This window comes from Listeria sp. SHR_NRA_18, assembly GCF_003856515.1.
Classification (GTDB): domain Bacteria; phylum Bacillota; class Bacilli; order Lactobacillales; family Listeriaceae; genus Listeria_A; species Listeria_A newyorkensis.
This window is the reverse complement of sequence record NZ_QPKR01000003.1, coordinates 230,686-325,268: the sequence shown is the minus strand read 5'-3', so window position 1 is coordinate 325,268 and position 94,583 is coordinate 230,686. Positions and strand designations below refer to the sequence as shown.

The following is a 94,583-nucleotide window of genomic DNA, read 5'->3' as shown; positions in this document are numbered from 1 at the left end:
CAACTAGAAGCGAAACAAGCAGCAGCGGCGGCAGAAAAAGCACGCCAAGAAGCAGCAGAAGCCAGCGTGAAAGATTTATTCACCAATGGTGACGTAACAGGAACGATTAAAGATACAACAGATCAAGCAGCGATTGATAAAGCACAAAAAGTCGTCGATGCTATCACAGATGCAACGAAGAAAGCAGCGCTACAAAAAGAGCTAGACGAAGCGAAGAAACAACTAGAAGCGAAACAAGCAGCAGCGGCGGCAGAAAAAGCACGCCAAGAAGCAGCAGAAGCCAGCGTGAAAGATTTATTCACCAATGGTGACGTAACAGGAACGATTAAAGATACAACAGATCAAGAAGCGATTGATAAAGCACAAAAAGTTGTTGATGCTGTAACAGATGCAACGAAGAAAGCAGCGCTACAAAAAGAGCTAGACGAAGCGAAGAAACAACTAGAAGCGAAACAAGCAGCAGCGGCGGCAGAAAAAGCACGCCAAGAAGCAGCGGAAGCCAGCGTGAAAGATTTATTCACCAATGGTGATGTAACAGGAACAATTAAAGATACAACGAATCAAGCAGCAATTGATAAAGCGCAAAAATTAGTAGATGCTGTCATAGATGCAACGAAACAAGCAGCGCTACAAAAAGAGCTAGACAGAGCCCAAAAACTTTTAAATGATCGAAATGCGATTCTTGATGCTCCGATGATTGATACGTACAGATATTTAGACAGTTTTATCACAGGTAAAGTAGCTACTGGAACGGCTACAGTATCGCTTTATGTGAACGGAATTCGTGTGAAACGCGCAACACCAGATGCTTCTGGTAACTACAAATTTGACGCTTACGGCCTAGGATTAAACGCCAATGTCACGTTTGAAGTACGTCCAGTAGATGCGAATGGTAAAGAAGGAACCGCTGCTACAGCGAAAGTGGAAGGCAAGGATGTATTGTCCAATGCTTTGACAGCAAAAGATGCAGGAATCTCAACCACTGCCATCACAGGAACAGTTGGTAATGGTATTGATAATGTCCGTCTATCTATTGATGGCGTCATTGTAAAAGTAGGTCAAATCAGCAACGGGACATACAGCATTGCAACAAACGGTCTCATCAAAGCAGGTTCTGTGGTGCATGTCGTAGGATACAGCAGCACCAAAGTAGAACTAGCTCGCGTGGCAGTTAAAATTACGAACGACGAAAAACCAACACTTAGCCCACTAACAACAGATGATGATATCATAACAGGCTATGTAACCGCAGGAACAGCAACTTCTTTCCGTGTAAAAATTAACGGAATAGCAGTGAAAACGGGTATTATAGCAACAGACGGAACCTTCCAATCATCTATTGGTAAGCAAGCAGTAGGAACAGACGTGACGATTGAAATCAAAGATGCCACAGGATACAATATATTACGCGTTTCTACGGTTAAAGTTACAGGCTCAGCTGTTGCGAAACTAAATGCACCGACACTAGTTCGTATGGATGGTAACTATATCATTGGTACAGCTGTAAAAGGAACAGAAACAGTGGTTATTTATGAAGGCGGCGTTGCAAAACGTACGATTTCAGCAGCACAAATGACAACAAATCCAGATGGTAGTCTATCCTTCCGCGGTTATGTTGCACCAGGTACGACAAACGTTCAGGCAGCAGCAAAGAATAGTGATAAACGCATGAACAGCGAATTATCAGCAAAGTTTGAGATATAAGTTTTAATGGGGCTATAGGGAATCAATGTATTTTGATTCCCTCCCATTTTGTATTTCTGTCATGCGAAGAAACTGAGAGCAAGATATAAAAGGAATGAACATCTGGTTGAGGAGGCTTAAAAATGAAACGAATATTTAAAAATATAACTATCTTTTCAACTATTTTAATACTATTATCAGCCTGTAGCAAAAATGAAGTAAAGGAACCATTTCACCAACTTCATGAAAGGGTTGAAGCTAAAGGTTGGAAAATAAGCTTAGATCAAGCAACGTACACAGAGGAACGTGATCAAGATAAGGAATCGGTAGAAAAAATACTCCGCCTAAAGGTAACGGTGAAAAATATAGCAGCAGAAGAACAAATATTCGATGCTACGAAGCTTCGAGTAACCGACAGCAAAGGGAAGGATTTAAAAGTATATCCCTATGAAAACATGGTGGAGAAGATGCCCCCGAAACAAAGCCTAACAGGTTACAGCTACTTTATTGCCACAGAACATGTCCCCTATCGTGTGAGTTACACGTACCCTATCACGAAAGATGTTTTCACATGGGAAGTAACGCCAGACGATAAATAAATTGTAGAACAAAAAATGATGAAATAATAAAGAGGTGCACTGATACCGTGTTGAAACGAACGCTAATAATAGGTGGTGGTGAAGCAGCGCAATATGTGTTCCACACCATTGCTAAAGACGAAACTATGAATTATCAAATTATCGGTATTCTCGACGATAGCCCAGAGGTCCAACTACAGGAAGTACCGAGACTTGGAGCACTTTCCGAGTTAGAAGAAACAATCATAAATGAAAGTATCACGAGTATTTTTCTTGCCATACCGTCTCTAGAAATCCGTAAACGAAAACACATACTTGAGGTATGTCAGAAATACAAAATGGAAACGAAAGTCTTACCGAAATTGCAGGATATTCATTCTAAAAAAGACAAATTAACTTTGCGAGCTGTTTCATATCAAGATATTATTGATCGCGCAGAATTCGAACTGGATTATCTTATGGTAGAGCAGGAAGTAGCCAATAAAACGATCTTAATAACAGGCGCGGGCGGTTCGATTGGTTCTGAAATAACACGTCAACTCATGAATGCTCACCCGAGAAAACTGGTGCTACTTGGCCATGGCGAAGCGAGTATTTATGAAATCCACCGAGAGCTTCAAAAGATGAATCACCAAACAGAGATTATTTCTTGTATCGCAGACATTCAAAATGAACAGCGATTGGCCGAAATTTTTAGCGAGTATTCTCCAGATATCGTCTATCATGCCGCGGCGCATAAACATGTACCGCTGATGGAGAAAAATATAACAGAAGCGATCGCTAATAATGCTAAAGGTACATGGAATCTTGCAAGTGTAGCGCACACATATAACGTGGGGAAATTTGTCATGATTTCGACGGATAAGGCCGTAAAACCAACGACGGTTATGGGCGCTTCCAAACGAATGGCGGAAAAAATTATCCAGCTCTTTAATCAGAAATCTAAAACGCTTTTTTGTGTGGTCAGATTTGGTAATGTACTTGGTAGTAGCGGGAGCGTGGTTCCTCTTTTCTATGAACAAATTTGTAACGATGAACCAGTAACGTTAACGCATCCGGATATGGAACGCTATTTTATGACCATCCCAGAGGCGAGTAAGTTGGTGATTCAAGCAAGTATGATAACGAACGGTGGCGAAATTTTCGTGCTTGATATGGGGGAGCCGATTAAGATTATGGATGTGATTTACAAGTTAATCGACTTGACGGGAAAAGATCGTGAGTCGGTGCAAATTGACTTTATTGGTATTCGCCAAGGTGAAAAGGTGCGAGAAGAGCTATTCGAAAGTGATGAAAAAGCACATACGCAAATTTTTGAAAAAATCTTGGTTGGCGAGGGGCATCCATCTCCTTCAGAGCTCCAGAATATTCAAGCATTGCTAGGTAGCTACATGGATATGACAGATAAGCGTCGAAAAGAACGGTTATTTGAATTAATAGAAGCAGATTGGAGATATACAAAAATATGATAGAAACAGGAGTCGTAAAAGACAGTAGTTATGCAATATTATCAGATAAAATACGGTCGAAGCAGGCCATAATAGGTGTTATCGGGATGGGATATGTCGGCTTACCTTTAGCAATGGAACTCGCTACAGCAGATTTTTCAGTGATTGGTGTGGACATTGATGCGCTAAAAATCGAGAAACTAGCAGATGGGAAGTCACACATCATTGATATTCCAACAGATAGGGTACAAGCGGTCATTGCGGATGATAAATTCCTACCAACAACAGACTATGCCACTTTGAAAGCAGCCGATGTCATCAGTATTTGTGTTCCAACTCCGCTTACGAAATCTCACGAACCAAATATGAGCTATATAGAAGATACAGTGGCGAGGCTAAAGCCAGTACTATCCAAAGGGACGCTTCTGGTTTTAGAGAGTACGACATATCCTGGAACCACACGGGAACTTATCGCTTGTGAATTTGAAAAAGATGGCTGGGTTATTGGTGAAGATATCTTCATTTGCTTCTCTCCAGAACGTATCGATCCAGGGAATAAACAATTTCAACCGAAGCAAGTGCCAAAAGTGGTTGGTGGTATGACTGAAAAATGCTTAGCGCTAGGTCAGCAATACTACGCCCATGCTTTTGATACAATTGTCCCTGTTTCTACACCTGAAATTGCAGAGATGACCAAGTTGTTAGAAAACACATTCCGCAGTATCAACATCGCTTTTATAAATGAAATGTCGATGCTTTGTGAAGAATTGGGAATTGATCTTTGGGAAGCTATTGATGCCGCAAAAACAAAGCCATTTGGATTCATGCCATTTTATCCAGGACCAGGTGTTGGCGGACATTGTATCCCGCTCGATCCAATGTATCTCTATTGGAAGGGCAAGGAGAAGAATTTCTTCAGTCGCTTTATCGAGTTGGCTCAGCAAGTTAATACATCGATGCCAAAACATGTCGTCGAATTAGCTAGTCAAGCGCTTAATAGACATGGAAAAGCACTGAGTACTTCTAAAGTATTATTAGTCGGTGTGGCGTATAAAAGCGATATTGATGATGTACGTGAATCACCAGGATTGCATGTTTACGAACAATTAAAGCAAGCAGATGCTCAGTTGGATGTGCTAGACCCGTTTGTAACAATTTTCCGTGATGAAGCAGGACGAATAGTGAGGCCTGTGTCGGTAGTAGGAAATATGTCAGATTACGATTGTGCAATTATCATGACAAAACATTCTAATATCGACTACGATGTACTTTTAAAATCATGCGACTGTATTATTGATACGCGCAATGTATGGACTGAAAAAAAAGCCAATGTATTCAAAATCGGTGGCGTATAAGGAAGCGAGTAAGATAGATGAATTTGAAAACAATGGAACTTAGCGTCGTCCTAAAAATAATTAAAAATAATATCTGGTGGCTTATCGCTATCCCTACTGTTTCGATGGTTCTGGTATTTAGCATTAGCAAATATTATATCCAACCGATGTACACCTCTTCTGCGCAGATCTTCATTACGACTAACGTCAAATCAGAGGATGGAAAATCAGCGGTGTACTCCGAACAATTAAAAGCCAATATCCAGTTGGCGAACACCTTTAACACGATTTTAAAAAGCTCGCGTACACTAGGAAAAGTAAGGAGCGAACTACAATTAGACGAAACGGATGAAGCATTGTCAAAAAAAATCAACATCCAATCAGATAAAGACTCTTTAGTATTTAAAGTATCTGTAGAAGATAGAGAACCAAGCCGCGCACGTGCAATCGTCGACAAAATCACCGCAACGTATAAAAAAGACTTGCCGCAGTTAGTAGACAATAATAAAGTCATCGTCTTAGAACCAGCGAATCTCCCACTAGAGCCAACATCACCTAATATTCTATTAAATACGCTGATTGCTTTTGTTCTTGGAATGATAGCTAATTTCATCTTTGTATCTAGTATCTATTTATTCCGCGATCATATTGAAGGTGAGTCAGATTTAAGCGAACTATCATTGAAATTTGTTGGTGATATTCCATTAATAAAATAAGGAGATACATTCATAAATGAAAACATACAATGAGTTTAAACAAAATAAAGACAATTCTTTTTACAAGGAAAAATTTAATAGTATTCAAACCAACCTACAGTTTATGTTGAAAAAACAAGGTATACGTAACTTCATGATTACATCAGCTAATATGAGTGAAGGCAAAAGTTTTGCGAGTGCTAATATTGCGGAAGTGTTTGCAGAAAAAGGAAATAAGACGCTTCTGATTGATGTGGACTTTCATCGGCCATCTTTGCGTAAATATATGCAAGTTAGCGAAAACGTAGGAACAATCGATTATTTGATGGGTGAAATAGAGCTTGAGGAAGCTTGTCAAGATACGCATCACCCTAATTTAAAGCTGATGCCAACGGGGATTGCGCCACCTAATCCTAGTGAATGGGTGGACTCGGCGGAGATGAGGCAACTTATTGAGGTGGCAAAACAAACCTTTGATTATGTGATTATTGATGCCCCGCCATTACTTCCAATTACGGATAGTCGAATTTTGAGTTCTTTATGTGACGGTGTGTTGTTTGTTGCTTTTGTGAAAAAGACGAAGCGAAGTGAAATCAAGCAGGCGATGCGTTATCTGGAAATTGCAGATGCGAATGTTATCGGTGGTATTTTGAATGGTGTTGTAGTGTCTAAAAATGATCGTAAAGGTTATCGATACAAATATTGATTGGAGAAGATGTGAGTTGGATAGAACACTTATCTTAAAAATGATTTTTGTGCTTGGCTTCCTAGTGACGCTGGTGCTGAGTTTCTTCTATTCAATAATGCTAATAGTACCGCTTCTTATAGGAATCTTTGTTTTTAGTTGCTTTTTCACATTGAAGCAACTCGCAGAATTGACATGGTTTATGTTGGCTATTGCCTCTTTTTTTGGATCGATTCTTTCGATTCCAGGTTTAGAAAGCTTGTTTCTCTATCGACTATTACTACCTGTTCAAATAACGCTATTTCTACTCACATGGGATGACTGGTCTTGGATGAGCAAAAGAACAAGGACAATGCTTCTTTTTCTTGTTGGCTGGTTAGCTTCCGCGCTTATCACTATCATCTGGACCGAGTATCAGGGGATTGCGTTTCGAAATGTGTACTTTATGATAGAGGCGATTTACCTCCTGTTCACAGCCATTTATTACTTGAAAGCGGATAAGAAGATAGAATGGCTTGTTACGATTACTAGCGGTGTTATGGCGGTCAATATCGGTATTGGGTTATATGAAATCAACACGGGGCTACATTTAAGTAAGTCGGGATTAACAGATGTTATTGGGAATGCACAGTTTTTGCCAAGTGGAATATTTTTCAATCCAAATGATTTGGCTTCTTTTCTAGCTCTATTTTTGCCGATTATACTGGTCTATATGCACAGTAGAACTATCATTGGCAGCTTATACAAAGGCTTGTTGGTTATAGGAGCCGTGTATATTATCATTGAAACTCAATCGCGTATTGCCTTCGTCCTAATCCTTGTCATCCTCTTTCTGCTTTTATTACGCTATTCGTGGCGCTGGGGGGCACTAGCATTGCTATGTATCCCGTTTGTATTACAGTTACCAGGTATGCAAGATACCATCAATCAAGTGAATCAAACCTATACCGATAAAACGAATTCCACAGATTTACGATTAGATATTACGAATTACACTTGGCAAACCGCAAAAGAAAGCTATTTTATGGGTGTTGGTCCAGGGAATGTTCAAATAGAGTTAGCAAAATATTTTCCAGCAGAGGAACAAAATAATGATGGTGCTGTATCTGTGCATAACTTTCTTTTGGAAGTATTGGCGAATTATGGCTTACTATCGCTACTCTTTTTATTGGCTTTTTTGTTCTACCTTTTCTATCGCAGTTGGCGTTACTGGTTAGAGAATAAAGAAAAAAAGGTGAAATATCTCATTCCACTATTGATAACACTTGCTTTCCCATTTATCGCGTTTGCATCTAGTACAACACTTGAAAAAAGCTATATCTGGATTAGTTTTGGAATTGTTTTAGCCATACTCAATCAATATGATAAACGAATGGAGACGAAAGATGAAACGATTTAAACCGATACTGCTACTATTTCTGTCAGTAATTTTTATAACAGCATGTACGAATGAAAGTGTAACCGTACCAAAAGAAACGCAGCAAACACAAGCTTCTTTTCCAAAGGATAATAAGGTGAATGTATCAAGTTTGGATATGACAGTAGGGGCAATAAAGAATGCCGAAAAAGATATTCCCAAGGGCGATAAACTTGGAGGAAATAAATTGGTGAAACTGGAAGTGACAGTGAAAAATATAACAGAGTACAGTATTCCGATTGCTGCGAGTACCTTTCGTGTATTGGATTCCAGTGGGAAATACCATGCTAACTACGCGGTCGAAGGTGAATTAGGACAATTGATACCAGGTAATAAAGAGATAAAAGGAACTGTCTATTTTGCGATTCCTAAAGAACGTGTGATTGAAAAAGTAATCTATGACGATCAAGTCAGAAGTGCTTTCTATGAATGGAAGGTGGAGAAGTAGATGACAGAAACCAGCATGCCTAGAAAATTAAATGTATTGATGGTCTCTGATGATTTTTATCCACAAGTTGGTGGTATTGCGGCACACGTGCTAGAAATTAGTAAGGCTATTAGTAAACTCGGCCATAACGTGGTCTTGCTTACTAAAATATACGATCCTAGCGGTGCATTACCAGAAGAAGAGATGGTCGATACGATTCGAGTAATACGCGTACGAGTCAGTGAAAAACGGAAAATTCGAGCCTTGCAATTTATGTACAGAGGTCGTAAAAAAATCAAAGAGTTGCTAGCCAAAGATGATTACCAAGTCATTCATTGGCACAAGCTAATTGCAGATTCGATGATTACCAAGATTCCGTTTGACGGCGTGAAAATATTTACGAATCACTCTTCCACTTTCCTTCACTGGTATGAAGAACAGCGATTTGCTAGGTTCCGATTTTTATTGGGGCATATGGATGGTGTGATTGCACCAAGTACTGAGTTAACGGCAAAAATCTCTACGGTTTTTCCCATGAAACAAGCGCTGACGATTTCCAATGGAGTAGACACGACGAAGTTTTACCCAGATCAGGATAAGCGAGAAACAATGCGCGCGAGGCTTGGTTATAAAAACGAGAATAAAGTTGTGATGATTGCTAGACGATTAGAAGAGAAAAATGGTGTCTTGTATTTCGTGAAAGCTATTTCAATGATGCTCACGCAAAATGAGGATATTCGAATTTTGATGGTAGGGAGCGGGAGTCAGGAACAAATAATTCGTGATTTCGTGAAGGAGAACGGCTGGGATGACAAAGTAAGTCTTGTAACAGGTGTTGCGAATCCAGAGATGCCTTACTATTTTAATGCGGCGGATCTGGTCGTACTCCCTTCACTGATGGAAGCAACGAGTATCGCAGGTTTAGAAGCAATGGCATGTGGAAAGGCACTTGTGGGTACCGAAGTTGGTGGCATTCCGGAAATTATTAAGCAAAATAAAACAGGAGTGCTCATTCCTGCTAAGTCAGAAACAGCTATTGCGGAAGGTGTCTTAAGTATATTAGAAGATGATAATATTCGTCTAGGAATGGGGCATGCAGCTTTGTATTCCGTACAGCAAAACTTTTCGTGGCAAGAAATTGCACACAAAACAACTGATTTTTATGAGGAACAATTACAGCGATTATTATGAAATAAAGTAGGTGCATTCTAATTCAAAATAAGCTATTAACGTCCTTCCTGTGGATGACATTGCTCACCATATCGATTCAATTTGTCGGATTAGTAAAAAATATATTCATTGCGAAAGGTTTTGGTGTCAGTACAGAGGTAGATGCTTACAATTTGGCGAATACCTACACCGTATCTATTACCAATTTAGCAATACCGGCTATCACTGTGGTCCTGATACCATTTTTAACGAGAAGGACGAATGAGTTAGTCATACAAAGCGCGCTGAATACCTACATTAGTACTCTTTTGTTAAGTATCTCGTTGCTTGTCCTGTTTGGTTCAGGGGGGACACTATTTCTTTTACAAAGTGATGTACTATTATCTGAAACGATGCAGTGGACACTCTTAATCATTATGATTTTGAGTATCGCACAGATTTTTCGTGTATTAACCGCTATTTTAACAGCATTCCTACAAGTGGATAATGACTTTGTTACGCCGAAAGTAGCGATATTATGCAGTACGATTTTCAGTGCTACTTACGTTGTCATGGCATCTAACCCTTCGATTATCGGTGTTAGTTTTTTCTTAACAGCTTCCTTTTTATTGGAATGTATTTTCCTCATTATCAAAAATAAAGGTGTTTCTTTCCGTTTTCAATTGCAATGGAAGAATAATGCTTTTCGGAAACTGATGCGTCAAACAGGACCAGTGGTTTTCAACTCGATTGTGTTTCAGATTTCGTTAATTTTTTCGATAACTTTGGCGGGCTTTTTAGGACAAGGTTATGTAGCGACATTAGGTTATGCCAACCAGATAGTGAGTATTATTCAAGCAGTTATTATCGTTAATATATTGACGCTTGTTTACCCAACGATGTCTCGCGCTTTTAATAAGCAAATCAAGATAGGAAAGCAGCTCTTTATCAACTATGTGACGGTGGCCAATATGCTCGTTATTCCGCTTGTTGTGGGGATGATCATTGTCGGGGATTTACTTACAGCTCTATTATTCCAAAGAGGAGCTTTTACGGCGGAGGATACCGCGCAAGTGACTTTTTTTATGATGATAATTAGTATTGGATTGCCAGGTTTGGTTTTGCGGGATTTTGTTTACCGTGTCTATTTTTGCTTGGAAGATACCCGAACACCTTCTCGTATTTCCCTTGTGACAATAGGTATCAATATTATATTGCTGTTGGTATTGACGCCGTTCTTTGGTATTTATGCGGTGATTCTGATTCCAAGCGTGATGAATATTGTATCGGGATTAGTTGTCTATCGATTATTAGAAAAGCGAGTGGGGAAAATAGACCCAAAACATACCTTACTGAAGCAACATATTATAACGCTCGTGAATGCAGTCGTGATGGGGATTGTTCTTTATTTACTGCGTATGCAATGGCGTATGGAATCTAGCGCTGCGTTCTTTATTCTAGTAATAGTTGGCATCATAGTTTACGGCTTACTGGTGTGTATCACACAACGAAGCATCCTTCGACAATTGAAAAATAAAGGAGTGTCCGAAAGTTGAAACAAGTATTAATCATGAGCTCTGTCCATCCGTGGAATGATACACGTATTTTTCACCGAGAAGCTATTAGTTTGGCGAATGCTGGTTACGAAGTGACGCTTTACGCGATGGAAAGCAATCGAACGTATCACCATGAAATTTCAAATTTAACGGTGAAAACCTTATCTAAAACAAGCAAGCGAAAACGATTCCAAACATGGTGGACGTTTTTTAACATCGCCCGGAAATCATCAGCTAGCATAATCCATCTACATGACCCCGAATTATTACCACTTGGCTATATACTTCAAATTTTCCACAAAAAACAAGTTGTTTTTGATATGCATGAGGATTTTCCGGCTGTGCTAAAATCGAAAAAAATCGCGAGGTACCCAATTGCTAAACCATTCCTACACCTAGCGACATATTTGGAAAAGAGAATGCTTCAGAAAGTCAGTGCTATCGTTTTTGCAGAAGCTTACTATAAAGAAAATTATAGAGACGTTTCAACAGTGCAAGTCGATGTTTATAACTATCCTTTTTTGCAACAGCCTGTATCTACTGAGAAATATGAGATACCAACATTAATCTATGCAGGTGCGATTCATGAAATTCGTGGATTTAAAGAAATGTTGGAGGTAGCACGCTTGTTAAAAAAGACAGGATACACATTTCAACTCTTGATTATTGGACAAGTACCTGCGAGGCTGGAAACTTATGCAACGAATTTTCAGAGGAAGTATGACCTGGAACAAGAGGTTACGCTTGTTGGTAGATTGGATTTAAGCGAGTTGGTGATGTACTATGCTAAATCGCATATAGGCTTAGCGCTACTTCATCCTGTAGACAATTATTTGCGCTCATTACCGACAAAAATATTTGAATATATGTCGGTTTCGTTGCCTTATATCTTATCTGATTTTGAAGTCTATAGGGAGCTAGTAAAGAAAACAGCTAGTGGCATTGTCGTAGATGCTCAAAAGCCACAGGAAATCACCAAACAGATTCAACTGTTATTGAATAATCCAGAAAGACAGAAATATTTAGGTGATAATGGCTACATTCACCATCAAACCATGTTTAACTGGTCAACACAAGAACGGCGGCTAATAGAGTTATACCAATCGATATGGGAGGAGAAATAAGTTTTGAAAATCTTATACTTACATCAACACTTTCAGAAAAAAACTGGGGCGACACGATCCTACGAGCTTTCTAAATACTTCTTGCGACGAGGACATCACGTTACTTTGATTACAGGGACTGGTAAAAGTGAACAAACGGAAGAAGGCGTGCAAGTTCTTTCTACAGCGACGAATTATAGTCAAAAAATGAGTAAAGAACGTCGTATTTTAGCGTTTGGTCACTTTATGCTAGGTAGTTTTTGGAAAGGTTTGACGCGAAAAAAGATGGACATTATTTACGCCACGTCAACTCCTCTCACCGTGGGATTGGTAGGTCTACTGCTTAGTAAAGTCAAGCGTATCCCTTTTGTATTTGAAGTACGAGATGTCTGGCCGGATGTGCCTGTGAAATTGGGATATATCACTAATCCGCTATTGATACGAGCGCTCACCCTCATTGAAAAAATGATTTATAACGGAGCTAGCGAGATTATCGCCTTGTCACCAGCGATGAAGGCGAGGATTGTTTCCAAAGGGATTGGGGCAGAAAAAATAACTGTTATTGAAAATATGGCAAACAGTGAGTGGGTGGCAGCTATTGAAGCGCGTCCCCCTGAGGATGAAGCATTGCAAGAATGGATGAAAAATCGTTTTGTCATTGTGCATCCAGGAACAATGGGAGAAGTAAATGGTTTGCAGCATTTACTGACAGTGGCTTCGGATATGAAAGCTTTTGCATCTATTGGATTCTTGCTAATTGGTGAAGGTTCAGAGAAAGCAACTTTAGAACAGCAAGTGGAGACATTGCAATTAGAGAATGTGAAAATTATAGGTAGTATGCCAAAAGAAAATCTTTTTAGTTTGATGAAGCAGTGTGATATGGGCGCGATGAGCGTGAAAAATGAGCGAATACTTTGGGATAATAGTGCCAACAAATTTTTTGATTTTCTAGCGGTTGGTTTGCCAGTCGTACTTAATTATCAGGGATGGCAGCATACTATTTTGCAGGATAGTGGGGCTGGTCGCGGTTTTTTGTATCATGATACGGTGGGCTACTGCCAGTTTTTGCAAGATATGGTGAGGGATGAACAAAGCTATAAAAAATCACGGTTAGCGAGCAAGCGATTGAGTGAACGTTATGATGTTCAGTTACTTGCAGGCAGGGCGTCCTGCTTATTGGAACAAATACTAGAGAGGAAGAAATGACTATGAAACGTTGGATAGATATTCTTTTTGCGATAAGTATTGGACTGGTTGCCCTGATTCCAATTATTCTTTGCGCGAGTCTATTTTTTATTTTGTATCGTGAAATGCCTTTCTATGTAAGTATACGTGCTGGGAAGCAAGCGCGTTGTTTTAGAATCTATAAGTTGAAATCAATGCGTCAGAGTTTTTATAAGGATGGGAAACCGTTACCAGATCATATGAGGATTACAGGGTTTGGCCGTTTTATGAGGAAGTATAGTATTGATGAATTGCCACAACTGTGGAATATTCTGATTGGAGATATGAGTCTAGTTGGACCACGGCCGTTGCCAGTTACTTACACTAGTCTTTACAATGAGCGTCAGCGCAAACGTCTTTCTGTTAAGCCAGGTCTAACGGGGCTCGCACAAGTAAATGGAAGAAACGCAATCAGCTGGGAAGCAAAGTTTGAAATGGATGTGCAATATGTGGAACAACAATCCATGAAATTAGATGGCGCTATATTATTTCAAACAATTGGAAAAGTAATGCGTGGAGCGGATATCAGCCAAGAAAATCATGTGACAGCAGAAAGTTTTCAAGGGACGACGGAATAAAAAATGAAGAAAGAGGTAGGATGATGCAAAGACCGATTTTATTATCTACGCCGCATATGAGCGGGCGGGAGCAAGTATATGTGAAAGAAGCATTTGATACGAATTGGATTTCCCCACTTGGAGCAAATGTGACAGCGATGGAGGAACAAATAAAGGCGTACACGAATGCGAATGCCGCCTGTTTGACAAGTTCTGGCACAGCAGCGATTCATTTAGCTTTACGGTTACTAGAGGTTGGTGTAGGTGACACTGTATTTTGCGCCTCATTCACTTTTATTGCGAGCGCTAACCCCATTAAATATTTAGGAGCTGATATCGTATTCATTGATTCCGAACCGGAAACGTGGAATATGTCGCCGCAAGCATTGGCACGGGCTTTGAGGGATGCCAAAGAACAAAATAAATTACCTAAAGCAGTTATTGTGGTGCATCTCTACGGTCAAAGCGCTAAAATGGATGAAATCGTAGCTATGTGTGAGCAATATGGTGTTCCGATTATCGAGGATGCCGCAGAATCTCTTGGATCGACATATAAGGGACAGCAGACAGGAACATTCGGTGATTTTGGTATATACTCTTTCAATGGGAACAAAATTATTACGACATCTGGTGGTGGTGCACTGGTAGCGAAAGATCCGGCGATGATTGAAAAAGCAGTCTTTTTAGCTACACAAGCACGTGAACAAGCACCGTATTATCAACATGAGGAGATTGGTTATAATTACCGCATGAGTAATGTATCAGCAGGAATTGGTCGCGGTCAAATGGAGGTTTTAGCAGAACGTGTCGCTGCAAGGCAGGGTGTGTATCAGTACTATGAGCGTCATTTTGGTGATGTGGATGGGATTACGATGATGCCTAAATTGTCGGATACCGTGTCCAATCATTGGCTTACTGCGATAACACTGGACGTGAAAGATTTGCACTTGTCGCCATATGTTGTGATGGCGAAAATGAAAGCTGCGAACATTGAGACACGATTATTGTGGAAGCCGCTTCATTTGCAGCCAGTGTTTGCAGATGTCATTTTTTACTCTCATGACATGAGGCAACAAGCTGTGTGCGAGCAGTTATTTGAGAAAGGGATTTGTTTGCCTTCAGGCTCGAATTTGACAGAAACGGAACTCCAATACGTTAGTGAAACAATGTGCCATGTTTTGGAGGAAGAGCTGAACGTTGCAGTAGTATAGATGTTAAAAGTAATGCAACAAAGATATTTGGATATTGATACGAGTTAAAGATCATACGGGTAGATCGCCATCTAAAGAAGTTGTGAAAAAGTGAGTACGTTCGGAAATGAGGAACGTACTTTTTGCTGTGATAATTAATCTCTTGTGGATAACTTCAAAAGTTGGTCCAAAACTATTGTTATTCACATGTGGATAAGTTAAAATAAAGGGTAGGATATTTTTTAAATCTTAAAGAATCTGGATATGTGGATAACTTTTTTCGGATAACTATATAAAACCAATCATTATTAGCTTTGGTGAAAGCGGAGCAAATGTTGATGATATGCACAGGTCATGTGCCAAAATTTATTCGATTAGGAAATCGGTTTCTTTGTGAGCCGTTTTTCTAGGAAGGTGAGGGTAAAGAATGGAATTTGATACAATTGCTGCGATCTCAACACCGCCGGGCGAGGGAGCCATTGCTATTATTCGTTTGAGCGGTGATGAGGCGATTCAGATAGCGGATCGCATTTTTTGTGCGCAAAAACAGCTTAGCGCGGTCGAGAGTCACACGATTCATTATGGTCATATTGTGGATCCGGGCACGAAGGAGACGGTCGAGGAGGTCATGGCAACGGTGATGCGTGCGCCGCGGACGTTTACTCGGGAAGATGTGGTCGAGATTAATGCGCATGGTGGGATTGTTTCGGTGAATCGGGTGCTGCAATTGTTGCTTCGAAATGGGGCGAAATTGGCGGAACCTGGAGAATTTACGAAACGAGCTTTTTTGAATGGGCGGATTGATTTGTCGCAAGCGGAGGCTGTGATGGATTTGATTCGTGCGAAGACGGATCGGGCGATGGGTGTTGCGCTGCAGCAGATGGACGGTAGTTTGTCGCGCTTGATTCGCAATTTGAGACAGGAAATTTTAGATGCTTTGGCGCAGGTCGAGGTGAACATAGATTATCCGGAATACGACGATGTGGAAGAGATGACGCAGCGGATGTTGGTGGAGAAGGCGCAATTGGTGCGGGCTTCGGTGGAGCAGTTGTTGCTGACGGCGCAACAGGGCAAGATTTTGCGTGAGGGACTGGCGACGGCGATTATTGGTCGGCCAAACGTCGGGAAATCGTCGCTTTTGAACCAGTTGATTCAGGAGGAAAAGGCGATCGTGACGGATATTGCGGGTACGACGCGTGATATTATTGAGGAATATGTGAATGTTCGCGGGGTGCCGCTGCGTTTGATTGATACGGCGGGGATTCGCGAGACGGAAGATATTGTTGAAAAAATTGGCGTGGAACGGTCGCGCAAAGCTTTGCAGGAAGCGGATTTTATTTTGTTGGTGTTGAATCAAAACGAGCCGCTGAGTGTGGAAGATGAGGCGTTGTTTGAGGCGGTCGCGGGTCATAATTTTGTGGTCGTTTTGAATAAGACGGATTTAGCGCGGAATATTGATGTGGCGCGGGTTCGGGAGCTTGCTGGGGATAATCCAGTGGTCGAGACGTCGCTTGTGAATGATGCGGGACTTGCGCAGCTTGAAATCGCGATTAAGGATTTATTTTTCGCGGGAGAAATTGATGCTGGGGACGCGACGTATGTTTCGAATGCGCGTCATATTGCACTTTTGCATGAGGCGATTGGTGCGATTGAGGCGGTTATTGATGGCGTGGAAGCTGGAATGCCAGTGGATATCGTTCAGATTGACATGACGCGGGCTTGGGATTTGCTCGGAGAAATTATCGGTGAATCGGTTCAGGATGAGTTGCTGGACCAGTTATTTAACCAATTTTGTTTAGGAAAGTGATGTGTTGAAATATGCAAACTTATGATGCGGGACATTATGATGTAATCGTGGTCGGTGCGGGGCATGCGGGCGTGGAAGCGGGCCTTGCGAGTGGCCGAATTGGCGCGAAAACGTTGATGCTCACAATTAATTTAGATATGGTGGCGTTCATGCCGTGTAATCCTTCTGTTGGAGGGCCTGCGAAAGGTGTCGTTGTGCGCGAAATTGATGCGCTCGGCGGCGAAATGGGTCGGAATACGGATAAAACGCACATTCAAATGCGGATGCTTAACACTGGAAAAGGCCCTGCGGTTCGTGCTTTGCGTGCGCAATCGGATAAGTGGGATTATCAACACGAAATGAAGCACACGATTGAAAAAGAGGAAAATATCACGCTGCGTCAAGGTTTGGTGGATCGTCTTGTTGTGGAGGATGGTGTCTGTAAAGGCGTTATCACGAACAGCGGCGCGATTTATTATGCCAAAACGGTCGTACTGACAACAGGGACTTTTTCACGTGGTGAGATTATTGTTGGGGAACTGCGTTATTCTAGTGGTCCGAACAATCAGCAGCCGTCGATCAAGCTTTCTGAGCATTTGGAAGAGCTAGGTTTTGAGTTGCGTCGTTTTAAAACGGGGACACCGCCGCGCGTGAAGTCGAGTTCCATCGATTATTCGCAGACAGAAGAACAGCCTGGAGACGATGTTCCGCGTGCCTTTAGTTATGAGACGGTGGATTTTATTATGGATCAGTTGCCGTGTTGGTTAACGTATACAAACGAGGCAACACACCAAATTATCGAGAAAAATTTGCATCGTTCGCCGATGTTTACTGCGACCAAAAAAGGGACGGGTGCGCGTTATTGTCCGTCGATTGAGGATAAGATTGTGCGTTTTAGCGATAAGCCGCGCCATCAAATTTTCTTAGAGCCTGAGGGTCGCAATACGGAAGAGGTTTACGTGCAAGGTTTGTCGACAAGTTTGCCAGAGGATGTACAGCGTGAAATGTTAGCGACGATTCCTGGACTGGAAAATGTCGAAATGATGCGTGTTGGTTATGCGATTGAATATGACGCGGTGATGCCGGAGCAATTGTGGCCGTCGCTTGAAACGAAACGAATCGAGAATTTGTATACAGCGGGTCAATTGAACGGGACGAGTGGTTATGAAGAGGCGGCTGGACAAGGTTTAATGGCGGGAATCAATGCGGCGCGCCGTGCTTCTGGAAAAGAGCCGGTGGTGCTTGGACGCGATCAAGGCTATATCGGCGTTCTCATTGATGATCTCGTGACGAAGGGAACCGATGAGCCGTACCGCTTGTTGACGTCTCGCGCGGAGTATCGCTTGTTGTTACGCCACGATAATGCGGATTTGCGTTTGACCGAGATTGGGCATGAAATTGGTCTAATCAGCGACGAACGTTACGCCCGATTTGTTGCGAAACGCGAAGCTATTGAGGCTGAAAAACAACGATTGAAAACGACGCGTATCAAACCGACTGCGGCTGTACAGAAAATGCTGGTCGATATGGGTAGCACGGAGCTCAAGGATGGCGTTTTAGCAGCGGATTTTTTGAGACGTCCAGAGATTACGTACGATATTTTGATGGAGATTGTTCCACGTGAAACATCGCTAACTGCGGATATCGAGGAGCAGGTCGAAATTCAGATTAAATATGAAGGTTATATCGAGAAATCATTGAACCAAGTGGAAAAAATGAAGCGCATGGAAGGCAAGAAAATTCCGGAAAACATCGATTATGATGCGATTGGCAGTTTGGCAACGGAGGCATTGGAGAAATTGAAGAAAATCCAGCCACTTTCGATCGCGCAGGCTAGCCGTATTTCAGGTGTAAATCCCGCCGACATTTCCATCTTGTTAGTGTATATTGAGCAAGGCAAAATCGCAAAAACAAAGTGAGGGAAAAACGTGAATCCAGAACAGTTTAGAGAGCAATTATTGCAAAAAGGAATCGAGTTATCCGATACGCAAATGGCGCAATTCGACCTATATTTCAAGATGCTTGTCGAGTGGAATGAGAAAATGAATTTGACTGCTATTACAGAGCACGATGAAGTCTATTTGAAGCATTTTTATGACTCGATTTCTGCGGCTTTTTATGTTGATTTTAAAGGTGTGGGGACGGTTTGTGATGTTGGTGCGGGAGCTGGTTTTCCAAGCATTCCGATTAAGATTTGTTTCCCGGATTTGGACGTTACGATTGTGGATTCCTTGCAGAAACGGATTACCTTTTTAGACGCGCTTGCGGATGCATTGAAATTGGATAAGGTTCATTTTCACCATGCACGAGCGGAAGAATTTGGCCAAAATAAGGCGTTCCGCGGCAGTTTTGACTTAGTTACAGCGCGCGCCGTCGCAAGAATGAGCGTATTAACCGAGCTTTGTTTGCCGCTAGTCAAAAAGGGTGGTTTTTTCCTAGCGATGAAAGCGATGCAAGCGGAGCAGGAACTGAAAATCGGTGCGAAAGCCATTGCGACACTAGGCGGTAAAGTGAAAGACCATTATGCCTTTTCATTGCCAATCGAAGAAAGCGAGCGGAACCTATACTTGATCGAAAAAGTAAAAGAGACGCCAAATAAGTATCCTCGCAAAGCAGGAACACCAAACAAACAACCAATTGAATGAAAAGCATATATTTATCAGCAAGTTTCTGCTAAAATGGACAGTAGATAAAGTGAAATTCCAAACGATCGAAAAAACGATTTCCGTAAAAATTGCGCCGAACTCCAGCGCAGATTTTAACGACGGAGATGAGCGTTTGTCGACACGCTGGACGATATTCACGCTTAACATTAGAAGGGATGATTTGATAATGCCTTTTTCGCGCTTATTCGGAAAGAAAGATAAGGAATATATTGAGATTGAAACGGAAGAAACCGTGGAGGAATTCATGCAACAAATCGTGGAACTTCCTGTCGCAGCTATCATTCCGAATCGCTATCAGCCCAGAACGGTCTTTGATGCGTCAAAAATAGAGGAATTAGCCAGAACAATCCGTATTCATGGCGTCATTCAGCCAATTGTTGTGCGTGAGTATGAGCCCGAAAAATTCGAGATTATCGCTGGTGAACGACGATTCCGCGCTGTTTCTTCATTGGAATGGGACACAATCCCTGCTATCGTCCAAAATCTTACGGATGATGAAGTAGCTTCCATTGCCCTCATCGAAAACTTACAACGTGAAGAGTTGACACCAATTGAAGAAGCAAAAGCGTATCAAAGTTTGCTAGATATGCAAGAAGTGACCCAGGAAGCACTAGCTCAGCGCGTTGGGAAAAGTCAATCCGCGATCGCTAATAAATTGCGTTTGTTAAGGTTGCCAGAAGCCGCCCAGCAAGCCGTTTTAGACAAGCAAATCTCGGAGCGCCACGGTCGATCTTTACTCGTTTTGGAGACGGAGGAAAAGCAACTCGATGTTTTGGCGAAAATTATCGAGAACAAGTGGAATGTGAAGGAAACGGAGCAATATATCCAGACTTTACTACCCGCCGAGCCAAAACCTAAAAAAGCAAAGCCGAAACGCCAAGCGATCAGTCGCGACGTTCGAATTGCTGTGAACACGATCAAGCAATCCATCACGATGGTAAAAGATAACGGTATGGATTTACAGATGGAAGAAGAAGAGTCGGATGATTATTATCAAATTACGATTCAAATTCCAAAGCAAAAAAACAAATAAGTGATCAAAAAACAGATTTCCAACGAGGATTTCTGTTTTTTATTGACATTAGGCGAATATCATCATATAATTTACCTAACGATAGGTAGAAAAGAGTGGTAGTATGAAGAAAAAAGAGAAGACATATCAGCAAATATTAGAAGCCACATTTATCTTATTTGCGGAATTTGGTATCCAAGGTACGAGTTTAGCCATGATCGCTGAAAAAGTAGGGATCTCAAAACCGTCCATTTATTATCATTTCCCGTCCAAAGATGCGCTAATAGAAACCGTTTTTAAAGTCATATTTGCGGATTATCGCTTCGACAATTACTTCCAAATAGATAAAATGACGGCAAAAAACTTCGAGAAAAAGCTATATAGTGGTGGGATTTCCATGATTCCAGAAGCAAATGAAGAGAATTTTATCGTGATGAAAGTGCTGAACGAATTCATTTTAACTGCGGGAAGAGAGCATAATTATGCAGGAGAGATCGTGGAATTACAGAAGGATTTTCTACTAGGTTTTGAGCGTTGTATGGATAAAGGTGTCGAGCTAGGCGTTGTCGATGCAAAAGATAGTAAGGCAAAGTCACAGCTTTTGGCGCTTACAATTGATAATATTTCAAACTATATGTTAATGGGCATCCAAGTGGAATACCGGAAAATATGGAAGCTGGCTATCACAAATATAATGGAGAGAGTGGATAAATAATGCATGAAAATAAGCGAACGATATTAAGCTTTTCGACCTTTGATAAACTGTTAATATGCCTTGTTCCACCGATTATAGGGCTGATTCTCGGATTTTTCATACCGGATATTGCAAAATGGGCAGTGTCTTTACCGTGGATTCCGTTGAAGGGACCTTTCGAACTCATTGTTTCCATCCGAGAAACGTGGATTATTTTTGTGACGACGGGGTTTGGTATTGTTGCTGGGATTTGGCTGTCTATCATGGCTTTTCACGAAAGTCTGATGATGGATATTGGGGACGGCGATGTGAAATTAACGATTTCTGGTGTGGAGTCGATTTTTCCTAAAGCGCGGATTTCGATGGTGTTTTTAGATAAGAAGCAATTGGTTTTGCTGGACCTCGAGAATCGGGAAATGTATCGAGAAAAACAGGAAATGAAGGCTGGAAAAGTGGAGCGGGCGTTTACGGAACACGGTTATAGCTGGCAATCGGTGGATCCTTTTCAGGCAGAATTTAAGCGATGGGTGGCGCAAACACCGGAACTGGAGACGGGTGAAAATGCTTTATTTGCGGCTCGTGAAAAGGCGTTGGAGAAGTCTGACGAAAAGGACGCGCGGGAACTTCGCAGGGAGATTTGGAATGTTGGTATTTCGGTGAAAGAGGATGGTAAAAAGCAATATTGGCGTAGGTAAAAAGAAGAATTGTGTTCAGCCGCGCAAGTAAGGTGCAATTTTTCATGAAAACCTATACAATGAAGGTAGAACGATAGATAAAGGAGGGAAGCGGTGCACTCGAAATGTGTTACTGCGAACAATATGGCGAAAATAATTTTTGTAAGAGATGAACAAGATGAATTTCAAGCATATGATTTCCTACACAGTTTGATAAAAGAACAACCCTTAATGTCGACCCTTTTATTGCAAGGCCTGATGCAGCTAGAAAAAGCGGAAACGAGAAAATTAACAACGGGAAAACAGATTTTACCGGAAGTCCATTTGACAATCGGCAAAAATCAATCGTACTCGCTACAAACGAATAAAATCGAAACGTCGGTTGATCAGCCAATCGAGGAAATGAAAGTACACTTCAAGGATAAGAATTGTCGGATGCTTTATTTCACGGCTTTTTCGGATACAGAAACGTATTATTGCTTCGTAAAAGGCTATTTTAAAGATCGCAACCCGTTCAATGATAAAATGGGCGCTTACCGGGAAGAAGTGAAGCGGATTTTCCTTCGTCGTGCAGAGGCAAGATTGAGTATTGGCAAGGACGATTATGAATTTGAGTCGCTGAAAGAATTGGCGTGGCAGAACGAAGCGATTGTTCATTATTTGGATAGTTTTTCGGCGCGTTTGGGTCAATTTATCTTTGCGAAACGCGTGAAAAAGAAATGGTCGCAGTTGGATTTAGGCCTGAAATCGGATTTATCGCCGCTTGTGATTTCGCGATTGGAAGCAGGAGATCCGGATATGACGGTTCGTATGTATCAAAAGGCATGTGAAGTGCTGGATGTTACGACGGATTTTACAGATGATCATTTGACGATTGAATAGCGTTTTGGAATAAGGAAATGACTTCTGGAAATCGGGAGTCATTTTTTGCTCCAAAAAGAAAACGTACGTTCTCTTTTTCTTGACTTTACTCGCAAAAACCGTTAGAATGAAGGCTTCACGCAAATGAAGGTGAAGAGGGGGAATTTTCTTTGAGTAAAACAGTAACAGCGCAAGAAAGACAGGAGTTTAAGACTGTACCGATTGTCACGGCTTTTCTAATTGCAGGATTTATAGGCTTGTTTAGTGAAACGGCTTTAAATATGGCACTTACGGATTTAATTCGTGTATTTGATGTAAGTTCAGCAACGATTCAGTGGTTAACGACGGTATACTTGCTGACATTAGGTATTTTAGTACCAGTTTCAGGACTTTTATTACAATGGTTTACCACGCGAAAATTATTTTTTGCATCTGTCGGATTTTCGATAGTTGGAACGCTAATCGCAGCATTGGCGCCAGATTTCGGCATTTTAATGATCGCCCGCGTTATCCAAGCGATTGGTACCGGACTTTTACTACCATTAATGTTCAACACGATTCTGGTTATCTTTCCAGAGCATAAACGGGGATCTGCGATGGGGCTTATCGGACTTGTTATTATGTTCGCGCCCGCAGTTGGACCCACGATTTCAGGCTTAATTATTGAGAATTTAACGTGGAATTGGATTTTTTGGATTGCCTTACCGTTCTTAGTTTTCTCATTACTTTTTGGACTGCGTTATATGAAAAATGTATCCGAAGTAACGAAGCCGCGTATTGATATTTTATCGATTATTTTATCGACGCTTGGTTTCGGGGGAATTGTGTACGGCTTTAGTAGCGCCGGCGAAAGTGGCTGGGGTAGTGCACTCGTTATTACGACGATGATCATTGGTGTCATCAGTTTGGGCTTATTTGCTTGGCGCCAACTGACGATGGATCAGCCGATGATGGACTTACGGGTTTTCAAATTTCCAATGTTCACGCTTGGATTATTAATCGTTTTCATCGCGTTCATGATTATCCTATCCACGATGATTTTATTGCCACTTTATTTGCAAACAGGACTGGCCTTAGCCGCATTTTCTGCTGGATTAGTACTTTTGCCGGGTGGGGTTATAAATGGCTTGCTATCACCGGTTACAGGGCGTCTGTTCGATGCATTCGGTGCCCGCGTGCTAGTTGTTCCAGGATTCATTGTGTCGGTCATAACGCTATGGTTCTTAACGCAAATCACGCTAGAAACAACGGCGGTTACCATCGTGATTCTGCACAGCGCGCTCATGATTGGCGTATGTATGATCATGATGCCAGCACAAACAAACGGCTTAAATCAGCTACCGCCAAAAATGTATCCAGATGGTACAGCGATCATGAATACGTTACAACAGGTTTCAGGCGCAATTGGTACAGCGGTGGCGATCACGATTATGTCGGCAGGTCAAAAAACATACATGGCGACCGTGACGAATCCGGGACCACAAGACTTAGCCGCATCGCTTGTTGAAGGTTCGCGTCACGCGTTTACGTTCGGCCTTGTGATGGCGATTATCGGTCTAGTTATATCACTATTTCTTCGCAAAAAAGCATAAAAGTAAGCCGTGTCGATGAAATTTTGACACGGCTTTTGTGTATAATGAAATTTATTTTCGCATAAAGTAAGACTAAACCTTAATTTTTTGATAGAATAGAAGAGGAGAAGTATAACGAAATGAAGCATTTGTCGACGTATGGAAGTTCGGCGATTAATCACGTGGAATGGGTTTATCCGCGTTTGGATGCTATAAATATGTGAGGGTTGGTGAAATAGATTGAGCAAAGTGATCGCACTGGCAAATCAAAAGGGTGGCGTAGGCAAGACGACGACATCTGTTAACTTAAGTTCTAGTCTTGCGTTTCTAGGTAAAAAAGTACTGCTTGTGGACATCGATCCTCAAGGGAATGCGTCGAGCGGAGTTGGCATCAATAAAGGTGAGATCGAGCATTGTATCTATGATGTGCTTGTGGATGACGTTGCACTCAAAGATGTTATTAAACCAACAGCGATGGAAACATTAAAAGTGGTTCCCGCTACGATTCAACTTGCTGGGGCAGAGGTTGAGCTTGTTCCCGCTATATCACGTGAAATTCGTCTGAAAAAGGCGATCGATTCTGTTCGTGATGATTACGATTACGTGATTATTGATTGTCCGCCATCCCTAGGGCTGCTTACGCTAAACGCGCTTACTGCCTCTGACACGGTTTTAATTCCGGTTCAGTGTGAGTACTATGCGCTAGAAGGTTTGAGCCAACTATTAAATACAATTCGTATCGTCCAAAAACATCTAAATGAAGATTTGCAAATTGAAGGTGTACTGTTGACGATGCTAGATGCCAGAACGAATTTGGGCATTCAGGTTATAGACGAAGTGAAGAAATACTTCCAAAATAAAGTTTTCGAAACAATTATTCCGCGTAACATTCGTTTGAGTGAAGCGCCAAGTCACGGTAAACCGATTATTTTATACGATGATAAATCCCGTGGTTCTGAGGTTTATGTAGATCTTGCAAAGGAAGTGATTGCTCATGGCTAAAGGATTAGGAAAAGGAATTAGCGCGCTGTTCAACAATGTCGATCAGAATGAGGAAGCTGTACAAAGCATCCCTGTTAGCGAAATTCGCCCGAATCCGTATCAACCACGTAAAACATTCGATCCTACAGCACTCCGCGAATTACGCGATTCTATCAAGCTTCACGGTATTTTACAGCCAGTTATCTTACGTCGTTCAGAGGCGAAAGGGTATGAGCTGGTTGTCGGTGAACGCAGATACCGTGCGGCGAAAGAGGCCGGATTAGAAGCAATTCCAGCTGTTGTACGAACGCTAGACGACCGCGAAATGATGGAGTTAGCGGTTTTGGAGAATTTACAGCGTGAGGATTTATCGGTGCTTGAAGAAGCGGAATCCTATGATTTACTAATGAAGAACTTGGACATGACGCAAGCAAAATTAGCCGATCGTCTGGGTAAAAGCCGTCCTTATATTGCGAACATGGTACGTTTACTTTCATTGCCGGCAGAAGTTCAGGTGATGCTCCGTGATGGTTCGCTATCGATGGGACATGCTCGTGCCTTGCTCGGATTGAAGGATAAGAAGAACATCAAACCGGTTGCTAAAAAGGCAGTGGCAGAAGGCTTAACGGTTCGTCAGTTAGAGAAATTAGTTGGGGATTTGAATAACAATGTTTCACGTGAAACACCCAAAAAACAGGAGAAAATCCCAGTTTTTATCAAAGAGAGTGAATCACAATTACGTGATAAATTCGGAACAGCAGTTTCTATTAAACGTCGTGATAACAAAGGTAAAATTGAGATTGAATTTTTATCTGAGGATGATTTGGGGCGTATTTTAGAAATTTTAGATGTTCAGTTTGACGAGGATTAAGGCGTATGGAGCAGACATTTAATCTAAATGATATTGTCGAAATGAAGAAGCAACATCCTTGTGGTACCAATCGTTGGCGCATTATTCGACTGGGTATGGATATTCGGATTAAGTGCGAAGGTTGCGGACACAGTGTGATGATTCCAAGACGCGAGTTTACGAAGAAAATGAAGCGGGTTTTGGAGAGAGCGGAGTAAGTAAAAGCGTTGAATGAGTGCCTGAGCGGTTCATTCAACGCTTTTACTATGCAATGGAAGTAATAACAATGCTAATTCCAAGCATGAGAACCGCGCTTGTTAAGACGCCACCAAGAATGTAACGCTTTTGAGTAAAATTCAGCAATGCTACCGCTAAAAAGGAGAGTGCAAGTAGAATTTGAATCCAAATAGGGTAAGCAAAGCCTTCTTGTGTTTGAATCATGCTATACGTTATATTTATAAAGAGGATAGCGTATATAACTAGAAAAATACTGGAGATTATTTTGGGAAAAGTCATTTGGTTTAGCTCCTTTACCTTTTAGTTTACCATGGTTTAGAAGCGAAATACCATGAACCTGTACTCTTCAGCTGTTTGTCCATTTTTTTATTTTTAACTGTGCCAACAGCTCGTATATCTTGATATCGATATGCAGTTTGTTTATTATTTCCGTAACCAGTTGATATTTGTCCTTTTGTACGGTATTGTTTGTACGTTATATTTCCGTCAAATAAATAACCAGCTGTTAATGTACCTAAACCGACAACGCTAGCCCATCCAGATACAGTGTTTGCAATTGCACTAGTTGCTATAGTTACACCTGCAAAAGCGGCAACTGCAATTCCACCTCCGATAACTGTTACAATAGCTCCCAAAGTTTTTATAGGTTTTCCAATTTTAATTTTACCAGAGGATATATAGACAGGTGTTGATGGAGAGGATGCTTTTAATAACTGTGGGCTGTTAGTGAATTCTTCATTCTGTAGTTCAGATTCCACAAATGTCTCCCTATCTATAGATACTTTTTCACCATCCATCGTAGCGAATTCGTCCCCAGCAACATATGCAAATAGGTGTTCTTCAATACCATCTTCAGTAGACGTTACAGTCTTTAACTCTAAAGTATCATCAGTCTTTTCGATGTTAAAGTCTACTTCTGCGTCATCATTTAAAATTAGTGTGAAGGATTGCTCAGTGCCAGTGTCTTTTAAATTTTCTACGGTGTGTGAAGGTTCATTTTCTACTAATGTTGAGGCTTTAGCTTGCACGGATTCAAACAGGTTGATTGAAGGCGCGACTACCATAGCAAGCGCGATAGTGGGGATAATTAATGTTTGTTTCATTTTCATAGTTGTTTCGTCCTTTCTATTTATGTATTCGCTTCCAAAATCAGGTTAACATAAAACTTATGGGATGTCAAATTTATGTAAAAAAGTAGTTATTTTGGATATTTTTATTCAAATAAAACGATTTTTAATTTTAAAATACGAAAGGCCAAGACACTACCGATTTCATGTAGTCATCTTGGCCTTTCATCATGCGATATTACTTTCCGCCAAATAAATCTTTAATTCCATCCACGATATTTCCAACATCACCGAGCGATTCTGTGATATTTGCGTTTTCTGTTACTTGGTCAACGAGGCCGCCAGCTTGTTCGCTGATTTGACCTGTGATTTCTTCGGGGTTGATTTGTTCGGTTAGGTTTTGTGCTTGTTCTGTCAGATCTGTTGCGCCACCAGTTACTTGATCGACGACGTCACCTGCACCGCCGAGTAAATCGGTTACTTTTTCTGTTGCCATATCTTTCAAAAAATCGAATAAAGCCATACTATCGTCTCCTTTTGTGCGATTTTCATAGACTCCGTTTCCAAAAAAAGTACGCAAAAAAGACCTTACGTAAGAAACGTAAGGTCTCGCAAACAATGATATCATTGCTAGTAAAGCCGGGGTTTCCCCGTACTGACGACTCTACTATTACTGCTACTCCCCTTATCGGGAACGAGAATATGAATTACTTACAGAATAGCATGATTTCACGCCAAGTGCAAGGCTATCCTTATTTTGTTAATTTGAAAGAACCCATTGTTTTGAAGTCATACGTGACAATGGAGTTATCGCCAGCGAATGATTGAACGGATAGGTTGGTTCCAGATCCAGACAAGAACGCGCGTAGGTTTGTTGCTGTGTAGATTGCGTCTGTTGTTTTTGTGCCTAGCGTTAGTGTTTGTGGTGTGTTGAATTGCACGAGGCTACCTGAACTTACGCTGAAAATGTTACCTTTTGGGTTGTTTGATTTCAAGTAAACGTTTGCTACATCTTTAAAATCAATCACGGATTTCGCTGTTTTGATGAGTTGTGTTGATTTAGCGCCGCCATTTAGGACAAAGCTAGCATCTTTTTCAACGTCAAAACCTGTGGAAGCATAGATTAGGCCTGCTGTACCGGCTGCGTCTTGATTGAATTCTGTGCTTGAGTTAGCGCCAAATGTTGGTTTTCCATTCATATAAAGTGCGACATCTACAGAGTTTGTTGTAAGTTTAGAGCCGGATTCTGTAGAGAAGAATGGTGTTGCGCCAGTCATGTTGAAGACTTTTTTCGCGGATGTGATATTGACAGTCGCATTTTCGCTAACGTAAACTTTTGGATTTGCTTGGGCCATTAGGAAGGCGTCAGCGGTTGTTGTAGCCGTGAAATGAACGTTTTTATCGAATACGATGGTGTTTACTTTCGCGATTTCAAGTGTGGATGTTGTTGTTACTTTTGTTGTGCCGTGGAAGGTAATAGCGCCTTTTGGAGCATAGGCTACTTGTTTACCGGTGAACGTCACGTTGTTAAGCGCGAGTTGTCCAAGCGTTTCGGTGCGGTAAATGCCGTATGAACCAGTGGATTCAATAGATAGGTCCTCAAGTGCGATGACACCGGCTTGTTTTGCGTTGATCACATATTTGCTCATGTCTAGCTTGTGATTGTTACCTAGAATTAGCGGGTTATGTTGCCCAGGAATGATGATATCGCTCGTCGCAGTGATGTCCGCGTCGATAGAAATGATATCTGTTGGTGACGTTTCCAAAGCATTTTTTAACTCTGCAAAAGTAGTGACAGTAACCGTTTTGACTTCGGCTGCTTGTGCCACGACATTAGAAATATTTCCTCCAAAAGATAATGATGTTGGCGCGATGAGAACCGCTGCCGCTGTTAAAACGGATAAACCAAGTTTTGTTGTTGTTTTCATTTTTTTCTCTCCTTTTGTTGTAGTTAATGCAAAATTGGCCAAAAATGCAACTCCAGCCATGATACCATGTTATAGCTGCGTTCAGGGGTGACAGTTATGTGGATAAAAAACGAAAAGAGTGTGAACAAACCTAACTGGGAGCGCTACTATCGTAATATATGTTCGTTTTTCGCGTAAAATCAGATGATACTATAGACTTATAGGTACACAATGATACTTTTTTAAAGGAGGGATTGGCGACGAATTGGGGTTTGTAAGGGCTTATAGTTGTTTTCCGAGCGTATGTTTTGTAGAATGGAGTTAGTATTACTTTATAATTATTATAAAAACGGAGGTTAGATGAATGAGTAAAAAACTAACAACAAACCAAGGTGTTCCAATTGGTGATAACCAGAATTCAATGACGGCAGGGCATCGTGGTCCTACATTATTGGAAGATTACGTGTTAATCGAGAAGCTAGCTCATTTTGATCGTGAACGTGTTCCGGAACGTGTGGTGCATGCTCGTGGAATTGGTGCGCATGGCGTATTTACAGTTAAAAATAGCATGAAGAAATACACGAAAGCTGCTTTTTTACAAGAAGAAGGACAGCAAACAGAGGTTTTCGCGCGTTTTTCTACGGTAATTCACGGTTTGCATTCTCCTGAAACGTTGCGTGATCCACGTGGTTTTGCGGTTAAATTTTACACGGAAGAGGGAAATTACGATTTTGTTGGTAATAACTTGCCTGTATTCTTTATTCGTGATGCGATTAAATTCCCGGATGTTATTCATTCTTTGAAGCCGGATCCAAGCACGAATATGCAAGATGCGAACCGTTATTGGGACTTTTTCAGCTTGACTCCTGAGGCTACGACGATGATTACATACCTATTCAGTGATGAGGGTATTCCTGCTTCGTTCCGTCAAATTCGTGGTTCGAGTGTGCATGCTTTTAAATGGACGAATGAAGAAGGCAAAACGGTTTACATCAAAATGCGTTGGGTGCCAAAAGAGGGTATCGTGAACCTTTCGACGGACCAAGCGGCGCAAATTCAGGCGAAAGAGTTTAGCCATGCGACTCGCGATCTTTATGAAGCGATTGAAAACGGCGATTTCCCTGAGTGGGAGCTCTACATTCAAGTGCTTGACCCTGCGGACATCGATAACTATGATTTTAACCCGCTTGATGCGACGAAAGACTGGTTTGAAGATGTTTTCCCGTATGAGCATGTTGGGACAATGGTGTTGAATCGCAATCCTGAGAACATTTTTGCGGAAACGGAATCGGTTGGTTTCAATCCGGGCGTGCTTGTACCTGGAATTTTGCCGTCTGAGGATCGTATGTTGCAAGGTCGTCTGTTCTCGTATTCGGATACGCAGCGTCACCGTGTTGGGCCGAACTACTTGCAATTGCCGATTAATAGTCCAAAAGTGGATGTGAATAATAATCAGCGTGACGGCGCGATGCCGTTCAAACAGCAAACGAGCTCGATTAACTATGAGCCGAATAGCTATGATACGACGCCAAAAGAGACGCCGCGTTATGTGGAAGATGAGCAAGATTTGGTTGCTGGTAAGCTTGGCCGTATTGAGCAACAAAAACCGAACAACTTTGGTCATGCGCGCGAGGTTTGGAACCGTTATTCTGACGGCGAGCGTGACGCGCTAGTGAACAACATTGTTGGCGATTGGGAAGGCGTTCGCGAGGATATCAAAATCCGTAACCTGCGCAACTTCTATCAAGTAGAACCAGTATTTGCAGAACGCGTGGCAAAAGGAACTGGCGTTGACTTGGAGAAACATATTGCTGATTTGAAATAAGATTTGATGAGACCGGTGGGGCATGATGCTTCATCGGTTTTTGTTGGGGCTGTTCGAATAAAAAGAGTTACAGCCCCAATATGCATGAGAGCGAAGCGAGCATGTAAACCATCAGGGGCTGTTCGAATAAAAAGAGTTACAGCCCCAATATGCATGAGAGCGAAGCGAGCATGTAAACCATCAGTGGCTGTTCGAATAAAAAGAGTTACAGCGCCAATATGCATGAGAGCGAAGCGAACATGTAAACCTTCTGTAGCTGTTCGAAATACATATGAAAAATAGGCGTTATAAAGAGAGCACTTCCATGGTAAGGAAGAGGTCAGAGGTTATTAGTTTTTAGATGATTTTTCAAGTTAGAACTCGCCTTTTACGGGGAATAAGATAGGGAACGCAAAGGGAGATGAGGCATATATGCGATTTATCAAAGACCATTGGTTGATGTTGGGGATTATTATTATTGGTTTGCTGTTTATTATCGTGCCTGTTTTGACGCGGAGTATTGATAATGAGTTGACGATTGACGGGATGTATAATTTTATCGGTTCGTTCTTTGGAATTATTGGTGCTGTGATGCTGGCTTTTAGTGAGACGAAGCAACAGAATAAGGCGTTGCGGGATGAGATTGATCTGAATGCGCGGAAAGAGCGGCAGATTCAAGCTGAATTTTTATACAAGGAATTGCTTTTTCAAAAGATAGAGAAGACGTATGGATTGCTGAACACGGCGATTTATAAAAATGAGGAAATTATGAGTTTTATCAAGGATATTGGGCAGATTTTAGAGAGTGAAAAAATACGGGCGCGGTTGATTGAGAATCGGAATGAGACGGAAAAGTATATTCATGAGATTGAGTTGATGAGTATTTATTTTCCGGATGATTTGGAGAAGGTGAAGTTGATTGTGTCGACGTTTAATTATAGTAATAAATATTTGAGCACGATGGAGCATGAGCTTTTGATTGGGGATTCGAAGGGTTTTCGCAAGGAGTTGGATCATTATAAGGTGGTCGTAAAGCGCTTGGTGCAGGTGATGGACGAGCTGTCGATTGATATGTTGGGGAGTATGAACGCGGAGATTAACAAGCTGAATGATATCGGAAATACGGTTTAGGCGGCGTGTGGTAAATTCTTGTGTCTTTTTATTGGGAAAACCTTTATAATAGATACATGAGTGGAATATAAAATGAGGGAAGCGATTGTGCTTTTCGATCAAAGGAGTTCATTTAAATGGCATTAACAGCAGGTATTGTTGGTCTTCCAAACGTTGGAAAATCAACACTTTTTAACGCGATTACGAAATCAAAAGTGGAAGCGGCAAACTATCCTTTCGCGACGATTGAACCGAATATGGGAATTGTTGAGGTTCCTGATGCGCGTCTGAACAAATTGACGGAGCTTGTGAAACCGAAGAAAACGGTACCGACGACATTCGAATTTACGGATATTGCGGGAATCGTGAAGGGCGCGAGTAAGGGTGAGGGGCTTGGAAATCAGTTCTTGTCTCATATTCGCCAAGTGGACGCGATTTGTCACGTAACGCGTTGTTTTGAAGATGAAAACATCACGCATGTGGAAGGCCGCATTGACCCGCTTGATGATATCGCGGTCATTAATTTGGAGCTTATTTTGGCAGATTTAGAGACGGTTGATAAGCGCATTAGCCGTGTTGAGAAGCTGGCGACGAAGCAAAAAGATAAAGATGCGATTGCGGAATATAATGTTCTTGTGAAGCTGAAAGAGGCTTTGGAGAATGATAAACCGGCTCGTTCTATTGAATTTAATGAGGATGAGGACAAAATTGTTCGCGGATTGTTCTTGTTGACTCGTAAACCGGTATTGTACGTGGCGAATGTTGCTGAGGACGAAGTTGGCGATCCAGATAACAATAAATACGTGCAACAAGTGCGTGAATTGGCTGCTGGCGAAGGTTCTGAGGTTATTGTTATTTGTGCGCGTGCGGAGGAAGAGATCGCGGAGCTTGACGAGGAAGATAAAGCTGAATTCCTTGAGGCGCTTGGTATTGAGGAGTCTGGCTTGGATCAATTGATTCGTGCGGCGTACACGTTACTTGGCTTGTCTACTTACTTTACGGCAGGTGTTCAAGAAGTTCGCGCTTGGACATTCCGCAATGGCATGAAGGCTCCAGCATGTGCCGGCGTCATTCATACGGATTTCGAGCGTGGATTCATTCGTGCTGAAGTGGTTTCATATGATGATTTGCTAGAACACGGTTCAGAACAAGCCGCAAAAGTGGCTGGGAGACTGCGTTCAGAAGGTAAGGAGTATGTGATGAAAGATGGGGATGTCGTGCATTTCCTATTCAACGTCTAATCTCTCAACGGACCGACAAACGCTCATTTAAACGCGCTTTGCCTAGGATCTAAGTATTTGTCGGCTCGCTGAGGTTTGGCGGTATTTATCATGTTGTATAGTTAAAAAATCGTTTTGCCAGGGATGGTGAGGCGGTTTTTTTATGCGTGTATGATGACTCGTTTTTTCAAGAAAATGATGCATCCGAATGCGATGATGGGCAACGTGGCTAGTAGTAATAGTGTCAGATTTACATTGAAGTATTTTATGAGTGAGCCGGCTACAATTGGGATGAGGAGTGAAGATAGGCCTGTGAAAATGCTTAGCGCGAATAGTTGGCTCGTGGATTGCATTCGTTCTGTGGTCATATGGAAAATCAGTTGTTTCGATGCAATCATGATAATCGGCGTTGTGAGGAATTGTAATCCGCTCAGCAAAATAATAACCCACACGTTCTCCGTGAGTGAAAAACCGATAAATTGCGTCGTTAGTGTCACGGCACAAATCATTAGCAAAGCGAAGTTGCTATATTTGCGCAAAAAGGCGGCTCCGAATAAGTAGGATGGTATTTCAAGTAAGGATTGAATCGACCATTTGTAACCAATCTGCAAGTCCGACGCGCCTAGCTGCAACATTTTATCGACAACGGTAATGTTATTCGCAATAATCACGCTGTAAAGTAGGAATAAAATAAAAACTAACAAACGATAATCCTTATTAAAAATGACTTCCTTAAAATCTGCCAACGTCACTTTTGCGCTGTGCTTCGTCGATTTTCCAACATCAGTCAGGAAAAAAATAAGTACTAAACTAAACAGCGATAATAAAAAAATCCCGAAACTCAAGCCCGTATAACCAGCTTTTGCGATTAAAAATGATAATAAAATACTACCGCCAGCCCAGCCGATGGAGCCGAATGCTTTTATAAATGGGAAGTTATTTCGCAGATAAGGACTACTTTTTAAAATCCATGTGTCGCTCAGTCCGGTACACGTATTAATGAGGCCACCACTAATGGCGAGTAGGAGTAGATGCAGGAAAAACAGTTTCGATTCGGTCAGGTAGAACAGGCATGTGGTGAGTAAATAGATGATCATCAAAACGACAATAAACCGCTTAATTGTCTGGTATTTATCCGCAAAAAATCCGATAAACATCTGCAAAAAAATCGTAATTAAGGCGTAAGAAGATAACAAAATACCCCGTTCCATCTCATCATAGCCAATCTTTGATAAAAACGGCGTAAATTGCGTTAAACCAAAGGAAAAAGCCATATACATACATACGTAAAGCCAACTAAAAAGTCTTCGTTCTCGTTCTTGATTCACAGAGAAAATCTCCATTCCTATTAAGTTATAAAGTTAAAACAGCAGTTTCTCCGCCGATTACTTTTTTCTCGAGAGCCATTGGTGTGAGCGTTATAGCGTCGTTTGCCATCACAATCAAAGGTGTGGTCAGCTGCAAATGATGTTTCGCCATTAAGGCCAAATCAATCTCCAATAATTCTGCGCCAGCCTTCACTTTTTGACCAACTTCCACCAACACATCGAAGCCTTCTCCGCCAAGCATCACCGTATCAAGCCCAACATGGATTAAAATCTCGATACCCGAAGTCAATGTCATACCGATTGCATGCTTTGTTTCGGCGATGAACGTTATTTTCCCATCAGCTGGCGCAAAAATCGTACTTTCTGCCAAGTCAAACGCGACGCCATCCCCCATCATTTTTGTGGAGAAAACTTCGTCTGGAACGTCTTCTAAGGGGATACATTTACCAGTTGCAGGAGATAGCAGGACAGTCGTTTTTGGCGTCTTTTTTTTGAATGAAAACATCATAATTCCTTCTTTCTATGTAATTTATAAGCTAAATCTGATGATACAGACGAACAAGGAGATAAACAAGGTGTAGCCGCTAACAAGGAGCAGCCATTTTTGCGGTGCTTGTTTCAGGCCTTTCCAGCTAATTCGGAAAACATCCATACCATATTCTTTTTTCGCAAACCAGAGTAATAGCCAGCCGCAAATCAGATTCATCGCGAATAATTGTGTTAATATCAGGGCTAGAGTGGCGATTTTTAGGAGATCTTGGCTCTGCTTATTAGCCAGTGATTTCTTCATATTTTTGACGATAAAAGCGCAGAAAAAGAAGCTTAAAAATAGGATGAAGTATAGTGCGTAAACGGGATTTAGGCGTACTGGTTCCATGATGTCGGCGTTACTATGCCAAGATACGAGTCCTAGTAAACCGAGGAACAGCAACGGAAAGACGATAAATAAGATTTCAGCGATGTGCAAAATTTTTGCTGAGGTTATTTGGCTTCGCACGGTTTGGAATTTGGATAGAACGATGGTTTTCATTGTGGCACTTCCTTTCACATCCAGGTGTCGGCGTATCTTGACGAGGCAAAACACGCCGATACGGATGCTTCTTTTTATTTTAATTCAGGCCAAAATTCTTTGTTCACTTCGATAAAATCGTCTAAAATATCTTTGGCTACCTTCGCGCTTGGAACGGTTTTGCTCATCGTTAGGGATTGCCAAACTTTTTGATAAGAGCCTTCTATCCAGCCCTCGATTGCCAGTTTTTCAGAGGCGATTTGTTGTTCCATCATGCCTTTTTGGAAAGTTGGGATTTTGCCCATTGTTAGTGGTTCGTATCCGTCTTTTCCAACGATGCATGGTACTTCAACCATTGCGTCGTCGCTGAAATTGCTGATGGCGCCATTGTTTTCTGTGATGAGTAGCATTCTTTCTTTCGTGTTGAACGTGAGTGCTTTAGCCAAGTCAACGATGAATGATGCGTGCTCGTTGGAATGAAGAGTTGTACCTTTTGCGGTTTTTGCTTCAACAATACGAGCGCACTCTGCAAAAACTTCTTTTTCGCGTCCGTCGATGATTTCGTTTGCTCTCGTGTATTCTTTATTGGCATGAGCAACCGTTTCGTCGGCCATTAAGTAGTATTTTAAGTACGTATTGGAGAGGAACTGAGGCTCGATTTCGAGTAGTTCTTTCCCGGCGCGCATTGCATCTAGCCAGCTTGCTTCTTTGTGTTGACCAGCAGGCGTGTTTTCTGTGTAACCTTGTTTGCTAACGTGCGCCTTGATTTTTTCCATTAAGTCATTGCCGTCGTGGTCTTTGATGCTCGTCCACCAGCCAAAATGATTCAAACCGAAATAGCGAACTTCCATGGCTTTGCGGTTTTGTAGGCCGATTGCGCGGGCCATGATATCTTCTAAACAAATCGGCATATCGCAAATGTTGATGATTTTAGAATTCGGTCTTAGGCGGCGCGTTCCTTCTGCGACAATGGCGGCGGGATTTGAGTAGTTTAAAAGCCATGCGTCGGGGGAGTATTTCTCCATGTAGTCTACTAAATCGATAATTGGTCCGATCGAGCGTAAGCCGTATGCGATTCCGCCTGGTCCGCAGGTTTCTTGTCCTACAACGCCGTGTTTGAATGGAATTTTCTCATCTTGTTCCCGCATGGCGTATTTTCCGACGCGTAATTGTGCCATGACAAAATCCACGTCTGTGAAGGATTCTTCTGGGTCTGTTGAGTAGGAAAACTCGATTTCTGGATCGTATTCGTTCACAATAATGGCACACGCTTCGGCTACCTTTCGCTGACGTTCTTCATCATTATCGTATAATTTGATTTTTCGTACTGGGAATTCCTTGACTGATTCTAGTAGCATAACTACGATTCCAGCAGTATAAGTACTTCCTCCACCAGCGATTAATACAGAACTTTTTTTCATTTTTAAAAACTCCTCTTCTTATAATAGTTTTTCGAATTCATCACGTAAGGATGGGACGGATAGGCCGACGATAATTTGGATTGCGCCACCGTTTTTCACGAGTCCTTGGGCGCCGACTTGTCTGAAAACGGCATCGGAGGCGACGAGATCGGGGTCAGTTACGGTGAGCCTCAATCTTGTTGCGCAGTTCGTAACGTCGACAATGTTTTCTTTTCCACCGAGATACGTTAGGAAACTTGCTGCTTTATCCGCATTAGCATTGCCTTTTCCGGATTTTTTCTCTTTGTAATCAGATTTACTGTAGAGCTTCATTTCATCGCTATCGTCTTCTCTACCAGGCGTTTTCAGATCCATTTTTTTGATAAGGAAGCTGAAAATGAAATACCAGATGAAGACGAATACAATTCCAATGGCGATTTGCGTCAGATAGGTCGGCCAATGGTACTTCCAAAGTGGCAACCAATTGATCGCAAACCAGTTAATGAGACCGCCGCCGAAATCACCAACAACGCCAAATGCATAGGCAGTGGTAGAAATTGTTGCAGCGAGTAGGGCGTGAATAACGAACAGAATCGGTGCAAAAAATAGGAATGTGAACTCGAGTGGTTCAGTGATTCCTGCGAAAACGGCTGTGGCTGCGACCGGAATCATTAAACCGAGCACTGCTTTGCGTTTTTCAGGTTTTGCTGTTTTGTAGAAAGCGAGTGTAATCCCGATGGAACCGAATACTTTCGACATGCCAGATAGCGCGAAACCGCCGGCGGGATACATTTCTTTCAATGTTTGTTCGGTTGTTTGGAATTCTCCTAAATGCGTTGCCCAGTAAGCAGCCATACCACCTGGAACGACGGCATTATCGTAGGCAAACGGAGAATAAATGAAGTGATGTAACCCGGTCGGGATCAGGATTTTTTCCAAGAAGGAGTAAATCCAAACGCCGAATACGCCGGATGAGATGAAGAATTTTTGCATGTCGAGCATTACTGATTGGAAATGTGGCCAGATGAAGGCGAACAGGAATGCAACCGGTAACATAACTAGGAATCCTAAAATAACGATAAACGATGTACCGCGGAAAACGCCCAATACTTCGGGTAATTCGGTATCGAAATAACGATTGTGCAGGAAAACGACGATTCCGGAAATAATGAGTGCACCAACCATACCTGTGTCTAGTGTTTTAATGCCGGCAATGTTAGCAAGACCGCTCGTACCACCGACTTCTTGCGTCATATCTACACCAAAGAAAGAACTCCATGTTGTTAGGATGGCAGATAGAAAATAGTTAAAAGTGACATAAGTAACCAGTGCCTCTAAACAAGCGCGACCACTTTGCGATTTTGCGAGACCGATGGGTAAACCGATAACGAATAGTAGTGGAATTTGTCTGAATACCGCCCAAGCTCCCTCGGCGATGACATTCCAAATTTTAAACCAGAGACCATTTGGATTCGCAAGCCCTCCCATAATATCAGGATTCATAAATAAGATTGAGAAACCAACCACAATACCTGCAAAAGAAAACAGAAGGGCTGGGGCTAGCATTGCGCCTCCAAAACGTTGAATCTTTTTCATCATATCTTTTGAAAACCTCCTTTTTATTTTTTAAGACGTCCTTGTGCTTTATTCTAGCCACTAGTTGGGCGCATTACAATCCCTTTTGGCGTTTTATCTCCTAATTACAAGAACAGGAATCTTTCACAAAAGCTGTGACATTTCACAACCTGGTCGCGCACGGAAGTTTTTAATGATACAATATACATGAAAACGCTAACACGACTATGGAGTGAGGAATGAACGCAATGAAATTAGAGGAACTAGTCAATAAAAATTATGAGCTGCTGAACCAAAATGACCTGCATATTTGGAAGTATATTCAGGCACACAAAAAAGATTGCAGTAGTATGAGCATCAATGAAATGGCAAAACTGTGCAATGTTTCTCGAACGACGATTCTTCGTTTTGCTAAAAAGATTTCTTTGGAAGGGTATAGTGAGTTGAAGGTACACTTGAAATGGGATTTGGAGTATAGTGTGAACATGGCGGACGAGGTAACGGAGGTTATTAGCGACGGTTATGTGGATGTGATTCATGAGGTAACGAAGAAGGATTTTCAGCCGATTTGTCGACTAATTTACGGGGCAAATCGTGTTTTTGTTTTTGGATCAGGGGATTTCCAGATGGCGGTGGCAAAGCACTTGAAACGGCTGTTTTTGCACGGTGGGGACTGTCTGTATGATGTGGATTCTATTACGATAAATAAGGAGTTTTTTAAGATTGTGAAACCGGACGATTTGGTCATCTTAATATCGCTTAATGGTGAGTCGAAATCGATTGTTTCAACCGCGATGGAGCTGAAGCTGATGGGTGTGCCGGTGATTTCGATTTCGAAAATGAAGAACAGTACGCTTGCGAGGTTAAGTGTAGAAAATATCTATATCTCAACAACGGAGATTCATTTTGATAATCAAAGTACTCATTCTTTTGAGGCGACTGCTAGTTTATACGTTGTCGCAGAATTATTGTTTGTGAAATATAATTTGTATAAGAATCAACTGCGCCAAGAAAAAACACCTCATATCTAGTTGACATGAGGTGTTCGCATATTATAGTTTATCTTTAAAAAGAAAGTCTAGAATGATATCGCCGATTCGGCGGTTTTCTCCTTGGTATGGGAAGGAGTGAATCTGGATGGCTGGGTTGAAGTTGAGTTCAATCACAGCATAGGGGCCGTTTGCGATTGTTTCACGTGAAACAATGATATCGACACCGCATAGATTCGCGTCAACGGCTTTGGCGCATTTAATCGCTAGCTCTTGGTAGTAGGGGTGAATCAGGTCTGTTACGTCGATGCTATCACCGCCAGTACTTATATTTGAGTTTTCGCGGAGATATACGATTTGGCCATCCTCAGGAATGTCGGACATGCTGAATCCTTGCATGGAGAGCATGAGCGTTTCTTCTGGGCCTTTTTGGATTATTTCTAAAGGCTTGAGATGATCGGTGCCTCGTAATGGATCTAGGTTTTTTTCGTCGATGAGTTCTGAAATCGTACGTGTCCCGTCACCAGTGATATTGGCTGGTACGCGTTTTAGGATACCCGCGATTTTACCGTCGATAACTAGGAAACGGTATTCGTCGCCAGGGATGTAGGTCTCGATGATAACGGAAGAATCGTAGCCAAAAGCGATTTTTAGAGCTTCTTCGTAGTTTTCTTGGCTAAATCCGTCTTTGAAAATGCTGATTCCGATGCCAAAATTGGTTGATTTCGGCTTGATAACGATCGGTTTGTCGGCGAATAGTTCGAAGCTCTCGCGTGCAGTTTCAATATCTGAAAAATGCTGACCGTGTGGTACTTCGATGTCGTTTTCTGCTAGAATTTGTTTCGTGACGACTTTGTTTTCCATGATAAGAGCACTGATGTAGCTGTCGCGCGCGGTTTTCGTTGCTTGTTTGATGTATTCGACTTGATTTCCTTTTTCGAGACGAATGAAATTTTCTTCGCGGTCTAGGAGTTCAATGGATAAACCTTTTGTTACCGCGGATTTCAAAACGATTTGCGTGGAGAGTTCCATATCTTCGTAACCGATGAGCTTGTAAGCGTTCTGCATGCTTTGTTCTAGGTAGGTTTTCGCTTTTTCAAGGTTGAAGGATACGAATGATTCGGGTGTTGCTGTGATTTGTGACGCGATTGTTTTTTCTGGGTGTTGGCTTATGTCGCGTTGTGTCTCGATGATGCTTTCGAAATCGGTTGTATCGGTTAGTTTTGCGACGTTTTCCATTTCTGTTAGGAGTTTTTCAACTGCTTGATCGAATGGGACTTCTGCGCCGTTAACGTATATATCTGGCTTGGTTAAGCCGTTGCTCGCGATTCGCTCTTCGTTTTGGTCGGATTGTTCTTGTTGTATTTGGTCAAAAGCGGTGCTCTCGGTTAATAGGCCTGTGACTAGGAGTAGCTGGATAAAATGTAGCGTCTCCTTCGTGATACCGTTTGGGTCGAATGGGTTTAGATCCAATGAGCGGATTTCAATGTATTCGACGCCAGCTTGGGCAAGGCCTGCGAGTGATTGATCGGTATGGGCGTTTTTCATCCGAATTGGGTTGTAGAGTTCGCGCATACTGTCGATTTTCCCTTGATTAATCCACGATTCGATGCTTGAAATATAGCCATCGAAGCTATCGTAGTCAACGTGAAGGGAACATTTATTTTTATACCCGGCGTGACTATTGCGCAGAGAGATACCATTGTTAAGCGCAAGGTCGGATGTTTCACGTGAAACTTCGTTGTCGGGAGTTTTATTCAGAAAATTTGGTAGATAGACTGGGCTTGCTCCTGTTAGGTAAAGTAGGAACCAGCGATTTTGCATGAAGTATTTGGCGACTTTGAGGTAAATTTGGTTTTTGAAGTCTTGTAGTGATTTTTCGCCGCCCATGCTTGTGTGTAGTCGTTCTAAAAAGTCATCTGAGAACGAGAAATTATAGTGAATACCGGAGAAAAGTTGAATTTTCTTGCCATATTCGCGGGCTAGGTGCTCACGGTAGAGTCTGCTCGCTGAATTCGGATCTTGATAAACAGCTATTGGGATATCTTGTTCTGCTGGAAGGATTGGCGGGTTGCTGCTTGGCCATAAATATTCGTCACGAACCCGGTCTGATACGATATTTTGCAGGTTTTCCATGGATGTATATACTTCGTCAACCGAGCCGCTGACGGGTGTGATCATTTCGATTTGACTTTCCGAAAAATCGGTTTTGATGTAGGGATTTTCTTCTTTTAGGCCAAAAATGGCGGGGTGTGGTGTAAGTGATAAATTTCCGTTTTCATCTACTCGCACATTTTCTTTTTCAAGTCCAAAGTTTCCATTAAAGAGCCTTTTTTTCAAATCGGCGTGTTGTTCTAGTATTGGAAACAAATTGTCATTTTTATATAACACGATTTCACCTTCTTGTAGTCCATTTTGTTCAATAGCTTTATCTTACAATAATTATGGTCAATAGTATAGAAAATGGTTTTAGATTACCAATATTTCGTGATGAAACGTACAAGAAATATATTTGAAACATTTGTAATATAAATCTTTACTTTTAGAAGTGTACTAGTTATAATAGGACACATGAGGAGAGTGATGGGGATGTATACGTTAGATTCTCAAAGTCATGTTCCGATTTATGAGCAGATTGTAGCCTTAATCAAGGGCTATTGCATCAGTGGAGTCCTACAGCCAGGCGAAAAATTGATGAGTGTTCGTGAAATGTCGACGCATATTTTAGTGAATCCTAATACGGTTGGTAAGGCATACAAGGAGTTAGAGCGGCTGGGGATTATTGAGACCAAGCTTGGAAAAGGCTCGTATGTAGCGTATGCTAGTGATAATAGTCCGAATGAAGAGGCGCTTGCGTTATTTAGACAAAATTTAGAGGAATTAGTTTTGGAAGCGAATTATTTACGAATCGAGGAGCAGGAGCTGCAAGGTTTGGTGAGCGAATATTATACGAGCTTGGGAGGGGTGGAGTAGATGATTATCGATAGTGTCACGAAGCGGATTGAGGGCAATTTGGTATTGGAGGACATTTCTTTTGAGCTGAAGTCGGGTGAGATTACGGCGCTGATTGGACGGAATGGAGTTGGGAAAACGACGCTGTTCTCGATTATCGCGGGGATGTATTTGGCGGATGCGGGTCATGTGGCGATTGATGGGCAAGATTTACGCAAACATCCGGCGTTGAAGAAGAATATTTTCTTTTTGGAAGATAACATGAACTATTTTAATTCGTATAGTGTGAAGGCTGTTGTGAAAATTTATAAGAATGTTTACGCTACATTTGATGAGGAATTTTTTGATTCGTTGATGGAGCGTTTTGAATTGCCGAAAAAAGCGAAGGTGATGTCGTTTTCGAAGGGACGCAAGGCGTTATTTTTCATGATTTTGGCGTTTTCTTTGGATGTTCGTTATTTGTTGCTGGATGAGCCGATGGATGGGCTGGACGTGATTGTGAAGAAGCAGTTGTTGCAGTTTATTTTGGAGACGGTTGCGGATCGGAAAACGAGTGTGTTGATTGCCTCGCATCGCTTGGATGAGCTGGAAATGGTGGCGGATCGGGTGTTGGTTTTGAAGGGAACGACGCTGGAATTGGATTATTATTTGGAGTCGTTGCGTGACACGGCGTTGAAGATCCAGGTGGCGTTTAAGTCGAAGCATGTGCCTGTGTTTGTGAAAGAGGAATCAGAGCTTTTGCAGCGGAATGGGCGGATTTACACGTTGTTGGTGACGGAAAATACGGATGATTTCGTGAGCAAGGTTAGGATGGAAGAGCCGATTTTGTATCAGGAAATGGCGATTACGATTGAGGACGTTTTTACAATTCGATTGGCGGATGATAAGGTCGACTACTACGAGATTTGAGGGGTGAGGAGCATTGTTTAATAAGCATTTGTGGTTGAAGGAATGGCGCGGTGTGCGGTGGATTGTGGTTGTATTAATGCTGTTGTTTCTTTATGCGCAAACCGGTGGGCTTTACTCGGATACGGAGAGTTGGCAGTCGCAATATGACTATTTCCAATCGGATGGGTTTCAAAAAGAGCAAGAACAATCGCCGAGTGATGCAAAAATGACTCCGGAACAGGTCAAATCGAGTTTGACGTTGAACTATTTTACGACGGGATTTCCGGGTGATAAATTTTCGACGCAGTATACGATGTCTCAGTCCTATTTTGCGTTGAGTATTTTGGTGGTTATTCTGGGGCTGGCGATGGTTGGCTGGGAACGGTATACGCGAAAGGATCATTTTTCGTTGGCGGCGCCGTTTAAGCGTGGAAGTATGATTGGAACGAAGCTGCTGCTTGGTGGTTTGGCGATTACGGTGGGATATGGCATCAGCTTATGGCTGGGACTGTGGCATATGTTTCAGGTAATTCCGACTGAATATATTGACTTGGATATGCAAAAGGTGTATCTAGGATTAATCGGGAATTTGGGGACGTTTTTGTTGCTTTTTGTGGTGGCTGTTTTTGTGGGAACGGTAATGGGCGAGTTGCTGGCGACGGTTATTGCGATGCTTGTGATTACCATGATGCCGCGCTATCTTTATGTGGTTTGGTCGGTTTTGATGCAGCTGTTGTACCCTGATGTTGATGCAGAAAAATTGACGAATTGGACGTCGTATGCGAATGTATTTCTTGTTTTTGGGAATAGTGAGTTTGAGTATGGGCCTTTTATTTTGCAGCTGATTTTGCTTGTTTTGTTTGTAGTTGGGTCGGTGTTTTTCTATAAGCGGTATTCGATTGAGAATAATGGGAAGGTTTTGGCGTTCTCGTATTTGCGTATTCCGAGCGCGATTTTGATTTCGTTTGGTGGAGCTATTTTAGTCACGAATTTTTGGATGGGTGGCGGATCGGCGGATGGGCCTTCGTTGACGGGTTTTCTCATTATATGTATCGGGTCGTTTATTGGGTGCTTGGTGATTTGCTACATGGTGCTTTATAGAAATACGTGGATGCGGAGATAGGGGTGATTTTATGTGGCAAAAGGGATTGTGGTACAAGGAGTGGCGGGGAATCAGGTGGGTCGTTCCGCTTGTTTTTCTGGTGTTTTTGTTGGCGTTTTTTGTGGGATTGGTGAATGAAACGGAGGCTTGGAATAAGAGCCAGGCGCATTATAAGTCGGAGGATTTTCAGTTGGAACAGGAGCTTGATCCGGATTTTGCGATGACGAAACAGGAGATTCGGGACGATTTGACGGTGCGTTATTTGGCGTATGAGACGAAGTTATCGGATAAAGTGGATCAGTATACATATTTTTTCTTTAATTTTACGGTGAGTGTGCCGTTTACGTTGACGCTTGTTTTGGCGGTGATTCTTGGCATGTGTTCGGTGATTTTGGAGCGGTATACTCGTGGGAATCATTTCACAGCGGTGATGCCTTATTCTAAGAGGGCGATTCTAGGCGTGAAGGTGCTGCTTGGTTTTGCGGTCATTACGGTGAGTTATTTTGTGAGTTTGGGGCTTGGTGTGTGGTATTTTACGTCTCAGGTACCGGCAGAGTTCGTTGATTTTCACCAGCAAAAATTAATCATGGATGTGCTGGGAAGTTGGCTGGCGTATTTGTTGTTGTTTTTGTTGCCGATTGTTGTGGGTTATGTGATTGGTTCGCCGCTGGGTGGTATTTTGGTGACGGCTGGCTTGGTGTTATTGCCGAGTACGATTTTGGCGTTTGTGGCTCATATTGAAAATTTTATGCACAAAGATATGTCGGGAAATTTGGCGTATTGGAGTGATTATTGTCGGATTTTGGAGCCGCTGGGATTCATTCGGCCGGCTTATGGACCGCTTATTTTGCAAGTGGGATTATTGGTTGGAGCGCTGGTTTTCGCGGGTGTTGTTGCGGAACGTGAGTCGCTTGAAACGAATGGGAGATTATTTGTTTTCCTCAAAATGCGGGCATGGGGAATTGGGATTGCAGCAATTTTGATTGGGATGTTCGTGGCGAATATGGTTCAGGACTTCGTGAAATTGACTGGAACGGCTGGTTTTGTCGGGTTCTTGGTGATTTTTGGTGTGAGTGTGGTTGGTTCTGTGTTTGTGGGGATTCGGTTTGTTTACGGGAAACGTTTGTAATTTTTCATAAATATATTTCTACTGGGATGTATATTGGGTTATAATAGAGGTAGTATGTTTGAGGGAGGATTTTATCGGTGACAACAGAAGCAGAAACAGTGAAGCCTGAGATTGGCGAGATGAAGGCGAATTTGACGAAGCGTAACTTGCAATATGTTCAGGAAGTGGAGAAGCATCTTCGCGAAACGGGGCAATATGGTGAGGAGCAACAGGCGAATTTGATCTATGAAATGGTGGAGAAAGTGCTTGAGAATCAGAAACAAGGTGTGACGGCTCGGAAATTATTCGACGTGACACCTACGGAATATGTGAAAGCTTTGACTGTAAAAGCAGCGCCAGTTGGTGAAACGGCTGGGAAATGGTGGATTGCGCTGGATGGCGGCTTGCTCGTACTTGGTGCGATGATGCTGATCAGTGGTGTGAGCGCGATTTTTCAAGGGCAGACACTTGGCTTGGCCGTGCTATTCGTGACGTTCCTTGTCGGTGGTGGTGCGATGATGGTATTGCGTAAATACGCGGGTGCCATGCGTCAAGGTGAGAAGGGCGGAACGTGGAAGTATCTCGTGATCGCGATGGTGGTTATTCTTGTGTGGATGACGATTATGACAGTCGTGCAGGTGGTTGTTCCGGCGAACTGGAATTATGAAATGGATCCGTATCCTATGGTTATTGTTGGGGCAGCGCTGTTGGCGTTACGTTTCTACTTGAAGAGAAAGAAAAATATACCGAATTTATAAATGATGTTGATGCTGTTTCTTGAATAGGAGCAGCATCTTTTATTGTTGGGTTGTTCGAAATAAAATGAGTTACAACCCCAATGTAAGCGTGAGTAAAGCGAACGGTTAATCCATACCATATCAAACATGAAAGGGTGATTATGATGGTAGAAAAGTTGAAAATATTTAATCTGGAGCATCAGCAAATTGGGACGGCGAGCCGAGATGACGTGCATCACAAAGGTTTGTGGCATGAGACGTTTCATTGTTGGTTTGTGTCGGAGGATTTGACGCGGATTTTTATTCAGTATCGGAGTGAGCGGAAAAAGGATTTTGCGGGGCTGTATGATATTACGGCGGCGGGGCATTTGACGGAGGATGAGACGGTTTTAGATGGGATTCGTGAGGTGAAGGAGGAGCTTGGTGTTGATGTGGCTTTTGATGCGTTGGTATCGCTTGGTGTGATTGATACGAGCTATGTTTCACCGGGATTTGTGGATCGGGAGTTTTGCCATGTGTTTTTGTATCGATTTGCTGGGAATTTGGCGGATTTCAGGTTGCAGGAGGAAGAGGTCGGTGGAATGGTGACGGCGAATTTGCAGGAATTTCGGGCATTTTTTAAAGGGGAGTCGGACGGGCTTCGTGTGGAGGGATTTAAGTTGCGCGATGCTGGGATTGAGGTTGTGAATGAGGTGCTGGGGATGCGTCAGTTCACGTTGGAAGAGAATAATTATTATGGGAAATTAGTGAACGCGATGGAGTTGCGGGGAATATTATAGGAATGTTTGATTATTTCCCGGGAAATAACGGCTAGCTTTTCATTTTGGAATATGACATAATGAAGTCGTGAAACCTTTAGTTGAAAGGGTGGTAATGGATGTTTCCTTATGAAATTGTGAGTAAGTTTACTGAGACGGAGATGCATTTATACAGATACATAATGGATAATTCTGAAAAAGTGATGTACATGCGGGTGCGTGAATTGGCGGATGAAACGCATGTCTCGGCTGCTTCGATTGTCCGTTTTACGAGGAAGCTTGGCTATGATGGTTTTTCGGAGTTTAAGGTGCAGTTGAAACAGGCATCGAAGGAGAAAACGAGGACAAAAACGGCGGATACGATTGAAGTTTTGGAGGAGTTTTTTGAGCGAACGTTGCGTCGGGATTATGATGTGAGTTTGGATAAGGCTGTCGACATTATTGATGATGCGCAGTTGGTTGTGTTTGTGGGGATCGGGACGTCGGGAATTCTCGCGGAATATGGCTCGCGGTTTTTCTCGAATTTGCAGAAGCGGACGTTTTACATTAAGGACCCGTTTTACCCGAACGCGGCGCAGCAGTTTGATAATGCGGTGATGGTGATTTTGTCGGTTTCGGGTGAGACGCCGCAGGTTATTTTGCAGGCGCAGAACATGAAGCAGTACGGGAGCAAGATTATCAGCATTACGAATTCTAGCAAAAATACGTTGGCGGGTTTGTCGGATGTGAATATTCCTTACTTTGTGACGCAGGAAATGATTCATGAGACGAATATTACGACGCAGATTCCAGTGTTGTTTTTGCTGGAGGCAATGGCGAAGAAGACGTATAATCGGCACCAAATATAAATAAGGCGGAAAATTCCTAATCTGGAGTTTTCCGCCTTATTTTTAGATTTCTGTTAACAACAAATGATGATATACTGCGCCGAGTAGACCGGCTTGGTTTTTGTGTGAGACGAGTTCGAGTTCGGTGTCACGTAGATCGAAGAAGGCCATGTGATGTTTAAGCTCGTCTAGGAACGTTGGCCGGTCGGTGATGCCGCCGCCGATGAAGATGTGGCTCGGATCGAAGCAGTAAATCAGGTTGTATAGGCCGGTGCAAAGGCCGTTGTAGAAGTCGTGAATCAGTTTCCCAGCGATTGGGTCGTGATTGTCGTACGCTGCGAAAATTTCTTCACCAGTGACTTCGTTTAGGTTTTTGCCTGTATGTGCGGCGTATTGGCGACGCAAAACGAGTAGCGTAGTGGTTTGGTTCATTGTATAGTTACCGGGTTCGTAGCTGCCAGGTCGGTCGCTGAATAGGTAACCGAACTCGCCGGCACGAAACCGGGAACCGCTGTACAGTTTGCTGTCGATGAAAATGCCGCCACCGATGCCTGTTCCGATTGTCATGCAGAGAAAATTGTCCAAGTCTTGCGCGCCACCAAGCCATTTTTCGCAAAGGGCTACGCAATTGGCGTCATTTTCAACGGTGACTGGAAGGCCGGTTTTTTCTTCTAAGTATTCGCGAATGGGAAAATTATCGAAGGCACGGATTGCGCCACCCATCGTGATAAAACCAGTTTTTGGATTGATGTAGCCGGGCGCGCTGATTGCAACGCCCGCCACATCGTGTTTTTTCGTATACTCTGAAATCCCTGCTAATATCAGTTCACCGTCAAAATCAGGGATTGTCATTTTTTCGTGTTGGAGAATATCGCCTTCACTCGAAACAAGTCCCATTTTCAAGGTTGTTCCGCCGATATCAAAAGCTGCAATGGTTTTCAAATTTTTCAACTCCTATTTTTCAGTTGCTGTTGCGGATTCCATTGCGTTCGCGTCCATTTGCGCGTCACTTGCCGCGACTTTGTTGGATACGAGTACGAATGGTAGGTAACAGATGGTCGCGACGGCCAAACAGAGCAGTCCGACGAGCAGTGCCAGCCAATTTCCTCCGGTGCCTAGGAACGGAATCAGTGGGCCTGGTGTTGTCCAAGGTACTTGATACGCGACTGGCGGAATAATTTTAAAGTGAATGAAGAAGTAACCGATTAGCGTGTTGATCGCTGGAACAAAGATGAACGGAATAACCATGATCGGATTCAGCACGATTGGAAGACCGAAAATAACTGGTTCGTTAATGTTGAACAAGCCTGGCGCAATCGATAGTTTCGCGATATCACGGTGATCGGCACGTTTAGAAGCGAAGAAAATCGCAATCAAAAGACCGAGCGTCATTCCGGAACCACCATAGTTCGCAAAAGCGTCATTTAGACCTGCCCAAGTTGTTGGGTAAGGCGCGCCCCATGCGGAACCGTGCTGTGCTACATAGTTCAAGTTTGCCAAGTTAGGCTCTGTGAAAATGGTATCGCGGATCGCAGCAATCGTGTTCGGACCGTGAATCCCGAGAACCCATAGTAAGTTGGAAATAAATCCAAGTAATAGGACAGAATAAATATTCGTACCCATGTCTTTAAGTGGCGATTGAATAACCGTATAAACGAGGTCATGCAAGCCTTCTGGAGCGATTAATGTGATCAAGTAGTTCAAAACAGAGAACAAGATCATCACGAGAATAACTGGAATCAAAACTTTGAAAGAACGCGAAACGGCTGGTGGCACTTGGGCTGGCATTTTGATGGTAAGTCTCGGCGCACGTGCAAGACGGCTGAACACTTCCCCAGTGATGATACCAACGATTAGCGCTACGAATAGGCCCTGCGCTCCTAGGAATTTTGTAGTCATGTATGCTTGGTTTTCGACAACAAGATACGGCGTGTAGATGATGAAAAACGCACCGATCGCTGTCAAACCACATAAAAGATCATCCTGTTGGAAAAATATTGCGAGATTCCGTGCTACTAAAAAGGTGATAAGTATGGCCATAATATTGGTGGAACCTTGCAGTACCGGCGCAAAAATCGCTTGAGCCTCCGCGAGATTCGGGAAAATCTTACCTAAGAATAGGATTTTAGCGATGAAACCATCTGGACTAAGCACTGCGAAGTTGATTAAAAGGATAATTGACCCTGCCATGATTAAAGGAAAAACTAAAATAAATGCATCACGAATCGCAGCAATATGCCGCTGTGAATTCAATTTGTTGGCAACTGGTACTAGCGCTTTCTCCATTCCGTGTTCGAACTTTGTCATTAAACTCATAAAATGAACCTCCCATTTTTGAAAAAACGTTTGTGAACGCTCTCTTTGATTAGTGTAACCAAGTTTGCGAAACGCATTTGGGGTACGCCTCGCAAACCTGACTCCCAATTTTACTCTTTAATCAAATTTGCCCCATTTTCTTCAATCGTCTTTTTATACCAATAGAAACTGTCTTTTTTGTATCGTGCTAACTCTTTTTCATCATTTTCATCACGGTCTACATAGACGAAGCCGTAACGTTTTTGATAGCCGTTGAGCCAGCTGAGTAGATCTGTGAACGACCATGTGCAGTAGCCAAGCATTTCCACGCCATCGGTAATTGCTTCTTGAATCGCAATGGAATGGGCGCGAATGTAGTCGATGCGGTACTCGTCATGGATTTCGTTTCCTTCTTCTAATGTATCATATTCGCCGAGCCCGTTCTCAGTAATAAGTATCGGTAAACGGTAACGACTCGCGATACGGCGAAGGCCAACGCGAAGACCGGTCGGATCGATATCCCAATCCCAGTTGGTTTTTTCAAGGTATGGATTATTAACATGACGGTAAACGCCAGGAAGTCCGCTCTCTTGTGTAGAGCCTTTTTCACCGGTCGTATTCATTTTACCAACGCCAACACCATCCAGCGGGTTCGCCGCGTTCGTCATTGTGCGGTAATAATTGACGCCCATGAAATCCGGTTTTCCTTTTTTGAGAAGTTCGGTGTCGCCAGGTTCAACTTCCGGTGCAAAACCGTTTTCCTCGAGCCAATTCCAAACCGCGATCGGATATTCGCCCCATGTGTAGACGTCCATCCAAAGGTGCGCGTTGAATTCCTCGCTGTTATCAGCCGCTAACGCGTTCTCCGGTTTGCCGTCAATCGCGTAATTCGGTCCGTAGGCAAAACTTGGGCCGATTTTGCCGTCCATGCCTAGTTCGCGGAATTTTGCGATGGCTGATGCGTTGGAGAGGTTGGCAATGTGATTCGCTTGGAACATCCGTTTGTCGTCGGTCAGGCCGGGCGGGTGTAGCGCCAATTTGTAGCCGTGCGAGATGAAGACGTTCTGTTCGTTCAGCGTCACCCAGTATTTGACGCGATCGCCGTAGCGCTTGAAGCAAACCTCAGCGTAATCGGTGAAATCTTGGATGATGCGACGCGATTCCCAGCCGCCGTACTCATCTTGAATGGCTTGCGGAATATCCCAATGGTAAAGCGTGATAACCGGCGTAATGTTGTTTGCTACGAGCTCATCAACGAGTGCGTCGTAAAACGCGAGACCAGCTTCGTTTGCTTCGCCGTGGCCTTTCGGGAAGATACGACTCCACGCGATGGAGAACCGGTAAGCCTTCAGACCTTGTTCAGCCATCAGCGCAACGTCCTCTTTAAAACGGTGATAGTGATCGACTGCCACATCGCCGTTCGTTCCTTTAAAAGTTTTGCCAGGAATGCGGACAAATTCATCCCAGACAGACGGGCCTTTACCCTCTGTGTCCCAAGCACCTTCGACCTGATAAGCCGCAGACGCCGAGCCCCAAAGAAAATCCTTTGGGAATGGTTTTAACGTTTTGTGTTGCATAATGCACCTCCGAAAAATTATCGAGCTTGATTAGAAAGCAGTTTTGCGAGCTTTCTGTATAGATTAAATGTAAACGGTTTCGGGTCGGATGTAAATATGATTTGGTGAATTGGGTTGATGTTTCAGTGAGTTGGAATATGTTTCATGTGGGAAACGCCTTGTTTCATATGAGGGGATAATATCCAATATTTAGGGTGGGTATCGGCGTTCAGGACCAAAAAACAAGCGTTTAGGACTAAAACGGTTTTTCGATTATTTTTTGTGATAGAATTTACATCGGTATCAAAAGTATCAATTTCAATTTGGGAGACTTTTGGTATTTACAAAACAAACATTTGTTCGTATAATGGGTAAGAGATCAGGAAAGGTGGGGATGCCGTCTTGGAGGGCTTTATGGGGAGTATAGCTGAATTGAGTAAATTTATAGTTAGAAATACTAGAAAAGAATAATTTTTTAGAAAAAAACGATAAAAAGCATTGTTTTCCAATAATCGATATGATATCTTGGAGTTTGGTGAAAGCGTTCACCAAAATGAGATGGTAAGAAAAAATACAAAAAGCGGAGGAGTTTTTACATGAAGATTTTGCTTAAAAAGGGATTGTTAGTGTGGTTGGTTTTTGCATTGGTTATTTCAACATTGCCAGCATTTGAGCCACGCGCGGAGGAAACAAAGGGAGATGTGGCACCAACACCGAAAACGACGGCGGAAGCGAAGCCGGTGGAATTGGTCGAGGAACGCACGGAGAATGAGATTGTGTATGATAATCAGAACGGTTCTTTCACGAAACAGATTTTTACGGAGCCGGTGAATGTGAAGGAAGATGGCGAGTGGGAGCGGGTTTCGAACGACTTGGTGACGACGGATGAGGACGTTATTGAGGCGGAACGGACGGAAATCCAAGCGCAATTCCTACCGAGGATGGAAAAAGGGAAATATAGTACTTTTGGAGAGGGAAACGAAGCGATTACGTTTGGTTTTGAATCTGCGGAAGGTGAGAAGGAAAAAACGGCTGTGACGGACGTGGAAGCGAGCGTCGACGGCAATGAAGCGCGATTTAAAGAGGTGTTACCGAACACGGATTTGCGGAATTTGCATTTTAACACGTCTGTGAAGGAAGACATCGTGGTTAGTGAATATAATGGATTTAATACGTATAATTTCCGATTGGACACGAAATTGAAAGTGGAACAATTGGAGGACGGCTCGATCAGCTTTACGAATCGCAAGGGCGCGGTGGTTTTTGAATTGCCGAAGCCGGTGATGTCGGACTCGAAAATCGATGATAAATCGGGCATCGCGGTGAGTTCGGATGCGGTGGAATTCAAGCTGGAGGCGTTGACGAGTACGGTTTATTCGTTGCAAGTGGTGGCGGATGCGGACTGGTTGAAGGCGCCGGACCGGGTGTATCCGGTGTATATTGATCCGAGTGTGCAGTTGAAAAAGGTGACGGATGCGCATATTGCGAGTGCTTACCCGACGGCGAATTATTCGGGAAGCAAGTTGTGGGACGCGGGTCAGGGCGAGTATACGTTGTCGGTTGGTCAATATGATGGCACGACGGGGATTAATTACGCGTATATTAAGCCAGATGTGTCGTCGCTCGCGAAGGCTTCGATTGAATCGGCGACGTTTAAGGCGTATGCAAAATGGCATTACTATCCAGCATCGCCGAACTTGGTGAAATTGGATGAGGTGAAGAGTGCCTGGACGCCGGGTGCGGTGACGTGGAATACGAAACCGACAGCGACGAATATTGCGGAGACGAATGTTGGACGTGATCAGTGGGCCAGTTTTAACGTGAAAGATACGGTGCAGGCATGGGCGCAGGGCACGCGGGTGAACTACGGCTTCATGATGCACACGACGAACACGCAAGGTTTCTGGAAAAAGTTCACAGCGACGGAAACGGGTACGAATGTGCCGTATTTGGAAGTGACGTATACGTATGCAAAACCGGAAAAAGCGGTTGCGAAAACGTATTCGAATGGACCGGGTACTGGCACGGGGTACATGGACTTGACGTGGAATGCGGTGCCGGGCGCGACGGGATACCGACTATTGATTTGGAATGGTTACAATTATGAGCATATCCCAGTTGGGAATGTGACCACTTGGACATCGAAAGGGAAGAAAATATTCCCGACACAGGCGGAAATGGAGGAAGGTGACTTTGAGTTCCATACGGATGGAAAAGGTTCGGAGTTCGCGAATGATCCACGAGAGCTCTACGACAATGGCTATCAAGCAGGTAGTACCGCGGATTACCGGAATCGACAGAGCTATATCGTACGTGTTTTAGCGACATTCCCAGGTGGGGATAGCCCGACATCAGATGTTACGGATGTGTATATGCCAATCGAGACGCCGGCAGCACCGACAGGTAAGGCTTATGCCAACTTGGCGGGTACGAATACAGGCTATGTACAGGTAAACTGGGCACCTGTTGCGAATGCGGAAGGGTATATCGTGACGATGTTCGACGGGAAAAAGGATGTCGAATTTGATGTTGGAAATAAGACGAGTTGGACGACGCAGAATAAAGGGCTATGGCCGACAAATGCAGAGATTGCAGCTGGCGGTTGGGCATTGCATACGGATGGAAAGGGTGCGGAATTAGCGCAAGATCCGTCACCTGTGTATACCAATTCTGGCGGGACATTAGGTCATTTGAAAACCTACGCTTTCCGAGTGAAGGCCTACACAAAAACTGGAAAACAAGCGATCAGCGCCATTTCTGGAATTTATAAGCCGACGATTCCACTTGTTGGTTCGCAGCAAGGCATGGTGGATTATTGGACATCGATTCCTGTTATTGGCGGCGAAGTCAATGCGACAAATGGAAATTTCTTGTTTAGCGAGACAGATTTCGAGCTTGAAGGACGCGGACCGAGCATTAATATTAGCCGAACGTTTAATAGCCAGAATGACCAAGTCGGATTGTTCGGAAAAGGCTGGACGAGTACGCTGGAAACGCGCGTCGCAGAACAGGCAAATGGCGATGTCATGTTGTATGAATCCGATAATAAAACGCAATTGTTTATGAAAACGGGCACGACGTATGAGGCGCCTGCGGGTGTTTATAGCGAACTGACGAAAACTGCGACGGGCTTTTTGATGGTGGAGCAGGATAAATCTGAAGTGGCGTTTAACGCGGCGGGACAACTTTTGACGGAGAAGGATCCGAATGGGAACGTGTTGACGTATACCTACGCGAGTGGGAAGTTGACGGGGATCACGGATGCGTCTGGTCGGAAGGTGAGCGTGACTTACAACGGTGCGCAGATTTCGAAGGTGACAGGACCGGAAAACCGTGATGTGACGTTTACGTATGATGCGCAGAAGCAGTTGACGGCATCGACGACACCGCGCGGGAAGGCGTATCGTTATGGCTACACGGATGGCTTGTTGACGGCGATTTATGATCCGAAGCACACGGAAGCGACGCCGTATCAGACAACGTACGCATACACAGATAAGAAACTGGTGAAGGTGACGGATCCAGTGGGTAAAGCGACGACGCTGAGCTATGCGCCTGAGAAGCGTGAGGCGACGCTGGTGAACGCGAAAGGCAAGAAGACGGTTTATACCTACAATCAGGCGGGAAATCCCGAGAAAGTGGTTGTGGACGCGGATGGCTTGAAGTTGAGCACGACGACGAGCTATGAGGCAAATAACCTGATCAAAGAAGTAAGTCCAAAAGGGCAAGAAGAGACGTATACGTATGACGCGGACGGGAATGTGACGTCGGTGACCGATCCTTATGGGACGGAGAATTATACGTATAATGAGAATAATGACGTGATTTCTGCAACAGACACGGAGAATCGCGAAACAACCACAGCTTACAGTGGTGCGGATGCGGTATCCGAGACAACCCAAACGGAAGCAAATATGTCTTCGGTGACGCAATACGATGCATACGGGAATCCAATAAGTGGAAGTGGCGATTTGTCCGTCGCTGGGAATTTACTACTGAACAGTGGTTTTGAAAGTGGCACCGCGCTTACGAATTGGAAAATGATTCAGAGCAATGCGACGGGCGGCTTGAGTTTTGATAGTGCCGAAAAAGCACCGGGAGCTCTAGGCGGAAGCGGCGCGGTTAAGATTACGAGTGAAGGTGCCAATACGGAAAAAGGCTACACCGCAGCGACGCAATATGTGGATGTCGAGCCAGAAACGACGTACACGCTGAGTGCCTATATCAAGACTGCAAATATGGCAAATGCGGACGCGATTCTGATTACACGCTCCCAAACAGCGGCCAGTAAAGACGTGACAGATGGTGCGGTATGGAATTCCAATCGAGCGGCTTCGATTCAAGGAAATAGGGGCTGGGTGAAGCGTCAACTGACTTTTACGACCACAAAAGAAACTAACAAAGTTTTGGTGTACTTGGATAGTGAGCAAACGGTTGGCAGCAAAGGAAAAGGCACCGTTTGGTATGACAATGTGCAACTGGAAAAAGGCAGTATTGCGTCAACCTACAATCCACTAGTAAATAACAGCGTCGAGAAGAGTACAGAGCTGACGGCGGATGGCTGGGTACGCGCAGGAAATAGCGCCTTAACCGCGATGCGTATCACGGACGAAGAAGGATTCAGTGGCAATAGTTCGGTGCTTCATGAACGCAAAACGAGCGCAGAAGCCAATGCCTTTTTGAGACAAACCGTGGCATTGAACCAGACGACAGCCAAAGCCGTGACGATTACCGGTATGTCGAAATCGGAGAACGCCAAAGCAAGTGGTACCAGCAAGTTAAGCGATGACTACGCGCTATGGGCCGATGTAAGGTACACCGATGGCACCAACGAATATGTCCGTGCGAAATTCCCGCTAGGCACCAACGATTGGAATCGAAGCGCGGTGGTGGTGAAAGCGAAGAAACCGATTCAAACGGTGATGTTGTCCACGATGTTCCAAAACAGTGCGACAGGAAAAGCTTGGTTTGACGACGTACGTATTTTAGACGGCGAAGTGATGACGGAAAACACGTATGACGCGAGTGGCAATTACGTTGTGGCTTCCTATGACGAGGAAAATCGCAAAACGAGCTTCACGTATGATGTATATGGCAATAAACTTACTGAAACCGATGAAAAAGGCAACACGAAGAAACTCGAGTATAACGTCGATAATCAATTGACGAAAACAACGCTGGCGAATGGGACAGCGGTTGCCTACAAGTATGATGACAACAGCAATACCACAGAGAAATTCGTAACGGCAGATGGCAAAGAACAACAAAATAGTTACGCGTACGATAGCGACAACAAAGTCACGCAATTTACAGATGCCTTAGGTCGCAAAATCAGCTACGAATACGACGCCAATGGGAATGAAACTAAAGTCACGAAACCAAACGGCGACACCATCGAAAGCATCTACGACTCGGCCGATCGTGCAACAGGCGTGAAATGGAATGGTCAAACCGCTTTCAGTTTCCAATTTGACCCGAATGGCAATGAAACAAAAGTGACCGACGCCCTATCTGGTACGGTACGCGATAAAGCATATGACGACGCCGATCGCATCACCAAACAAACCGAGCGTGGGGGTAGTGTTTCCTGGACATATAAAGACAAACCAAGCAAAGACAATAAAGGAAAAACCGACAAAATCAATGAAGTCATCGTTTCTCATGGTGCGCATAATTATAAAGCAACGTATGATTACAATGCTTTGGACCAAAATACCAAATTTAACGATGGTTCTCGTAACTATTATCTCGATTACGATGAATTTGGAAACGTCAGCCAATATATCAATGGGAACGGTGTTGGAACGAACTTCAACTATGATGCGACGCAAAAAGTAAGCGAAATTCAAATCGGAAACAAGCTGGGCGATAGTCTTTTTGAAGAAAGTTACACCTATGATGCAGCAAGTAACCGAACCACGATTGACAATAAGAAAGCGGGTAAAACCAGTTACGAATATGACGCGATCAACCAGCTGACCAAAGAAACACTACCAGATGGTACCGTCAAAGCCTACACCTACGATGGTTTTGGCAATCGCACAAAAGTGACAGATTCAGGCAAGACAAAAGCTATCGATGCAAGTTATAATGATGGTAACCAACTAACCATGTGGAATGGCGACAAACTAACTTACGATACAAATGGAAATCGCCTAAGTGATGGGAAATACACGTATACATGGGACACCGCAGACCAGCTAACAGCCATTACGAAAAAAGGCGAAACAGCACCATTCGCCACGTATAAATACGATGACGATAACCGTCGTATTGAAAAAACAGTCAATGGACAAACAACCAAGTATTACTACGATGGCGATAGTATTGATGTGCTGTATGAAACAGACGGTGCAGGAACGGTGCAACGCCAATATGTCTATTCTGATAGTAACGTTCGCATGGCAATGAAAGTTGGTACAAAAACAGTCTTCTATCACTACAACGCGCATGGCGATGTGGTTGCCCTGACGAATGAAGCAGGCGACTTGGTGGCAGAATACAGCTACGATACATGGGGCAATGTCCTACAAGCAACCGAAACAACCAATGAAGCCAAACAAAACCCGTTCGGCTATGCTGGATATACGTACGACAAAGAAATCGGTATGTACTACTTGATGGCTCGTTATTATGAACCAGAACAAGGTGTCTTTATCAGTGTGGATCCAGATCCAGGTGATGAAGATGACCCGTTAACCATGAATAGCTATAACTATGCCCAAAATAATCCTGTTATGCATATTGATCCAGATGGTCACTGGATATGGCTTACAATCAATGCTGGATTTGCGATATATGATGGATATAAGTCATATAAAAAATATAAGAGTTGGAAAAAAGCAGGTTGGGCCGCAGCCAAGGGAGCTATGGGTGGTGGAAAGTTCAAATTACTAAGAAAAGCAAGTAGCGGTGTGAAATATATTGGAAAACTTAAGCCGGCTTTTAAAGTGAGAAAAAATTATATGACTCCAGGACGTCATGCAAATGGTTCTATACCAGCCAAGAGTAAGAGCTCTAGATTAAATAAAGGACCAAGAGCGCAACTTGAGTCTATAGCTCGTAAAAGTGGCTGCCATAGTTGTGGTGCTATGAAATCTGGGACTAAATCTGGTAGATTTATAGCCGATCATCAGCCACCTAATGCACTAGCAGGGGGAAGAAAACAGAGATTTTATCCACATTGCACAAAATGCTCATCAAAACAAGGTGCACAAGTAAACAGATATAAAAAATTTAAATTACGCAGGTAGGTGATGTTATATGGATAAGAAAAAACTTTTAGAAAAATGGGATGCATATGCTAAGGATGATGATTTTCCGATGCTGGATAATGCTAATCATCCACTAGCCTGCTGCAAGGTTTCTCTCTATCAAGAGGAAACTGAATGGGCTTTGTTTTTTGAAATAGTTGGCTACTCTTCATATGCTGTTAGTAACATATATGCATACGGAAATGGAATTGATGAAGAAGGTTTGATAATGGGATATGATGAATTACTTTCTTTGTCTGGAGATGTTTCAGATGATCATTTGTTAGATTTGATGAGTCGAGAGGAAAAAGGGACGGTAACTGTCTACGCAAAAGGCGAGCCCATTAAAGTAGATATTAGTAAGAAAGCTGTTGAGGCTATTGATGTTGCTACAGAAAATATGGCAGGCGTTAGTCTGGTGAGGTTAGTGTTTAATCAAAATCCTGATAGCCTCTGGCTTAGCTCCAAAGAGTTATTTGAAATAAGCGAAACTAAACAAATTCCGTTAGTCTATTCAACATTAGAGTGGGAACACCCAGATATTGCAGCCAATAGTATGCCAAGTGATTCCGTTTTCTTCCAAACTCTAGCGGAGGCTATAGTCACAAATAATACAGCCTGTATAGATAACGGGAATGTAAACACATTTTGGAAAAATTGGTTAGATGAAGAAACATTAGAAAGTAACGACCTTGTAGAGACTAAGATGTTTAAAAAGAAAATAGAAATTGGAGATTTTGAAAAAATTTATGCATTACGGGGTGTAAGCGAATTATACAAAATTACCTTCTCATCTGAATATGATAGGTACCAATTACTATTTTCTATGTATGGTGAAAATAGTCAGAGTTTTGTTTTTCAAAATAACCCAGACTATCTTGAGGAGTCTTTTTCTCGAGATATTGAGAGTGAACATCAGTACAACCAAGATAATTCTGTATATACTTTTAATAGTGTTAAGAAAAAAGAGTTAAGAGACTTGTATGAGTTTGCTGAAATGGGAAGTGAAGATGGTGGGGTTAATAGAATATTTTTATACAAGGAAGGTCTGTATAATAGCGAAGAGAAAGCTTATACAATTTCTAATGGTGCCAGTTGTTTAGTATGGGGAGTGGGTGGTAACGAAGCGTTTTTAGCCATCAATTGTGATAGATTATAGATATGACTCATAGGGTTATCCCTACTTATATTTTGTTAACATTTAGGAGAACTAAAGACTAGATAGTAGCATGCGGTGTGGGAGCCATCAAACAGCGTAAGAGTATAGCTCGCAGTGCCTTTGTGGGTAATCATTAGAACCAGAATAAGTATGTTCTCCTTGAATGAGGAGGACATACTGTACATATGCATGCTATGAAATTTATTACTTGAGGTGCATAAATTATGTTTAACCATCTAAAAAATCTACTAGAAGAATTATATGGAGCTTCAAAACTTGAAACACCTTGGCAAGGTGTACTATACGGACCAATTTCTGATTCGGAATATGAAACATATCTCTCACCACCACTCAGTTTAGAGGAATTGGAAGCATATCAAAAAAATTTAAGGGAATGGTATTTATATACTAAGGATGAGTTGCCAGAACCATTTAAGAAATTACTCTTAGAGTTTTCTAATGGGGCTATATTGTTCAATGACATTGTTATCCCTGGACACAAGAGAAAATATAAAGGGATGACGTTAGAGGAGAAGGAACTGCAACCAGTTGGTATAGAGGAAATTACATCATTATCATGGATGCCGGACAGATTTTTCGTAATTGGAAAATCTGTGAAGTACGATACACTATACCTGCTCACTGACAAGGAAAGAGTTGTTGAGATTAAAGATAAGAATGTCAGTTATCATCACAATAAAATGGATGTAGTTGCGGAATATGAAAACATATATTCGTGGTTAGAGAAGATGATATTGGGACACTCCTATTTAGGTGGTAGTTTAAATAAAGATTTGAATACTACTACTTTGAGGGAGAGAAAAATGGATTTGAGAGCAGACTGGAATGAACCCTTAGTGTTAGACGAGTTGAAGAGTTTTGAAAGTGCTAATGGTATTGAACTACCCGCTGAGTACAGGGAGTTTTTGCTGGAGCATAATGGTGGGGAAATTGATAGCCCAGCTGGTCCGACTGTTGCGATGCTTAGCTTAGATAGGCCTGATAATGCAGAACTTTATGTAGAAAAAGTGGATGATAACGTTTTGCAAGTGGCCATGGAAAGTGACGGAGAGCCAGTATTTCTTAATTGCATTACAGGTGAGGTATTCCAAAACCAAGAATTTGAAACATCATATTCTTCGTGGGATAAATGGTTGGAATACGAAGCAGAAATTATTGAATAGAGGCTTTGCTACCGTGAACAGGAAAGTATTCTGAGGTGGCACCATATCCTTTTAGTTTTGAAGTACCTCAATAAATTAGATATAGGAAATAGCCCTTCTTGAATTCAGAGGAGGGCTATTTCCATACAGTGCGTTAAGAGCTATGCGCCTGAGAAGCGTGAGGCGACGCTCGTGAACGCGAAAGGTAAGAAGACGGTTTATACCTACAATCAGGCGGGAAATCCCGAGAAAGTGGTTGTGGACGCGGATGGCTTGAAGTTGAGCACGACGACGAGCTATGAGGCAAATAACCTGATCAAAGAAGTGAGTCCAAAAGGGCAAGAAGAGACGTATACGTATGACGCGGACGGGAATGTGACGTCGGTAACCGATCCTTATGGGACGGAGAATTACACGTATAATGAGAATAATGACGTGACATCGATGACGGATACCGAGAATAAAACAACGACGGTAGCCTACGATGATGCGGATGCGGTGTCGGAAACGAACCAATCAGGCGGCGCGACCTCGACGGTTTCGCAGTATGATAAATACGGAAACGTGATTAAAGGAACCGCAGAACTAAGCACGGCGAATAATATTTTAGCGAATCCAAGTTTTGAGAAGGATTTAGTCGTGACGGAGTGGTTCTCGCAAGTGTACCAAACGGCGACGGGAACGGTAGCGATCGACAAAACAACATCGGCACCGGGCGGCGTGAGTGGCGCGGCTTCCTTGAAAATCACTGGGAAATCAACAGGACGCGGATTTACGGCTGGAAAGCAGATTGTGGAACTGGAGCCAGACTCGACGTATACGCTGAGCGCGCTGATCAAAACGAGCGACATGAAGGATACGAATGTGTTCTTTAACGTGGAGCTACATGACGCGACGGGTAAACGCGTGACGGATGGCGAAGCGTGGCAGAATAACCGTTACAGCGATATTAAAGCGAACCGTCCGTGGACGAAACGCCAGTTAACGATTAAAACCACGAAAACGACCGCGAAAGCCTACATTTTCCTAGAAGTGGAGCAAAATAAAGACACTGGCGGGACAGGAACGGCGTGGTTTGATAATTTACAACTCGAAAAAGGCGAGGCATCGGCGAACTTTAACCCTGTGTTGAACAGTAGTTTTGAAAATGGTACGGAATTGATGGCGACTGGCTGGTGGAGAGGTTCGACGGCAGGCGCGGATAAGTTGGCGATTGACGACACGGAAGGCTTTGCGGATGGCTCTTCGGCGCGAATTGTGCGCACAGCAGTGACGGACGTGGACAGCAAGTATGGGCAAGAAATCGTGCTGAACCAAACGACGGCGAAAAACGTGACGGTAACCGCGATGTCGAAATCGGAAAACGTAGTGAATACGGAAGGCGGCGAGAAACTGTCGAACGATTACGCGATTCTGGCTGAGGCGGTATTGAGTGATGGTGTCACGAAATCCTTCTATGCGCCATTCCCGACTGGAACGAATGAGTGGAATCGTAGTGCGGTGACAGTGAACGTGGACAAACCGATTACGCGACTGAAAATCTGGACGCTATTCCGCGGGAAGCACACAGGTAAAGCATGGTTTGATAATATGCGTGTGATTGACGGAGAAGTGTTGACGGAGAACACGTATGATAGCGCGGGGAACTATGTGGTCGCGTCCTATGACGAAGAACACCGTAAATCCGCCTTCACATATGATGTGTATGGCAACAAGCTCACCGAAACCGATGAAAAAGGCAACACGAAGAAACTCGAATATAATGTCGATAATCAATTGACGAAAACAACACTGGCGAACGGTACAGCTGTGGCATATAAATACGATGACAACAGCAATACCACTGAGAAATTCGTAACGGCAGATGGCAAAGAACAACAAAATAGTTACACCTACGATAGCGACAACAAAGTCACGCAATTCACAGATGCCCTAGGTCGCAAAATCAGTTACGAATACGATGCCAATGCGAATCAAACAAAAGTCACGAAACCAAACGGCGACACCATCGAAAGCATCTATGATTCCGCAGACCGTGCAACAGGCGTGAAATGGAACGGTCAAACCGCTTTCAGTTTCCAATTTGACCCGAATGGCAATGAAACAAAAGTGACCGATGCATTGTCTGGCATGGTACGAGATAAAGCCTACGATGACGCCGACCGTATCACAAAACAAACAGAACGCGGCGGCAGTGTTTCCTGGACATACAAAGATAAACCAAGCAAAGATAACAAAGGGAAAACGGATAAAATCAATGAAGTGGTTGTATCACATGGGGCGCACAATTACAAAGCAACCTATGATTATAACGCCCTAGATCAAAACACCAAATTTAACGATGGTTCTCGTAATTATTACATCGATTACGATGAATTTGGAAATGTCAGCCAGTACATCAACGGAAATGGCGTAGGAACGAACTTCAACTATGACGCCACACAAAAAGTACGCGAAATTCAAATAGGAAACAAACTTGGTGATAGCTTATTTGAAGAAAGCTACGCATATGACGCGGCAAGTAATCGAACCACAATCGATAATAAGAAAGCTGGAAAAACAAGTTACGAATATGATGCTATTAACCAACTAACCAAAGAAACACTTCCAGATGGCACCGTTAAAGCTTACACCTATGATGGTTTTGGTAACCGCACAAAAGTGACCGATTCGAGCAAGACAAAAGCCATCGATGCAAGTTATAATGATGGTAACCAACTAACAACATGGAATGGCGATAAGCTAAGCTACGATACCAATGGTAACCGTTTAAGCGATGGTAAATACACCTATACATGGGATACCGCAGACCAACTCACAGCCATCACGAAAAAAGGAGAGTCAACACCATTCGCAACCTACAAATACGATGACGATAACCGCCGTATTGAAAAAGCAGTGAATGGACAAACGACGAGATATTACTATAATGGTGATAGCATTGATGTGTTATATGAAACCGACAGCACAGGAATAATTCAACGTCAATATGTGTACTCAGATAATAATGTTAGAATGGCGATGAAAGTTGGCGCAAAAACTATTTTTTATCATTATAATGCGCATGGAGATGTCATTGCGCTTACCAACGAGGCGGGAGATATAGTCGCAGAATACAGCTATGATGCATGGGGGAATGTATTAGAACTCATGGAAAGCACTAATGAGGCCAAACAAAATCCATTTGGTTATGCTGGGTATAGGTATGATGAAGAAATCAGTATGTACTATTTGATGGCTCGCTACTATGAACCAGAACAAGGTATCTTTATTAGTGTCGATCCTGATCCTGGAGATGAAGACGATCCTCAGACAATGAATGGTTATAATTATACAAATAACAATCCAGTTATGCATATTGACCCAGATGGTAATATGCCATGGTGGGCAGCAGCGACACTTGGCGGTGCTGCTGGTGGGGCAGCTAAGTATTATATAATGAATAAAATTCAAGGAAAGAAATCAACTTGGAGGGGGGCAGGAAAGGCGGCTTATGTAGGGGGACGAGACGCTTTAATGTGGACGACAGGAGCAAGGGTCTTTGGTTTGGCAGGAAAGCTAGGGACATTTGCTAAAGTTTTTAAGAAGAGACCTAAAAATAAAAATATGAAGTTCAATAAGAGAGTAGTAAATAACCTTAAAACTTTAAGGTATACAGTAAGCTCCCACTACAAATCTCTTAGAAAAAATCCCAAACAACATTTGAAGACTAAATTAGATTGGAGAGCAGGTAAGAGTTACAGGAAATTAGCGAAGAGACATTATAAAAAAATTATGAAAAAGATTCGATAATATATTTTGATTAAAGAGTGATAGGTAGGGAAGTTTTATGCTTCCCTACCATAAATTTATTAGAAGGGGAGGTATAATGGTGTCGCACACAGAAAAAAGAAATATTCATGCCACTTGGAAATTTTGGAGAGTAGGTTTATGCTTAGCGCTAATTATAATCACAGTACTGTATTATATTTCAAAGAATTCCATCACTAAATCAATACTAGAAGTTACCATAGGCTTTATATTACTGGCCAATATTCTCTGTCTTTTTAGCCTAATCGGAAAACTGAAATTGAATAAAGTGTTAGAAAATGTGCTTCAAATAATATGTGTAGTGATGTTTGTGTCTACTCTTATAGCATCTTACTTTTTATATTAAGTTAAATGGAGGTTGAAGATGTTTGATATGTTACTCTTTTTATTATTAATAAACGTGCTTATTTTAATATATTTCCTATTATTCCTAAAATATAAACCAAAAAAAGTTAAAACATTATATACCATTGTAGTATTTGGTGTAGTATTGGCAGCATATGGTGTTTATATCTGGTACTCGATTAGTGAATTATTTGTTTAAATCTTCAAAGCCTGCAATCTGCGTGAGAGCAATGAGCTAAGGCGAAACTGGAATACCTGTAGGAGCAAACCGCATATTAATTTAATATGACGTATATATATATTATTCTGTGTATGCATACCGTGGAATCGTTTCATAAAAGCTACTACAGCTTCTAAACTACCAAAGGAGACGGATTATGTCGTATTTAAACGGTGCAATATCGATTCTGATGCTGTTACTGCTGGGATGTGCGCTTATTGCTTACAGGGGCGGTAAATTTAAATCATTACTATACACGCTGATTTCAGTGGAACTATTGTTTGTGTTCTTTGCACTTTTCTTTTTCTGAAAATCGACAAATGGCTTAGTCACGGAGGGGAACGTGCTGGATACATTAAGGATATTACTGCTAATACTGTGCGCGATCCTAGCCGTCGCGTTTATAGTGAGTTTTAGATTTGGGAAAAAAGGCTTGAAGATCCAGTTTATCTTAACTTTGGTCACTGTATTTGTGTGTTTTCCGGCGTATGTAATCTTGTTTATTTATAGGTTTTACGTCCTTTTCTAGCAATTTAAAAATAACAAGGAGGAACAAAAATGTCTACAAAATTCATGTATGAACGTTTACTAAAATGCCAACAGGAGCAGAAACTCGTGGCTATCTATAGGGTTCGCGAGGCCGATTATTTCGAGGCGGGGTACATCGAAGCGCTCACTGCAAGCGACGTCATGTTCCGTGCAAGGCGCGCGGATGGTTATGAGGAAGGGTTTGTCGTGCTGCCGCTGGAAATGGTGTATCGCATCGAAATCGACACGGCTTTTCTGAAAACCGCAGAATTACTCGCGAAGCAGCTAGGCCAACCGAAAAGTCCGGCGTTCTTTAATAAAGTGCCAAACAAAAAGCATTCGCTATTCGAAATTGCGGTGGATCATGTGTATCAAAATGAGGAAATCGCGGGTATCGAAATCCTGGGAGACGAGGCTCAAGTCGCAGGGATTATCGCGGAAAATGACTATGAAGGCTTGGAAGTCAGCCTGGTCACCGATGAAGGACGTCTGGATGGCACTTGCTGGATTAAAAAAGAAGACATTATTGCGGTTCGATTTGGCGGTAGCGTTGAGCAAGATATGATGCAGAAACTGCGGAAGCAAACGAGGTAAGATGGGAGCAGGCTCTTCTCGATTTTTGAGGAGGGCTTGTTTTATAGAATAGGCAGGCGGTGGTAGATAGCTTTGGATTCATTGTTTAATATAGCCATACATTTGTTATTGATGATTATGATACTAGTTTTAATAGGTATTAAGAAATTTAAATGGGGTGCTCTTGATAGAGGAGTTTCGTATATCATGTTGGGTGTATGGCTACTAATCGTTGGTCTAGGTTTTTATGTAACAATATAACGTCGAGGCAGGTGGGAAATGGAGTTTTCAAATATATATCGTTTTGTTTATTTTGCGGTGTTTTTACTTCTGTTTTTGGTCACTGTGGTACTTTATTTTGCAATGAAAGCCTACGGACATACTAAGTGGCTAACCCTCAGCTCGATTTGTGTATTTTTGTTGATTGTTGGGGCTTATGCCAAGTATGTGGTGGATACTTTTATTTATTATGAGTGACGCAAAGGAGTCATGAAGCATGTGGGGATTTATTTTATATTTGGTTGGTGGGATTATTGTACTTGATAGCAAAACTTCCATTATTAAAAAAATGATAGGCGTGGTGTTTTTTCTAGGTCTAGGGCCTGTGCTATTAAAAAATGCATGGGAGAGTGGTAAGGCGGTGTTTGGTGGATGAAGGTGACTGTGCGCCAAAGGAGAGGTGAATCATGATTGAGCTTATAAACGATTTTCTCTACGTATTTATTGTAAGTGCATGTCTCATGTTAGTGAATTTTAAAAACGAGAAATGGAAAAGTTTTTGGGGCGTATTATTCACGTTTTGGTTGCTGATTACTGTGAGTGTAGTGATATTTTTGTAGATGAAGGGAGTGGCAAAATTGTATCAAGAAGCGAGTTTGATGGCGTTAATAGTCAATTTTGTAATAGTAGTTGTTATGCTTGTTATTTACAAGACGAAAATTTATAAAACACGAAGGAAAATGGCTTCGTTGCTCGTTGTGTGTCTGTTTTTTATTGCAACTGTGGTATATGTGGTGCCTAAGATACTTACTTGGGTTTGATTATGGGTAATCTTAGTAAGTATGCAGAGTGGAAAAAGCAAACAGAAAAATGAGAGTATTCGGAGGTGTAACATGCAGCTGCTTAAAGCATTGAACGGTATAGAAGAAGCTTTGATTGAAAGCCATAGCATCGATATTCTGCTAAATAGAATCGAACTGAATCTCGTATATCCTGATAATGGTGTGAAGGTGAATGTTATTTTTAGGAAAGCCAGTGCGTTTTATTTTGTAAATGGATATGAGGACAGTCGTTATGCTACGAGTAATTATGAGTATGGCGAAAAGCGGGAATTGTTGTCCATAGTTTATGGTGATTCGGAGCATCAAAGCTTGTTAATCAAAGCTAGAGACCGCTTTTACGATGGATTTGACGCTAAATTTAATTTCACATTAGAGTTCATGGAAGGCCTATTGCTGATTGAGGCTGATGAGATTGAGATAGCTGGTTCTAAATTTGAGAATTTGAGTTAACGCACAGTATAAATTCAGGAGGTACATAATGATTCGATACGATAAAATTTTGGTTAGCATATATTCACTCGAACTCCATAGCTACGGAAATCAAGGTGATATTCTGTTTCTTCCTCAAAAAGGTGATTCTGCCAAAAAATTATTCAAGCCGAGAAGAGGTACATCCTATTTTGTAGCGCTCAGTGATGGCAGAAAACCAAGTGCTATCGGTGTTATAAAAACAATAAAGGGCGGAATAAAAGCAGAAAATTTGGCGCGGTTGGATTGTATGACAAGGAATAAGAAAACTGCGATTCCTGATAATTTAGAGATGTATGAAAAATTTTTAGAGCGTATTAATAAATTTCCGGAAAATCAGCCAATGGCGCTGTACTGGCAGGAGAGGTTTGGTTCTAAGGAGAAGACGCTAGTTGTTAATAAAGCCATTGTAAGAGGGTATGATAATCTTAATTTGGAGGAGATTTTTCAATTTGATTCAAGGAGAGCTTCTAAGGAGGGAAAGGCACAATGAAAATCACTAATAAAGTGTTACTAGAGAATGAATTCTATCTGTATTCCGAACATGGCGGTGGTCCAGCTTCTTATACTATCACGAATGGCACGCTGGAAATCTTATATGGTAAGCAACGTTTGGAGTTTCCGTACCCTTATGATCCGCGAGCTTTTACAGTATGGAATGCTATTTTAACGGAGGCTGGAGAGGTATTTCTCATTGTCGGTGATTGGCTGGATGACGATGATTATATTTTGAAGCTGAGTAAAAATGGCACGAATCACGCGACTGTGGGTTATGGGCTAGCAGATTTTTTGGTGGTCAATGGCGATGCTTATTTGTTGTACACCGAAGAAGGGGTATTTCATGAGGATTCGGATAAGGCGTCAAATGGATTCAGCTGTTATGTGTTGCTAAAGTGGGATTCGTAATAAAATGGAAAGAGTGCTAGCCGATCAATTCTGGCATTCGATGGTGGACGGGAATTCGCTTTGCTTTGACGGGAAAGAGAATTTGCTTATTTTTTATTATGGCGACGAGTATGGCAATTGTTGTTTGAAGTATAATCTGGCAACGAATCAGGGCGAGCGCTACAAGGTTCCTACGTATTATGATTGGTCGTATTATTATGACAATAGCTGTTTTGGATTTGATGGTAAGGGCATCGCGGAGTTTAATAGTAAGTTGGAATTGGTTAGCTATATAGCGCTTGATATTGCAGATGTACACCAATTTATAGGCGGTTACCAAACCTTAATCGCAATCAAAAATGACAAATCGTGCTCTATTTATCAGTAAAATTCTACATGTGAAAAACCATGATTTGTACACTAATACCTTTAGTTTGTCTATATAATCCTACTTTATATATGCTAAAATTGTTTTGAAAGCGCTTTTTTGAAATTTTAGTTTTATTTAGTATGCCTTGGGAGATTAGAAGACAAAACTGAAAAGGGGTTTTTTCATGAGTAAGAAGAGCTTGATTTTTTCGATTGTTTTTGTGCTGTGTGTTAGCTTGATTCCGATGTTTTCGTTGCCGTCTCGAACTGTGCAGGCCGAGGAGCAGGTCACGAACAAGAATTTTTTGGTTTATTATCGGGCTTGGCGGGATGTGGAGATGAAGGGGGTTAATACGAGTTTGCCGGATGAGAACTGGATTAGCATGAGCGATATTCCTTATGGGATTAATATTGTGAACGTTTTCAGTTATGTGCCGCCGGGTCAGGAGGCGCTTGCAAAACCATTTTTTGATAAGCTAAAAACGGAATATGGGCCGGAGTTGCATGCGCGTGGGGTGAAGTTGATTCGCGGTTTTGACTACTCGAAATTGTTGACGGTTCCGCATGTGGGTAGTTTTCCGACTGAAAAAGAATTTGACGATTATGCGAAAGCTTTGCTGGATGAATTGATGATTCCGTGGGGCTTGGATGGGCTGGATATTGATATGGAAACGCATCCAAGTCCGGCTGACGTGAAAATTTCTGATGGTGTTATCAAGGCGTTATCGAAATATATTGGTCCGAAAGCGAATAATGGGACGCTCTTTTTGTACGATACCAATGCTGAAACGATGGCCCCGTTCCAGAATGTGAGCGAGAGTTTTGATGTGTTGGCGTATCAGCAGTATGGCAGTGGCACGGACAGAACGGCCATGTCGTCGAATGCTTATGCGCCGTATATTGCGAAGGATAAATTCTTGCCGGGTCTCACTTTCCCGGAGGAGCAGGATCGGAATCGTTGGTATGACACGAAACTTCCGTATGAGGAGTCGAATATGTATCAGCTGGCGAAATATGTGCGGGAGAACGATTTGTCGGGAATGTTCTTGTACGCCTTCGATCGTGATGGGAAAACGTATAATGAGCCTGATATAAGTAGCGTTTCACCGTCGAATCTGCTGTGGACGAAAACGGCGATTTTGGAGGTTAACGGTTATTCTGTAGAAAGCGCGAAAGAGTTGGCGAAGCATCATTTGCAGCGTATTCAGTACAGTAAAGGTATCGCCAGCGCCAAAGTTGCCGAGCTTGAGAATCTTATTAACAAGGCGAGCAATCTGTATGAGGTGAATGTCGCGATTCTAGGTGCGAATTTTGAAACGGCGATTAGTCCGAGTTATGATCCTATTTTGGAGAAATTACTGACGAGTATTGACCTCACACCAGCGTTTACGGCGATTGACGAAGCGGATTTGATCCTGTCTAAAGTGGCGAATAATACGGCGAATGTAGAGGCTCTGAAAACGGCAAAAACCGAATTAACAAATCTGATCGGCGGGAAGAAATATACGGAAGCGGAGGTCAATGAAGCTGTTGCCAACCTCGTGAGCCGGATTGCAGCCGTTCCTCAGCCAGTGACAGCGATTTATCAGGATGCGAATGGTGAAAAACTTGCGGATAATGCGCAACTTACCGGGAAATTCGGCGAGAGTTATGATTTCGCGCAAAAAGATATTCCCGATTATACGTTGCAAGAGGTAAACGGAAAGACTAGCGGCACGTTTTCAGAAATGGCACAAGAGGTCGTTTACACTTACGCAAAAGTTGCGCCAGCGCCAGTACCAGAAACAACACCAACCGTGGATAATGGACAAGACGTGAAAGTGGTAGAAGCTGCGACTGCTTCGAAAAGTCCAGAAAAAGTTGGCGAACTCCCAGAAACGGGTGACGAGCCATCGAATAACTGGCTAATCCTCGTTGGTTTGCTAGCAATTTTGACGTCTGTGATGATGCTGTATAGGAAAAAAGGGAAGGCGTAATAAATAGGGTTTGACAATCTGCGCCAAACCTAGTATTCTAAAAGCATATTTTAGGAACGGAAAGAGGTGAGGAATCCATGAAATTCTCGATAGCACGTTTGAAGTTAGTAGCCAATTTATGTAGTATCATCCGTGCCGTTTTTTCCATTTTTTCAGTTACGGGACACAAGTCTGTCCAATTTGCGTAACTGAATATCGGAAAAAATAAGAGAAGCATGGATTCCTGTACACAAAGCTGAAATGGCTCGTTTAGCTCCGAAAAAAACTGGAGCATCTGTAGTGAAAACCCGGTTTTGGTTTTTGCGAAAGATGTGAAGTTTTCGAGGAGTTAGCCATTGAAGCTGGACTGATATAAAAACTCAGGACTAATCCCAAATTCGAAATGGAGTACTTCTTTGTTCGAATGCTGAATTTGACCGATGTGTCAGACTCTTAGGGATTTGCTTGAGTTTTTTGTTGTGCAATTTTAATGGGTGGTTGTTTCACGTGAAACATTGAAACTGCATATTGAGATTCTAACAAAGTCGAATCAGATTAAGATAACCATGCTTCTCGGATGAGGAGGAGTAGGAATTATGACAATAGTAGCTTTAAATAACGTAACAAAACGCTTTACTGGGGATTTGATTTTAGAAAAGATTAGTTTGCAGGTCGAGCAGGGGGAACGGATTGGGCTCATCGGGAGAAATGGTGAGGGGAAAAGTACGATTTTGAAGATTATTGCGCGGATGGAGATGCCTGACGAGGGGATTGTTTCGGTGCAGAAGGGTGCGACGGTAGGCTTGTTGGATCAAATACCGAATGTGACGGGGACGATGGTTGTGCGTGATTTTCTGAGGACGGCGTTTGGGCATGTATTGGCTTTGCAGGCGGAACTGGAAGCGATGGAAAGCCGAATGGTGCACGATACGAGCGAGAAGTTGTTGCAAAATTATGGGGATAAGCAGGCGCGTTTTATCGAGCTTGGTGGCTATAATTTGGATACGAATATGGATAAAATTTTGCATGGGCTGGGGATTCCTCACTTGGCAGATAAGGTTTGGAAACAGTTGAGTGGCGGGGAACGGACGAAGGTGTCGCTTGCCAAGATGTTGCTCGAGGAACCGGATTTGCTACTTCTGGATGAGCCGACGAACCATCTGGATTTGCGGGCGGTGGATTGGTTGACGCAGTTTTTGAGGGTATATCGGGGGACTGTGCTGGTTGTTTCGCATGATCGGTATTTCTTGGATGAGGTTGTGCACAAGATTGTGGAACTCGAAAATAAGGAATTGATCACGTATCACACGAATTTCTCGGGGTATTTGGTGGAGCGCGAGGAGAGGCTGCTCAAGGAATTCAAGGATTATAAGGACCAGCAGAAGAAAATCAAGAAGATGAAGCAGGCTATCAAACGCTTGCGGCAGTGGGCGATGGAGGCTAATCCGCCGAACGGTGCATTGTTCCGCAGAGCGAAAAGTATGGAGAAGGCGCTGGGTCGGATCGAGGTCTTGAAGAAACCGGCTTTGGAGCAGAAGAATATGCGGCTTGAGTTCGAGGAATCGAAGCGCAGTGGGGAAGATGTGGTGATTTTTGATCAGGTTGGTTTGGAGTTCGGGACGCGGATTTTGTTTGAGAGCCTAGATTGGCATGTGCGGCAGAAGGAGCGGATTGCGATTGTTGGCGAGAATGGTGCTGGAAAGTCGACGCTTTTGAAGCTGATTCTTGGTGAGTTGCAGCCTGATATTGGGACGGTGCATGTTGGGCCGAGCGTTGATATTGCTTATTTATCGCAGCACATGGATGTCGGTGATGAAAATCAGACGGTCATCGAAGCGTTTCGTGATAAGGTCGCGGTTGTTGAAGGTGACGCGCGACATATGTTAGCGACTTTCCTATTTTACGGCGAAATGGTGTTTCGAAAAGTGGCAAACTTAAGTGGTGGCGAGCGGATGCGGCTCAGTTTGGCGCAGTTTATGAATCAGCCGGTGAATACCCTACTTCTAGATGAACCGACGAACCATTTGGACATCGCGTCACGGGAAGTGCTTGAGGAGGCGTTGCGGAATTTTGACGGGACGATAATCGCAATTTCGCATGATCGCTTTTTCATGGATCAGATTTTCGATCGGACGGTTTGGTTGGAGCAGGGACAAATTTTTTCGTATGGTGGAAATTATTCGTATGCGGCGCAGAAGCGAAAAGCAATTGTTTCACGTGAAACATAGAGACTATATACCCATGTTTGAAGAACGTGAAAAACGGCTGTAACTCCTTTCATATCAAAATAGTTAGATGATGGTCTAAAAGTCAAACTAGTTCAGAAAAAACTGATAATTGCAAGCCTCTTGACATATGACGCTATTTCTTGTAGCATTTATCTAATTAGCAAAATCTATCGGCGGAAACGAAGCGGAGTTGCGAGCGATTTTTTCTACTATAAAGAATGGCTTGTAATTTTGGAGCGGTGACGTCAACCAAATTTGAAGGAGTGTTGCGACCCATGTGGGAGACTAAGTTTGCAAAAGAAGGTCTTACTTTTGATGATGTATTATTGGTACCGGCGAAATCGGATGTACTGCCGAATGAAGTGGATTTGAAAGTCGAAATGACGCCGACACTTAAGCTCAATGTACCGGTTTTCAGTGCGGGTATGGATACGATTACGGAGGCCAAAATGGCGATTGCGATTGCGCGTCAGGGTGGCATCGGGGTTATTCATAAGAACATGACAGCCGACGAGCAAGCTGGGGAAATTGAGAAGGTGAAACGTTCGGAGAGTGGCGTTATTATTGACCCATTCTACTTGACGCCAGATCATAAAGTATTTGACGCGGAGCATTTGATGGCGAAATATCGCATTTCGGGTGTACCGATTGTTAATAATGAAGAAGATCGCATTCTTGTTGGGATTTTGACCAACCGTGATTTGCGTTTCATTACAGACTATTCGATCGTGATTTCTGATGTGATGACGAAGGAAAACCTAGTTACAGCACCAGTTGGCACGACGTTGAAGCAAGCTGAGAACATCCTACAGAAGCACCGTATTGAGAAACTTCCACTCGTGGATGATAATGGTGTTTTGAAAGGTCTTATTACGATAAAAGATATTGAAAAAGTGATTGAGTTCCCGAATTCGGCGAAGGATTCTCATGGTCGTTTGCTCGTTGCAGCAGCAGTTGGCGTGACGCATGATACGCTGAGCCGTGCGGAGAAACTTGTCAAAGCTGGTGCGGATGCAATCATTATTGATACGGCACACGGTCACTCGCAAGGCGTTTTGAATAAAATTGCTGAGATTCGTGCAGCGTTCCCAGACGTGAATATTGTTGCGGGAAATGTGGCTACGGCCGAAGCAACGCGTGAACTTTTTGATGTTGGGGTGGATATCGTGAAAGTGGGTATCGGACCTGGTTCGATTTGTACGACGCGTGTGGTTGCAGGTGTTGGTGTGCCTCAGATTACGGCGATTTATGATTGTGCAACAGTTGCGCGTGAATATGGCAAAACGATCATTGCGGATGGCGGAATTAAGTATTCTGGCGATATCGTGAAGGCTCTGGCGTCTGGTGGACATGCGGTTATGATTGGCAGTATGTTTGCTGGAACCGACGAAAGCCCAGGCGAAACAGAAATTTTCCAAGGTCGTCGTTTTAAAACGTATCGTGGCATGGGTAGTCTTGCTGCGATGGAGAAGGGCTCTAAGGACCGTTATTTCCAAGCGGATGCGAAGAAGCTAGTTCCGGAGGGTATTGAAGGTCGCGTGCCTTACAAGGGCTCTCTTGCGGACGTGCTGTTCCAACTGATTGGCGGTATTCGTTCTGGTATGGGTTATTGCGGTTCGGCCGATTTGCGCCACTTACGTGAAGAGTCGCAATTCATTCGGATGACTGGTGCGGGCTTGCGCGAGTCGCATCCACACGATATCCAAATTACAAAAGAAGCGCCAAACTACAGTATTTCCTAAACAAAAATAAAGCGTACTAGGCTTGAAGAGACTCGTAAATCTCATCAAATCTAGTACGCTTTTTTGTTTACGTTGTGCGTGCGGTGGTATATAGAACTAGCGCAACGTGAGAGACTAGCAGGGGAATGTTGGTCTTTTTTTGTGGAAATGATTAGGGGGATTGTAAAGTGGGGAATTATCGAAAGTGGCTTGTGGGAATGGTTTTGGTTATTTTGTTGAGTATTGTTAGTGTATCGGCGGTTTCGGCTGCCACGATTTACTATACGACGGCGAATTTGACGGTGCGTGCTGGGGCTGGAACGAATTATAAGGCGGTCGGTTGGCTATCAAAAGGCGCTAAGGTAAGTAGTTTAGCGAAAACTGGGAAATGGCACCATATTATTTTTAAAGGAAAAAAGGCGTATGTGTCGGGGAATTATTTGACGCCGCGGGTTGTGAAGCCTGCTGTGCCGCCAAAACCGGTTGCGAAAGTGTTGCTGAATGTGCCGTTGATTGCGCAGCGACCGCAGTTGCCGACGGGTTGTGAGATTGTCGCGGTGACGATGATGTTGAAATACAAGGGCGCGAATGTGGAGAAGACGAGGTTGGCGCGCGAGATGCCGAAACATGCGAGTAATCCGAATTTGGGTTATGTCGGGAATCCATTTAATCGCTCGGGATACACGATTTATCCGCCTGCTTTGATGAAATTAACGAAGAAATATGCGGGCTCGGCTGTGAATATGACCGGCGCTGCAAATGTGACGTTGGAAAAGAAGTTGAAATCGGGACGGCCGGTCGTTGCTTGGACGCGGATGCATGGTTTTAGTGTGCACGCGGTGACGCTGACGGGCTATGATGGCAGTTATTATTACTACAACGATCCTTGGACGGTGAAAAAGAATGTCCGCATTTCGAAGGCTTCGTTTAATAGTACGTGGAATGCTTTGAAGAAACGCGCGATTAGTTATTAGACGAAAAATAGCACGCAACCTGTTTTTAGGGTTGCGTGCTATTTTGCTGAAATTTGTATGATGTTTTTTGTAGTTGTTATTTATAGTGCAATTATCTTGGTTGAACAGCTACACGTGCGACTTCGACATAGCTTGAATTCACTGCTACGATTTCGACTAAGTCTGTGGCACTTGTAATACGTGAGAGCCCCGTCAAGGTGAAGGTTCCATTGCTCATTGACGCTGTTTTAATTGTATCACCGTTTACAGAAAGGCGGACGGATTTGACATCTGCGCCGTATGTTCCTGTAATTGTTGCATCACCAAATGTGTAAGCATTCGGAGTTAAAGCATAATCATAGACAGTGTCATCAGCTTTGACAGTCATTGTTTTACTGTTTACTTGTTGGTACTGTGCGTTTACTGCGATGATTTTCACCACATCGCTTGTTTTCTTGATGTAGTTATTAGCGCCTGCAATCGTGTAAGTGCCTGCTGTCATTGCTGCTTGTTTGACATTTTCACCATTGACATTGAGGCGAACAAACGCAACATTCGTTCCCATTGTTCCATTAATCGCCGTGTCTTTGTCCAAAGTGAAATCCTCTGGTGCTGTCAGGCTATTGTCTAGTGTGTCAAAACCTGTCTTCGTCACGGTTTTGCGGTTTAATTCTTGGTATTGTGCATCGACAGCGACTACTTCAACAAGGTCGGTACTATTTTTGATGAAGCTAGCAGCGTTTGTGAAGGTAAAGTTTCTGCCGCTTGTTTCGGCTTGGCGAACAGGTTTACCATTGACCCATAGGCGAACGTAGGCGATATCCTTGCCGTATGTGCCTGTGAGTGTTGCGCTATCCTTCGCATACGAGTTAGGTGTTAAGCTTGTGTCTAAGATAGAGCTCCCTGTAGTTGTAACAGTCTTACGTGCGACTTCGACATAGGCGCCATTAACAGCTACAACTTCGACTTGATCGGTGGACAATTTGACAAGGCTTGGTACGTTAGCAAAGCTATATGTGCCGTCTGCGTTGAGTGTCGCTTGGTCTTTGACTCTACCGTTGACCCATAAGCGAACTTTGGATATATTCTTGCCGTATGTTCCTGTTAGTTCGTCGCTCCCTATTGCGTAAGTGTTCGCTGTTAGGCTATAGTCTATAACGTTTGGGAGTCTCGTGCTGGCGCTCGATGTTTTACCATTGGATGCTTTGGTTACCGTTGCGGTAATCGTAGAACCACCTGCTTGTTTGGTAATGTTGAACAAATAAGTGCCATCGCTAGCTACACGGCCAGTTGCGATGGTTGTGCTGCCGTTTTTGATGACGATATTTCCGTTAGCTTCACCTGTTCCAGATACGCTCGTGGAATCAGCAGTTAGTGCGCTAATCGTTGTTTGCGCAATGGTATCATCTACAATAGTTGTACTAGCGCTCGATGTTTTACTGTTCGATGCTTTTGTTACCGTTGCGATAATCGTAGAACCACCTGCTTGTTTAGCGATGTTGAAGGAATAAGTGCCATCACTTGCTACACGACCAGATGCGATGGTTGTGCTACCATTTTTGATGACAACAGCTCCGTTAGCTTCGCCTGTTCCAGAGACGCTTGTAGAATCTACAGTTAGTGCGCTGATCGTTGTTTGCGCAATGGTATCATCTACAATAGTTGTACTAGCGCTCGAAATTTTACCGTTCGATGCTTTCGTTACCGTTGCAGTAATTGTAGAACCGCCTGCTTGTTTTGGAATGAAGAACAGGTAAGAGCCGTCGCTAGCTACACGGCCAGATGCGATGGTTGTGCTACCATTTTTGATGATGATAGCTGCATTTGGCTCACCTTCTCCAGAGACAGTCACGCTATCAATAGTTAGTGCTTCGATAGTTGTTGCTGTGATTTGATTGAACAATTGATCTGCTGTACGAATGTCTGCTAGTAAATCAGCTTTTTCTGGGATGTTACGTGACAAGGCATCAACTTTTGCGCTTGCAGCATCAATCATAGCTTGTGTTGTTGTATCTTTTAAAATAGTGTTCGTTGGGGCATTAGCAAACAAAGCATTAACGCTTGCAGTTGCAACTTCTAAACTATCATCTGCAATCGTAGTACTAGCGCTTGATGTTTTGCCATTTGATGCTTTTGTTACCGTTGCAGTAATCGTAGAGCCACCTGCTTGTTTGGCAATGTTGAACAAATAAGTGCCATCGCTAGCTACACGACCAGATGCGATGGTTGTGCTACCATTTTTGATGACGATGGCTGCATTTGCTTCGCCTGTTCCAGAGACGCTTGTAGAATCAACTGTAACGTCATTAATGGTTGTTTGATCGATGTGGTTGAACAATGTGTTAGCTTTCGCCACGTCGGCTTGTAGTGCTGTTTTAGCTGTACTTGCTGGTAAAGCGTTAACTAATGCACTTGCAGCATCAATCATGGCTTGTGTAGTACTGTCTTTTAAAGTTGTATTCGTTGGTGCGTTGCTGAACAGGTTATTAACGGCAGTTGTTGCAGCTGTTAAAGCAACTTTAGCAGCTAACTCGGCTTTGGCTTTGTCCACTTGGCCTTGTAGTTCTGCTTTTTTCGTTGTATCTGTTACTAGGTTAACTTTGGCTTGTGCCGCATCGATGGCTGCTTGGTTGGTTGTATCTTTGATGTGGTTAGCAGGGTTGTTATCGATGAATAGGTCTTTAACACTTGTTGTAGCTGCTGTTTGATTCGCAATTTCTGTATTGCGTGCGTTCAGTTCGTTTTGAGCTTTTGTAACGCTTGTTTGTAATTCCGCTTTTTTCGTTGTATCTGTTACTAGGTTAACTTTGGCTTGTGCCGCATCGATGGCCGCTTGGTTGGTTGCGTCTTTGATGTGGTTAGCGGTGTTGTTATCGATGAATAAAGCGTTCACAGCGGTTTTTGCTGCTGCTTCGGCGTTGCGTTGATTAAGTTCGTTTTGAGCTTTTGTAACGCTTGTTTGTAATTCCGCTTTTTTCGTTGTATCTGTTACTAGGTTAACTTTGGCTTGTGCTGCATCGATGGCCGCTTGGTCTGTTGTTGTCTTAATATGGTTAGCAGTGTTGTTATCGATGAATAAAGCGTCCACAGCGGTTTTTGCTGCTGCTTCGGCGTTGCGTTGATTAAGTTCGTTTTGAGCTTTTGTAACGCTTGTTTGTAATTCCGCTTTTTTCGTGGTATTTGTCACAAGATTAACTTTGGCTTGTGCTGCATCGATGGCCGCTTGGTCTGTTGTTGTCTTAATATGGTTAGCAGTGTTGTTATCGATGAATAAAGCGTCCACAGCGGTTTTTGCTGCTACTTCGGCGTTGCGTTGATTAAGTTCATTTTGAGCTTTGGTTACGTTGCCTTGCATTGCTGTTTTGTCTGCGCTTGCTGGTAGAGCATTGACTTGTGCACTTGCAGCGTCAATCATCGCTTGTGTAGTTGTATCTTTGATGTTTTTCGCTGGGTCATTATCGATGAACAAGGCATTGACCGCTGCTTTTGCGTTATTAAATAATGATATGGTTAGTTTCCCAACTTCATATTGTTTACCATCTATTTCTACTGAAGCTGTCAGGACATCGCCCTCTTTGAATGCATAACCCGCACTAACAATCCGATCCACGCCATCTGTATAGTTTTGAGAATATGTTGAGACTCCATTTTTATACCAAGAAGATATATATTCGCCATTGACAAACATATTATATTGATACGCTGATTTTTTGCTTTCATCAAGTTTTGCAAACCATACTGTTGCATTAGCGTTTGTGCTCAGGCCATGGAAGTTGGTTTTTGCATTTAAAATATTTTGTGCTAAGGTAATTTCTTTGTTGATATCTGCTTTCTTCGTTGTATCTGTTACTTTATCTGCTAAAGCTTGTGCTGCATTAATATCTGCTTGTGTAGTTGTATCTTTGATGTTTTTTGTTGGGTCGTTATCGATGAATAAAGCATTGGCGCTCGCTGTTGCAGCTGCTTGGTTAGCTGCTTCGGTATTGCGTGCATTAAGTTCATTTTGTGCTTTATCTACGCTTGTTTGTAATTCTGCTTTCTTTGTTGTATCTGTTACCAGGTTGACTTTTGCTTGCGCTGCATCGATAGCTGCTTGGTTAGTGGTGTCTTTGATGTGGTTAGCAGGGTTATTACTGATGAAAAGCTCATTGACACTTATAGTCGCTGCCCCAGCATTAAGTTCATTTTGTGCTTTATCTACGCTTACTTGTAATTCAGCTTTTTGTGTTGCTTCGGTTACAAGGTTAACTTTTGCTTGTGCTGCATCAATAGCTGCTTGGTTAGTAGTGTCTTTGATATGATTTGCAGTGTTGTTCGAAATAAAGAGTTCGTTAACTGCTGTTTTAGCTTCGCTCACTATCTGGGTATATGCGGTAGGGTAAAAAGTTCCTGTTGCTAGAGATGCAGAATCAGCAGTAAATGTTTGCATGAAAAATCGATTCGATAATGAGACTGCTGAAGTACCTGACACAGTTAAAAGACCATTTTTATCCATGATTGTAGTGTAATATCCAACAGTGTCTATTCCGTTATCAATATAAGCATAAGATCGTTTGAAAGATGTGGTAGCACTATCTTCAATCATGAAATAGTGGAAGTTTGCTGCCTTCTGTTTATTTAGAATTAACACAGGCTTGTTATCATGAGATAGATAGAAAGTAACAATAGATGCTTTTACTTCTTCGCGTTTATTTAGTATGTTTTGTGCTTTTGCCACATCTGCTTGTAATGCTGTTTTGTCGGCACTTGCTGGCAGAGCGTTGACTTGTGCGCTTGTTGCATCAACCACGGCTTGTGTTGTTGTGTCTTTTAAACCAGTATGCATTACATCTGAGAATAGGTTGTTGACAGCAGCTTTGGCAAGTGCCAAAGCATCATTTGGAACAGTTGTTTCAGCACTGGATGTTTGTTTCGTTGATGCTTTCGTTGCAGTTGCTGTAATAGTAGAATTACCAGCTTGTTTAGCGATGGTAAGGGAGTAGTTCCCGTTACTATCTACTGTACCAGTTGCAATGCTGGTATTGCCATTTCTGATGCCAATTGCTGCATTTGGTTCCCCTTTTCCTGTGACAGTTGTGGAATTTACTGTTAATGGGTCTACCGTTGTTTGAACGATAGTGTCTTCTGTCATAGTTGTGAAATTAAGAGGTGCTGTTAGTAATCTGTTTGCATTTACACTATCTGTATTAGGTTTCGTTTGATATATGGCAATTGTAGTATGGTCTGCTACTGCACCTGGAATAGTAGTGGAGAAATAACCATTAGCATCTGTCGTAGTAGGTTCCATATAATATCCACCATTCCCATAATTACCTCTATCCATGGTCTGACCCTCTATCCGCTGGTTAGGATAGTTTTTGAACCGACCACTCACTATTTTGTTATTTCCAGTTGTCAAAAGATTAATGTATCCATCTTTATATGTGGTTGCGTTAGTTTGAACAGAGCGGGCTGCGAGGATTTCATTTCTGTCATTTCGAAGTGTAAAGCCAAAGCTTTCTGCTAGAAGATAAGTTTTATCTGATAAATCAATTGAATAGTTATTGTTAGCATCGACTGTTGCTGTGAGAGTATCTTTCACTTGGGAAGATGAGCCACTTGGGAAAGAGACCTCTATAGTAATCTGCTTACCGGCTGCACTTGGAATGTGTCCAGTTAGTTTTTTATCTCCCACGAAAGGCACGTTTATTAACTCTTGTCCTTGTGTCGCTTTCAATGTTGTTGCTAATTTGTTCTCTGCTGCGTGTGTTTGTACTGGTGGTAATGCCGTAATTACTGTGCTTGCTAGTACGTTTGTTGCTACTAGTGCAATGGCTATTTTCTTCATATTTTTTTTCATTTTTTGTTTCTCCTTTTTTTGTTCGTATTTTTATGCTCGGACTATAACTACCCTCCTCATAATATTTTAATGTAGGGGTGAAAATGATTATTTTTCGGCTACAAATAAGAGCTTATCATGGGAAAAGGTTATAAAAAATACAGGATTTCTTCTTTTCTGAATGAAATTGTGGCGGAATTATGTTGTTTTAATGAGAAAATGGAGATGTTTTTATCTGTATTATGTAGAAAGCTCCATTTTCGGTGGGGAAGTATCCTTGAAAAAACGGATTTCGCGAAAGCCCTTCTTTTGTTTGGTGAAAAACGGTATACTGGATAGATAGAAAAGTTTTGAACGGGAGATAAAGGTAGGTGCTAGGTCAAAATGATAGAACAATATTGGAGTAGGTCGCAGCAGGTTTTGCAGGAGAGCTTTGGTTATTCGTCGTTTCGTGATGGGCAAGAGGATGTATTGCGGAACTTGTATGCGCGCAAGGATACGCTGGCGATTATGCCAACTGGGGGCGGGAAATCGCTTTGTTACCAGATTCCAGCGCTAGTTTTGGACGGCTTGACGATTGTTGTTTCGCCGCTGATTTCGTTGATGAAGGATCAGGTGGATGCGCTGAATGAGCAGGGGATTCCGGCGACGTTTGTGAATAGTTCATTGACTGGAAATGAGATTGATAACCGATTGTGGGATGCGGAAAATGGGGCGGTAAAACTGCTTTATATCGCGCCTGAGCGTTTGGAGACGGCGAGCTTTCAGCGGTTGGTGGACACGACGGATATTGCGCTTTTTGCGATTGATGAGGCGCATTGTATTTCGCATTGGGGACATGATTTTAGGCCGAGTTATTTGACGCTGTGTGATACGCTGAATCGGATTCATCCGCGACCGCTAATTATTGCGCTGACGGCGACGGCTACGCCAACGGTTTCGGATGACATCATGAAGCTGCTGGACATTGGCCCGGATAGCATTGTTCAGACGGGATTTGCGCGGGAGAACTTGGCTTTTCAGGTCGTGAAGGGGCAGGATCGTGATAAGTATTTGTTGGACTATGTGAAAACGAATAGTGAACAGTCGGGAATCGTGTATGCGGCGACGCGTAAAGAGGTGGAGCGGCTGTACGAGATGCTGAGTAAGAAGGGTATTCCGACGGGGAAATATCATGGTGGCATGTCGGACAAGGAGCGTAACGGTTGGCAGGAGAAGTTTCTGTACGATGATGTGCGCGTGATGGTGGCGACGAATGCGTTTGGTATGGGGATTAACAAGTCGAATGTGCGTTACGTGATTCATTATAATTTACCGCGAAATGTGGAGGCGTATTATCAGGAAGCGGGACGTGCTGGGCGTGACGGCGTTGCGAGTGATTGTATTTTGCTATTCGGCCCGCAAGACACGCATATTCAGCATTTTTTGATTGATCAGTCGGAAATGGACGAGGAACGCAAGCAAAATGAGTATTCGAAACTGCGTCAAATGGCGGGTTACGGTTACACGGAGATTTGTTTGCAGAAATATATTGTGCAATATTTTGGTGAGGAAGGCGAGAACTGCGGACGTTGCGGGAATTGCTTGGATACGCGAGAGGCGCAGGACATCACGATTGAGGCACAGCAAGTCTTTTCATGTATAAAAAGAATGCAAGAACGGTTCGGAAAAGTGATGGTTGCCAAAGTGTTGACGGGCTCGAAGGATCAGAAAATCCAGCAGTGGCGTTTGGAGGAGTTATCGACGCATGGTTTGATGAAGGACCGCTCGCAAAAAGATGTGCTGCAATTGATTGATTATTTGGCGGCGGAGAAGTATTTAGCGTATACGGATAGCCAATTTCCATCATTGAAACTGACGAACGAGGCGGTTAACGTGCTACTCGGTAAAGAGAAAGTGACGCGGAAAACGGCGCGTAAAGTTACGAAAGTATCGATTGATGTGGACGAAGGATTGTTCGGGGAATTGCGAGAAGTGCGCCGGGAACTGGCATCGAAACACAAAGTTCCACCGTATATTATTTTCTCCGACGAAACGCTACGGCAAATGTGTGAATACTTGCCGAAAGACGAAGAGGCATTTTTGGAAATCAAAGGTGTTGGTATGAACAAGCTTGAGAAATATGGCGCGGAATTTTTGGAAGTTTTGCAGAAACAAGCATAAAAACAGCAGTATCTGGATGATTATCGGGTCCAGATACTGCTATTTTTCGTTTAATTTTGATTCGTGAGTCTTACATAATTCGCAAGACTACCGAATGTGTTTTTCAGTTCGGCCGAGCTTGTCGTTAGGGTGCCCATATTTTTGCCGCTAAGAATATTATTCAGTTGGAAAACATCGACGGAATCCCAATTTTGTGTGCTATTTGCTGCAGTCCAGACGCTGATTTTGCCACCGTAAATGCTTATAGAACTATTGCGGTGGGCGTACATGAAGCTCGTTTTAGTTGGACTCTCCAAGTTCAGATAGATGGCGTGATCGAAAACGTAATCGATGCCATAGCTGAATGAAAACCCTTCTGCTGCTTCTGTTGTGCGAACATCAAATACCGCATTTGGCGCAACTTCTACACGTGCATTTTTTGCCGTATATTCCGTACGAATCATTGGTCTAGCACCGCTTGCCGTGAAACTAGCGCCGTCTGCAATATTGATTTTTGAGAAACCGTAAATCGCATTTTGTCCGTAACCCGTACCTTTGCTGCCGGGGTACAGCTCGACTTTTGCCTGAGGTTCTACGATGAAATTCTTATCGGTATTGCCGGCGCCCATCGTGATAACCGTCGAGCCACTTTCATTGGATGAACCGCCGCCCTCCGTGGAACCGTAGTAATATGCGCCCGCCTTGATCGTCATGTTGCGAACGTAGACATTGCTCCCAGTTGTTGATTTAATTACATTATGACCATCAAAAGTCACTGTCGCGTTTAGCACGTTATTGCGAATAAAGAGAGTCCCGTTAAACGTGATGTCCTTCGCGTTAATATTCATGCCGTAGTTGCTATTCTCAGAAGTGGCGCTGTAAATGCTCCCGTAGGCGTTCTTACCAGCGACATTACCACCAAAAATGTCAAATTGAATGCGTTTTCCAACCGTGTCATTTTTGCTTAAATAATAATTGGCGGTGTCCATCGTGAAGCCATTTAGGTTTAATTTTGTGTCGTCAGAAAGCTGTAAATTCTTCGTAAACGTAATGTTGTTCATCAATTTCAGATTCGTCAGTCCACTTGCCAAAGCTGCTTCAAGGTCTTGTGCGGACATAATTTCGGTAGGCTTCGTGGCATCATAGGAAAAATCGATACTTCCTAAACGCGCCACCTCAACACTCGCTGCTGTAGAAGGTCGGCTAAAAACAAAATAGACATCATGCGTACCTGTCACATCCGTTGTCGGAATTGTGTTTAATGCCCATGTATTCACGTTTCCAGTTTGCTTCAGTGCTTTCGTCCCAATTGTTGTACCAGTTGGACTATCCAGCCTCACTTCAACCGTTGTGGCATTATAGGGAACCGCTGCCGACATTTGCAAGTTACCAAGAGACTTATCAAAATTCACATTTTTATAAGAAACCCAGTTTTGCGTCGAAATGTTGGATAAAAATAGCGTTTTGTCTGCTGTAGTAGGAATCGCATTAATCGCGCCATAGCTCGTATTATAGGCATTCGCCGCTACTTTTTCAGACAATTCAGGTTGCTCTCCTGTTATCGTATGGTACACATTGTTTGCCAAAATCGCGGCGCCTTTTCCATTCGGATGCACATTATCAGGCACAAACTCCTTCGCGCCAACCGTCGCCGTCTGATTATCGATAATCGAAACGTCTACATTCGCTTTTTCAGCAGCTTCCACGATTTTTGGCAAAATTTTATCCATATTTGCTTGGTTAATCGTGTACGCCGTGTTAAACACGACTGGTGGTAGCGCTACATAGACAACAGGTTTCGTCGCCAGCGTCTGATATTTGTTAATTAACTTCACGTAATCGCTAACAAACGAATCGATTTTCGCAAAATTCGCAGGTTTCGAATCATTTGTTCCGAGTTGAATAATCACGACATTTGGATTAGAAGCAAGGCTTTGCGTATACTGAGTCGTGCGAATATACGGATCATTTCCGCTCTCCAGCAACGTTTTCCCGCTATTCCCATAATTTGTGACATTGTAATTCGTTCCAAGCCGATTGTTCAGCTGTTTCGGATAAGCATTATAAGCCCAATTCTCCACATTCATACCATATGTGATACTATCGCCAATCGCAGCCACATTCACCGGCTTCGTATTCGCAAAAACATGAATCACACCTTTCACGGCACGCTGCCCATTTTCGGTTGTTCCATGTATTACATGTTCCCCAACCCCGTTAAAAATTGCTGGATCAACAGCGTCCCATCGTACTTTTGCTTTCGTTAACTTATAAGCACTGTCTGCCTGATCCACTTCTGACGGTAGACCGACCACATTTCCAGTCGTTGTAACAATGTTTACAGTTGGAATAAAGCCGTTTTCCGCCGCTTTTGTTGATAATGGTAAAATCACAAAAATGGCAATAATTAAGCATGTCATCCAAGAATAGATTTGTATTTTTTTCACTATTTCCACCCTTTCTATACTGTACTGTTACAAGCATAAGTGAGCTCAAATTGGGATGCTATCTTTTTTTGTTGCTAAAAAGGGTGAAAAAGACGATAATCACAAAACGTTCACCAAAACAATCCTTTTTTTACGGAAACAGGAAAAATTTTTTAGTTTTTAAAACCGAATCAACGGGTACTGGTAATGGAGGTATACAAACTATTTTTTAAAAGAGAGAATTGAAAGGAGTTGGGATTTTGTGAAGAAGTTCATGTTACTTTTAGTGTTGCCCATTATGTTGATAGGGGTGTTATTTCATCCGTTAAGCCCTGAGGCGGCCGCGAATTTCTCGGTAACGGCGGTTATTCCAGATAACCAAATCGATAAATCCAAAACGTACTTCGACTTACGCATGAAACCAGGCCAAAAACAGGATTTAGAGGTTGTACTTAAAAACGATACAGATAAGGAAATCACGATTGAAACCAACGCAAACACGGCGGTTACCAACGATAATGGGATTGTGGACTACAGCCAAACCGATCCGAAACTGGATAAATCGCTTAAAACACCATTTTCCGAAATTGCGAAAACCGACGATGAGGCCGTGCTTCCCGCGAACAGCAGTAAGACAATCAAGGTAACGGTAACGATGCCCGCCGCGTCCTTTGACGGCATTATTTTAGGCGGCTTACAATTCATTGAAAAAGAAGACCCTGACGCGAAAAAAGAAGATGGCAAAGGGGTACAAATCAAGAATCGCTATGCGTATGTGGTCGGCGTGCAACTATCGGAAAACGATACGGTTGTAGAGCCTGACATGAAATTGCATGCGATTAAACCGCAACAAATCAATTATCGCAACGTGGTGACGGCGAACCTGCAAAATCCAGAAGCGACGATGATCAAACCGCTAATGATTGACGCGAAAGTTTACAAATCAGGGGACGATCAAGTGTTGCACCAAGCAAAACGCGATAATTTAAGAATGGCGCCAAATTCCAATTTTAACTATGCAATCGATTGGGAAAACCAGCCACTAAAAGCCGGGAAATACCGTTTGAAAATGGTAGCAACATCCGGAGATAAAACATGGAAATGGGATGAAGAATTCACCATTAAGGGCGACGACGCGAAGAAACTGAACGACACCGCGGTAGAACTTGAGAAAGACTACACCTGGTGGTACGTAGCAGGCGGCGCGCTAGCACTGATTCTACTCGTACTCCTAGCATTCTGGTTAGGAAAACGCTCGAAAAAAGATAAAGACGAAGACAAGAAAGAATAAGTAAAAAGGTAACCCGGATCGGAGCTGTAACATGGCTTCTATCCGGGTTTTGATTGGCGTTTGGAGTATGTTAAGCTCATTTATGATAGAATAAACATATCTCATAATCCAGAAAGGAATTTTAAAATGACAAAAACAGTAGTTTTAGCAGAGAAGCCTTCTGTTGGGAAAGATATTGCGCGCGTTCTTGGCTGCAAACAAGGCAAGAACGGCTACCTGGAAGGCTCGAAATATATCGTAACTTGGGCGCTGGGCCACTTAATCACGCTCGCCGATCCAGAGAATTACGACGCCAAATATAAATCGTGGAACATGGAAGATTTACCGATGCTCCCGCAAAAAATGAAACTCGTACCAATCAAACAAACGCGTAAACAATATGAAACGGTGAAAAGTCTGATGACGCGTAAAGACGTGGATTCCATCGTCATCGCGACGGATGCAGGGCGTGAAGGCGAGCTCGTGGCGCGTTGGATTATCGAATACGCCAAAGTGAAGAAGCCAATCAAGCGTCTCTGGATTTCGTCTGTAACCGACAAGGCGATTCGTGAAGGTTTCAGTAAATTACAACCGGGCAAAGCTTACGAAAACCTGTATCGTTCCGCTGAGGCGCGTTCTGAAGCTGACTGGGTGGTTGGAATCAATGCCACGCGTGCCCTGACGACAAAATATAACGCGCAACTTTCTTGTGGACGCGTGCAAACGCCGACACTTGCGATGATTGCTGGGCGCGAAGAAGAAATTCGCCAATTTAAGCCCAAGGAATTTTACCAATTGACCGCGGTGACGGAACAAGGTAGCTTTGCTTGGAGTAAAGGCCAGACTTTTGATGAGGCCGAGGCTGAGAAAATCGCGCGGAGCCTGAATGGGAAGGAAGCCGTGATTACCGATGTGGCTGTGAAAGAGAAGAAAACGCACGCGCCGGGTCTGTACGATTTGACGGAACTGCAACGTGACGCCAATAAACGCTTCGATTTTTCCGCTAAAGAAACGCTCAATATCATGCAAGTCCTATATGAACGCCATAAAATTCTGACGTATCCGCGTACCGATTCACGCTTTATTTCCGATGATATCGTGCCAACGTTGAAAGAACGCGTCGAAGCGTGTGGCATTGGTCCGTACGCGAAACCGGCACGCGCCGTTGCATCGAAGCCAATCAAGGCGAACAAGTCATTCGTCGATAATAGCAAAGTAAGCGATCACCACGCGATTATCCCGACGGAAGAAACGCCAAGTTTGTCCGACCTAAACGACCGGGAACGCAAGATTTATGATCTCGTTGTGAAGCGCTTTTTAGCCGTCCTTTCCGCACCGTTCGTGTATGAAGAAACCGCCGTGCAAGCCAAAATCGGCAACGAAACTTTCGGCTTAAAAGGCAAAGTCGTGAAATCACTCGGTTGGAAAGCCGTCTATAATGAAGACAACGACACAGATACGGTAACAAAATTGAAAAAAGGCGAGCAGTTGAAGGTTCGCGACATCCAGCTAACGACAGGCAAAACGAAGCCACCAGCTCGATATAATGAAGCAACATTACTTTCCGCGATGGAAAACCCAAGCCTATCCAGTGGTAAAAAAGATCTGGCGAAAACGCTCGGCGAGACAGGTGGGCTTGGCACCGTTGCAACACGCGCCGACATTATCGAGAAACTTTTCAACAGTTTTTCCCTAGAGAAGCAAGGCAAAGACATCATGATTACGTCAAAAGGCCGCCAGTTGCTAGATCTTGTGCCAGCTGATTTGAAATCCCCAGAACTAACCGCAATCTGGGAGCAAAAACTATCGAAAATCGCAAAAGCCCAACTAGATAAAACAACATTTACGAACGAAATGCGCGACTACGCCAAAAAAGCCGTGACGGAAATCAAGCAAAACGATAAGAAATTCAAACACGATAATATTACATCGACCAAGTGCCCAGATTGCGGCAAACTGATGCTTAAAGTCAAAGGTAAAAAAGGCACCATGCTCGTGTGTCAAGATCGCGAATGTGGCCATCGTGAATCCGTTGCGAGAACAACAAACGCCCGCTGTCCAAACTGCCATAAACGCATGGAACTGCGCGGTGAAGGCGACAAACAAATCTTCACTTGTTCTTGTGGTCATCGTGAAAAACTATCCGCATTCAACGCCCGCCGAGGCAATGAGAAAAATAAAAACGTCTCGAAAAGCGAAGTTGCAAACTACATGAAAAAGCAAAACAAGAAAGAAGAAGAACCGTTCAATAACCCGATGGCAGAAGCGTTGGCGAAGTTGAAACTAAAATAAAGAAACAGTGCACATCCTGACCCGAGAATGGTTTTGGATGTGTATTTTTGCGTGTAATGCTTTAAATTGGAAATCCAGTAGCCTATTCGTTCTTGATTTTAAATAGTTCTTTAGTGACTTGCGGAAACGAACATATGTTTGTATACTGTTAATTAGAGTGGTGGAGAAAATAGCATCGAATTTTTCATCCAGCCAATAAACAGGAGGCGATTTAGGATGGCCTACAAAGATCGAGGACTAAAGAAGTGGGGCGGGTTCATACTGAGTGAACATACTGCTCATATGGAGCAATCCAATAGAACGCCGCAGTGGAAAGTAGCGATGGATGAGGCGAGTATCCAATCCGTATTAAGTCACGCGACCTCTAACCATGTGATGCTTGCGATTCAAGAATATCAGCCGATTGGCGCTGAGGCACAACCAGATATTATCGGGCAATTAATCGGCATCGAAGGAGACAGCATTTATATTCGCACAAGTACGGGCATCCATGCGATTGAGCTACCCAACATTCGTCACGTAGAAGAGAGGCGGATTGAGAAATGGTACAGCTAATTGACTACGAAAGCACGCCAAAACGAGATATTCTATGCATCGATGTAAAAAGCTTTTTTCGCATCTGTTGAATGTGTGAAAAGACGTCTAAACCCTTTAGAGGCCTATTTAGTCGTGATGAGTAATCAAGAAAGCCAAGGCGGTTTAGTGCTCGCAGCCACACAGAAAATGAAGGATACATTCAATATTAAAACAGGATCAAGACGTTACGAAATACCAGAAGATGCGCGAATTGTCGTCGCAGAACCGCGGATGAAATTATATCTTCAAGTCAATGAAATGATTATCGCGATATTCAAACGATATGTAGGACCAGAACATTTGCTAATTTACTCCATTGATGAGGCTATTTTGGATGTATCCCATTCACATAGTCTATTTGGGGACACCATGACAATCGCAAAACGGATACAGCAAGACATTTTAGATGAGTTACGACTATATGTCACCATTGGAATTGGAGAGAATCCATTACTTGCGAAAGTAGCCTTAGATGTCGAGGCAAAACACCACCCCAATGGGATTGCAGAATGGCGCTATGCCGATGTCCCGAACAAATTGTGGCAAGTAAAGCCGATGACAAAAATGTGGGGAATCGGACGCAGAACAGAAGTCCAATTGAATCGCATAGGCATCTATACCATCTATGATTTAGCACATGCAGAACCTAATTATTTGCGCCACGCGATGGGAATCGTTGGAGAGGAACTTTTTTATCATGCTAACGGTATTGATTACACAGATTTGGCAGAGAAGTACGTTCCCTTGTCGAAGAGTTATGGCAAGAGCCAGATATTAGAACGAGATTATGCGAATCACAAGGAAGTTGAGATTGTCATCCGCGAAATGGTGGAAGATATAGCGATGCGATTGCGACGGGAGCATGCAGAAACATCTGTTGTCCACGTGTCGATAGGCTATAGTCGCTACAGTACACTAAAAGGCTTCGGCAGCCAATTGAAAATTCACCCGACCGACAGCAGTAAGAAAATAACGACCTACGCACTCCATATATTCCGAAAACATGTCGCTAATGAGCCAATTCGCAGTCTATCCATTCAGCTTGGCAAAATTCGTTATAAAGAAGGAACGCAGTTAAACCTGTTTGAAAGTGCTGTCCAGACTGTCAATCAAGAGCAGCTAGAGCGAACCATAGACAAAATTCGTGACAGGTATGGTTTCCAATCTTTGATGCATGCAAGCAGTCTAGTAATTGGTGCCACTGGAATAAGGCGAGCATCCATGGTTGGTGGACATAAAGGTTAGTCAGCCATTATAGACGAAATCCTGAAACTATCTAGTTGAACTAAACAACACGGCGGATAGAAATATCAAGTTTTTTTATCCCATTTAAATAAAAAGGTGCTAAAAAATTAGTCTAAAGAAACAAAGCTTTATCGTCTCCTCCAGTGTAAAATATAATTTGTGAATATAATCACAAATTCGAGAGGAGTTGCTTTACATGATGTTTGCGAAAAAAGTACAAGATTATAAGGAACGTATTTTTGATGTAAATGAAATCAAGTCTTTCGATGATAGCCAAGCCAAGAAGAATATTTTTTATGAAACAGGACAAACTGTTGGTGCTGTGTGGTGTTTGAAGCCAGGTCAGGAACTTTACTTCCATTCTCATAAGCGGGCGGATGATATCTGGATTTGTATAGAAGGGGACTCTGGTACGTATTATCCAGAATGCGGCGAGTCCGTCGAAATCTCAAAAGGGATGGTTTGTGTAGCGAGACCAGGGGAAAAGCATGGCATGAAGAATACTGGCTCGACAGATTTTGTATTTATCGGCATTGCTGGGCCAGTCCCACTGGATTTGATTCGCCATGAACTGGAATAAATATTAATAATAAGGTTTTAAAACCGCCGAAAACGTGCTAATATAGTTTTTGCATGAAGAAGGGGGATTATGTATGAACATCATTATTGCATTATTAGCAGGATTAGTTGCTTTTGCAGTCGGGGCGCTATGGTATTCGGTGCTTTTTGGAAAGGCGTGGATGAAGGCAGTAGGAATAACGGAGGAAGCTGTTCAGAAAGCATCACCGGTAACCCCGATGATTGTGACGCTTGTTGTTGAAATGGCGGTGGCTTTGCTTGTGAGTTTTGTTTTGATTCATCTAGATTTAGATATTTATCTGGGAGGCTTACTCGTCGCTGGTATCGCAATCTTATCGGCAATCAAGAATTACATGTTTGAGATGAAGCCATTTAAGCTAATTCTGATTAATGAAAGCTACAAATTGGTGACCATTATGATTATGACAGCAAGCGCGGCCATTTTCGCTTAAATAACGACAGACTAGAGTATTTCTGATGCTAAATTAGGAGGACTCTGGTTTTTTTTGCGCGCTTTTCTTGACTCTAGCGCCAGAATACGAAACAATAATAAGTATATAGAAGGAGGTTGTTTCACGTGAAACATTGCAAAATTAAGATTGAAAAAGATGTTCCGGCAAAAATGCGAGATGGTGTGACGTTGTATGCAGATGTTTATCGCCCGGATGCGGACGGAGAATTTCCAGTTTTACTAACAAGACTCCCGTATAGCAAGATTTTTGGATTACATTTCTTACGCCCAGATGTGTTGGCGGAGAATGGATATATTGTTGTTGTTCAAGATGTGCGTGGACGTTTCAGCTCAGAAGGAGAATTTGTTCCGTACATAAATGAGGCAAATGATGGCTACGATACGGTGGAGTGGGCGGCGAAACTACCACAAGCAAATGGGAAGGTCGGCATGTTTGGGTTATCGTATTATGGCTACACGCAATTATTGGCTGCGATGGCTGAGCCGCCAAGTTTGAAAGTGATTGTCCCAACGATGTCGCAAAACAATATGACGGATGTGTTTAACGATCATGATGGTGCACTTGAGCTAGGCGCTTGGGCTTCTTGGAGTATTGAATCGATTTTGCCGGATTTAATTACGCGTCATATTACGGATCCTAAAGAACGGGAAGCTGCGTTTGAGCAGTTAGAGAAGGATCTCGATAATTTGGAAGAATGGTATAAATTCAAACCAATTAATGCTTGGCCGCCGATTAAAAGTACTGGTGCGATGCCATATTTCACAGAAATTCTTGATTATCCGCTAGATCATCCGCACTGGAAAAATACGAGTGTGAAAGATAACTACGATAAAGTGAAAACGCCGGGTCTGCACATCGGGGGGTGGTATGACTGTTTCCTGGATAAGACAATCGCGAACTTCCTTGGGGGTCATCGTCAAGGCCTTGGAGACAAACTCGTGATTGGACCTTGGACGCATGGCAATTTCATCTCGATGATTGGTGACCGTGATTTTGGAACTGCAGCTGGTTCTTGGGGTGAGGCAAGTATGCATACGCGCCACCTAGAATGGTTTAACCAC

72 protein-coding genes and 2 pseudogenes (1 of these 74 running past the window's edge) are annotated in these 94,583 nt (G+C 42.9%); 59 read left to right on the top strand and 15 right to left on the bottom strand.

The features are described from left to right. From DUK53_RS17470 to DUK53_RS06935, 25 genes are all read left to right on the top strand, one after another. Positions 1 to 1,704, top strand: a 1,704-nt coding sequence (locus DUK53_RS17470; protein ID WP_236637279.1) for a toxin Cry1Ac domain D-VI-related protein, incomplete at its 5' end; no start/stop codon positions are given. Positions 1,705 to 1,826: 122 nt separating this feature from the next. Then, positions 1,827 to 2,282: a hypothetical protein gene (locus DUK53_RS07050; RefSeq protein WP_036092946.1), complete on the top strand. Its 456-nt coding sequence runs from the start codon at positions 1,827 to 1,829 to the stop codon at positions 2,280 to 2,282. Positions 2,283 to 2,329: 47 nt separating this feature from the next. Continuing rightward, positions 2,330 to 3,730: a polysaccharide biosynthesis protein gene (locus tag DUK53_RS07045; RefSeq protein ID WP_052164966.1), complete on the top strand. Its 1,401-nt coding sequence runs from the start codon at positions 2,330 to 2,332 to the stop codon at positions 3,728 to 3,730. Beyond that, positions 3,727 to 5,064, top strand: a complete 1,338-nt coding sequence (locus DUK53_RS07040) for a nucleotide sugar dehydrogenase (protein ID WP_103034811.1) — start codon at positions 3,727 to 3,729, stop codon at positions 5,062 to 5,064. Before DUK53_RS07045 ends, DUK53_RS07040 begins: the two co-directional genes overlap by 4 nt. A 17-nt stretch (positions 5,065 to 5,081) precedes the next feature. Beyond that, positions 5,082 to 5,759, top strand: coding sequence for a YveK family protein (locus tag DUK53_RS07035; RefSeq protein ID WP_036092948.1), 678 nt, complete (start codon positions 5,082 to 5,084; stop codon positions 5,757 to 5,759). A 16-nt stretch (positions 5,760 to 5,775) separates the two neighbouring features. Continuing rightward, positions 5,776 to 6,444: a CpsD/CapB family tyrosine-protein kinase gene (locus DUK53_RS07030; protein WP_052164967.1), complete on the top strand. Its 669-nt coding sequence runs from the start codon at positions 5,776 to 5,778 to the stop codon at positions 6,442 to 6,444. A gap of 16 nt (positions 6,445 to 6,460) precedes the next feature. Next, positions 6,461 to 7,822 carry an O-antigen ligase family protein gene (locus DUK53_RS07025; protein ID WP_036132409.1) on the top strand — a complete coding sequence of 454 codons (1,362 nt, stop codon included), beginning with the start codon at positions 6,461 to 6,463 and terminating at the stop codon, positions 7,820 to 7,822. Then, a complete protein-coding gene (locus DUK53_RS07020; RefSeq protein WP_036132411.1) occupies positions 7,809 to 8,288 on the top strand; it encodes a DUF4352 domain-containing protein in 480 nt (159 codons plus the stop codon). Before DUK53_RS07025 ends, DUK53_RS07020 begins: the two co-directional genes overlap by 14 nt. Beyond that, complete coding sequence (locus tag DUK53_RS07015) at positions 8,289 to 9,458, top strand: glycosyltransferase family 4 protein (protein WP_036132414.1); 1,170 nt, start codon at positions 8,289 to 8,291, stop codon at positions 9,456 to 9,458. Positions 9,459 to 9,511: 53 nt separating this feature from the next. Beyond that, on the top strand, positions 9,512 to 10,972 hold the full coding sequence (gene murJ, locus DUK53_RS07010; RefSeq protein WP_081964443.1) for a murein biosynthesis integral membrane protein MurJ: 1,461 nt from the start codon (positions 9,512 to 9,514) through the stop codon (positions 10,970 to 10,972). After that, positions 10,969 to 12,096 (top strand): glycosyltransferase, encoded by a 1,128-nt coding sequence (locus DUK53_RS07005; protein ID WP_052164968.1) that lies wholly within the window; start codon positions 10,969 to 10,971, stop codon positions 12,094 to 12,096. Before murJ ends, DUK53_RS07005 begins: the two co-directional genes overlap by 4 nt. Before the next feature lie 3 nt (positions 12,097 to 12,099). Further along, entirely contained in the window at positions 12,100 to 13,281 is a 1,182-nt protein-coding gene (locus DUK53_RS07000; protein ID WP_036132417.1) for a glycosyltransferase family 4 protein, read from the top strand. A 2-nt stretch (positions 13,282 to 13,283) separates the two neighbouring features. Continuing rightward, a complete protein-coding gene (locus DUK53_RS06995; RefSeq protein ID WP_201740718.1) occupies positions 13,284 to 13,877 on the top strand; it encodes a sugar transferase in 594 nt (197 codons plus the stop codon). 20 nt (positions 13,878 to 13,897) lie between these two features. After that, positions 13,898 to 15,067: an aminotransferase class I/II-fold pyridoxal phosphate-dependent enzyme gene (locus DUK53_RS06990; protein ID WP_036092961.1), complete on the top strand. Its 1,170-nt coding sequence runs from the start codon at positions 13,898 to 13,900 to the stop codon at positions 15,065 to 15,067. A gap of 406 nt (positions 15,068 to 15,473) precedes the next feature. Further along, positions 15,474 to 16,853, top strand: a complete 1,380-nt coding sequence (gene mnmE / locus DUK53_RS06985; RefSeq protein ID WP_036092963.1) for a tRNA uridine-5-carboxymethylaminomethyl(34) synthesis GTPase MnmE — start codon at positions 15,474 to 15,476, stop codon at positions 16,851 to 16,853. An 11-nt stretch (positions 16,854 to 16,864) separates the two neighbouring features. Beyond that, on the top strand, positions 16,865 to 18,751 hold the full coding sequence (gene mnmG, locus DUK53_RS06980; RefSeq protein WP_036092964.1) for a tRNA uridine-5-carboxymethylaminomethyl(34) synthesis enzyme MnmG: 1,887 nt from the start codon (positions 16,865 to 16,867) through the stop codon (positions 18,749 to 18,751). A 9-nt stretch (positions 18,752 to 18,760) separates the two neighbouring features. Continuing rightward, positions 18,761 to 19,477: a 16S rRNA (guanine(527)-N(7))-methyltransferase RsmG gene (gene rsmG, locus DUK53_RS06975; RefSeq protein ID WP_036092967.1), complete on the top strand. Its 717-nt coding sequence runs from the start codon at positions 18,761 to 18,763 to the stop codon at positions 19,475 to 19,477. 187 nt (positions 19,478 to 19,664) lie between these two features. Then, positions 19,665 to 20,531, top strand: a complete 867-nt coding sequence (gene noc / locus DUK53_RS06970; protein WP_036093194.1) for a nucleoid occlusion protein — start codon at positions 19,665 to 19,667, stop codon at positions 20,529 to 20,531. A 103-nt stretch (positions 20,532 to 20,634) separates the two neighbouring features. Continuing rightward, a complete protein-coding gene (locus DUK53_RS06965; protein ID WP_036092969.1) occupies positions 20,635 to 21,225 on the top strand; it encodes a TetR/AcrR family transcriptional regulator in 591 nt (196 codons plus the stop codon). After that, complete coding sequence (locus DUK53_RS06960) at positions 21,225 to 21,899, top strand: YqeB family protein (RefSeq protein ID WP_036132419.1); 675 nt, start codon at positions 21,225 to 21,227, stop codon at positions 21,897 to 21,899. Before DUK53_RS06965 ends, DUK53_RS06960 begins: the two co-directional genes overlap by 1 nt. A 123-nt stretch (positions 21,900 to 22,022) precedes the next feature. Then, on the top strand, positions 22,023 to 22,760 hold the full coding sequence (locus tag DUK53_RS06955; RefSeq protein WP_036093198.1) for a helix-turn-helix domain-containing protein: 738 nt from the start codon (positions 22,023 to 22,025) through the stop codon (positions 22,758 to 22,760). A 149-nt stretch (positions 22,761 to 22,909) separates the two neighbouring features. Further along, positions 22,910 to 24,331, top strand: a complete 1,422-nt coding sequence (locus DUK53_RS06950) for a DHA2 family efflux MFS transporter permease subunit (RefSeq protein ID WP_036132421.1) — start codon at positions 22,910 to 22,912, stop codon at positions 24,329 to 24,331. A 219-nt stretch (positions 24,332 to 24,550) separates the two neighbouring features. Beyond that, entirely contained in the window at positions 24,551 to 25,312 is a 762-nt protein-coding gene (locus tag DUK53_RS06945; RefSeq protein WP_036092978.1) for a ParA family protein, read from the top strand. Continuing rightward, a complete protein-coding gene (locus DUK53_RS06940; RefSeq protein WP_036132423.1) occupies positions 25,305 to 26,162 on the top strand; it encodes a ParB/RepB/Spo0J family partition protein in 858 nt (285 codons plus the stop codon). The genes DUK53_RS06945 and DUK53_RS06940 overlap by 8 nt, the downstream gene beginning before the upstream one ends. 5 nt (positions 26,163 to 26,167) lie before the next feature. Continuing rightward, a complete protein-coding gene (locus DUK53_RS06935) occupies positions 26,168 to 26,359 on the top strand; it encodes a DUF951 domain-containing protein (protein ID WP_036081989.1) in 192 nt (63 codons plus the stop codon). A gap of 46 nt (positions 26,360 to 26,405) precedes the next feature. On the opposite strand, the gene DUK53_RS06930 is transcribed toward DUK53_RS06935, so the two are convergent. The 4 genes from DUK53_RS06930 to DUK53_RS06915 all read right to left on the bottom strand — a co-directional run bounded on the left by DUK53_RS06930 (position 26,406) and on the right by DUK53_RS06915 (position 29,373). Further along, a complete protein-coding gene (locus DUK53_RS06930) occupies positions 26,406 to 26,657 on the bottom strand; it encodes a hypothetical protein (protein ID WP_036092983.1) in 252 nt (83 codons plus the stop codon). A gap of 26 nt (positions 26,658 to 26,683) precedes the next feature. Further along, positions 26,684 to 27,487, bottom strand: a complete 804-nt coding sequence (locus tag DUK53_RS06925; protein ID WP_036132424.1) for a hypothetical protein — start codon at positions 27,485 to 27,487, stop codon at positions 26,684 to 26,686. A gap of 196 nt (positions 27,488 to 27,683) precedes the next feature. Then, positions 27,684 to 27,968 carry a hypothetical protein gene (locus DUK53_RS06920; RefSeq protein WP_036066439.1) on the bottom strand — a complete coding sequence of 95 codons (285 nt, stop codon included), beginning with the start codon at positions 27,966 to 27,968 and terminating at the stop codon, positions 27,684 to 27,686. A 229-nt stretch (positions 27,969 to 28,197) separates the two neighbouring features. Next, the gene (locus tag DUK53_RS06915; protein WP_059140994.1) at positions 28,198 to 29,373 is read right to left on the bottom strand and encodes a pectate lyase-like adhesive domain-containing protein; all 1,176 of its coding nucleotides are present in this window, start codon (positions 29,371 to 29,373) and stop codon (positions 28,198 to 28,200) included. A 343-nt stretch (positions 29,374 to 29,716) separates the two neighbouring features. Between DUK53_RS06915 and DUK53_RS06910 the strand changes: the two genes are divergently transcribed. The 3 genes from DUK53_RS06910 (at position 29,717) to ychF (ending at position 33,507) form a co-directional block, all read left to right on the top strand. Next, a complete protein-coding gene (locus tag DUK53_RS06910) occupies positions 29,717 to 31,177 on the top strand; it encodes a catalase (protein WP_036092990.1) in 1,461 nt (486 codons plus the stop codon). 411 nt (positions 31,178 to 31,588) lie between these two features. Further along, on the top strand, positions 31,589 to 32,287 hold the full coding sequence (locus tag DUK53_RS06905) for a hypothetical protein (RefSeq protein WP_036092993.1): 699 nt from the start codon (positions 31,589 to 31,591) through the stop codon (positions 32,285 to 32,287). A gap of 116 nt (positions 32,288 to 32,403) precedes the next feature. Further along, positions 32,404 to 33,507, top strand: coding sequence for a redox-regulated ATPase YchF (gene ychF, locus DUK53_RS06900; protein WP_036132429.1), 1,104 nt, complete (start codon positions 32,404 to 32,406; stop codon positions 33,505 to 33,507). Between the two features lie 140 nt (positions 33,508 to 33,647). Here ychF and DUK53_RS06895 read toward each other — a convergent pair whose 3' ends face one another. The 5 genes from DUK53_RS06895 to DUK53_RS06875 form a co-directional block, all read right to left on the bottom strand. Beyond that, positions 33,648 to 34,814, bottom strand: a complete 1,167-nt coding sequence (locus DUK53_RS06895; protein ID WP_124892645.1) for an MFS transporter — start codon at positions 34,812 to 34,814, stop codon at positions 33,648 to 33,650. Positions 34,815 to 34,839: 25 nt separating this feature from the next. After that, complete coding sequence (locus DUK53_RS06890) at positions 34,840 to 35,319, bottom strand: PTS sugar transporter subunit IIA (RefSeq protein WP_036092997.1); 480 nt, start codon at positions 35,317 to 35,319, stop codon at positions 34,840 to 34,842. Between the two features lie 24 nt (positions 35,320 to 35,343). Next, a complete protein-coding gene (locus tag DUK53_RS06885; protein ID WP_036132434.1) occupies positions 35,344 to 35,844 on the bottom strand; it encodes a hypothetical protein in 501 nt (166 codons plus the stop codon). Between the two features lie 74 nt (positions 35,845 to 35,918). After that, a complete protein-coding gene (locus DUK53_RS06880) occupies positions 35,919 to 37,244 on the bottom strand; it encodes a 6-phospho-alpha-glucosidase (protein ID WP_036093001.1) in 1,326 nt (441 codons plus the stop codon). 18 nt (positions 37,245 to 37,262) lie between these two features. Further along, positions 37,263 to 38,822, bottom strand: coding sequence for an alpha-glucoside-specific PTS transporter subunit IIBC (locus DUK53_RS06875; RefSeq protein ID WP_036093002.1), 1,560 nt, complete (start codon positions 38,820 to 38,822; stop codon positions 37,263 to 37,265). A 215-nt stretch (positions 38,823 to 39,037) separates the two neighbouring features. Here DUK53_RS06875 and DUK53_RS06870 point away from each other — a divergent pair, with 215 nt between their 5' ends. Then, a complete protein-coding gene (locus DUK53_RS06870) occupies positions 39,038 to 39,829 on the top strand; it encodes a MurR/RpiR family transcriptional regulator (protein ID WP_236637278.1) in 792 nt (263 codons plus the stop codon). A gap of 21 nt (positions 39,830 to 39,850) precedes the next feature. Here the strand turns inward: DUK53_RS06870 and gshAB are convergent, their stop codons facing one another. Continuing rightward, entirely contained in the window at positions 39,851 to 42,178 is a 2,328-nt protein-coding gene (gene gshAB, locus DUK53_RS06865; RefSeq protein ID WP_036132437.1) for a bifunctional glutamate--cysteine ligase GshA/glutathione synthetase GshB, read from the bottom strand. A gap of 198 nt (positions 42,179 to 42,376) precedes the next feature. On the opposite strand from gshAB, the gene DUK53_RS06860 reads away from it, so the two are divergent. The 7 genes from DUK53_RS06860 to DUK53_RS06830 all read left to right on the top strand — a co-directional run bounded on the left by DUK53_RS06860 (position 42,377) and on the right by DUK53_RS06830 (position 48,180). Then, positions 42,377 to 42,760 carry a GntR family transcriptional regulator gene (locus DUK53_RS06860; RefSeq protein ID WP_036132440.1) on the top strand — a complete coding sequence of 128 codons (384 nt, stop codon included), beginning with the start codon at positions 42,377 to 42,379 and terminating at the stop codon, positions 42,758 to 42,760. Then, a complete protein-coding gene (locus DUK53_RS06855; RefSeq protein WP_036132443.1) occupies positions 42,761 to 43,648 on the top strand; it encodes an ATP-binding cassette domain-containing protein in 888 nt (295 codons plus the stop codon). A gap of 13 nt (positions 43,649 to 43,661) precedes the next feature. Continuing rightward, positions 43,662 to 44,750 carry an ABC transporter permease subunit gene (locus tag DUK53_RS06850; protein WP_036093006.1) on the top strand — a complete coding sequence of 363 codons (1,089 nt, stop codon included), beginning with the start codon at positions 43,662 to 43,664 and terminating at the stop codon, positions 44,748 to 44,750. Between the two features lie 10 nt (positions 44,751 to 44,760). Continuing rightward, positions 44,761 to 45,858, top strand: a complete 1,098-nt coding sequence (locus tag DUK53_RS06845; protein WP_036132446.1) for a hypothetical protein — start codon at positions 44,761 to 44,763, stop codon at positions 45,856 to 45,858. A gap of 77 nt (positions 45,859 to 45,935) precedes the next feature. Then, positions 45,936 to 46,595: a DUF1129 domain-containing protein gene (locus DUK53_RS06840; RefSeq protein WP_036132450.1), complete on the top strand. Its 660-nt coding sequence runs from the start codon at positions 45,936 to 45,938 to the stop codon at positions 46,593 to 46,595. Between the two features lie 140 nt (positions 46,596 to 46,735). Then, a complete protein-coding gene (locus DUK53_RS06835; RefSeq protein WP_036132451.1) occupies positions 46,736 to 47,353 on the top strand; it encodes an NUDIX hydrolase in 618 nt (205 codons plus the stop codon). 98 nt (positions 47,354 to 47,451) lie between these two features. Beyond that, positions 47,452 to 48,180 (top strand): MurR/RpiR family transcriptional regulator, encoded by a 729-nt coding sequence (locus DUK53_RS06830; protein ID WP_036093012.1) that lies wholly within the window; start codon positions 47,452 to 47,454, stop codon positions 48,178 to 48,180. A gap of 42 nt (positions 48,181 to 48,222) precedes the next feature. Here DUK53_RS06830 and DUK53_RS06825 read toward each other — a convergent pair whose 3' ends face one another. The 3 genes from DUK53_RS06825 to DUK53_RS06815 all read right to left on the bottom strand — a co-directional run bounded on the left by DUK53_RS06825 (position 48,223) and on the right by DUK53_RS06815 (position 52,031). Next, positions 48,223 to 49,101, bottom strand: a complete 879-nt coding sequence (locus DUK53_RS06825) for an ROK family protein (protein ID WP_036132453.1) — start codon at positions 49,099 to 49,101, stop codon at positions 48,223 to 48,225. A 12-nt stretch (positions 49,102 to 49,113) separates the two neighbouring features. After that, a complete protein-coding gene (locus DUK53_RS06820; RefSeq protein WP_036132455.1) occupies positions 49,114 to 50,475 on the bottom strand; it encodes a PTS sugar transporter subunit IIC in 1,362 nt (453 codons plus the stop codon). Positions 50,476 to 50,585: 110 nt separating this feature from the next. After that, the gene (locus tag DUK53_RS06815; RefSeq protein ID WP_036132458.1) at positions 50,586 to 52,031 is read right to left on the bottom strand and encodes a glycoside hydrolase family 1 protein; all 1,446 of its coding nucleotides are present in this window, start codon (positions 52,029 to 52,031) and stop codon (positions 50,586 to 50,588) included. A gap of 575 nt (positions 52,032 to 52,606) precedes the next feature. Here DUK53_RS06815 and DUK53_RS06810 point away from each other — a divergent pair. The 15 genes and pseudogenes from DUK53_RS06810 to DUK53_RS06750 all read left to right on the top strand — a co-directional run bounded on the left by DUK53_RS06810 (position 52,607) and on the right by DUK53_RS06750 (position 76,722). Continuing rightward, the gene (locus tag DUK53_RS06810) at positions 52,607 to 59,263 is read left to right on the top strand and encodes a DNRLRE domain-containing protein (protein ID WP_052164972.1); all 6,657 of its coding nucleotides are present in this window, start codon (positions 52,607 to 52,609) and stop codon (positions 59,261 to 59,263) included. 10 nt (positions 59,264 to 59,273) lie between these two features. Then, a complete protein-coding gene (locus DUK53_RS06805) occupies positions 59,274 to 60,422 on the top strand; it encodes a DUF7003 family protein (protein WP_036132460.1) in 1,149 nt (382 codons plus the stop codon). Between the two features lie 224 nt (positions 60,423 to 60,646). Next, entirely contained in the window at positions 60,647 to 61,606 is a 960-nt protein-coding gene (locus DUK53_RS17790; protein WP_036132461.1) for an SMI1/KNR4 family protein, read from the top strand. 138 nt (positions 61,607 to 61,744) lie between these two features. Next, positions 61,745 to 65,377, top strand: a pseudogene (locus DUK53_RS06795) (RHS repeat domain-containing protein); the annotation flags it as partial. Between the two features lie 1,141 nt (positions 65,378 to 66,518). Next, complete coding sequence (locus tag DUK53_RS06790; protein WP_036132468.1) at positions 66,519 to 67,082, top strand: hypothetical protein; 564 nt, start codon at positions 66,519 to 66,521, stop codon at positions 67,080 to 67,082. A gap of 475 nt (positions 67,083 to 67,557) precedes the next feature. Beyond that, complete coding sequence (locus DUK53_RS17465) at positions 67,558 to 67,716, top strand: hypothetical protein (RefSeq protein ID WP_156110603.1); 159 nt, start codon at positions 67,558 to 67,560, stop codon at positions 67,714 to 67,716. A gap of 31 nt (positions 67,717 to 67,747) precedes the next feature. Next, the gene (locus tag DUK53_RS17460; RefSeq protein WP_156110604.1) at positions 67,748 to 67,900 is read left to right on the top strand and encodes a hypothetical protein; all 153 of its coding nucleotides are present in this window, start codon (positions 67,748 to 67,750) and stop codon (positions 67,898 to 67,900) included. 273 nt (positions 67,901 to 68,173) lie between these two features. Continuing rightward, positions 68,174 to 68,572 (top strand): YxiG family protein, encoded by a 399-nt coding sequence (locus tag DUK53_RS06785; RefSeq protein ID WP_036132474.1) that lies wholly within the window; start codon positions 68,174 to 68,176, stop codon positions 68,570 to 68,572. 28 nt (positions 68,573 to 68,600) lie between these two features. Next, positions 68,601 to 69,083, top strand: coding sequence for a hypothetical protein (locus DUK53_RS06780; protein ID WP_036132480.1), 483 nt, complete (start codon positions 68,601 to 68,603; stop codon positions 69,081 to 69,083). Beyond that, positions 69,080 to 69,496 carry a hypothetical protein gene (locus DUK53_RS06775; RefSeq protein ID WP_036132483.1) on the top strand — a complete coding sequence of 139 codons (417 nt, stop codon included), beginning with the start codon at positions 69,080 to 69,082 and terminating at the stop codon, positions 69,494 to 69,496. Before DUK53_RS06780 ends, DUK53_RS06775 begins: the two co-directional genes overlap by 4 nt. 4 nt (positions 69,497 to 69,500) lie before the next feature. Continuing rightward, positions 69,501 to 69,863 (top strand): hypothetical protein, encoded by a 363-nt coding sequence (locus DUK53_RS06770; protein WP_036132485.1) that lies wholly within the window; start codon positions 69,501 to 69,503, stop codon positions 69,861 to 69,863. A 166-nt stretch (positions 69,864 to 70,029) separates the two neighbouring features. Continuing rightward, positions 70,030 to 71,820 carry an EndoS/ChiA family endoglycosidase gene (locus DUK53_RS06765; protein ID WP_081964445.1) on the top strand — a complete coding sequence of 597 codons (1,791 nt, stop codon included), beginning with the start codon at positions 70,030 to 70,032 and terminating at the stop codon, positions 71,818 to 71,820. A 575-nt stretch (positions 71,821 to 72,395) separates the two neighbouring features. Next, positions 72,396 to 74,027 carry a ribosomal protection-like ABC-F family protein gene (gene abc-f / locus DUK53_RS06760; protein ID WP_036132487.1) on the top strand — a complete coding sequence of 544 codons (1,632 nt, stop codon included), beginning with the start codon at positions 72,396 to 72,398 and terminating at the stop codon, positions 74,025 to 74,027. A 275-nt stretch (positions 74,028 to 74,302) separates the two neighbouring features. Next, positions 74,303 to 75,769: an IMP dehydrogenase gene (gene guaB, locus DUK53_RS06755; RefSeq protein ID WP_036081931.1), complete on the top strand. Its 1,467-nt coding sequence runs from the start codon at positions 74,303 to 74,305 to the stop codon at positions 75,767 to 75,769. Positions 75,770 to 75,936: 167 nt separating this feature from the next. Continuing rightward, a complete protein-coding gene (locus tag DUK53_RS06750; protein ID WP_036132489.1) occupies positions 75,937 to 76,722 on the top strand; it encodes a C39 family peptidase in 786 nt (261 codons plus the stop codon). A 91-nt stretch (positions 76,723 to 76,813) separates the two neighbouring features. Here DUK53_RS06750 and DUK53_RS06745 read toward each other — a convergent pair whose 3' ends face one another. Further along, positions 76,814 to 82,540: a toxin Cry1Ac domain D-VI-related protein gene (locus DUK53_RS06745; RefSeq protein WP_124892641.1), complete on the bottom strand. Its 5,727-nt coding sequence runs from the start codon at positions 82,538 to 82,540 to the stop codon at positions 76,814 to 76,816. A gap of 363 nt (positions 82,541 to 82,903) precedes the next feature. On the opposite strand from DUK53_RS06745, the gene recQ reads away from it, so the two are divergent. Then, positions 82,904 to 84,682: a DNA helicase RecQ gene (gene recQ, locus DUK53_RS06740; protein WP_036132495.1), complete on the top strand. Its 1,779-nt coding sequence runs from the start codon at positions 82,904 to 82,906 to the stop codon at positions 84,680 to 84,682. A 50-nt stretch (positions 84,683 to 84,732) separates the two neighbouring features. On the opposite strand, the gene DUK53_RS06735 is transcribed toward recQ, so the two are convergent. Then, positions 84,733 to 87,108, bottom strand: coding sequence for a GDSL-type esterase/lipase family protein (locus DUK53_RS06735; protein ID WP_052164974.1), 2,376 nt, complete (start codon positions 87,106 to 87,108; stop codon positions 84,733 to 84,735). A 253-nt stretch (positions 87,109 to 87,361) separates the two neighbouring features. Between DUK53_RS06735 and DUK53_RS06730 the strand changes: the two genes are divergently transcribed. The 7 genes and pseudogenes from DUK53_RS06730 to DUK53_RS06700 all read left to right on the top strand — a co-directional run. Beyond that, a complete protein-coding gene (locus DUK53_RS06730) occupies positions 87,362 to 88,378 on the top strand; it encodes a WxLIP family cell surface protein (protein ID WP_036093207.1) in 1,017 nt (338 codons plus the stop codon). Between the two features lie 126 nt (positions 88,379 to 88,504). After that, positions 88,505 to 90,649 carry a DNA topoisomerase III gene (locus DUK53_RS06725; protein ID WP_036132497.1) on the top strand — a complete coding sequence of 715 codons (2,145 nt, stop codon included), beginning with the start codon at positions 88,505 to 88,507 and terminating at the stop codon, positions 90,647 to 90,649. A gap of 216 nt (positions 90,650 to 90,865) precedes the next feature. Continuing rightward, a complete protein-coding gene (locus DUK53_RS06720) occupies positions 90,866 to 91,204 on the top strand; it encodes a hypothetical protein (protein WP_036093035.1) in 339 nt (112 codons plus the stop codon). After that, positions 91,192 to 92,470 (top strand): annotated as a pseudogene (locus tag DUK53_RS06715) (Y-family DNA polymerase). Before DUK53_RS06720 ends, DUK53_RS06715 begins: the two are co-directional and overlap by 13 nt. 196 nt (positions 92,471 to 92,666) lie before the next feature. Next, on the top strand, positions 92,667 to 93,050 hold the full coding sequence (locus DUK53_RS06710) for a cupin domain-containing protein (protein WP_236637275.1): 384 nt from the start codon (positions 92,667 to 92,669) through the stop codon (positions 93,048 to 93,050). 73 nt (positions 93,051 to 93,123) lie between these two features. Further along, positions 93,124 to 93,501: a DUF1761 domain-containing protein gene (locus DUK53_RS06705; protein WP_036132501.1), complete on the top strand. Its 378-nt coding sequence runs from the start codon at positions 93,124 to 93,126 to the stop codon at positions 93,499 to 93,501. A gap of 125 nt (positions 93,502 to 93,626) precedes the next feature. Beyond that, on the top strand, positions 93,627 to 94,583 hold the 5' portion of the coding sequence (locus tag DUK53_RS06700; RefSeq protein WP_036132503.1) for a CocE/NonD family hydrolase. Its footprint extends 741 nt past the window's final position; 957 of the gene's 1,698 nt are visible here — the first part of the coding sequence; it begins with the start codon at positions 93,627 to 93,629; the stop codon falls past the right edge of the window.

Excerpts from the sequence above, each read along its gene's own strand:
- DUK53_RS07050 (WP_036092946.1), top strand. The coding sequence starts at position 1,827 with ATGAAACGAATATTTAAAAATATAACTATCTTTTCAACTATTTTAATA.
- DUK53_RS07040 (WP_103034811.1), top strand. The coding sequence starts at position 3,727 with ATGATAGAAACAGGAGTCGTAAAAGACAGTAGTTATGCAATATTATCA.
- DUK53_RS07035 (WP_036092948.1), top strand. The coding sequence starts at position 5,082 with ATGAATTTGAAAACAATGGAACTTAGCGTCGTCCTAAAAATAATTAAA.
- DUK53_RS07030 (WP_052164967.1), top strand. The coding sequence starts at position 5,776 with ATGAAAACATACAATGAGTTTAAACAAAATAAAGACAATTCTTTTTAC.
- DUK53_RS07020 (WP_036132411.1), top strand. The coding sequence starts at position 7,809 with ATGAAACGATTTAAACCGATACTGCTACTATTTCTGTCAGTAATTTTT.
- DUK53_RS07015 (WP_036132414.1), top strand. The coding sequence starts at position 8,289 with ATGACAGAAACCAGCATGCCTAGAAAATTAAATGTATTGATGGTCTCT.
- murJ (WP_081964443.1), top strand. The coding sequence starts at position 9,512 with ATGACATTGCTCACCATATCGATTCAATTTGTCGGATTAGTAAAAAAT.
- DUK53_RS06995 (WP_201740718.1), top strand. The coding sequence starts at position 13,284 with ATGAAACGTTGGATAGATATTCTTTTTGCGATAAGTATTGGACTGGTT.
- DUK53_RS06990 (WP_036092961.1), top strand. The coding sequence starts at position 13,898 with ATGATGCAAAGACCGATTTTATTATCTACGCCGCATATGAGCGGGCGG.
- mnmE (WP_036092963.1), top strand. The coding sequence starts at position 15,474 with ATGGAATTTGATACAATTGCTGCGATCTCAACACCGCCGGGCGAGGGA.
- mnmG (WP_036092964.1), top strand. The coding sequence starts at position 16,865 with ATGCAAACTTATGATGCGGGACATTATGATGTAATCGTGGTCGGTGCG.
- noc (WP_036093194.1), top strand. The coding sequence starts at position 19,665 with ATGCCTTTTTCGCGCTTATTCGGAAAGAAAGATAAGGAATATATTGAG.
- DUK53_RS06965 (WP_036092969.1), top strand. The coding sequence starts at position 20,635 with ATGAAGAAAAAAGAGAAGACATATCAGCAAATATTAGAAGCCACATTT.
- DUK53_RS06960 (WP_036132419.1), top strand. The coding sequence starts at position 21,225 with ATGCATGAAAATAAGCGAACGATATTAAGCTTTTCGACCTTTGATAAA.
- DUK53_RS06955 (WP_036093198.1), top strand. The coding sequence starts at position 22,023 with ATGGCGAAAATAATTTTTGTAAGAGATGAACAAGATGAATTTCAAGCA.
- DUK53_RS06940 (WP_036132423.1), top strand. The coding sequence starts at position 25,305 with ATGGCTAAAGGATTAGGAAAAGGAATTAGCGCGCTGTTCAACAATGTC.
- DUK53_RS06935 (WP_036081989.1), top strand. The coding sequence starts at position 26,168 with ATGGAGCAGACATTTAATCTAAATGATATTGTCGAAATGAAGAAGCAA.
- DUK53_RS06930 (WP_036092983.1), bottom strand. The coding sequence starts at position 26,657 with ATGACTTTTCCCAAAATAATCTCCAGTATTTTTCTAGTTATATACGCT.
- DUK53_RS06925 (WP_036132424.1), bottom strand. The coding sequence starts at position 27,487 with ATGAAAATGAAACAAACATTAATTATCCCCACTATCGCGCTTGCTATG.
- DUK53_RS06920 (WP_036066439.1), bottom strand. The coding sequence starts at position 27,968 with ATGGCTTTATTCGATTTTTTGAAAGATATGGCAACAGAAAAAGTAACC.
- DUK53_RS06915 (WP_059140994.1), bottom strand. The coding sequence starts at position 29,373 with ATGAAAACAACAACAAAACTTGGTTTATCCGTTTTAACAGCGGCAGCG.
- DUK53_RS06910 (WP_036092990.1), top strand. The coding sequence starts at position 29,717 with ATGAGTAAAAAACTAACAACAAACCAAGGTGTTCCAATTGGTGATAAC.
- DUK53_RS06905 (WP_036092993.1), top strand. The coding sequence starts at position 31,589 with ATGCGATTTATCAAAGACCATTGGTTGATGTTGGGGATTATTATTATT.
- ychF (WP_036132429.1), top strand. The coding sequence starts at position 32,404 with ATGGCATTAACAGCAGGTATTGTTGGTCTTCCAAACGTTGGAAAATCA.
- DUK53_RS06890 (WP_036092997.1), bottom strand. The coding sequence starts at position 35,319 with ATGTTTTCATTCAAAAAAAAGACGCCAAAAACGACTGTCCTGCTATCT.
- DUK53_RS06885 (WP_036132434.1), bottom strand. The coding sequence starts at position 35,844 with ATGAAAACCATCGTTCTATCCAAATTCCAAACCGTGCGAAGCCAAATA.
- DUK53_RS06880 (WP_036093001.1), bottom strand. The coding sequence starts at position 37,244 with ATGAAAAAAAGTTCTGTATTAATCGCTGGTGGAGGAAGTACTTATACT.
- DUK53_RS06875 (WP_036093002.1), bottom strand. The coding sequence starts at position 38,822 with ATGATGAAAAAGATTCAACGTTTTGGAGGCGCAATGCTAGCCCCAGCC.
- DUK53_RS06870 (WP_236637278.1), top strand. The coding sequence starts at position 39,038 with ATGAACGCAATGAAATTAGAGGAACTAGTCAATAAAAATTATGAGCTG.
- DUK53_RS06860 (WP_036132440.1), top strand. The coding sequence starts at position 42,377 with ATGTATACGTTAGATTCTCAAAGTCATGTTCCGATTTATGAGCAGATT.
- DUK53_RS06855 (WP_036132443.1), top strand. The coding sequence starts at position 42,761 with ATGATTATCGATAGTGTCACGAAGCGGATTGAGGGCAATTTGGTATTG.
- DUK53_RS06845 (WP_036132446.1), top strand. The coding sequence starts at position 44,761 with ATGTGGCAAAAGGGATTGTGGTACAAGGAGTGGCGGGGAATCAGGTGG.
- DUK53_RS06835 (WP_036132451.1), top strand. The coding sequence starts at position 46,736 with ATGATGGTAGAAAAGTTGAAAATATTTAATCTGGAGCATCAGCAAATT.
- DUK53_RS06830 (WP_036093012.1), top strand. The coding sequence starts at position 47,452 with ATGTTTCCTTATGAAATTGTGAGTAAGTTTACTGAGACGGAGATGCAT.
- DUK53_RS06820 (WP_036132455.1), bottom strand. The coding sequence starts at position 50,475 with ATGAGTTTAATGACAAAGTTCGAACACGGAATGGAGAAAGCGCTAGTA.
- DUK53_RS06815 (WP_036132458.1), bottom strand. The coding sequence starts at position 52,031 with ATGCAACACAAAACGTTAAAACCATTCCCAAAGGATTTTCTTTGGGGC.
- DUK53_RS06810 (WP_052164972.1), top strand. The coding sequence starts at position 52,607 with ATGAAGATTTTGCTTAAAAAGGGATTGTTAGTGTGGTTGGTTTTTGCA.
- DUK53_RS06805 (WP_036132460.1), top strand. The coding sequence starts at position 59,274 with ATGGATAAGAAAAAACTTTTAGAAAAATGGGATGCATATGCTAAGGAT.
- DUK53_RS17790 (WP_036132461.1), top strand. The coding sequence starts at position 60,647 with ATGTTTAACCATCTAAAAAATCTACTAGAAGAATTATATGGAGCTTCA.
- DUK53_RS06790 (WP_036132468.1), top strand. The coding sequence starts at position 66,519 with ATGTCTACAAAATTCATGTATGAACGTTTACTAAAATGCCAACAGGAG.
- DUK53_RS17465 (WP_156110603.1), top strand. The coding sequence starts at position 67,558 with ATGTGGGGATTTATTTTATATTTGGTTGGTGGGATTATTGTACTTGAT.
- DUK53_RS17460 (WP_156110604.1), top strand. The coding sequence starts at position 67,748 with ATGATTGAGCTTATAAACGATTTTCTCTACGTATTTATTGTAAGTGCA.
- DUK53_RS06785 (WP_036132474.1), top strand. The coding sequence starts at position 68,174 with ATGCAGCTGCTTAAAGCATTGAACGGTATAGAAGAAGCTTTGATTGAA.
- DUK53_RS06780 (WP_036132480.1), top strand. The coding sequence starts at position 68,601 with ATGATTCGATACGATAAAATTTTGGTTAGCATATATTCACTCGAACTC.
- DUK53_RS06775 (WP_036132483.1), top strand. The coding sequence starts at position 69,080 with ATGAAAATCACTAATAAAGTGTTACTAGAGAATGAATTCTATCTGTAT.
- DUK53_RS06770 (WP_036132485.1), top strand. The coding sequence starts at position 69,501 with ATGGAAAGAGTGCTAGCCGATCAATTCTGGCATTCGATGGTGGACGGG.
- DUK53_RS06765 (WP_081964445.1), top strand. The coding sequence starts at position 70,030 with ATGAGTAAGAAGAGCTTGATTTTTTCGATTGTTTTTGTGCTGTGTGTT.
- abc-f (WP_036132487.1), top strand. The coding sequence starts at position 72,396 with ATGACAATAGTAGCTTTAAATAACGTAACAAAACGCTTTACTGGGGAT.
- guaB (WP_036081931.1), top strand. The coding sequence starts at position 74,303 with ATGTGGGAGACTAAGTTTGCAAAAGAAGGTCTTACTTTTGATGATGTA.
- DUK53_RS06745 (WP_124892641.1), bottom strand. The coding sequence starts at position 82,540 with ATGAAAAAAAATATGAAGAAAATAGCCATTGCACTAGTAGCAACAAAC.
- recQ (WP_036132495.1), top strand. The coding sequence starts at position 82,904 with ATGATAGAACAATATTGGAGTAGGTCGCAGCAGGTTTTGCAGGAGAGC.
- DUK53_RS06730 (WP_036093207.1), top strand. The coding sequence starts at position 87,362 with ATGTTACTTTTAGTGTTGCCCATTATGTTGATAGGGGTGTTATTTCAT.
- DUK53_RS06725 (WP_036132497.1), top strand. The coding sequence starts at position 88,505 with ATGACAAAAACAGTAGTTTTAGCAGAGAAGCCTTCTGTTGGGAAAGAT.
- DUK53_RS06720 (WP_036093035.1), top strand. The coding sequence starts at position 90,866 with ATGGCCTACAAAGATCGAGGACTAAAGAAGTGGGGCGGGTTCATACTG.
- DUK53_RS06710 (WP_236637275.1), top strand. The coding sequence starts at position 92,667 with ATGATGTTTGCGAAAAAAGTACAAGATTATAAGGAACGTATTTTTGAT.
- DUK53_RS06705 (WP_036132501.1), top strand. The coding sequence starts at position 93,124 with ATGAACATCATTATTGCATTATTAGCAGGATTAGTTGCTTTTGCAGTC.